We start from the raw sequence: 115,343 nt of genomic DNA, 5'->3' as shown, positions 1-115,343 counted from the left end.
CCTTTTAAGGGACGGTATCCGTTTCAGCGAGAAATAGAAGGATGATTTATAGCGTAAAACATATAAATCCTTATATTCAAGAAATCCCCGGGGCAGCACAGAGAAACATCTGCGCACCCGAGGATGAATAAACTACCTATTATGCAATGTGTCCAAAACGGGCCGGCGGCTTGTCTGACGGTTTGCCCAGCAGATATCCCTGTCCAAGGTCCATGCCGATATCCCGGCAGAACAGAAACTCTTCCCGCCGCTCAATACCTTCAGCCAGCACCTTGGCTCCACAATCCCATGCCCGGTTCATGATATCCCGGATGATCAGCTGTTTCGCGTCATCCTGGTCACAGAAGCTGATTAGCCCGCGGTCAATTTTGACATAATCCGGCCTCAGGCTCGTCATAACCTCTACCGTGGAATGGCCGGCACCGACATCGTCCAGTGCAACCAGCAGGCCCTGTTTGCGATATTCGCTAAAAATATCCTGCAGATGAGGGATATTTGCAATCTTTTCCGTCTCCACGACCTCAAACACAAAGTCCCCCGGGATCTGGCCCAGACGTCTGATGGCTTCAAAGGTGTGAGTCAGACAATACTTAGGATTGTAGATGGAGGAGGGCAAAAAATTAACAAACCGCTTGATCCCCTTTGGCAGCAGCCTTGAGCTGGTCTCAATGGCCGATATGCGCGCAGCCCGGTCAAGAAAAGAATGAAATCCGGTCTGCCTGGCAATCTCAAACAGCTCGTAGGTTTTAAAAGATGCGCTCCCCGGAAGCGGCCGCAGCAAGAGCTCAAAGCCCACAATCACCTCATTGAAATCCACAATAGGCTGCATATGGCTGCAGAAATTGTGATTAGCAATGATGGCAATCAGATTCTCACTGGTAAATCTGACCTTCAGCTGCTCCAGCGTAAGCCACCGCTCCACCAACATCCGGGCAGTCCGGCCGTTAAGGCTTACCGACAATTCTAGACCCAACTCCTGCTGAAGCTGGTCCAGTCGTTCCAGAAGCCGCAAGAGTTCCTCACGGGATCCATATGTAATCTTACCTGCGTCTTGTACGCCTTCAACCGCGTAACCCTCAGCCTTTACAGCGGTAACGAGGGGAAGTGTGCATGGCCTGAATTTCAAATCCCCTTCGTCTTCCACCGGTTCAATGGGAGAACAGTCGATGCAGCTCATGGAATCCCCTCCACCCCTCATGATGTCGATACTGCTTATAAGGCAAAGTATAACATGATTTCCCATAGGCCAGCCATGGCTCCTGAGACAAAATCGCCCTCTGTTTTTCGAGTAAGATGTACGTGGACGCATACCTTGGACGACCCGCGAACAGAACTCTGTTCGGGCTGCTGTTGAACTGGAGGCAGGAGCTTTGAGGCTTGAGGCTTGAGGCTTGAGGCTTGAGGCTTGAGGCTTGAACAATGTCATGAAGTCCTTTAGGAACTGGAGCTAGGTGGAATAAGTAGAACTAAATAGGCTTTAACCCTGGCTACAAAAGGTTTAATGGGATTTTGTACACCTAATTCAAGCATAATCCTCCCATACGGCCGTTTTCAGTAGAATTAGTTTTACTTTTTCCCACATAGGGTACTCTATATGCCGAATAAGTTGGATTAGTGAACCTTTCTTTTTCCACTAAGAATGATAGTCCCCCCATCAGGTGTTTCCAATTTCAAACTATATAGTGGAGAGATCTTGAATGGGGCTTGCAAGTTCTACAACCCACCTGAGAACGCAAAGCAGCGATTCCCCAATAACGGCAGAATCGCTGCTTTGCGTTCTTCTTTTTCAAGTATCAACAAATAACTTTCCTACTTGCCGGAGACCGCCGCCGAGCCTTCCCAGACACCATGTTGCTGGTCCTTGCCCATATACTCTATCCGTGTCGGCTTCAGCTCCAGGATCACATAGTCGGGGTCATCCGGACCCTTGAACCATTTCTCCAGCTCTTTGTTCCATACTTTGGACCGCAGGCCCTCATCCTTGGTGACGGCAACGGTGGCTTCAATTTCAAGCACATCTTTGCCGCCGCCCTGTTCATATCCAAGCAGCAGAAAAGCATTCGGATTATCCTCAAGCTCCTCTACCTTATGCGTTTGGCGGTTGGTAGCCAAATAAATGTGAAGCCCGTCATGAAATACCGCCATATAACGCACCTTAGGCTTGTTGCCGGCTTCTATCGTGCCGAAGGATCCGAACTTGTTGTCATCCAGCACCTTGATGATCGTCTGCTCCAGCTCTCTGTTATCCATTGACGAAACAGCTCCTTTCTATTCATGTGAATATAAGTTTATATATCCACGTCCGCAGTTTGGATTTATGATAAAACCATTGCTTATAGTAGTGTACCCGTTCAGAGGGTATTGAATCCCGCGTCCAGCTATAAACTCATTACAGAAGGAGCTTCCTACTTGAAAAAATTGATCTGGATCGGCTGCCTCTCCTACTTTGTCATCGGACTGGCCCACGTGGTTATGGGCTCGATTCTTCCCGTTCTGCTGCAGCATTATGACCGCAATTACAGCTCCGGCGGCGAGCTGATCTTCAGTCAATTCGCCGGATTCCTGGCCGGCGTGCTAATCTCGCCGCTGCTGAACCGCCGCTTCGGCAAACGGGGTGGTCTGCTGATCGCCACCGGTCTGCTGGTATGTGCGGAAACCGCCTATGCTTTTCTCCCGCCATGGGGCTGGATGTATGTCATCGCCGTGGCCGCAGGCTTTGGCTTCGGCATGATTGAAGCCGTCATCGGCACCATCATTATAGCAGCTGTCACGGAGGGAACTGCAGTGGCCATGAGCCGGCTGGAGGTGCTGTTCGGCGTAGGCGCGCTCCTGATGCCGCTGGCTGCAAGCCCGCTGATTGCAGCCGGCTCCTGGAGGCTGGCCTTCCTGATCGTCGCGGCCTTTGCACTGATCTCTCTGCTGTTCTGGGCCAAGGGCGGATTCGGCCGCCTCCAGAGCGTACTCGACGAACGCCCCCCTCGCAGAGAACGGGGCGCTAAGCGCCTGCGTTCAAGAAAGCTTCCCTATAAAGGCAGGCAGTGGATACTGCTCAGCCTGTTCATAGTTTTCTTCTTTCTCTACGTCGGTACGGAGATGAGCCTCGTCAACTTCATGCCGGCGATCTTCATAACCAAACTCGGCATGGGTGACGCTTCGGCGGCCCTAACGGTCACCTTCTTCTGGCTGGCGATGTCTGCGGGACGGCTGTACGCCGGGGTTCTGGCTGAGCGGATCTCCTATCGGAGATATGTGCTGGCCAGTTGCTTCGCCACTGTACTGCTGCTGGCGATCTTCCCGCTCGCCTCGCAGCGCGTTGCTGCTTTTGCTGTACTAGCGCTGCTCGGTCTATGCATGTCAGGCATCTTCTCCATTGCGCTCGTCTTCTCCAGCAAGCTGCTGCCTGGAGCCGAGGAATCCACTCCCAGCATTATGATCGCTTCCGGCGGGATCGGCGGCGCGGTGCTGCCGCTTGCCACCGGCTGGTCCATGGATCATCTGCAGATCGCCCAGACCTCTGGACTGCTGGCCGCTTGTGCCGCTGTGCTGTTCCTGCTTAGCGTGGCAGCCTGGAAAATAGGGTAATATAATTCGTGTAATTATCCTTCGTGCAAGGGTGGGACCTATTCATGCCTGAACTTATCCCTATTGCTTCTGAACCAACACTTCATACCGCCCTGCTGCAGTTCATCTTCCCCTTCTCTATCAAGGACGGTGAAGATATGAAGCTGATCGAACATCTGACACAAGAAGGATTCACCCGGTTTTTTCTTGACAACAAAGAACTGGAGGACGCTTATTACGGCGAAGGCTACTCTGTTTCCCATGAAAAGATGGAGCGGAGCTACCTCCCGTTTGCCGCCCATGTGCTATTCCCCCGCGAGAAGGACAAGGATTCCTTCCGCCGCTTTTCCCGGGCCAACCATTTGCCCTGCAGGATGGATATGCCCGGACAGTCGGTTCATTTTCAAGTGCTCTCGACGGATGTATTCGTCTGCCCTTTTGAACTCGGTTTCCTGACGATCAGAGTCAGCATCGGGGAGAAGCATCTCCCCTTCAGCACCGTCCTTGAGTTCGCCGACCGTTTCCGGACACTGGAGGATGTATCTTTTCGGGACAAACTAACCTCCATCCACTGTCATGACCGTTCCTTTGATCAGGTGGAGGATTTTGTGTTCAGGAATGTAGTGGGCGGACTGGAGCCTTTTCTCGACCCTTCGGAAATCAATGGCGCCTATTTTGAAACTTTGCCGTTCTTTGTGGATGAGAGAATGCTGGTTCAGGCTTTTTACGGCTTTGACCGGCAGGAGGACAAGGAAAATGAGATTAGCGTGGAATTGCTGTACCGAGCTTCCCAGCTGGATGGTATGACCCTGGGAGGCAAGCCATACATCAGTGCCAGCGATCCTGGGTATATTCGGGACTATTGCGGGGAGCACTGTTATAGCCGCTGGGGGCCGGACACCTATTACATGACGAATGAGCAGACGTTCTGCTGCCTGAGCTTGGCTGAATCCGGGGTAGCCACCCAGCTCATTAATCAGATGTATGGAGAATATTATTACGGGCTGCTGCTGAGCATATTTCATAAAATCGTTCTGCTGAAGCTGGCCAACATCCACTCCCGGCTGCGCATTAACCATGATGTGGATGAAATTGAGAACCTGATCTTTATGATCAACAAGTTCTCGGCCAAATTTTATTTTCTGGAGCTCATTTCGCAGTCCCAGGGCCGGGAGATTTTTTTCCAGCTGCGCAAGGTCTACGGGAATGATGCCCTGTTCGATGAGGTCAAAATGACCTTGAATGACCTGTTTCAATACCAGGAGAAATTCCAGGCCAAACGGCGGGACACGCTGCTGATGATCCTGACGGTGTTCACAGTGGTGAGCGGTATTTATGGCATGAATCAGGTGATTGAGGACCTTAAAGGTAAGATTGACTGGAGCAAGATGCTGGAGTATTCCCCATTTGAATATCTGGCGCTGTTCGTTGCATTTACGGGGATCGCTGTCAGTATCGGCCTGAGCCTGAAGCAGCTGTGGAACGGAATCCGCAGCCGCCGCAGAAAAAGAAAAAGAGTTCAGGGATATGACTGACAAACCTATAAAAAAGAGAAGCCGCTGATCTACAGCAGGTTCTCGAGTTCCCGGCAGGCTTCCGCATACGCAGAGGCAAGCTTAGGCATCAGCAGCACCTTCAGCCAGACAATATAATTAATAAATAAAAGCGGGCTGTCCAGCGCCACACTTTGCGCCAGATACCGTAAATGATATAGTGAATCCTGTTTGGTTCTTGCCATTCCGGAAGGGCCGAATCTTTGCCGCAACTCGGGCTGGCGTTCATACTGACGCAAAGTGACTTCTTTAGCCAACTGTTCCGCTAGCACCTTCAGCCGTTCTCCGGCATTTTGCTGATCAGTGAGCATAGGGTCACTCCTTTTTTGAAACATAATTGTAAAGTATTAATCTTATTATATAACATATGGTAAGTCTACCCGGCGTGCCTGGCAGTGCCTGAGCGGATTGCTGGAATCCGGGGCCACTACTGGACAACCCCGAAGGGGACCGCTATAATACAGCGTAAGAACACAGCAACACCCATAACTTCATAGTACCAGGGGGGCTGGAATTGGCCGGCTGAGAGTGTATCCCACACAGATACTGACCCTTATACCTGATCTGGATAATGCCAGCGTAGGAATCACCACCCGCATTCAGCCTTTTTGGCTAAGCGGCTACCTAACGCAATTGCTGGCGTCCCGATCTTCGGGGCGCTTTTTTTGGTATGGACATCATCAGAGTTCGGAAGACTGGGTTAGCTGGAAGGAGAGAAGAATAGAAATGGGAGTCAAAAAAGCACTAATGCTCTGCATCAGCTGCATGCTGGTCATCGTCATGGCCGGGTGCGGCAGCAATACAGCCAATTCCGGCGGGAATAGCGCCGCTCCAGCCGGGGACAGCACCGCCGCGCCGGAAGCAACTGCAACAGGAACGGACGCGCCTAAGGAACTGACTAAGATCAAGGTCGCGCTGGACTGGACGCCGAATACGAACCATACCGGCCTCTATGCAGCCAAAGAGCTGGGATATTACAAGGAGGAAGGCCTGGATGTAGAAATTGTACAGCCGGGTGCGGCGGGAGCCGACACGATGGTCACCTCAGGCGAAGCCGCTTTTGGCATCAGTGCCCAGGAGGCGCTCACTCTGGCCCGTCTGCAGGATGTGCCGCTCGTCTCGATCGCCGCCATCATCCAGCATAATACCTCAGGGTTTGCCGCCCCGAAGGACCGCAATATCAAGACACCAAAGGATTTCGAAGGCAAAACCTACGGCGGCTGGGGTTCCCCGGCTGAAGAAGCTGCCATGAAGGCGATCATGGACCCTGAAGGCGGCGATGTTAAAAAGGTGAAGCTGGTCAATATCGGCGAAGCTGATTTCTTCACCGCCGTGAAACGTGACATCGATTTTGCCTGGATATTCTACGCCTGGACCGGTATTGAAGCCGAGCTGCGCGGTGAACCGCTGGACATGCTGTATTTGAAGGATTACGCGCCTCAGCTGGATTACTACACCCCGGTGCTGACCACGAGCGAGAAGGAAATCGCTGAGCATCCGGAGCTGGTGAAGGCGTTCCTTGCAGCTACCTCCAAAGGTTATCAATATGCGATCGACAAGCCGGAAGAAGCTGCCGCCATCCTCTCGAAGGCTGTGCCGGATCTGGATCCCAAGCTCGTCCTGGCCAGCCAGAAATGGCTCAGCCCGAAATATAAGGACGATGCCTCCAGATGGGGAGAGCAGAAAGCCGAGGTCTGGAAGAATTACGCCGACTGGATGTACGGTCTGAAGCTGCTGGACAAACCACTGGATACCGCTTCAGCGTTCACGAATGAATATCTGCCGGAGAACAAGTAGTCTTACACTGCAAGTTTTACAATACCCAACCTGAAAGGATCTGATTGATATGGCAAACACCCTGCTCAGCATTCAAGTCATTCCTAAAACTCCGAATAACGAGGATTCTATTCCTTATGTGGATAAGGCCATTGAGGTCATTCAGCAATCCGGCGTGAAGCACCAGGTGAATCCGCTCGAAACCACGATGGAGGGCGAACTCAGCGATTTGCTTGAGGTGGTACGCCAAATGCATGAAGCACTGATCGCAGCGGGTAGCCCCAGCGTCATCTCACAAATCAAGATCGCCCATAACCCCAGCGGAATCAGCATGGATAAGCTGACGGAAAAATACCGGCCGTGAGATCGTACTGGAACCAAATCTGGCCGCCCCTTGTGGCGGTCATCTTTTTTCTGGGCGTATGGCAATTGGCGGTTTCCGTACTTCATGTCCCTTCCTGGATGCTGCCAAGCCCCGGCGATATCGCCCGCGAATCCCGGGGTAATGCTTCCGGCATTTGGGCACATACGGCTGCTACGCTGCGGCTGACCCTAATCGGCTTCCCGATTGGTACAGGTGTGGGCCTGATTGTAGCTCTATTGCTGCATTTGGTGCCTTGGCTGAAAAGAGCGCTGTATCCGCTGCTGATTCTCAGCCAGAATGTACCCTCCATCGCCCTCGGGCCGCTGCTGATTATCTGGTTCGGGTTCGGACTGCTGCCCAAAATCGTACTCATCACACTCGTCTGCTTCTTCCCGGTTGCCGTTGCCGCCATGGGCGGGCTGGCCCAAAGCGACCGGATCATGATGAACTATATGAAAATGGCTGGGGCTAGCAAGTGGCAGATCTTCTCAAAGCTAGAGCTGCCCGGTTCTCTGCCAGCCCTGTTCTCCGGCCTTAAGATCTCCGCAACCTATGCAGTAATGGGCGCTGTGGTTGCCGAGTGGATCGGCGCAGACAAGGGCATTGGCTATTACATGCTGCTGCAGAAGGCCTCCTACCGCACAGACCGGATGTTCGTTGCCATCGTAATTATTGTTCTTCTTAGTCTGGTGCTGTTTGCCCTGATCGCACTTCTGGAGAAGTGGCTGGTTCGCTGGAAGCCGCGCAAGACCTCTTGATACTTAAGCTTTCTGGAAAGGAGGATGAATCATTTTGTTAGCAGGCCATCCTAACTTGAACACCTTGGAACAGGCTTCCTCCGCGTACATGCCGGGAGCTAAAGGCGCGCATCCCGCCCTGAATGTAGACGGCGTATCCAAAGCTTTCTTCCACCGCCGCCGTGAGACCCGCGTGCTCGACAATGTATCTCTAACGGTTGAGCCCCAGGAATTCGTCTCCATTGTCGGCCCTTCCGGCTGCGGCAAAAGCACCCTGTTCCACATCATCGGCGGCTTGGAGCTGCCCGATGCCGGAACGGTAAACATGGGCGGTAAGAACGTCACCGGGCAGCGTGGAGAGATCAGCTATATGCCTCAGCAGCCTGCACTGTTCCCGTGGCGGACCATCGAGGACAACGTCCTGCTCGCCGGTGAGCTGAAAGGCGAACCCAAGGCCGAAGCACGGGCAGCCGCCCGCCACTGGCTGGACAAAGTCGGCTTGGGCGGGTTCGAACGCGCCTATCCGCATATGCTGTCGGGCGGTATGCAGCAGCGGGCAGCCTTCCTTCGGGCGCTGCTCGCGCCGCAGGAGTTAATGCTGCTGGACGAGCCGTTCAGCGCGCTGGATGCGCTGACCCGTGAGCAGATGCAGCGCTGGCTGCTGGAGCTGTGGGAAGAAAACCGCCGTTCTGTACTATTCATTACCCATAATATCGAGGAAGCACTCCTTCTCTCCAGCCGTATTTATGTTTTCTCGGGACGGCCCGGCTCCGTCCTGCATATCGTTGATGTTCCCTTCCCGCGTCCGCGGCGCGGGGAAATAACCGATTCTCTGGAATTTCTACAGCTCAGACGCGAGCTGTCGGAATGGATGCGCGAGGAGCAGGCCAGGACTGCCCGGTAAGCGCAGCGTTACAGGCTGCGTCCACGCAACATGCCAGGCCGCATCCACGTAGCATGCCGGGCCGCATCTACGCAGCATGCCTGGTAGCATCCATTCGCAGCTTGCCGGGCCACGTTCCATCGCAGCATGCCGGGTCGCATCCATTCGCAGCTTGCCGGCCGCATCCATTCGCAGCTTGCCGGGCCGCGTCCATTCGTGGCGTACCGGGAGTATTCCATTCACAGCATGCCCGGCCGCATTTCATTCGCAGCACGCGGGCCAACTTGCGTTTCACCCGTTTGAAATGCATTGGCTGTCTTTACTCTACTACAACAAATAAGCCCGGCCCCCTATGATGAGGGGCCGGGCCTATTGAATATGTTCCGTTGAAAATTAGTGGGAAATTGTACACCTATTTCTGCGCATAACAAGCATAGAGTGCGCTTATTTGGAAAAAGTATACCTATTTCAGCGTTCAAGCCCAGTCTAGGACCCCGTGGCCAGAATTAAGTGTACAAAATCCCACTAAACCCTGAAAACGCTGAAATCCCGCCAGATTAAGGGTATAAATTCCACTAACCCTTTAGATTCGCCTACTGCCTGCTTTCCGTTGTTCCTTTGGCTACCCAGCCACTTAGCCACTCAGCTACTCAGCCACTCAGCCACCCAGCTACTCAGCACTCAGCCACTTTTAGTATGCCTAACAATCACAGCTGAACTTCCATTTCATTCTACTGCAGCACAGCTGAGCTTCCACTTCATTCGCAGCATATCTGGACTACAATTGAAGCACGCCTTCCTTCTACATCCAGCCCTTCTCCTCTGCCAGCCGCACGGCTTCGATCCGGCTTTTCACTTCCAGCTTGTTCAGAATTTCCGATATGTAATTGCGGACGGTGCCGTAGGAAAGGTGCAGCGTAGCGGCAATTTCCCCCGCACTCTGGCCGGCACCCGCCAGCTTCAGGATCTCCTGTTCCCGGGAAGACAGCGGATTCTCTTCCCGCAGGCTGCCGAAGACCAGCTCGGGAGACACTTCCCGGTGTCCGGCCATCACCCGGCGGATCGCATCCGCCAGCTTATCCACCGGCTCGTCCTTCAGCAGATAACCTTGAATGCCAGCCTTCACGCCCCGCTCAAAATAGCCCGGACGGGCAAAGGTAGTCAGGATAATGATTTTGGTGGCGCAGCCCTTAGCTTTCAGCGTTTCTGCGACCTCCAGCCCGCTTTTATAAGGCATCTCTATGTCCATCAGGCATACATCCGGCTGAAGTCGTTCAATCACTGCAAGCGCCTCTGCTCCGTCTCCGGCTTCCCCCGCCACTTCAATATCGTCCTCCAGATCCAGCAGCGAAGCCATGGCCCCGCGCAGCAGGCGCTGATCTTCGGCAATCACGATGCGTATCATGCGGTCACTCCATCCTTTCTTTCCTTGACTACTCTCGGGACAACTGCCGTCAAGACAGCCCCCCGCTCTGCTCCCGAACGCAGCGTAATCGATCCATCAATCAGCGACAGCCGTTCGGCCATCCCTTTGATCCCGTTGCCTTCGCTCCGCCCCCGGCCTTCCGGGTCCCGGCTATGCAGACCAACCCCATTATCTTCAATGGTAATCTGGACGTCCCCCTCTGCCATGGCAATGGCAATCCGGCACCAGTCTGCTTCACTGTGCTTCACAATATTGGTCACCGCTTCCTTGATGCAGAGACTCAGAATATTCTGCGTCAGGTCGGATACACCCTCCAGTACCGTATCCCCCTCGATCTCCAGGACAATCTCTGCAGTGCGCAGCATCTCCCCTACTTCAGCCAGCTCTTCAGCCACGGATATGGCACGCATCTCCGATACCAGCTCACGGACCTGGCGCAGCGCAGCGCGTGAAATCCGCTGGATCTCTCTCGCTTCGGCCTGTGTACGAACGGTATCCTTGGCCGCAAGCTTTTCCACCAGTTGGCTCTTGAGGGTAATCAGCGACAGCGTATGCCCCAGCGTATCATGCAGATCCCGGGCGATCCGCATCCGTTCCTCACGTTTGACCAGCTCCTTGATGACCTCATTCGCCTGATCCAGCTCCCTTTCGAGCATTCTCTTGCGGTACAGCGAGCGGATACCGAACGGGGAGACCAGCATAATAATCATGAAAGGGTACAGGAACACCAGATCCCCTATAGCCATCCCCCAGGTAGCCATAATTAACGGAACAAGCACCATAGCTGCAAAAGCAGAATAAGCCATTTTGAAGTGTTTATCCTTCGTGTACCAGCCGATAAAATTTGACGTAAAGAAGCCCATAAACAGATCATAAGGCGTATAAGCTACACTCAAAATCACAATAATCAGCACCTGCAGAGCCAGCCACAAGGTAAAGTTTCTGCCCGTGACCCAATAGAGCTGACGGTAGGTCACGACGAACAAGGCCAGCATTACTGCACCCAGCACCAGCTTAATTCCATGCTCCTCCTGAAGATTGATGACCGGAAACAATAAGTACAGGAGCCACATATAAGGGAAAAAGCCGAATCTTTGCGGAAACAACCGGAACTGCCTGCGCGTCATTATGGATTACACCGCTTCCTGTTTTTTTCGGATATAGACCGATAGTATCATAAAGACCGCCAGATATCCGAGCAAAATCAGAATGCTTCCCCACTGCGGAGGATTCCCTGCTACGATCCTCCAGGCCCCATCCCCAAAATGATAGGAAGGCAACCAGTGACCAATCCGCTGCATCAGCTTCGGCATAATATCAAGCGGCATCCACATGCCTCCGGCAACCGCCAGCCCCATATAGAGCACATTGCTGACACCGCTTGCTGTATCGACACGCTTCATGAAACCTATCAGCGTACCGAGGGCCAGAAAAGGCATGGAGCCCGCCAGAATCCACAGTCCACTCAGCAGCCATTGTTCAGCCGTCAGTGATACGCCGTTCATCAAATACCCAGCGAGAAAAATGCAGAGTACCGAGAACAGATGCATGAGGGTCTGACCGAACATTTTACCTGTAAAATATACCGAAGACGGCAGCGGGGTGATACGGATGAATGTGCTCCATCCCTGGGTCCGCTCCTGGACCAACCGGATACCCATGGTCATAATGGCGGAACCCATTACACTGAAAGCGGCCATAGACATCAGGTAGTGCGCCTGCCACTCCGATGCATCGTCCGACCCCGTGTTCACTACTCTTGTAAAGATAAAGTAAAACATGATCGGCATCAGCAAGGACCAAAATACATAATAGGGATTGCGGAAAATCCGCAGCATCTCCGCTTTGCACTGCACGGCAACAAGTCTCATCATTTCGTATCTTCCTCTCTGTTCATGGTTAACTGCTCGAATGCTTCATCCAGGCTCCCCTGGTGAATACGCACATCCCTCACGGCAAGTCCGCCGGTAAAAATCCCCCGGAGTGCCTCGTCCGTGTTCTCTGTGGTCACATGGATCCGGCCGTCTTTGTCGTAGCAATCTTCAACAGAAGGCAGTTCCAGCAGTTGCCCGCGCAGATGTGCGGCATTCCCGGCTGGAAGGAAGGATAGCGACTGCTTAACCATTCTTGCCTTGATCTCTTCCGGACTGCCGTCCGCTACGATAGTCCCTTGACTGAACAACAGAATCCGGTCGGCAATATCCTCAGCTTCCTGCAGATAATGGGTCGTGAACAATATCGTTGTGCCCCGGGCGGCCAGCTCCCTCACGGTGTCCCAGAAGTGGCGCCGGGCCGTGGTATCCAGTCCAACCGTCGGTTCGTCCAGGAACAGCAGCTGCGGGTTTCCCGCCAGCGCCAGCGCAAAGGAGAGACTGCGCTTTTGGCCGCCGGAGAGCTTCTCTGCATAGCGGTTCAGATCCGCAGGAGCCAGCCCTGTCGCCCCCAGCAGAAAGTCCATATCCATCGGCTGCGGATAATAGCTTCGGATCAGGGCGATAATCTCACGGACTTTAAGCCGGTCCATTACGCTCACCTCCTGCAGCATAGCCCCGCTGCGCTCCCGCACCCTCACATCCCGGGGAGAGCTTCCAAATACCTTAATCGTTCCTTCTGTGGGTTCCAGCAGCCCCAGCAGCATCGATATCATCGTTGTTTTCCCCGCTCCGTTTGGTCCAAGGACCGCTGTAATGGACCCCTTGCCGATGGTAAAGCTAATACCGTCGACCGCTTTTTTATCATTGAAGGCTTTACTGACGCCGTTCATTTCAATCACGTGATTCATGTCTGATTCCTCCATCACCTAATGTCTTTGCCGTACTTCCATAGTAATCAATAACAGAAGGGGACATCAGTATGGACTGTCATTTTTTCCGGGTGACAATTGTCATCCGGCTTAGAGCAAGCACAGCACAATCTGCCTGCTTCGTCTGGCAAGCCAAAGAGCCCCCGCCAACGTGAAGCGTTGACAGGAGGCTCTTAACGACTTTAACCCTATGGAATTGGCAGGCGTCAGGCCATCCCGGCCTATTTCTGCATGAACCCTTTTTGCAGCAAAAACTCCTTCATCTGCAGCCGGGAGGGCTGGGCGAGACGCCCTGCCATCATCTCGGACCAAGGCGTATCCTTTTGCCCTCCGGTCCGTTCGCGCATGTAATCCCGCGTTATTTCATCATACACCTTAACCTGTCCTACCGACTTTTCAGCCTGATAGCCATTATGATGCAGCACCGCCTGGAGCGGAAGACGCGGACGGATACCGTTCACTCCGGCGGGATACCCCAGGCACATGCCGAAGACCGGATAGACCAGCTCGGGCAGCCCCAGCAGTTCAGACACTTCTGCAATATGATTGCGGATTCCACCGATATAGACAATGCCAAGACCAAGCGACTCGGCGGCAACCGCCGCATTCTGGGCGGCCAGCGCCACGTCGACGGTGGCTACGATTAGGTTCTCGGTGGAATCCTCGTAAGATTCGGCCCCCTGCAGATAAGGTCCGCTGATCTCCCGCAGACGGTACAGATCGGCGCACCAGACCAGGAACACCGGGCACTGCTCAATGTAAGCCTGGACACTGCTGGAGGTTGAAGCCATCTGGGCCGCTTCGATGATAGCCGCCAGCTGCCCGTCACTGACCGGCTTGTCTAGAAACTGGCGGACAGAGGTATGCCGGTTCAATAGCTCCAGCGTTTCGTTATTGGGTTTCATAATCTTAACCTCACTTTTTTTCTAGTTATATAGGCATTATGAACACTAATAGAACCACAAACAACAGGCACAGCTGCGCTCTACCACCCGCTCCCCCGCTTCACCTCCTGGACAATGGCCTTGACCCCCTCATCAATCTGATCCAGCCGGGCGCGTGATATGCTGATGCGCAGGAACTTTTCACGGTTCCGGTACCCGGACAGATAGAATCCATTGCCGGATACGACCCGGATCTTCCGCTCCCCCAGCCGCTTGACCAGACGCTCCAGATTCACTGTTCCCGGCACCTTGAATTGCATATACATGCCGGAGCTTTCAGCAGACACCTCAATCAAATCTTCCGTATTGTGCTGCCGGAGGGCCTCATACATGGCATGAATCCTTTCGGCATACAGGGCTTTTATTTTGTGTCTGTGATGCTCGTACATGCCATTCTTGATGTATACCTCAAGCGCCGCCTGAGACAACAACGAAGTGTCTGTATAGCCTTTATAGGCGCGGAAGGTATCCAGCAGCGGTTCAGGCACCACAGCCGCACCCAGCCGGAGACCCGGAAAAATGATTTTGGAGAAGCTTTTCAAATAAACCACATGAGCCGTCTGGTCATACGCATAGATTGGATCAAAACGCCGCTCCGTTCCGAGGTCTGCCATGTAATCATCCTCAATGATGTATACATCGTATTTGCCCGCTAACCCGGCGATGGCTCTCCGTTCCTCTGCGCTGTACGAGGTTCCAAGCGGATTATGATATCTAGGCATGGTATAAAAGAATTTGATTCGCCCGCCTCTGAACCTCTCCTCCAGCTCCTGCAGATCCATCCCTGCCGCTGAACGGGCGATTCCGCTCACCGTCACCCCTTCCGCCTCCAAATACCGCAGGTAAATATCATAGCTCGGCTGTTCAACCAATATTTCCGTCCTGCCGTTCGGGAACGGCATCCTGGCCAGAATCTCCAGCGCCTGCTGGATACCCGAAGTGATCAGGATGCGTTCCATTTTGGCAAAAACCTGATACTCTGCCAGATGAGACACCAGCGTATGGCGCAACGTCTCCAGCCCCAGCGAATCTCCATAGGTGAACAGATGATACTTGTACCGGTCAATCGCCTTGTTGAGGCAGTGCTGGAAATCCAAATACGGAAATACGTTCAGATCGGGCGAGGCCGAGGCATAATCGATCTCCCCACTGCTGCCGGAAGCGGCCGGTTCCTCCGTCCTGTCCACCATGTAATATCCGCTCTGCGGAATGGAATAAATCACGTGTGATCTCTCCAGCTCCCCATATGCCCGAAGAATCGTGCTGACACTGCACCCATAGAACTCTGCGGCATTACGCACAGAGGGCAGCTTTTGCCCGGGGCTGAACTGTCCTCCCTTGATCCCCTTCTCCATTTGGGATAAGACTGCATGAAACTTTTTCATAGCACGCCTCCCTTCTCTTTTTCTTTTATTATACAGGAATCGGCTAACTGTACCGGTACAGTACCGAAAAACGGGTATTGTTGACCTGCGGATTTCCCTTTAATTTTAAAGTAACAGATAAGACGTTTCGGCGATCCTGTCCTGTTCACGAAAGGGAGATGCACTCATGCAGCAAAACGGACTCAAGCTGGCTTATACCTTTGCCGTGCTTAACGCAGTCATCATCGGATTCTCATTCTTCTTCACCAAAGTGGCGCTCGGCCATGCCGGACCGCTCGATACGTTAACCTACCGCTTCGCCGCTTCATTTGCAGTGATGTCGATCCCGATCGCCTTCGGCTGGGTCAAAATATCCTACCGCGGCAAGCCAGTTCTCAAGGCACTGCTGCTGGCAGCCATGTACCCGCTTGGATTTTTCACACTTCAAGTATTCGGACTCCAGCACGCGACCTCTGCAGAGGGAGGGATTCTCTATTCGTTCACTCCGGTCGTGACGATGATCATCGCCTCGATATTCTTGAAGGAGACCACAACCCTTCTCCAAAAGCTATGTATCTTCCTGTCTGTATTCGGCGTTGTGTTTATCTTTATCATGAAAGGGGGCAGCCTTCATCTGTCCAACATGACCGGGATCGTGCTGCTGTTTCTGACCTGCCTGGCCTTTGCCGGGTACAGCGTGCTGGCCCGTTCGCTCTCCAGCCACTTCAGCCCCGCTGAACTCAGCTACCTGATGATGGGGATCGGCTTCGCCACCTTCCTGATCACTTCGCTCACCGGACATGTAGCCAGCGGAACCCTGGGCGACTTCCTTCAGCCGCTCCAGAGCGGCACCTTTATCTTGTCTGCTGTGTACTTGGGCGTTATCGCATCACTCGTCACCACACTGACATCAACCTATATCTTGTCCAAAATAGAAGCCTCCCTCACGAGCGTGTTCACCAATCTCTCGACCATTGTCTCCATCGGTGCCGGAGCAGTCCTTCTCGGGGAGGACATTACAGTGTATCACTGGATCGGATCGCTGCTAATTATCGCAGGGGTCATTGGTACAAACTGGCTGGGCCGTAAAAAGGCAAAAGCCAGCGCCAAGGCTGCTCTGCCGGTGCCACTAAGTACATCAAGCAGGTAATGTATGCCGCATCCCGGGGAGGCGGCGCATCTACAACGGCAGACTAACCCGCGGGGCACCAACAACATCAACAAAAAGAATCGCCAGCGTTTAACGCCTAGGCGATTCTTTTACGTTCAGCCGCAGGAGCTTTCCCCTTGCGGCAATATCTCTTTACAGCTTCACCCGCTGCAGCCGCAGCGCGTTCAGGACGACCGAGACCGAGCTGAATGCCATTGCCGCACCGGCCAGCCATGGGGCCAGGAAACCCAGCGCGGCGACCGGGATGCCAATCGTATTATAGGCGAGTGCCCAGAACAGATTCTGCTTGATATTCCGCATCGTTCTGCGGCTCATCATGACCGCATCCGGTATGCTCATCAGGTCACCGCGCATCAATGTGATGTCTGCCGCTTCCATCGCCACATCGGTACCGGTGCCGATGGCCATTCCGGTATCCGCTGTCGCCAGGGCAGGAGCATCGTTGATGCCGTCGCCGACCATGGCTACCTTGACTCCGCCGCTTTGCAGTCTGCGGATCTCGGCGGCCTTGCCCTCCGGAAGCACCTCGGCCAGCACCGTGCGGATGCCCGCCTGTTCGGCGATGGCCTGGGCCGTAATCTTGTTGTCCCCGGTAATCATCACCACTTCAATGCCCATTTCATGCAGCTTGGCTACCGCTGCCCGCGAGGTTTCCTTGATGGTATCGGCTACCGCTACTACTCCGGCAATCATGCCATCCACGGACACGAGCATCGCGGTCTTGCCTTCCTGCTCCAGCTTCGTCATATGCGGAGCCCATGGGCCAGGCTCCGCGCCGCCTTCCTCCATCATCCTGCGGGTGCCTATACTTACGGTCTGCCCGTCGACCACTGCGGTGATTCCGCGTCCCGGCACAGCCTGGAACTGTCCGGCTTCAGGCAATTCCAGACCTCTGGCAGCAGCACCGGCGACGATGGCATCCGCCAGCGGGTGCTCCGAGAGCTTTTCCGCAGCTGCCGTAAGAGCAAGTAGGCGGTTCTCGGCGTTTTCCCTGCCATGCGCGGCGATGTCTGTCGTTGTAAGGATATCTGTCAATACAGGCTTGCCGCTTGTAACGGTACCTGTCTTATCCAGCACCACAACCTGAATCCCCTGCGCGGCTTCCAGATGCTCGCCGCCCTTGAACAGGATGCCGAATTCAGCTGCGCGGCCTGATCCAGCCATAATCGAGGTAGGTGTAGCCAGACCCAGCGCACACGGACAGGCAATAACCAGCACGGCAATAGCCTTCTCGAGCGCCTCAGCGAACTGGCCGGGAGCGCCCCAGACGTACCAGATCACAAAGGTCACCGCCGCAATCGCCACGACAATCGGCACAAAAATGCCGGAAATCACATCAGCGATCCGCTGGATCGGCGCCTTGGAGCCCTGGGCCTCTTCAACCACTTTAATAATTTGCGCCAGCGCGGTATCACGGCCTACCTTACGGGCCTTGATCCGCAGCATACCGTTTTTGTTGAGCGTAGCTCCGATTACATTGTCTCCGGGCTTCTTCTCCACCGGAATGCTCTCACCAGTCAGCATGGATTCATCCACAGAGGACAGACCTTCAATAACCTCTCCATCCACAGGGACCTTCGTTCCAGGCTTCACGAGAACCAAGTCTCCCGGAATCACTTCCTCTACCGGGATGCTTAGCTCTGCACCGTCACGCACCACCAGTGCGGTCTTGGCCTGCAGGCCCATCAGGCTGCGGATCGCATCGGAGGAACGTCCTTTTGCCAGGGCTTCGAACCATTTGCCGACCAGAATCAGCGTAATCAGAATTGCACTGGTCTCGTAGTACATATCCACGGAATGATTCATTCCGTTCATACTCAGGGAATCGATCGTCAGATACAAACTGTAGAAATAGGCTGCCGAGGTGCCCAGCACTACCAGCACATCCATATTGGCGCTGCCGTTCTTCAGCGCCTTATAGGCACTGATATAGAATTGCCAGCCAATGATGAACTGAACCGGCGTAGCCAGCACCAGCTGGAACCAGGGATTCATCAGCAGCTCCGGTGTCCAGATCCAGTCTGTAAAGGTAAAGTGACCTGCCATTGCCCATAGCAGCGGAAATGAGAGAATGGCAGACATCATCCACTTATTCCGCTTGCGCACAGTCTCCTGTCCTCGCTGATCGGCTTGTTCCTTGCGATCCTGCTTCAAGGTTGCCTTGTAGCCAATGCTGCTTACCTTCTCCATAATATCGGATACGCCAACGTTCCCCGGCGCATATTCCACATGCGCCGTTTCCAGCGCCAGATTCACGTTCACGGCCGCAATGCCCGGCATGCGTCCCAGCACTTTCTCAATCCGTGCCGAACAGGCCGCGCAGGTCATGCCAGAGATATCGAAATCCGCCGACTCTTTGCGGGTATCATAGCCAAGCGAGCGGATCTTCTCCTCGATTTGCAGCACTCCCGCAACCGAAGGATCAAAGCCGATTGTCGCCTGCTCCAGCGCCAAATTCACATTCGCCTTGGATACCCCCTCCATACGGGAGAGCCCCTTCTCAATCCGTGCCGCGCAAGCAGAACAGGTCATTCCCGTAATCTGCAGCGTGGTCTGCTGCAGGGCGGCTTCAGCTGTTTTCTCCATTTGTTCGCACCCCCATACCCCTAAGGGGTATATTCTTTTGTAAAAGAAAAGGCATTGGCGCCTCTGAAATCTCAAGGATTCCCCGCTCCAAGCCTTTATATGCTGCAGCTTCCCCTTAGACTACATCGTAGCCCTGATCCTCAATTGCCGCCTTTATTGCGCTAAGACTCACTTTATTCTCATCATAATCAACGGCTACCGTCTTGGCCTGTAAATCCACCTTCGCTTCGGCACCTACACCGCTTACCGCCTTCTCTACCGCACTGACACAATGACCGCAAGACATTCCTTCTACATTCAATGTTGCGTTAGACATTATAAGCCCTCCTAAAAGTTTTGTTAGCCTATACTTCCTGAATTCACTTCGTACAAAACTGGCTTCGGAAGCATACGCTTAGTTTGGTTAGCCTTATTTCATCAGCTTGTTGACCGTGATCAGCAGCTCGTCAATAACCTCATGTTCCCCGGCCTCGATCCGCTCAATAATGCAGCTCTTCATATGCCCTTCAAGCAGCAGCTTGCCGACACTGTTCAGTGCCGCCTGGACCGCCGCCAGCTGGTTGAGCACATCATCGCAGTAAGTATCCCGCTCGATCATGCCTTTGACGCCGCGGATCTGACCTTCGATCCGATTGAGCCGGGTGGTAAGCCCGCTCTTGAATTCCGCTGAATGATGACTTTTGCGTACACCGGGAGCAGAAGGATGACAATCATCTCCACAGGAATGCTCCGCGTGCTCCTTCTCATTAGTAGACACAGGAATCAGCCTCCTCAATTACAATATAATATACCCCCCATGGGTATGTCAACACCTTACCGCTGTTTTTCTCACTTTCCCGAACAACCGCTACATTTGTCATGATTTAGCAGGATTTTCGTCTCTGAAAGCGAATGTATAACGCAGAGACTCCTTTGAATCCGTCTGGTGAAATTCCTATGATTCCCTGGCGTAGCACACATAATCACGAACGCAGAGGAGGGGCAGCGTTGTTCAAACGCATAACCGGCAGCTTCTTACTAAACAAAGGACACTTGTACTCCTTTATCATATGCTTGACCGGTCTGGGCTTATTTGTTATTTATAGTGAAGGTTCCCTGCAGCATTTCTCATCCTCCGCATGGGGCTGGGTTACCGCCATGGCGGGAGCGGCAGTAATTCTAACCCTCTTTACCTTTCAGCTCCCTCCACAGGGGAACGGGCTGTCTCTCGACTCCTCCGTTTATTTGGCCTGCATTTTTGTCTTTGGTCCCTCATTCACACTCATGGTACTGCTGCTGAGCTCCCTGGTGCTGATGTTCTTTGAATGGGGCAACACAGCATGGTGGAAGCATCTCAACAATTTTGCCGTATACTGCATTATGATAACTTCCGCTTCCTACGTATTCGCTGCGCTGGGGGCCGTGTACGGACCGCTGCTCAGCAGCCGCCTGGAAGCTTATATCAGTGCTATGGCCATATATTTTATCCTGAACACACTGCTAATTGGCTTCTATTATTACGTTGTTTTTCACAAAAATCTGTATGACACCCTCAAAGGGATGCTGACGGATACCATCCTGGCCTATTCCTGTACATTGGTGCTGTCCCTGGTCTTGACAATTCTGCTATATCACAACCAAATGGTCGGACTTGGACTGTTCCTCTGTCTTAGCATTCTCATCTCCTATTCCTTCAAGCGGCTGTTCAGCATGTACCGTGATATTGAGGAACGCTCCAACCGCGACCCCCGGACAGGACTGTTCAACCACAGTTATTTCGAACTTGCGCTGGAAGAGGAAATGCGAAGTTCGCAGGCTAGCGGCACAGCACTCTCCCTGGCGATGATCGATATCGATGATTTCAAAAAGTACAATGATCATTTCGGCCATCTCAAGGGCGACGGGCTGATCGTTTTTTTGGCAGAGCTGCTGAAGCGGGAGACGCAGGATACGAACATTATGGTTTCCCGCTATGGCGGGGAAGAATTCACACTGCTGATGCCGGGCTATGATGCCACAGCGGCCAGAAACTTCATGGAATCCCTGCGCAAAACCCTCAACCATTCCCGTTTTGAAGGCAGCGAAATTTTCCCTCAGGGCTGTCTGGCCTTCTCTGCCGGCATCGCCGCGTACCAGCCGGATGTCCATTTCAAGTCAGAGCTCGTGGACCATGCCGACCAGGCGCTCTATTATGCCAAAAAACAAGGGAAGAACCTCGTTCATATCTACGGCAGCCAGTCGCCGCTGGAGCAGGACATCGATTTCAGCCAGGATGTGCGGGATATTGAGCAGCAGCTGAACCTGTTCATGTACAAGGATCTGGAGACCTTCAAGCATTCGAAGCGCGTCTTCCGCTATGCGATGGACATCAGCGAACTGTTGAATCTCGACCCCCTCACCAAACGGCAGTTTACATTGGGCGCACTGATTCACGACATCGGTAAGCTGGAGATCCCCTGGGGCATCCTGAATAAAAAAGACAAGCTGGCGCCCGAAGAATGGGAAATGGTCAAATGGCATGTCACCTGGGGCCGGGAAATGGCGTTAACGAACGATAAATTCAAGGAGCTCGCCCCTTACATCGAGCTGCATCATGAACGCTACGACGGCAAGGGTTACCCTTACGGCTTCAAATATGAAGAAATCCCCCGGCTGTGCCGGATGCTGACCATCATCGACTCCTTCGACGCCATGACTACCGAACGGCCGTACCAGCCGACGAAGTCGTTCCAAGAAGCCATTGTGGAGCTTCGCGCCTGTGCCGGCAGCCAATTTGACCCCGAGCTGACTGAGCTGTTCATCCAATACATTCAAAAACAGGACCCCTGCGGAAGTGAAGCGGCGATCTATATAAGCTGAACAATATGTGAAATGGTTGTTATTAAACGTCCCCGCTTTTGGAATACTTAGTTCAACTGCCGTTCTTGTATAAGGGCGGCGGTTATTTGTTTTGTCTGATTTTACGACCTGAATAAGGGGAATATTTCGTTTAAAATTTAGCAAAATAATGCTTGCTACCCTATTCAAATTTGACTATAATAAGGCTCACGAAACTTTTTCAGAAGGAGTCTGCAAAATATGAATAGTAAAGAAAGCAACCTGAAGCTTGTAGTTGTCGGCTTACTGCTGGGCATTCTAATGTCCGCAATGGACAATACCATCGTAGCTTCGGCTATGGGCACCATCGTTTCCGACCTTGGCGGGCTCGATAAAATCGTCTGGGTAACCTCGGCTTATATGGTCATGGTTATGGCCGGAACGCCAATCTTCGGCAAACTGTCCGATATGTACGGCCGGAAACGGTTTTTCATCTTTGGCCTAATCGTATTTCTGGCCGGCTCTGCGCTATGCGGAACGGCAACCAGCATCACCCAGCTCAGTATATACCGGGCGATTCAAGGGATTGGCGGCGGTGCGCTTATGCCGATCGCCTTCACCATAATGTTTGATATCTTTCCCCCGGAGAAAAGAGGCAAGCTAACCGGACTCTTCGGCGCTGTCTTCGGTATTTCCAGTGTGGTAGGTCCTCTGCTCGGCGCTTATATTACAGACTATGTAGGCTGGCAGTGGGTGTTCTATATCAACCTGCCGATAGGCGTTGTCGCATTTATTCTGATCACCATCTCCTACAAGGAATCCGTCTCCCACTCCAAGCAGCGCATTGACTGGGGTGGTGCCTTTACACTGGTGGGCGCAGTAATCTGCCTGATGTTTGCCTTGGAACTGGGCGGCAATCAATATGCCTGGGATTCTGCTGCCATTCTCGGCTTATTCGCCGGCTTTGCTGTACTGCTGATTGCCTTTCTGTTAATTGAACGGTGGGCGCCGGAGGCGGTCATTTCCTTCGCCATGTTCCGCAACCGCCTGTTTGCAACCAGCAGTCTCTTGGGATTGTTCTACGGTTCGGCTTTCATCGTCGCCACAGTATACATTCCGATTTATGTACAAGGGGTATACGGAGGCTCGGCTACGAACTCCGGGCTGATCCTCATGCCCATGATGATCGGTACGGTAATCGGCAGCCAGACCGGAGGACTGCTCACTACAAAGACCAGCTTCCGCAACATTATGCTGTTATCTGCGGTTTGCTTCGTGGCCGGAGTGTTCTCCTTAAGCACGCTGACCCCGGATACTTCCAGGCTGCTGCTTAATGTATTTATGGCGTTGACCGGCTTTGGCGTAGGGTTCTCCTTCTCTGTGCTCAGCATGTCCTCGATTCATCATTTCGACATGCGCCAGCGCGGCTCCGCCACTTCGACCAGCACCTTCATGCGTTCGCTGGGCATGACGCTCGGCATTACCATCTTCGGAATTATTCAGCGCAACAGCTTCACTAGCGAGCTAAGTAATGCCTTCGGTGCGGGTGCGGATACTTCGTCATTCGGTGATCCCCGGGCGGCCTTGACTCCTGAAGCCAGAGCCCATATTCCCGCCCCTGTACTGGAGAAGATCTCGAGTGCACTATCCGGCTCGATTTCCCATACCTTTATGTGGGCGCTGGTACCGGCTGTGCTGGGATTTGTTTTTGTCCTCCTAATGCCGGGTGACCGCCTTAAGGTTCACAGCAAAAAACAGCAGCCGGCCAGTAATCAGGGTTAAGCCGTCATGTCCATGAAGATGGTGATTCTGGGCCTGCTGCTGGAACGGGATATGCACCCCTATGAGATTAAGCTCGTAATGAAAGAACGGACCATGGATCGAATGATGAAGCTGCAGATGGGGTCTTTATACTATGCTGTAGACAAACTGGTCCAAGAAAGACATATTGAAGCTGTTGAGGTGATTCACAGCAGTGACCGTCCGGACAAGACCATCTACCGCATTACCGATAAGGGTAAGGCCCTGTTCGAGCAGCTAATTCTACAGCAGATCAAAAAAAACGACCTGGTCTTCCATCCGCTTTACACTGCGCTTGCGTTCTCTCGCCATATTGATCAGAGTAAGGTCGAGAAGCTGCTGGAAGAGCGGATTCGTGAAACTGAACATCAGGTGAATTTTGCCTATCAGGTATATGAGGAGCATATTGCCATCGTTCCACGCTCGGCGCTTCATGCGATGTATGGCAGATATGAGCACAGTCTAATCGAGCTGAAATGGCTGAAACGCCTCTTCGCGGATGTGTCCGAACGGAAAATGAGTGATATTGGCACACCGCTCGATCTATAAGCACGCGCACAATAACACCGTTACAACTTTGAAGTGAAACGGAAGTTTGAAAGGAGGCCCCCGGGCCTCTTTCCTGTTTACAGGGCCTTGAATCCGTTTATTAATGAGCAAACTGCCGGAAAGCAGGCAGAATGTTGATCCGATTCCTATGGAGGATTTGAACCTGGAGAAGGAGGAGGAAAAAGATAAGGAGGGCACCCAAAACCGTTCCTCGAGTGACAAAAAGTACCCTACCGGATTCTAAAGAGGTACACTATCCTCGGAGCTGCCATTTTATCATTACGGAGGGATCTTCATGCTGAGAACGCTGCCACTGAATAAACGCGGAATCCCGGCTAGCCGCATTGCCCTGGGGTGCATGGGGCTAGGAGGAGACTGGGATCATGAACCGATTACAGCAGAGCATGTGAAGCAGGGCCACGAAGCGGTAGAAGCCGCGCTGGATATCGGGATCAACTTCTTTGATCATGCGGATATTTACACCCGTGGAAAAGCAGAGAAGGTATTCGGACAGATTTTCAAGGATCGTCCGGGTCTGCGGGAAGAGATTATTCTGCAATCCAAATGCGGAATCAAGCTGATGGAGCCTGGAGACCTCTCCAATGTCTTCGATTTCTCCAAAGGGCATATCCTGAGTAGTGTCGATGGAACCCTTAACCGCCTGGGAACCGAGTATCTCGATATCCTGCTGCTCCACCGGCCTGATCCGCTGATGGACCCCGAGGAGGTTGCCGAAGCGCTGCATCAGCTCAAAGCAGCCGGGAAGGTACGTCATTTCGGGGTCTCCAATATGAGCGCAGCCCAGATCAAGCTGCTTCAGTCCTATTGCGATGAACCCTTCATCGTCAACCAGCTGCATATGAGCCTGGCCAAAATCAGCTGGGTGGATGCCGTGATCAGCGTCAACCGGGAGCCCTGGAAAGATATTACCTTCCCCGAGGGCACCATCGAGCACTGCCGCGCTGAGAACATCCAGCTTCAGGCCTGGGGGCCGCTGGCCCAGGGAATGTTCAGCGGCCGCCCTCTGGAAGGGCAGCCGGAGAATATCGTGAACACCGCCGCCAGGGTCAAAGTGCTGGCTGAAGAGAAGAACACTACCCCCGAGGCGATCGTGCTCTCGTGGCTCATGACTCACCCGGCTGCAATCCAGCCGATCATTGGAACAGTGAACCCGCAGCGGATCGCCGCCTGCAGAGATGCGGACCAACTGGAGCTGTCCCGCAGGGAGTGGTATGACCTGTACATCAGCTCGCGCGGCGAGAAGCTGCCTTAACAAACATGTCTGCTGACAGCGGTGATGCACCCTTACCTTGCAAGAAATAGACCACCTGTGGTAATTGGGTAACGTCCTAAATCTGACCCTGTTCCAAGAGCCGTCAGCTTTTAAGGCGGACCGTACTCAGAAAAGAGCCGTGTAGACGCACGGCTCTTTTTCTACTGCATCCTGGCATTTGCTTAACAGAGCCGATCAGTGACTGCTTACCCCTGGGCAGTGGGACGGACAATAATCTCGCCCACATCAACACCCTCTGGCTGCTCGATGGCGAATGCCATAGCGCGGGCAATGGCATCCGCCGGCATCGCGATCTCATCCCGGGACTCCTCAAGTTTGGCCTTGATCTCCGGATTGGTCATGGATTCCGCAAAGTTTGTCCGTGTCATGCCCGGCGAGATAATCGTCACGCGCAGCTTATCCCCAGCCTCCTGGCGCAAGCCCTCGGAGATGGCGCGCACAGCAAACTTCGTGCCGGCGTATACAGCCATGTTCGGGACAATGCGAAATGCTGCGGTAGAAGCTGTATTGACGAAATGCCCGAACCCCTGCTTGCGGAACACTGGCAGCGCAGCCGCTATGCCGAATAGCACTCCTTTAACATTGATGTCGATCATATCCTCCCAATCCTCTACGCGCAGTTCATCAAGAGGGGAGATCGGCATCACTCCGGCATTGTTGATTAGAACATCAAGCTTGCCGTACCGCTCACATGCCAGATTAACCAGCCCCAGGACGTCTTCACGGCGTCTTACATCTGTTGCAGCGTAGGCGACTTCACCTCCGGTACTCGCGATGCGGGCCGCGAGTGCCTCCAACCGTCCCGTTCCACGCGCCCCAAGCACGACCTTCGCTCCACGCTCCGCTAACAGAAGCGCAGCCGCTTCACCAATCCCGCTGCTTGCACCTGTAATTGCTATAACCTTGCCTTCAATTCCTGACATCTAAATCCCCACTTTCCAGCATATTAGCCACATTCTATTGATGGCTTACCCTGTTCATTATGGGGATTTCCCATTGGTGAAAGGTAGACTATTCATATTCAATCCTTGCCTAATCCTGCCCATTGTGGCTACACTAGGCTCAGTTGAATGTACGGGAAAGGAGCACAGATCTATGAGCTTATCTATCATTAACCCTTCAATTTCAGAATATCAGCGTGAACTGGCTCTGCTGATTCAGCATCACACTCCTTCAGATGGCGCACATCCTTCGGCTGTGCCTTCACTTTTTTTCAGACGATCCTCTCATGTACTGGAGCCGAGACATTCCATAAACGTCCCCTCCTTGTGCATTATCGTGCAAGGCTCCAAGACAGCCACAGTGGGAGGCGACAGCTACACCTATGACCCGGCCAGCTATCTCGTCACTCCTGTTCATCTCCCCATTATCGGTAAAATCACAGAGGCATCCCCGCAAGCCCCCTACCTCAGCCTTCAGTTGAACTTCACTCCAGACCTCATTCTGGATATCGTCAAGGGTAACCCGCAACCATGGAACGGAAAAACCGGCCGGGGAATTATCGTTAGCCAATCTACCCCTTCACTGCTGGATGCCGTCCTGCGGCTGGTCAAACTTGTGGAGACCCCCGAGGATATCCCGGTCCTCGCACCGCTGATCACCCGTGAGGTTCTTTATAGAGTGCTGCAAGGCGAGCAAGGAGCGTCAATCACACAATTTGCCTTTACCGGCAGCCATGCCTACCGTATCTCTGAAGCAATCCAATGGATCAACCGTGACTATGCCAAGCCCCTTCTGATTGAAGAATTGGCGAAGGAGGTCAACCTGAGCCCATCAGCCCTGCACAAGCATTTCAAAAAGGTCACCGCCATGAGCCCGCTCCAGTATCAAAAGGCTATACGCCTGCAAGTCGCACGCCGATTGCTGCTTACAGAGTTTCTGGACGCGGCCGATGCAGGCTTTCGGGTCGGTTACGAGAGCCCTTCCCAGTTCAGCCGGGAGTACGCCCGCATGTTCGGACGCCCGCCAATCAGCGATGTCAAACACATGCGCGACTCCATCATCTCCCCGGCTACTTAACGTGGTCCGGCCCCTGCTGGAACGAACCAAAGGCATTCTGCCTTTGGTTTCGCCCTCAGGCCCACTTTGGCCGGATTCAAGACATTTCTGCCTTTATTCTCACCTTCAGCTCCCCACCACCACACCCCATCTGACAGCTCAGCCTCCCACCAATTTGTTCTTTATAAAGAACATTTTACGAAAAACAGCGATACAGATAGATATCGGTAGATAAATAATAATTAATGGTCTTTATTACGAACAATTAGACGAAATCACCATTTTTCTTTTGCCCGGCAGGCAGTGTATGATTTCCTTACGAAAACGTTCTTTATTAAGAACAAATATAACGAATTACATCAACAGTAAGTTATGAGAGGGGGGCCTGCCTCTGTACCCCAGATCCGCCAAACGGCGTAAAAGAAAAACCCAAAAAACCGGTCTTCGCATCCTGCAGTCGGGGATGGCCATATCCGTACTCCTGCTGTATACCTCTGGCCAAATCGGCAGTACTTATGGGGGTTTTAACGGTACCGCGGAGACAGTCAGCACCATTGGTTTTTGTAAAGTATTCCCGGATTCCATCAAGCAGCTGCTCAGCGAATTAAAAGAACATCTCAATACAGCCCAGGCTCTAAAAGCAACCTTGAAAAGTTACAGTTCCCCAGCCGGCTTAACAGGAATAACTGGAATCGAGTCTATGTCCTTGGAAGAGCTGGAAATAGCGGAAAAGGAGATTTCAAGGCAGGTTGCAGATCTTCATTCCGATCTGATTGCCATTGAAGGCCAGAAGACCGCCAACGCCGGGATTTGGAACGGGATTCATGCAGAGATCAGCGCTGCAGCTGCCGTTCTGGCACAGATTGGAGGATATATGATCGATCTCGATCCTAATTGTCTGGAAATCAGAGATAAGGAATTCTTTGACGGGTTACAGAACAGTCTTAGCCAAAACGGTGTGCTCTCCGAATCCTTCACTGCTTCCATAGCCGCAATCGTTCATTACCTGGAGGCCATTCAGAACGGCAATACTCCATTCCCTATAACGGTTAACGAAGCAGTCTACAGCCCACTAAATTCCATCCCGGAAGAACCGTCACAGCTTTTTCCGATCATAGCTGCTTTCGGACAGTCGCCGGGTGAGCTATCCGTGGAACTGGTTTCTATGTATGACAAATTGGATGCGGAGCTGAACAGCGCCAAAGATACTGCAACCGCCGGTATTTCAGGGCTTGAGCAGCAGCAGCAGCTCATCACCCAGACCCGCAGCAAGCGGCTTGAAGAGATCGAGAAGGCCCGGCAAGAGGAACTGGCTAAAGCCAAAAAGGAAGAAGAAGCCAAACTCGCCCTTGAGAAACAGAAGAAGGAAGACGCAGAAAAGGCCAAAGCTGAATTAAAAGCTACTCCTGAGCCTGAAGCCGTTAGTACGGCAGCTCCAGATGTCCCCGAAGCCAGCGCCACCCCGGCACCCGCCGGTGACAACCAGATCACGCCTCCAAAAGGGGATGTGACAGAGACACCTACCCAAGAACCTCAGGCAACAGAGCCTCCGATACCAGGTCCGGAAATGGCCGCATCACCTTCGGAGCCACAACTCATTAAAGGTGGAGACTGACATGCTTATCAAAAAAATAATTAGCCATACTTTATCCGCAGTAATGGTATTGATTTTCGTGGTGCTGGCAGTAGCCGTTGTAGTGTCCAGGGCCTCGGGAGGCGAACCCACCCTTTTTGGATATGAGATCAAGTCGGTGCTTTCCGGTTCAATGGAGCCAGGTATTCAGACCGGATCCATCGTCGCCCTGAAACCCGGAGGAGACATGACCCGGTTCCATAAAGGCGATGTCATCACCTTTATGAGCGAGGATAATATCCTGATCACTCACCGAATTGTGGATGCTTCAGCAAAAACCGCTGCCGGCGAGGTCATCTATCATACCAAAGGCGATAACAATGACGCTGCGGATATGACGCCCGTGAGTTCAGGGAATATTGTGGCCGAGTACACCGGAGTCACCATTCCAAATGTAGGATATGCCATGAATTTTGCTTCCTCCAAAGCCGGCAGTGTGGTCCTGATGATCGTTCCCGGACTTCTGCTCCTGCTCTATGCGCTCTACAGTTCATGGAAGGCTCTTACGGCGCTTGAGAAAAAAAACACCGTGCTTCCCCAGGCACCTCCGGGAACTGACATACAGCCCTGATCCGATTGTCCGCTTCCGCCTACGAAACGGAAGATACAATATACATTTATCATTCGCTTTACTAATCAGAGGAGGAATTAGAATATGGGTATCAAGAAAACATTGGGTTTTGGCATGGCATCGGCAGCACTCGGTTTGTCTTTGATTGGCGGAGGAACCTTCGCATATTTCAGCGATACTGCGACAAGCACGGCAACCTTCGCAGCAGGTACGCTGGATCTGAATTCTGATCCTTCAGTAATCGTAGATATCCCTAACCTGAAACCGGGTGATACTGTAACCAAAACCTTCAAGCTCAAAAATGACGGAACCCTGGACATCGGCTCAGTATTGCTGAAGACCACTACAGAGATTACAGATACGCTCGGCGATAACAACGGTGTCGATCTCAGCAAATTCATCAAGGTTAAATTCCTGAAGAATAATGATAAAGGTACTATTCTCACACCGGAGGTTGTCGTATACGAAACCACACTGGATGCCCTGAAGAGCCAAACCCCCGATCTTGTAAACAATACCGGTCTGGATCAAATCTGGACGGAAGCCGACGGTATCAAAGCTCAGAGCAGCGACAGCTTTACAGTCAAGTTCGAATTCGTTGACAATGGTGAAGCACAGAACTATTTCCAAAAGGATAAGCTGAAGCTGACTTGGAACTTCGAGGCCAAACAAGGCCCTAAAAAAGATTATTAATTCATAACGGACTGCATTCTGAAGCAGCCTACCCTGATTCCGGAGCCGGAGCAGATTAGGCTGTTTTTTCTTTGTAACGATTGATTTTTGTCCATTTTACGGAAATTTGTTATACTGATAAAAAGAAACGGCTTCGCCGTCCTCCGAAAGAGGCGGTATCCGTTTCTCCATAAATAGAAGTACAATGTATAGCGTCAAGCATATACATTCTTATATTTCAATTGGAAACGGCTACGTCGTCTTTTACAAGCTTATGCTTCCGAAGCAGCAACACTACGTATCGCCTTCAAATAGCCGTTTCAGCGAGAAATATAAGGATGATTGATGGCATAGAACAGTTAAATCCTTATATTTTAACAATAAGTACGGAGGGGCGTTGTAATCGTGCCGGATAATATGGGAAGTCGCATCCACCAACTCCGTCTGGAAAAAGGCTGGTCCTTATCCGAATTAGCGGACAAGTCAGATGTGGCAAAATCATACTTAAGCAATGTAGAAAGAAATATCCAATCCAACCCCTCTATTCAATTCATCGAAAAAATCGCCGATGCGCTCCAGGTGTCTATCCACAGCCTGCTCTATGGCGAGCCCTCAGAGACTGACGAATCCGCACTAGATGGCGAATGGTTCCGGCTCGTTCAAGAAGCCATGGCTTCCGGCATAAGCAAACGGGAATTCAAAGAATTCCTCGATTATCAAAAATGGCGGCTGGAGCAAAAGGATCAATAACGGGCGGTTGTCCTAAGGCTCCAGCGATACAGAAAAGGGCACAGCGTCTGGCGCTGTGCCCTTTTCTGTATGTATTCCCGCAAAGTAAACGCCCTACATTACCTGCAACGTTGTCTTTTCACTTAAAAACTGGCGGATTTCATCTGCCCCGATGCCTGCTTTCTTCGCCGACATCAGCAAATACACCCATTCTAGATCCAGATCACCCATCAGCAGTTCTCCGTCATTCCCCTGGTTGGACTTATCCAAGATATCTCCTCCTAGAATTTTTGCGTCCCCAGGCAGTCCGGCCGTCGTAGTAGTTGAAGCCTTTCTACATTAGACCCGAGACTTTGTGTCCCTGCCTTTCAGCAGGTTTACCCTTTACTGGATCCTTTACATGAAAGGATCTGGTTAGAAAACAATGAAACCGTTATCCGCAATAACATTATATAAGTTCTCACAAGAAAAGTGTGTCGATTTATGGAAATTTTTTATGACAAGTAGTGCAAAAGAACAGTTTTTTTTGCTGGGATTTGTCCAATAGATATGACTTTAGGAACTGTTCATGAAGCCTTCGGTGGCATCCATGGGTAATTATTACCGCATCACCCTGTTCACATCCAGCTTCAGGTAACCGATATCCGTTTTTCATCATTTAAGGACTGAATCATGCCGTTTTGCGAACGGATTCCCCGAAAGTATGAATTGATTACACGCCTTGAAAGTAGCACAATAAGATGAGGAATGAAACCGCAACCATCGCAGCTCCACTGGGCGCCCAAGCCTCATGCCGCACGTGGAGTTCATCCGTTAGGAGGATGTATTCATGGCAGTTAAAGAGCCCTATAACGAATCCATTTGGAGTAAGTATCACGGCCCCAATCTGGGCTACATTCAAGAGAAATATGAGCAATTTGTTCATGATCCTTCATCCGTAGAACATCATTACCGCGATTTGTTTACCGTTTCCGGCCCTCCTCCGCTCGCTCCGGATGCCGTTCAGGCTCCGCAGCCGGCCCTTTCGGGAGACACCGAGTGGCTGAGAAAGGCCGTACGAGCTTCCAAGCTAATCGCCAATATTCGTATATATGGCCATATGGCCGCCAATATCGATCCGCTGGAGCAGGTTAACAGCCCTATGGCGAAATGGCTGGATTATGAAACCTATGACTTGACCCGCGAAGATCTGATTGCCTTGCCTGCCTCGCTGATCTGGGAGAATGCGCCGCCGGATGTTCATACCGCATGGGATGCCGTTCACCGGATGCGTCAGGCATATACGCAGACTATCGCCTACGAATTCGGACATGTGCATGACGAACAGGAGCTTCGCTGGCTGAACGGTCAGGCGGAGTCTACAAGCTCTCCCGCGCCGCTGAACAATACCGAGCGCAAGGAGCTGCTGAACCGTCTGATCCAGGTAGAGCAGTTCGAGACCTTCCTGCATAAGACCTTTGTCGGCCAAAAACGCTTCAGCCTGGAAGGCAATGACGCGCTGGTGCCCATGCTGGACGAGATTGTCCGTGCCGCCGCGCATGATGGTGCAGAGCATATCCTGATGGGCATGGCCCACCGCGGACGTCTGAATGTACTGGCTCATATTCTCGGGAAGCCCTATGATATTATTTTCTCGGAATTCCATCATTCTCCGAACAAGGAGCTTTTCCCTTCCGAAGGCTCCATGGGCATTAACTACGGCTGGACCGGCGACGTGAAATACCATTTGGGTGCTGACCGCGCCGTGCGCGAGGGCGAGACCGTCCGTACCCGTATTACACTGGCCAATAACCCGAGCCATCTGGAATTCGTCAACCCTGTCGTTGAAGGCTTTACACGTGCAGCTCAGGAAGACCGGAATTCCCCGGGTTTGCCGCAGCTCGACACGAACAAGGCCATGGCTGTACTGATGCACGGGGATGCCGCTTTTCCGGGCGAAGGAATTGTTGCGGAAACGCTCAACATCGGCAAGCTCAAAGGGTACTCCAACGGCGGTACGGTGCATATTATCGTCAATAACCGGATCGGATTCACTACCGAAAGTGAAGATTCCCGTTCCACCCATTATGCCAGTGACCTTGCCAAAGGCTATGAAATCCCTGTGGTTCACGTCAATGCCGATGATCCGGAGGCCTGCATCTCCGCTGTCCGCCTGGCTAGCGCCTACCGCAATCAATTTAAGAAGGATTTCGTGATCGATCTGATTGGATACCGCCGCCACGGTCATAATGAGATGGATGATCCTGAAACCACCCAGCCGATTGTGTATGGCAGAGTGCGTAACCATCCGACCGTCTATCGTGTCTATGCGGAACGCCTGCAGCGGGAGAAGATCATCACGGCAGATGATGTGAACCAGATGAACCTTGATGCGGAAAAAGTGCTTCAGGAAGCCTTCGACCTGATGAAGGATGGCAAGCGCAAGAACGGAGAAGCCAAAACCTCGGTACCGCTCGAAACGGAAGCAACTCAGCCGCAATCCACGGCGGTGCAGCTGGAGCAGCTGCAGCAGATCAACCGGGAACTGCTGACGGTACCGGACGGCTTCAAGGTCTATCCGAAGCTGGAGCGGATTCTGCAGCGCCGCAAGGATGCGCTGAATGACGGAGAACGGGTAGACTGGGCACTGGCCGAAACGCTGGCATTCGCCACTATCCTGAAGGACGGTACACCGATCCGCCTGAGCGGCCAGGATTCCCAGCGCGGAACCTTCGCCCACCGTCATCTGGTGCTGCACGACAGCGAGACAGGTGCACTGTTCTCACCGCTGCACCAGCTTAGCGATTCCAAAGCCTCCTTCGGGGTGTACAACAGCCCGCTCTCGGAAGCCTCGGTACTCGGCTACGAATACGGCTACAATGTGTTCGCGCCAGAAACCTTCGTGATCTGGGAAGCACAGTATGGCGATTTCGCCAATGCCGCTCAGGTTATTATCGACCAGTTCATTGCTGCCGGACGCGCGAAATGGACCCAGCGCAGCAATCTGACGATCCTGCTGCCGCATGGATATGAAGGGCAAGGCCCAGAGCACTCCAGTGCCCGGCTGGAACGGTATCTGCAGCTCTCCGCTGAGGAGAACTGGACTGTGGCGAACCTGAGCTCCGCAGCGCAGTATTTCCATCTTCTGCGCCGCCAGGCAGCCTTGTGCGGCAAGGGAGAGGCCCGCCCGCTCGTGATCATGGCTCCGAAGAGCCTGATCCGCAACCCGCGCAGCACCTCCTCCGGAGCCGAGCTGGCTTCCGGCGGATTCCAGCCTGTACTTCCCGAGCCGCTTCTTGGCGGCAGTCCCGGGGAGATCAAACGGCTGGTAGTGTGCAGCGGCAAGGTAACACTCGATCTGCAGACGGAGCTGGAGGCCGCCAAGGATCAAGACTGGTCCTGGCTGCATATCCTCCGTCTGGAGCAGCTCTATCCATTCCCTGAACGGGAACTGGCTGCACACCTCAGTGCGATGGGTTCCCTTACGGAAATTGTGTGGCTGCAGGAAGAACCGAAGAACATGGGCGGCTGGAGTTATGCCGAGCCCCGGCTGCGGGCCATCGCCCCGCAGAACATCAAGGTGCAGTATATCGGCCGTCCGGAGCGATCCAGCCCGGCTAGCGGATATGCAGACGTGCATACTTTTGAGCAGCGTCGTATAGTAACAGAAGCCCTGAAATTGAACTCGCAAGTACAAGCGGCTGTACCGTCTTCCAGATAGAGGGCGGTGTCTCGGTAACGTAAACTATTCTATTTGGGGAGGTAAGGGCCTGTGTCCGAAATTAAAGTACCCGATTTGGGCGAATCTATTTCCGAAGGAACGATCTACAAATGGCTGGTAAAAGAGGGGGATACGGTCGGTCAGGGGGATGTGCTCGCTGAACTGGAGACTGACAAGGTCAACCTGGAGATCAGCGCGGAGGAGGACGGCGTCATCTCCTCCATCCTGCGCCAGGCCGGCGAGAATGTAGCCGTCGGCGAAGCGATCGGCATCATCGGCAGCGGCGCCGGTACGGCAGGCGCCGAAGCGCCGCAGAGCGCTGCGGCCGGCAAGCCGGAGGCTCCTGCTGCGAGCAGCGAAGCCCCAGCGGCTGCCGCACCGCAGGCAGCGGCGCCAGCTTCCCCCGCCGCACCCGATGCAGCGGCGGCGGGCACTGCGGCCCTGGCTTCGCCGGGGGCGCGCAAGCTCGCGCGGGAGCGGGGCATCGACCTCGGCGAGGTCAGTGCCCGCGACCCCATCGGCCGGATCGCTACGGCCGATGTGAAGGGCCATGGCGCAGCCGGGCCGGAGGCCGCTGCGCCAAGCGCTCCGGCGGCAGCGGCCGCGCCTGCGCCGGTGAAGCCTGCGGCGGCAAGCTCCGCGCCGCAGGAGGAAGGCAAAGCCGTCGAGCGCAAGCGCATGTCGCGCAGACGGCTGACCATCGCGAGCCGCCTCGTCGAGGCGCAGCACACCGCGGCCATGCTGACCACCTTTAACGAGGTGGACATGACCGCGATTCTCGACATCCGCAAGCGCCGCAAGGATGCCTTCAAAGAGAAGCATGATGTCGGACTCGGCTTCATGTCCTTCTTCACCAAAGCAGTGATCGGCGCACTCAAGGCCTATCCGCTGCTGAACGCCGAGATCGACGGCGAGGATCTCCTGATCAAGAAATACTATGACATCGGCATTGCCGTATCTGCCAAGGAAGGCCTCGTAGTGCCGGTCGTCCGCGATGCAGACCGGCTGAGCTTCCCGGAAATTGAGCGGAAGATTGGTGAGCTGGCCTCCAAGGCACGCACGAATACGCTAAGCCTGCCAGAACTGCAGGGCGGTACCTTTACTATCACCAATGGCGGGGTTTTCGGCTCACTCATGTCGACACCAATCCTCAATACACCGCAGGTTGGTATTCTCGGAATGCACAAGATCCAGCTCCGTCCGATCGCCCTGGACGAAGAAAGAAGCGCCAACCGCCCGATGATGTATATCGCACTGTCCTACGATCACCGCATCGTGGACGGCTCGGAAGCAGTTAGCTTCCTCGTCAAGGTCAAGGAATTGCTGGAAGATCCTGAAGCACTGCTGCTGGAAGGCTGATCCCTTACATCTTCGGATAAGAAATCACCACAAATCTAGAAACAATCTTCTTCAAGAGGGCTACACAGACAGTTTGAAATTGTCTGCGTAGCCCTTTTTCTCTATAACCATTCTATTCCTGCCTCCACGGAAACCTCTTACAATTAATTCCCCTTCACAACTATGCCCAGCAGAAAGGTAAGTGGAGTATCTCCACCTATTTTTGTCAAAATCATCATTATATAAGTAATTAAATGGATTTTATCCACCTAATCCAGGCAATTTACTTGCATTTCCACTCTAGGGCATAGATTAGTTCTACTTTTTCCACTAAATTTATTCTCAGAAGGAATCAGGCCAAATTAGTGATACTTTTTCCACTATAACAGAGTGAGCTAAGCATCCAACCGATAAGATACCTCTTGGTTAGGCAAGACTCTTCCTCACCTCAGCAACTCCCATAGCCCACCTCCACTCCCCTTATCTGCCCTTCTCTTATCCGCCCTCCTCTCCTCCTTTTCTTATCCTGCAACACCCCCCTTAAAATTTGTTCCTTGACTTTGAGCATACTCCAAGTAGTACATTCATGGCAGGTGGCCACCGTATCTTGGAAGATGAAAAGGGGAACTAAGAAATGACACAACCTACAACCGTTCTGATCACAGGCGCAAATAAAGGGATCGGCTTTGAAACAGCCAGACAGCTCGGAGCCCTCGGACATAGAGTCCTGATTGGCTCGCGCGACGAGCAGCGTGGCAGCGAAGCGGCAGCCGCTTTGACACAGGAAGGCATCCATGCACACTTTATCCAGCTTGACTTGCAAGATCAGGATAGCATTGCAGCTGCGGCGCAAACAATTGCCAAGGAGTACAGTGGTCTTGATGTGCTAATCAACAATGCGGGCATTTCTCTTGGGGGTGCAGCTGCTCCAAGCCAATTGCCGGTGAATGACCTCAAAGCAACGTTCGAAACTAACTTTTTCGGTACGATTGCTGTAACCAGAGCTATGCTCCCGCTGCTCCTGCAATCTCCGGCTGGACGGATCGTCAACATGTCGAGCGGCCTGGGCTCCTTGACCTTCAACAGCGATCCCCATCACGAGCATGCCCAATTTAACCTGCTTGCCTACAATAGCTCCAAAGCGGCGGTTAACATGGCTACGATTACTTTTGCCAAGGAATTCAAGGATACTCCGCTCAAGATTAATTCAGGAGATCCCGGCTTCACCGCCACCGATCTCAATGGCTTCACTGGTCAACGCACCGTAGAGCAAGGGGCTAAGATCGCTGTACGTCTGGCTACACTGGATGCAGATGGCCCGACAGGAGGATTTTTCGATGAGAATGGAGAAGTTCCTTGGTAATGTTACTCAAGGAGGTTCCAATGGACATTACTGCGCAAGATATACCGGAGACCGTCACTTCCATCAGCCAGGCTGCCGAACTGACCGGCTTGACCGAGGATACGATACGCTATTATGAGCGGATTGGTCTGCTGCCGTATGCCGACCGCAAACCTAACGGCCATAGACACTACAGCAGGGACCAGATTCTTGGTATCCGTTTCCTGATGCGCCTTAAGGCTACCGGAATGACACTGGAAGAAATGCGGCATTATCTGGAGCTGACCCATCAGGGCGATGGCACGCTATCCGAACGGTACACCCTGCTGGAAGCGCACAATGACAAAATCGCCCGTGAGATCGCAAAACTCCAAGAGACGCAAGAGGTTATCCGTTATAAGCTCCGCCACTTCCGCGAGCTGGCAGAGAATCCGAATACTGAGTCTTACGACTGCGAGGCTCCGGATAGCAGCGGTCCATAAGCCCATTCTTTCTGAGTTGAATATCAGCCCCCAAATAAACTGTTTCTCCACCTAAGCGTGGACAACGGCTTCATTTGAGGGCCTTTTTTTGCTCGTATTCTCTCACAATCTTGTGAGAAGTGTTCTTCTTCAGATCCAGCTTTATATGAAATTTTACAGCTATATAGATAGGACTTGAAAACTTGATGATGAGGTCCGTGAATCCTTAGTGGAGAAACGATCACTAATCCAACTTCTTTGGCTTATGAAGTGTCCTGTGTGGGAAAAAGCATCACTCAGTTCAGCTTCTTTTTTTAGTTCACTGAAACTTTTCAAGTGGTGTTACGTCTGTTTAAATGCATAGTGGATTTCCAAAAATAGTAAGGAGGATATATAGAATGACGAAGTTTTTAAGAACGGGTGTTTTATTGCTATCTATATTTTTCTTAGCATCAGGAGCAGCAATGGCAGCTCCCACGAAAATTGCAGTCATTGTGAACAATGCAGCCGTAAATACCGACGTAGCCCCTTATATTAAAGGCGGAACCACGATTGTTCCGTTAAATGTGGTACAACAAATACCGGGTATATCGGTGAAATGGGATAATGCATCCAAAACCATTACCATTACCCGAAAAGGCGAAACTGTAACATTAGTTGCCGGTCAAAAGTTTGCCACCATTGGCTCGAAGAAAGTTGCTTTATCCGTTTCCTCATCTTTGGAAAATGGACGCGTCATGGTACCTTTGCGGTTTATTGCGGAATCGGCCAATGCTCATATCATTTGGAACGCTAATACACGCACCATTTATGTTGCCAAGGCTAGTGATGCTTTAACAACCCAACTGACATCAAAAAACCTGGCTGAAGCACGTTCAGCAGCCGTCCAATACCCGCAAGTAAGTCTGCTAAAAAACTTTAGTGTAACTAACGATAGCCAGAACCAGGACTACTACTTTCCGCAGGGAAAGTCTAATCAGTTCTTCATTTTGGGGGGAAATGGGATCTCCTATTATGAAATAGTCGGCAATCACAGCGAACAACTATGGACTGCACAATTTGATCCGTCCGCCAAATCTTCTAACGAACTGTTCTTCTTACCGTATAAAATAACGAATCAGGACGGCAGCGTGCCTACCCTTAACAGCCGGGTAGCCTTTTATCATCTCATGCTTCCCATCATGGAAGCTACGTATGGCTTTATTGAAACGAATGGCCAAACTACTTCCTTAGGACAAAAAGAAATCAAGCTGAATCGATTTTTTGAAATCCCAGAAGAACAATAAATGCAACTAAAAAAGAGATATCCGCCTGCCGTCTGCACGGAGGGCCTGGATATCTCTTTTTCAGGTAGATTCTCTTTGTCTCTAATTTTCTTAAGCCGACATGTATCTATCTATGGCTCAAGCCGTATGCCGTGAAGGCTTCAGGCTCATTCCCTTTTCTCTTGCCTGCTTCTGCACCGGAGGCTTCAGGGAAACCGCAAGGATGCAGGACAGGATACACAGAAGTCCGATCACAATGAAGGTAGGCTTGAACCCGCCGAGGAACGCGGCGATGAACGAACCGGATAAGGCGCCGATCCCGAAGCCCTGGTAGACGATTCCATAGTTCTTGCTGTGGTTCTTAAGGCCGAAGAAGTCGCTGACAATGGCCGGGAACACTGTAATGTTACCCCCGAAGCAGAACGCGATTGCTGCCACACAAGCGAAGAACAATCCGTAGTTTAAGGTTGCATAGCTTAGGGTAAGCATCGCTGCGGCGGTGACCAGAAGGGTGGCACTAACCAGCTTCAGACGGCTCATACGGTCAGACAAGGCTCCCAGAATCAGCCGGCCGGCCGTATTGAAAATGGCGATCATCGCCACGGCATTTGCCGCTGCTGCAATATCCAGACCGGCCAGTTGCACCCCGATATCCTTAACGATACCAATCAGATAGAGGCCGCTCATGCAGGCGGTGAAGAAAATGACGAACAGCAGGTATGCTTCCTTCGTACGGAGCATTTCTTTGACAGTATAGTCTTTCACCAGAACCGGAACTGCAGGGCCAGCAGCTGAAAGAGCCGCTTTGCCCCTTGCAGCTTGTGCCGGAGCAGCCACAGGTGCTTCCCGAACCAGCAGTGAACCCACAACGATCATAACCATAACCATAAGGCCCCAATATAAGAAAGCACTAGACACCCCTGCCGACTCAATCAGACTGCCGTTGATATATTTGAACACCAGGCTTCCTGTTCCATAGGCACCTACCGATACACCTGAGATTAAGCCTTTATTCTTCGGGAACCATTTAATCAGATTGGACAGCGACGTAATGTACGCCGTTCCGTCTGCATACCCGACAACTACACCGGCCAGCAAGTAAAACATCGGAAGGGAGCTGGCTTGTGAACTTAGGATCAGACCTAGACCCAGCATAATCCCTGCGGCTGCGGTCAGTCTGCGGAGGCCGAACCGGTCCTGCAGTCTCCCCGCGAACAGCGTCGCGAAGGCCAGGGCAAAGCTGGTAATGGAAAAAGTTATTGAAACCGAGCTGAGCTCCCAGCCGAATTTACTTACGAGCTGTGCATTGAACAGGCTCCAGGTATAGATCGTGCCCAGTCCCATCTGCATAATCACTGTACCTAACACGATGAGCCACCGCTTGCTGCCCGCTGTAGTCGTTGTCATGGGGTATTCCTTCTTTCTCTCAATTGGTCGCTTCGAGGCCTTCTTTGCCTCTTCATTGTAGCGAAAATGCACTTTCTTGAGAGAAATCCGGAATGAGATGACTTAATCGGGGAATGAACTGCCGCTAGATGCGCATGATCTGCCTGAATTCCTTCACCTTGCTGCGGCTGACCGGCACTTCATAGTCCAGATCGCGCAGCCGGAGCAGGTAGGTATTATTGAACCAGGGGATGATTTCCTTGATTTTGGACAGATTCACGACATATGAGCGGTGGCAGCGGAAGAAGCGGTCCTGCGGCAATCGGCTGTGAAACTCACTGATGCTTAAGGCCATACTGTACTCCTCCCCCTTGGTTATAACACTCGTTGTTTTTTCCTGCGCCGAAGCATAATAGATTTCATCGGCATCGACGACAATGATCTTCTCATTTTTCCACAGGTTGACCTTGTCGCTGACCTTCACATGTTCTTCTCCCGCCTGGTGTCCGCGTGCCGCAAATGCCCCCTCCAGCTTACTCAGCATCGCCTTAATTCTCGTTTCACTGTAGGGCTTCAGAATATAGTCAAAAGCTTCAATCTCAAAAGCCTCGGCAGCATGCTCCTTATACGCAGTAATGAACACAATATAGGGCTTGACCGAGAACCGGCTGATATTCTGGGCCAGCAGCACACCGTCAATGGAAGGAATGTTGATATCCAGAAAAAGCACATCCACTTCCTCCGTCTGCAGATACTTCAGCGCGTCCAGCCCGTCCTCAAACTCGGCGGCAATTCTTATGTTGCTGTGTGCCCCGATCAGAAAAGCAAGCTCCTGCCTTGCCAGTACTTCATCCTCTACAATTATCGCTCTCATCGCTGCTCCTTTGTGACGTCAAAATAGATCTCCGTCCCTTTATCCAGCCGGTGGATCGTCAAGCCATTGCCGTATATCAGCTTTACCCGCTGATGCACGTTGTACAGCCCGATTTTGTTATCCGGCATATCTCCGCTGTAGACCTTCTCAATCGTTTCCTGATTGATCCCTACACCCGTATCGGTAATACCTATCCGCACCATCCCTCCCAGGTCCTTCACGGAAATCGTCACCGTCCCTTGACCCTTCACCTTCAGGATGCCATGGACAATCGCATTCTCCACCAGCGGCTGAATGATCAGACTGGGAATCCGCACCTCTACCTCGTCAATGTCATACTCCACGGCAAGCCGGCTGCCGAAGCGCGCTTTTTCGATCTCCACATATTGCTGGACCTGCTGCAGCTCGCGCCGGATATCAATGAACTCATCGCTCAGCTCCAGATTGTAGCGCATATAGCCTGACAGATTGACGATCAGCTCCCGCGCCTTATCCGGGTCGATACGGATGGAAGAAATGATCGCGTTCAGCGCATTGAACAGAAAATGGGGATTAATGCTCGTCTGCAGCGCCTTCAGCTCCGCCTTGTTGGCCATCTCCTTGATGCCCTCCACCCGGGACACCTCCATCAGCGTAGAGATAATCTGCGACAGCCCTACCGCCATCGCCTGCAGGGAATAGGTGATTTTATGGGCTTTGGTGTAATAAATCTTGAGCGCGCCCGTGACCTCGCCCTTCTCTTTGAGCGGGATAATGATCAGTGAGCGGATCGCCCGGTTCATATATTCCGTATCATCGTCGCGGATGGTAATCTCGCCGCTTCGGAGAGTCATTTTCGTTTCTTCGCTGATAATCTCGTTTGCTTCCACATAATATTCCTCTCCAACGCCAACATAGGCGCGGATGTAGCGGGTATCGGTAATGGCGACTGCATCGGCTCCAATATCATCCTTGATAATCCCGCAAATGGTCCGCAGCGACTGGGGGTTGATGTTCCGGAAATACGGCAGCGTCTTATTGGCAATGTCGAGAGCCAGCTTGGACTGCTTCGCGGCAATCCGCTCTTTCTCCCCTTCCACGCTCTGCACGAGCATGACGATAAGACCCACACTGATCTGACCGACAATCATTGGAAAAGCAATCTTGGAGACGATGTCCGCACCCAGGGACGCCGGATTCGCCATAACCAGAATCAGCACCATCGTCAGCGCTTCACAGGCCATTCCGGCCAGAATTCCCGCGATCCAGCGGCGCTCTGCGGAGGTCCGGCGATAAATGATTCCTGAGACTATCCCCGCTGTAATGCTCGTAATCAGGCAGGGTACTGAAGTGATTCCCCCGATATCAATGAGAAAACGGTGAACCCCGGAGATAATGCCTGTAATCAAGCCTACCCATGGACCAAACAGAATCCCTCCGGCCACGATGGCGATAATCCGCACATTCACCAGGGAGCCTTCTACATTTATGCCTGTATAGGTACCGAGGATTGCAAACAGACTGAAGACCACCGTCACCATCGCGAGTTCCTGGGGAGCATACGCCCCTTTAACGAAGATCTCCTTAAACCGCGGCACCCGTGTCAGCACGAACAGACACATCAGCAGCAGCGCCGCCCTCTCAAACAATTGCAGCAGTATCGTCAGATTATGTCCCACAGCCACGCCTCCAAAGGTCAATCTATCGGTCCATTATAGAATGCACCTTGCTGCATAAGCAATCCACTACATAAACTGAACTTAAGAATTAGATGATGTGGCCCAATGAATCGCTGTGATTACAGAGGTTCACCGAATCATGGGGAGTATATAGTGAGCTCTTCAATATAAGGTTTATAATGAGAATAATGCGTGTAATTCATGGAGGTGCTGATGCTGCGGATACATAATGAAGAGGATTTGCTGCAGGCGGTGAAAGAAGATCGCTGGATGATAGATATTTTGGCGGCTGCAAGGGAGCTGCAATTACCAGACTCCTGGGTATGTGCCGGATTTGTGCGCTCCAAAGTCTGGGATATGCAGCATGGCTTTGCTGAGAGAACACCCTTGGCGGATGTGGATGTGATCTATTACGACCCGGAAGACCTGCGGGAGGAGGTCGAGAAGATCTGGGAGGAAAAGCTGCGGAGTGAATACCCTTCTATCCCCTGGTCAGTCAAAAACCAGGCGAGAATGCATGAGGTTAACGGCATTGCCCCGTACTCCTCGTCCACAGATGGTATGTCCAAGTTCCCCGAGACAGCGACTGCGCTAGGTCTGGCGATAGACGAACACGGGGAGCTTAGGTTGGCCGCTCCGCACGGGGTCTCGGATGTGATCCGGATGATCGTCCGCCCCTCCCCGCATTTTAGCGCCAACCCCAAGCTGCATCCGATCTATGTATCCCGGATGGCGAAGAAGAACTGGCAGCGGATCTGGAACCAGCTTCAAGTCCTTTCCATACAGGATTAATTCGCCTGAGTCTACACTGCCAGTTCTATGCCCACTACACCAATAATCTCTCCCCGCCGGTCTTTGACCGCTCTGGAGAGGGTAAACGCACGATTGCTTCGTGATGGCTACACTGTCCTTTATTGAACAGCGTAGCCGTTATAGATTTTTCTGGTTAGAGCTGACTGGATAGCCTCATTAGATTCGGCGGCAGGTTAATTGAAAAAAGTGAACTTAAATCGATCTTATCCCGGTTCTCCCCTAGCGCTAGTTGGAAAAAGTAGATCTAATCCGACACTTTTCCATCCTTTTGTGTGAATCCGCTTAAATCAAGTCTACTTTGTCCCACTATTGCCTCCACGAAAAGCTTTTTCGTCTATTAAAGTGGACTCGTTCCACTTCACTTCCGGCAGCTCCCCACACGCACCCCTTTTGTCCTCTGATTCTACAGTTCCTCTTGCATTGCAGAACCCGAAGGTCTCTTACTCCAGCATCCCCCGCGCAATCCAGACCCCTGCAGCACCAGCCTGGGCCAGCCCGCGGGTGATGCCCGCTCCGTCACCGCCGCAGTAGAGGCCGGAAATTTCCGTTTCCAGCTTCTCTGTCAGCTTCGGCCGGGCGGAATAGAATTTCGCTTCCACGCCATAGAACAGCGTATGCTCGGAGGCAATGCCCGGAGTGACTTTTTCCAGTGCCTCTACCATTTCAATCAGACTCTTCATCGTTGTATACGGCAGCACCAGCCCGAGATCCCCAGGCACCGCTTCCTTCAGCGTAGGCTCCAGAAACCCTTCCTTAATCCGTGTTTCGGTGGAGCGCCGTCCGCGCAGAATATCCCCATATTTCTGGACAATGACACCACCGCTGGACAGATCATTGGCCCGCTTGCAGATTTCCCGCGCATATTCATTCGGCTTGTCAAAAGGCTCCGTAAAGGTATGCGAAACCAGCAGCGCAAAGTTGGTATTCATGGAACCCAGCGCAGGGTCTTTGTAGGAATGCCCATTGGCCGCCATCACTCCGCTATGATTCTCCACGACAACATGTCCGGAAGGATTGCTGCAGAACGTACGGACACGTGTGCCTACGGAGGTGTTGAAGATGAACTTTCCTTCATAGAGATGCTCATTAATCTCCCGCATCACGACGTCCGACGTTTCCACTCTAACGCCAACATCCACCTGATTGTTGTACATCTTGAGCCGGCGTCTCTTCAGCACATCCGTCAGCCACGCCGAGCCGTCACGCCCCGGAGCGATCATAACCTTGCCTGCCTCATAGCTCTCGCCATTCTTCAGCACAATGCCTGTAATCCGGTGTTTGCCCTCTTCTTTAGCTGTAACGATATCTTGAACCTCAGTTTTGAACAGCATATCTATGCGTGTCCGCAAATATTCATATATGGATTTCAGGATTTCCAGGTTCTGCTCTGTTCCGAGATGGCGCACCTGCGCCCGCAGCAGCTTAAGCCCGGCGGCGTATCCCCGCTGCTCGATGCCCCGGATGCTTTCGGTTGTCGGATCCGTAATGACCGGTGTAGCTCCATGCTCCAGATTGATGTCATCCACATACTGGATCAGCTCCAGCACTTTGGATGGTGCCAGATAATCGGTCATCCAGCCGCCAAATTCCGTGGTGATATTGAACTTGCCATCGCTGTAGGCACCCGCTCCCCCAAATCCGGCGGTGATAGAGCAGGCAGGCAGACAGCCGGCGAATTCCTTGCGTCCTGAGGCTGGAGGGCAGAGTTTGATTTTCTCCTCCAGAATCGGGCAATTGCGCCGGTAGATATCATGACCCTTGTCCACCAGCAGCACTTTCAACTCAGGGGCTTTGCGCGTCAATTCATAGCAGGCGAAGATTCCGGCCGGACCGGCACCTACGACAATCACATCATATTTACTCATCGGTTTCTCTGTTCCTCCCAGGCTGAAACGGGCCTCATGTATCTAACAAGGACGGTATCCGTTTCTGCGGTAATCATAGTTCTTCTATAACGCAGCACAAAAAATCCTGACCACTTCATAGGTATGCTAAAAGCATCCTATTCGTAGCCAGGAATTTACGGTTCCCTGTAGAAACCCCCAAACCTTATCTTTGAGGATATACGAACAGCTAATCATTGTTTTATCAGCCAATAGGAATATTACAGAACATATGCGGATGTGTCAAGGTGTTTCGATGCCAATAATTCGTGTTCCATGCACATATGGCATATAAACTCTAGGAAACACACTGAATAAACACCTAAACACGAACATTCATAATTCCAACATATTAGTATTGATGAATAAATCCCAGGATAGGAAATGGAAAATTCCAATATATAGTACGAATGTCTCATTCGTTTTTTGGAGGAAAACAGTGATTTTTGTCGAATCTATAGATACATTGCCACTGGAAAAGAGGAACATCCTATGCATATTCCACCGCCAACTCCTCGCCAAACGTACTGGAACCGTCTGATCCTAAATGCATTCTGGGTAGTACTGCTTGTCTATCTGGCCACTCAAATCATAATCTCTTTATCCATAAGCGGGGAACGCCCCGACTTTTCAGGTAAAAGCTTCTTGATCAATAATATACTGATTCCTGACCTTATCATTCTGGGTTCCTTGCTTATGCTGGAAGCCATACATAAATGGCGTCCCTTGTTGTCAGAACTCTCCATCATTATTGCCAGCCACTTGATCGCAATATTGATGATTTCGAATATCAGTGACGAATTCCATGTGAAGCCTCTGATTATGCTTATCCCTTTGCTGGTCTCCATGCTCTATTTGAGAAATATCTATTTGAAAGCCAGTTCCATTCTTTGTCTGATATATATGATCCTGCTGTTCCTGAGTACACATGCTTCTAGCTATATGGTGCGCGTCCAAAATGTTATGATTGCCCTAATTTTAACAGGGGCTGCTCTTGCCGGTTTTGGCATCATTGCCCGGGGGCGTGAACTGATGAATTCTCTGGAGAACTCGCTGAAATCGGAGCAGGAACTGCGCATACAAAATATCATTATGGACCGGCTGTCCAAGATTGATCCTTTGACCGATCTGTATAACCACAAAACCTTTCATGAATATCTTGGCTGGCTGATTGATCACCAGCAGAGTAATCCGTTTCCGATGCAGCTGGCTATTCTGGATATCGATAATTTCAAAAAAGTTAATGATCAGTATGGACACTGGGTCGGTGATATTGTACTGAGACAGGTTGCCGCGATGGTGCTGAAGCATATTGGTGCGGATGATTTCGCCGCCCGGTATGGGGGAGAAGAGTTTGTTGTGATTCTGACGGCTAAGAAGCTCGAGGATTCACGCAGGATCATGACGCGGATTCTAACTGCCATTGCCGAGCTGCCTATTACCGAAATGGATGGAGCTTCAATAACCGTCAGCATAGGCATGCATGACTACACCGGTACGGACTCCAAAAGCTCCACTTTTCAGCAGGCAGATGATGCACTGTACGAGGCCAAAAAATCCGGCAAGAATAAAATCGTTATTGCCTGATTAAACGGTCAAACATTCAAAAAGGGCCTCAGAGCAAAAAGCTCTGAAGCCTTTTTTTGTGCCATGCGGCAACTGAATTTATTCATGCAGATATTCGGGGCCATGACGTCTCTGAGGCTCCAGCAGCTCAATCACTCCGTGCTGCGGCACCGGACGGCTAATGAGATATCCCTGTACCTTGTCACAATCTGATTCCTTGAGAAACGCCAGCTGGTCAGCATCCTCTACTCCTTCTGCTACAACCTCCAGGCCCATTTTATGCCCGAGAATGATGATGGTCTGGACAAAGGATTGGCTGTAGGCCTTTTCCACCAGCGAGTCGATGAAGATTTTGTCCATTTTGAGTGTGGAGATCGGTAACTGCTGCAAATAGCTCAGGGATGAATACCCCGTTCCAAAATCATCCAGAGCGATGCGAATTCCGCGGGATTTCAGGAATTCCAGCTTGCTCACTGTGTTTTCAAAGGATTCCATGAAGATGGATTCCGTAATTTCAAGCTCCAGACAATTAGGCGCAAGGCCGCTTTCCTTCAGACTGTCGAGCACAATCTCCACGAAATCATCCTGCAGCAGCTGAATAATGGATATGTTTACTGAAATTTTGTAGGGTAAGCCCGTTCGGTCATTGATGCTTTTCATGAAATTGCAGGCCTCTCTAAGCACCCATTCCCCGATATAGATGATCAGCCTGGAATCTTCGGCAATTTTGATAAAGGACAGCGGAGATACAAAGCCCAGAACCGGACTGTTCCAGCGGATCAGCGCTTCAAAACCCGAGATAAGTCCTGTCCGGATCTCCACCTGCGGCTGGTAATGCAGCTGAAATTCATTGTTAATCATCGCACTGCGCAGATGTTTCTCAATGTTCATCCGTTCATTGAATGGCATATGCATGGACTTGTCGTAGACCACAAAGGTGTTTTTCCCTTCCTCTTTGGCTCTATACATGGCGACATCTGCATTCATCAGTATCTCTTCCGTAGTTTCACCATCTTCCGGGTAGAAGGAAATCCCAATACTCACAGAAACATACAAATTGCTCTCTCCGATCAGAAATGACCTGCGGAAGGAACGCAGAATACGCTCTGCCAGTTCAAGGACCTCTATGGGGTTCTCTGTATCTTTGACAAACACCACAAACTCATCACCGCCAAGCCGGGACAGCATGTCCCCTTCGCGCACAACGGACTGCAGCCGTTCACTGGCCTGACGGATCAGGATATCACCGGATTTATGGCCCAGCGTATCATTAATATATTTGAAATTATCCGTATCCACGAACAGAAGCGCCGCCTTGCCTCCGGGACGGTGGAAATAACTCTCCATAGTCTCCAGTAAAAGAATACGGTTGGGCAGGCTACTGAGTGAATCCATATACGCTAAACGGTGCATATTCTTTTGATTCTCCAGCAGCATATCATACTGGCCTACAAGCTCATCCTGCGTGGCTGTCAGCTGCTCATAGGTAGCTTCAAGCTCCTGGTAGCTGTTGCTTAGCTGGAACTCAGCCTGCTTGCGCTTGCTGATATCAATTAAGGAGCCCAGGAACAACATCATTTGGTCTTTGTGGTCTACAATAGCCTTGCCGCGCACTTCAAACCAGACGTAGCTGTTGTCCTTAGTGCGCATCCGGTACTCCAGTTCATAGATTGGAGTCAATCCGGCCAAGTGCTCCTGCCGGGCTTTGCGCGCGGGCTCCTGGTCGTCGGGATGGATGATGCTGAGAACACCGTCCTCGAACAGGTTGATCTCTTCTTCCGTGTAGCCCATGACCTCATACCAGCGTTCCGACAGTTTATATCTCCCGTTCTCGTAGTCCAGCTCCCACATGTAGGCACCGGAGCCCTCGGAAGAAAGCCGGAACCGGCGTTCACTTACGGCAAGCTTGCTCAACTGATCTTTCAGTTCCTCCTCGGTCGCCGACAGTTCTTCGTATGTGGCCTCCAGCTCCTCATAGCTGAGCTGCAGCTTGAGTTCATTCTGCTTGCATTCATCTATATCCATCCCGACGAGCACAAATATATCCTTGGCCCGCGGGTCCATTCCACGGATCAGCGTTGTCCGGAACGAGAAATAGCGTGCTTCGTGTGAATGTGCCGGAAGCTTCAGCTCCACATTACTTACGTAATCTTGATGCACCGCCCGGATGAGAAGCTCTCTTAGCATTTCCGTCCCGCCATCGAGCCCTGACATCTTCTCAAGGCTCACATCCAGCACATCCTTCTCGCTAAGTCCGGTCATTGCTGCCGCATAGTGATTGAACTTTACAACCCGCTTATCCCCTTGCACCGCCCATACAATCATGCCGCTGTGCTCAATGACATCCCCGAAGAACTCCTGCTCCGAATGGATGGTCCGCCGGAGATGCCTGATATATACTCTGAGCGCAGCAATCACGGCGGCCAAGAGTAATATACCAATGATAATTCCGGATATTATCCGGCCGCGCATCATCGATCTGAAGTTTTCGGAATGGGTGAAAAAATATTGCTGGTACAGCTCCTCATAAGCCCCCGACCGCTCCAGCCGGTCCAGCCGCCCATTAATATAAGAGACGAGCTGAGGCTTAGACTTACTAACGCCAAAAGCGACATCTAGGGGATATAAATCACTCATTTTCCGGACGATATTGCCGGTTAAGCCCTGCTCAACGATTAAATAGTCTACCACTCCCTGATTCTCAAAGAGCAGGTCAATCTCGCCTTTCCGCAGGGCTTCCAGCGCTTCTGGTACTGTTGCATATTCTATGTATTGTGAGGCATCTGTTTTATTGCGGAGAACGGTCTCGGAATATTGGTCCTTGCCGACGCCGATTATGTAATTCTTCAGGGTGCTTAACTTAATGTCTTCTTGGAGAGTCTGACGGGAATACACGGATATATAGCTTTTGAGTACAGGCTTGGAGAACAGGATCTGCTTCTTCCGTTCCTCAGTTATTGCGGTAAGACCTGTTGTATCAATTTCTCCCCGCGTCAGCCGTTTGTATGTATCCTCCCATTCGCCGGTACTGTAGTGAATCAGATATTCCCGATTCTCAAAAATCATACTCGTCAGGTTAATATCGAAGCCGGTCAGGTATCCGTTCTGTATATACTTGTATGGCGGATAGTCGAGTTCTGCCTGGTATCGGATTTCCTGTCTTTCGGCGTGAGCGGATGCAGGGGGCGCAAGCATGAGCACAATGCTAATTAGAAGCAAGAGTTTACACCGCTTCATCGCAATTCTCCTTTTTCCAAAATATAAGAATTTTTATGCTTCACGCTATCATTTATATCAAGCTCTATTCGACAAAAAACGGTATGTTTCCTGCAAGAGGCCCCTGCAACTGCGATAAATTATGCAATTCCTCCTAAGTACACCTGTAACAAAAAAATTGAAGTCCTTCACTTTTTTATATTGCTTTTTAGATAAAAAATGTGGATAATAGCATTAACGGTTGATAATGATTATCATTATTGAGAAAATTCAATCATTCCCTTCACTATATTTGAAATAAAGGAGACTGAACACCCATGAACGCAGCCACTACCCGGACGGCACTGAAGGTTGACGATTATCTGGATCTGCTCAATCTTGCTGTAAAAGTTGGAGATTTGAAATGGCAAAAGGAAATCAAATCCAGATTGCAATATATACTCTGCCTGCAAACCAGATAGCAGTCCTGCAGTTACGCCGCATCCCCTTGAGGGAATGCGGCTTTTTGGGTTCTTCGGGTGTTGAATCCCAAGTGAACAGCCGTAGGGTGTTTAATGATATAGTATAATTATCAGCATAATATACAGTACACTAGACCCCCTTCAGATCGGAGCGTGCCCCTTTGAAAAAATATGTTGTCTTGTTCCTGATGTTCAGCCTCCTATGGATGCCTAATGTGTACGCGGCGGGAATTCCTGCACAGGAGGGAATGGTTACCGATAAAGCCGGTCTGCTCACCAATCAGGAGGCGGCTGATATTGCAGCCATTGCTGCTGGTGACCTCTATACCATTCGGGTATTGACCGTGGATTCCCTGGATGGGGCTGAGGCTTCTGCCTATGCCACAGACGTATATGACTCCTGGGCCTTAACGCCGCAGGATGTTCTTCTCTTAATATCTGCCCAAGACCAGCAGGTTGAACTGAATTTCCTGAACCCGGGTCTCCAGAAGGAGATCAACACCTGGTCCCAAGCCCACGGCGGGGCTGCGGGTACTGCGGCCATCCAGAGAATACTGGATACGTACTTCATTCCCTATGTGCGGGAAGGCGATTTTGCCGGGGGTATCCGCTCCATGATTAAGGAGCTTCATTCCTTTGCCGGCACAAGCGGCGGTGCAGTTGCAGACGGTGGAAGTTCCGGGTCCCCGAACAGCGGCGCAGCAGCAGGCAGTACCACGGACAGCCGGAACAGCGGCGGTTCTGGACGTGCAGAGAGCGGCAGTTCCGGCCTTGGGCTACTCACACTAGCAGCGCTCGTCATTGGGATTGTACTGCTGGCAATAGTACTGTATGTGCTGTTCACTGGTCTGCGCAGACGGAGACAGCTTAGCAGCCAGCAGGAGCAGTTGGCAGACCTGCTGGTAAGGGCCAATCATGCCCTGGAATCCCTTCAGCCGTTCCAGGGCATTGTTCAGGGGAAAACCGGGGAAATGGTCGAGGGAATTTCCAAAAGGCTGTCAGCCAAGCTGGTGGAAATCTCCGCATTACAAAGCTCAGGCCAGAGTTCCCTGCCTCCGTTCTATCATTTGAAGGCACTCAAAGAAGCCAGTACAGAGCTGCAGCAGGCCGAGGAGGCTTACCGCTCAGCACTTGAGGAAGAGGAGCAGCATATAGCTGTAATCAGTGATGCCGACCGCAATGTCAAACAGCAGATTACAGAGTTGAAAAAGGATGCGCCTGAATTGAATGAATATCTCCAGAGCGCAGTGAAGGAGACCGGCTATGGGCTGGAGGAAATCGCGGAGGATCTGAAGGAACTGGCCGAGGAAACTGCCAAAGCGGATGAGCTGGAGCTCTTCGACCCGATTGCCGCACAGGATATGACCGGGGAAGCCCAAGAACGGCAGGAACAAATCGAGCAGGATCTGCGGGATGTTGATACTTATGACGATAAACTCAATAAATTTCCAGGGGTTGTGGCAGCTGCACGCAGCAAAATTGCAACACTGATTGAACAGAACTCCCTCCACAATATGAAGGTTAAGCCTTATGATAGTCTTGACCAGGCCTCTTCAGCCTCAGCAACGCTTGAAGCGCCTCTCCGTATCGGGGATATGGATGAAGTACGCAGAATCGCTGCCCAAATGGACACCTTGCTTGGTGAAGCCGTCCTCATGACAGAACGTCAGGCACTGATCCGCCAGAATAACCTGAGGGATCTGGCTACGATTCGCGGCCGCTGGAGTGAGCTGACTCAGCGGCGCAATGAGCTGCAAGGCCAGATTACTGAAGCCCGCAGCCGATTTGAGGAGTATCATCTAAGTCCTCTTGCAGAAGCGCTTGAGACATCGGGCACACAGCTCCGTCAGGGTGCGGGCGAAGTGCCGCAGATCGAAACCTGGACCAGCGACCAGCGCGGGGAATACGACAACGCCCGCAGCGGCCTGGACCGGCTGCTTCAGCTGCAAGAAGAAACCGTACAGAAATTCGATCATATCAGCGAAAGTCTGAGCACATTGAATCAACGCTTGTCTGACATTACCCGGCTCTTCTCTGAGGGGCAAGCCCAGGTTGATACGGCCCAGAACCGGCTGCAAAGCAAGGGGATCGCTTCCAGAAGCCCCTTCCAGCTCTCCCTGCTGCCGGAGCATGCTGAACTGGAGCAGCGACTGGCTACCCGGCCTTACAACCTTGATGAGCTGGAGGCCGCGGGACGCTCCTATGCATCCCGGATTTCTTCCTTCGTAGAGGAAGCGAACCGGCTGATACGCCAGAAAGAAGAAGAGGAGCGCCTGGCACAGCTGGCGATCCTGCGGGAACAGCAGCGCCGGGAGCAGGCGCGCAGGCGCTCCTCCTCTGGGGGTGGATTCGGCGGAGGACGATCCTCTGGAGGCTCCTCATGGGGAGGCGGCGGCCGTTCCTCCGGGGGATCGTCCTGGGGAGGCGGGGGAGGCAAATCCGGCAGAAACTCCTCTGGCGGCTCCAAATGGTAGACATTCAGATTTATCCGAAACGCCCCCGGCCCAATTTCTGGCCGGAGGCGTTTTTTGCCGGAATGCAGTTGTTACCTTGGGAGCTGTGCAAATAAGTGAAAGATCATTTCATGCGTGACATATGGATTCTTATATTTGGACTTTAAAGGGCAATTCATTACTGCCTCATCTCTGCAATAAAGTGTTCAAAAACCGGGGATAGCATGCGCTCCTTGCGGTATATGAGCTGAATGTAAAACTTCTCTTGCTTCCCGGTTAAGGGAATTCCGGTTAAGACGCCAGTGTTCAGTTCCTCCTCAATAGCATAGCGAGGCAAGAAGGCTGTCCCCCACTGATGCCGCACCGCCTGCTTGATTCCCTCAAGGTTTCCGAATTCCATGTCTATACGCGGAGCAATGCCCGCCGCCTTGAGCTCCTGCAGCAACTGCTTGCGGTAAGTACATGAATCCTCCGTCAGCACCAACGGCTCGTCAGCCAGCTGATTGGAAGTAACCTCCGTTTCTTTGGCAAGCCTATGCTCCGGATGGGTGACTACATACAACGGTTCCTGGCGCAGCGGCAGCGCGATAATCTCATCGGACCTGTACGTCACATCAAAGATCAGTCCGAAATCTGCTGATTTATCTTTAACCGCCGTAATAATCCCTTCCTCCGAGCCGGGCTGAACACGAAGCTGTACCTCGGGATACCGCAATCTATAGCGGTGCAGCCGGTGTGGCAGGTAATAGGCCGCAAGGGTCTCTATGGCCCCGATATTCAGTACGCCCCGGTCCCCTCCCGCAATCATTCCCTTGGCCTCTTCGCTGAGCGCCAGCATTTGCCGGGCATACGGCAGAAGATTATTCCCCGCAAAGGTCGGAATCATCCCCCGTCCCGAACGCTCGAGCAGGATCGCCCTGTACATTTCCTCAAGCTTGGCAACTTGAGCAGTCACACTCGATTGGGCGTAGCCTAATTTCTCTGCCGCCCGCGTGTAACTTCCGCTGGATACTACTTCACAAAAGGTCCGCAAATAGGTGAGTTCCATCGTAATTTCTCCCGAACTATCGAAAATTTCGATATTTATCATCAAGTACTATAGATAACTACAATTATAGATTCATTATACAATAAAGCCAGCACGATATCCCAGAGGAGGAATCTTTATGATCATCACACCTAAATCACAGGTACTGGCTGTGCCCGCAGCCGACCCTGCAGCAGCCCTGAATTATTTTACAGCTAAGGGCTCTTTTGAAACCGATGTGGCTGATGTAGCGTTTGATCTGCGTGAGGGGATCACCGGGTTTACTCTGGTGGATGTCCGCGACACCCGTTCCTACGGAGAAGCCCACCTGCCGGGAGCTGTCTCCCTGCCTTCGGGCCGTCTTGCTAGCGGCTCTCCCGAGTTCTCCACTGGAGAGGTCCTGGTACTCTACTGCTGGGGCCCTGCCTGCAATGGAGCCAGCAAAGCTGCTGCCAGACTGGCTGCCCAGGGCTATCCGGTGAAGGAAATGCTCGGAGGTATCGAGTACTGGCGCAAAGAAGGCGGGGCACTGGAAGGCACGCTTGGCGAGAAAGCGCCCCTATACTGGAATACGCGGCAGGAATAAGTGCTCTATCTGCCTTATTTGGATGACAGTCTATTATTTGGCGGAAATTATTTAACAACAAACAAGCCCGTCCTCCACGGTTAGGCGGAAGCGGGCTTGCTTGGGGCTTTGGCTTTGGCTGATGCCGATTCGCTACAGCCGGTTATCAGCACACTGCAGAGCCGCTGATCATGTGGCTGAACCTCTTTTCTTAGTGCATATCCTTAGGCTCGTCATGCTGCTCATCCAGAAACGGCTTGTTCACATAATAATACATTACGCCCATCAGCACGCCGCCTCCGATTAGATTCCCCAAAGTGACCGGCACCAGATTGTGGAGAACACCGCCCCAGGAGATTGTACCGGGATGATCCAGTACGAGTGCAATCGCAAACGTACACATATTCGCGATACTGTGCTCATAGCCGGAAATGAAGAAGCAGAAGACGAACAGAACCATGGCGAACATTTTGGCTCCATCGCTTTTCATAGACATGGGGACAAAAAAGGCCAGACATACCAGCCAATTACAAAGAATTGCACGGAAGAACAATTGCATCGTTGGGGCTTCCATCTTGTGCGCCACCACATTCAGCAGAAATCCGTTCACACTGGAGTCATAGAATAACCCCGTCAAAAAAATCAGCAGCGCAAATGCAGTGGCCCCGAGAATATTACCGATGTAGCTCATGACCCACATCCGTACAACCTCGGTCCACTGCATTTTGCGTCTTAAGGCGGCATACGTGTAATAAAAGGTGTCTCCAGTGAATAAATCGCCTCCGCCATACGAGATCAGAATGATGGCTGCTCCAAACGTAATCGCCGCCATCGGATACGTCATCGGCGAATGCTCCATGTAGAAAAAGTTACCGGTCTTGAACGCTACGATGACACCGAAGCCAATGAACATACTGGCCAGCATTGCCCTGGCGATATAACGGAAAATACTCTGCTTGTAAATCTTCTGTTTCTTCAGAGCCAACTTCTCTACCTGCAGCAGTGCCTCGTTCTCCATGTGACCTCCGCATTAGCTTCGTATTTTCAGCGATGTGAGGCTGAAGACAGCCTCCGGGTTATTATACCCAATAAACCGCTGGAAATCGCTTGAACCACGGAATATCTTAAATTTTTTGGATTCTAATCGGAGAACCCCAACACTGCTGCCCTAACTGTCATCGCCCGGATCATTCAACCTGACAATAGCCGCTGCCTTCTCACTGCTGGCTACGACGATAAGCACAAGTATCAAACACCCCAGAACCATCCGCTTATCCCCACTTCCTCCATATGCCGCCTCAGTGACAACTTATGTGGGGGAGTGGTGGAATATGATCGGGAACCACTTCTAGATTAGTCGGCCAAGCTTCCCATGTAATAGCTGATGGCTTTAAAATTCTTATCATAGAAAACGATAATGTAATCCTCAGACTTTCCATTCAAAGCTTGATTGTCTTCAAATAGCATCGGGTAGTACGTATCGCTGAAATCGGTCGGATGATATGGATTCATCTGTTGTACCGCTTGCTCCGCAGTGAAGCTTTTTCCGGCGGCATTGAGAGTAGATCCAGTCGTGAATGAAAAATAGGCCGCTTCTGGGTGTGCCTTCAGATAATCCTTAAACGTAACATAATCCATTCGCAGGCTGTTGCCATATTCCCGCAGCAAGGATACGCCTTCCTTGACCTGAACGGCTGTGCCATCCCATACAGGCGTATTGGGAGACATGGTGATCCGCTGAGTAGCATAACGTGCGGGCTGAAGACTTTTATCGTAGAACACTACGGTTACGTAGTAATCGCCTTTTTTGTCCAGCTTCCGAAGGTAGGCCAAGTCCGCAAAGGGCTGGATGCCGATTCCTTTTGAGCCTTTGATATCCGCCAAGGTAATTGGATTTTCCGTAAGATAGAAAGACATGAATGAAGTTTCACTTCTCAAGGTATAAGGATAATACTGGTTATATGCGAATATAGTTGTTCCGTTGAATTCCGTATCACTTATCCGAATATCGGAATAAATCTGTGAAAGACTGCTGCCCAGCGGGCCCGCATGCCGCATCGTCTCCAGATCACCTAGCGCCTTTTCCAGCTTGTCTTTGTCAGTCTGGCTAATCTGCGCCTTCTGTGCATCACTCAGTACGGAATACGCGTTCGAAGCCTTCAGGATGGAGTTCTCTGCTTCCAGCACTGTCGTCGAGTAGCCCTGAATTTCACTAATTCTTTCCTTGGCGGCTTCGACGGCCAGTTGGTCACTAAGATGAACCTTTCCTTCATAATAGCTGATAGCCTGCAAGGTCTTATCGTAAAAGATAATAGTGTACTCCTGCTCAATATTAGTTTTCAGATCCTTCAGCACTTCAACAGCCAATGGGATATCATCTACAGGCTGGGTATAATTATAAGCCTCTACTACCCGGATACGCTTTTGGTTATACAGTCTGAGCGAAAAAGAGAGCAGATCGCTCAATTCATGATTGGCGGCAACAGTGTCCACGTACTTTGGAGTAATAGTGTAATAAGCCGCCTCTTCATTCTGAGATAAAACATTCGAAACATCTACAATGTCGGAATATTTTGCGCTTCCGTCAATCATTTGCTTATCCCGCTCAATCGTTACACCACTTGCAAGCTTTGCAATATTGGCCGCTGAGCTGGTAAGTGAAGGATGTAAATTCACCTTTTGAGTACTGTAGCCGGCTGCCCCATCCTTACCCCTGAACACAACCGTCACATATTTGTCTCCGCCTGTTCCGACATAATCGCTAGGCACTGTCATTTTATAGATCGGATTGTATTGGTACGGAAGGGTACTCATAGTTAAGAAAGCTCTTTTATTGTATAACTCCCAACGCAGATCCCTGTCATCAATGGGTGTGGAAGTAATATAGTAGGAGGCGGTGCCTGTGCTTTTGAGAATTGACTCAGGAATCGAACTAAAATCAAACTGCAAGTACACAGCATTCGTTACCGTAGCATCTGGAGAAGCAATAATATAGGTTTGAAGTAGCGGGATCTCTTTAACCGGCGTTGTTGGCACTGGTGTGGCCGTTGATGCCGGAGTCGCGGTCGGAACTGGTGTCGCCGTTGGAGCTGGAGTTGGCGCTATAGTTACGGTTGGTGTAGCCGTAGCTATTCCTCCTCCTCCACCGCCACCTCCGCCAATGATCACTGCCGGTGTTGGCGTTGCAGAAGCCGTCGTAATAACTAAAGAATCCTTTTGCGGACCCTCTATGGTGAGCGGCTTGGTATTAAACGAAGAGCCTTTAGCCCCGTCATTAAGGATCGCTGTCTCCACTTGGCCGGTTCCGGTCACCTTGGTGAACGCATCCAGCACCGCTTTGGTTACCTTAGTTCCACTCGCAATATCTACTGAGGCATTCCCCGCCGCAGCACCTATGCTGAGTGCTGCCACTGAACCTTTAGTCAGCTGCATGACGGCTTTGGCGTTAATATTTACAGTATCAAATGCTCCAGACAGAACAAAGGGACCGCTGGAAGTGAGGTCCTGATCAACCGTAACATTGGTGAACCCAGCACCTGTAACCCCGCTTTCCTCAAGCTTGGCGGAGGTCTGCACTGTTACCTGCTTCACACTGGTGGTGCCTTCGGATACTAACCGGACCGCTCCACCCGCTTTGTTCACAACCACATCCCCCAGTTGGGAGTTAATGAAGTGAACAGAATCGCCTCCCCCTCCCTTGACAGTAGTAGTGCCACGAACGGTTACATTCTTCAAGGTCACGTCTCCATTGCCAATTCCGGCATCCAGCAGAAGATTACCCACGATTGTCACGTTCTGGAGTGTAACTCCGTCGGCGGAGATAACTACAGTCTCGGAAGTCCACCGGTTCTGTTCATCCTCTCCTCCATAAACACCCGCATGATCAAAAATTTCTGCGCCGCCGCTCACTTGAAGCATCGGCTCAATTAGAGTTACCGCTTCCGCCCGGGTCAACGGCTTCTTAGGTTTAAATGTCCCATCCGGGTACCCTTTCATTAGATCAGCGTTAATAAGCGCAGTGACACTGCCTGCACTCCATGCCGCAACCTCTCCACGGTCACTGAAGCCCGCCAGAGCCTCTGCTTTATTTTGCGTTAATTCAAACTTCAACAACCTGCTTATAATAACCGCCGCCTCTTGGCGGGTAATCTGTGCATTCGGACGCGCCTTGTTGTTGTAGCCCTGAACATAGCCTGCCCCAACGGCCATAGCCACCTCTTTGTAGGCCCAACTGGTGGCACTGACATCAGAGAACGTTATTTTCGGAACTTCTTTCTTGTCGAATAAACTAGCAATCTCAAAAGAGCGGTTTACAATCGCCATAAACTCGGCTCTGGTTATGGATTGATCGGGTTTTACCGATCCATCTTCAAACCCTTTCAGTAGGCCTTTGTCCAGCCACTTTTCAATCGTATTCTGCGCCCAGTGGCCTTCATAGTCCTTCACCGTTTCAGCCGCAGCAGCACCCATCGAGCCAAACAGCACGCCTATTCCTAGCGCACCCGCCAACAATCCGCGAAATATCCTGCCCATTTCCTGTCCCTCCCTGTTTTGTGTGTCCGTTATGTAGCCCTCAGCAAGCACAACTGGAAACATTACCCTCTTATTCTATGCAAATATATCAGCCCATTGCAAATTACACAATTAATAGAAATAGAAGTATGCAATCAAGCACCAAAAAAGCCTGCCAAAAGCTGAGCAGGCTTGTCCAATTTAAGTTTGATCCGCTGATTACAATCCTTAGTTCAAAAAGTTACTAAGCCCGCTGTCGGGTTCCGCCTGCTTCAAGGCCTGCGGCTGTGAGCCTTCATTCAATCCGAGGCGGTTGTTCAGCTGCGTGTTGATGGTTGTCATTTTGGACGTATAATCCTGGCAGCTCTCGATGATCCGGCGGTTGGACTGTTCAGAGGTATCCAAGGCGCTTAGCAGATCGCCAATAGCCTGATTAACGGCTTCGAGCGACATAGAGGGCTTGGAGAGCAATTCTGTTGTTTTCTCCGTAGTGGTACGCAGCAGACGCGCGTTCTCCTTGAACTGATCTTCAATGGTCTTATTCGTCGCTTCCACCGCAGAGATGACATTCTCCTGATCGGCCAGAGACATGGCAATCATCGCCGAGACAGTGATCAGATTCGATGTTTTATCAATCGCGTTATTTACGGAATCGATCAGCTTATCATTGTTGTCGTTGATGATATCCGTAGCGGCAATGGCTTGGTTATACAGGAGAATCATTTCGGTCATAGACTGGATTCGGACCATAACCTTACGCAGCCCGCGTTCCAGATATGCCTTGCGGAACTCATTTTCGGGTTTGGCGATTTCAGCCTCGAACAGCTCCTTCAGCTTGTTGCCGAAGGCGATCTTGGTCTGCAGGTTGTAAATCTCCTCCATAGAGGTGCGTTTGAGCTGGCGCATATTGACGATGCTCTCTTCGAGCGTATCGCGTCCGTCACGCAAGCCGGTTACAATCGCATCAATATTCGTGCGGACGGACTGATACTTGTATACGTAATTCTTGAGCGGACTCTTACGGAGCATTTTGCCAAAAAAGCTGACGTTCTTGCTCTGCTGGAGCGTCTCGCACTCATTGCGCAGCTTCATAATCATATTCGGCACTTCTACCCGTTTGCCGGACATCAGATCATTCACCGGACGGTCCAGCAGCTTCAGGGTCTGCCCCGCCTTCTCCTGCGTCTTCACTCCCAGCTTGCCGATATCATCCATTAAGGAATCCAGGGCAACGGTGTCTGTCTTGGCGACCTTCTCAATCAGCTGAGAGGCCTCCAGGGCAACCTTCTGCTCATCTTCTTTTTTGAGCTCAATCAACTGCGTGGACATGGGTTTCCCTCCTCCTATAATTCGGAACTGCTGTACCGCTGATGAATCAGTTCCGCCTTGGTCTGAAGTTCCATCAGGTCTTTATGCTCGATCGTCGAGGCGATATCCGAAATCTTGGTATCGACATCACGCAGACCGTTCAGCAGCATTCTCCGGTTTCTTGTTTTGGCTTCACCACCCAAACGCAGAAACGGATTGATTACACCATTGAGATCCTTCAGCACCAGCCTGCGGACGGTATGATTAATCTCCCCGTTACCCAGCTCCTGCAGCAAAGGAATGATGCGCTGCAGCCTGGCAAAGAGCGCCAGCGACTTCTCGACAATCTCATTATCGAGCGTATCCTTCTGCCCTTCAGAAATAATCATATCCTCCAAAATGCTGAGATACTCCACCACCGGAGCGAATTCCGCCCCAATCTGAATCCCAGCTCTCTCCCGTCCGGCAAAGGCTTGTCCATCTGCAGCGGCAGACCTGCTGGAAGCGCCGACCGCCTCAAGGCTACGGGCTGCAGGTGAAGGGGCTATCGCTTCTTCCCCTTCACGCTGTCCAGCCGGAAGAACCTCTGCCGGCAGATTAATCCGCTGTGTACCGCCTATAATCGCGACGCCTGCACCGGCCACCGGCAGCAGCAGAGAGATTATCTCAGGTATAAAAGCACTCGTCAGCAAGGCAACAATATAGCCGGCTCCGCCATACAACAATACTTTCCCTTTTAATTGCATTATTCTCACCTCTTGTGAGCAGACTTATGAACCGCCGCTCAGGTTCACGGCATCTGTAACTACGGACTCGCTGTTTATTCTCATGATCAGCGGCTGTTCCACATGGCTGGCCAGCACGTTGCCGGCGAATCCCGCCGGCTGGACCTCGCCGCCCAGCGCGCTTTTGACTGCCAGGTAAGGGAAGTTAATTCCCGACAGGCAGGAGATATGGAGCCCTCCGGACATCCGGGGATTAATCTCAAGCAGCTTGGGGATCGTGCCGCTGTATTTCATTTGGATATTGAAATTGAACGGAATCCGGTAAGATTCGGCCACACGTGAAGCAATTTGCTCCAGCTCCGGAATATGCTCCATCAGCCGCAGACGCCCGCCCGCCTTGCGGCGCGGCACCGCCGCAAGCAGTCTTCCATTCTCGTCGGCCAGACAGTCTATGCTGTACTCAAAACCTTCAAGAAGCTCCATCACCATCAGATTCGGAAAAGAATCCACACTGGAGAGGATTCGGTGTGCATCTTCAAAAGATATGTAAGGCGTGACATGGTCAAAAAGCTCCTGCAAAGGATTGCGGGTATTATCAATGATACGGAAGCCAAGCCCGCCTTCGGTTTCAGTCGGCTTGAAGCAAACCTGATGCCCTTTGGCCGCAAGATCCTCATAGGCTGCCTTGAATTGCTCCGCTGTGCTAACCACATGGTAATCCGGAATCGTCATGATTCCGGTCTCTTTGACACTCTCATAAAACTTGCCCTTGTCCATAATCTTCTCCAGCAGGTCCACATCACGGCAGACAAGCACCTTGGTGCCTATGGCATCGAACAAAGATGCGTGTAAGGCAATGTCCAGCATGTGCAGCCGCGGAATAAAAATATCGATCTCATTGCTGCGGCAGAAATCCACACAGAACTGCACATATTCGATCCCTTCAAGCATGGGCTCCGTTCCGGCAACATCAGCGCCTTGCAGCGACATATGCCGGATATCGGGATGGGTGGCGAAGATTTGAACAGGGATGCCATCCTCATTGTTGCGGATGAGGTTCATATAATGAAAGGATACGGAAAACCATCGGTTAAAATAAATGTTTACCTTTTTCATTATGGCCCAACTCCTAGTGCTGTCAAATTGTTGTACAACCTCTGTACGTATTCCATAATCTCATTCCCGGCAAATACACCGGCCTTCTTCGTAAAAGGATATTCTAATTTTACTAGACCTGCCTGCTGCTCGGCAAATATTTCTCCATGGCAAGGGGCTATCGCGTAATCAGCGCTCGCCAGCAGGCTTTTGTCCAGCAGGGAATCGCCTGAAGCCACCATGGGCTCAGAGTGAACGGTACGCCGCACATGGATGATTGCATCGCTTTTATTGACTGCCTCAGGGACTACGTACAGCTTGCGGCCCTGAAGCGAAACCTTCCAGCCCATGCCGTCCAAATGCTCTGCCAGCCTTGTGATTTCATCTAAGGGAAGCAAATCACGATGAACGACAAAGGTGTAAAACAGCTCGTCGCAATAACGCTCACTGATGATCCATTCTGCCCGGACCACAGATTGTACAAGCCTTCTGGCTTCTTCAGCCGCCGCTGACCCCTGCTCCACCAGCCTGCCTATCGTTGCCCGCCACTCTTGATCCACAACCCCGTTCACCAGAATGTTTCCGCCATTGCTGGTTACCGCGTAATCGGGAATGACCGTGTCCTGGAACAGGTGAATCCGTCTGTACTGTGCCAGGGTCCGTGTAGTGACCGGCATAAAAATTATTTTGGCTGCAAGCTCCTTAAGCAGCTCCAGAGCATGCTGCGATATATAGGATGCCGTCCTCCCGTCGATCACCTCAGCCGGAATAAGGCCCGGTGAATCCTCGGGAACGCCAATCGCACTGGGGGAGTAGATCAGGGTACGGTCCAGATCGCTGGCATAGATCATTCGCTCTCCCCTTTGAGCGGCTTGATAATCCCGCAACAGGAATAAGTAAGGCCGGGGAAAACCTCGACCGGAACGCCGCGGTCCTCCGCCAGCAGCAGAATATGACGAAGATTCGGGTTGTCCATAGTATCGACAAGAATTTTCCATGGTACTCTGCGCAGTAGCACGCGGGTAGTCTCGCCGACCCCGGGCTTCACCAGATTAATATCCACTATGCCGAAGGTTTCCTGAATACTCTGGATATCCCTCAGCCCCTGCCAGGAAATCTCAGGAGGAGAAGCCAGCATACCTGCAGCAACGGCTTGGGCTTCCTCTATCACCGAAGGATAATAGGGTGTAATCGCCTCAATGAACACATTCGAGAGATCCGTCTGCAGCCACTCCTTGTAAAACTTGGCACCATGGAACTCCTCGGGTCCAATGAGATCGCCACGCAGAACCGTACGGCTCATCAGCCCTGACACTGTAGAGTTCAGACACGCACTCGGAACCAGATAGTCCTCACGGGTCCCAAAAGTTCCCGAACAATGCCCCGGATCGGCAAGCACTGCCAGATCATCGCTAAGAATAATTCCATATTTCTTATACATGCTGCTGCAAGCCTCTATCAATACCCGGCGGATGGCGCCCTTGCCGGTCCAGCCGTCAATAAATTGCAGCTTCGCATCCATTCCATGCCGCTGAAGTATATAGAGGATTGCATTCTCATCAATGCCTTTGCCCCGGATAATTGAAATGCTGTAATGGGGCAGCTCCACCCCGTAACGCTCAGCGATATATCGTTTAATCAACACTCCAATGGGTGTGCCCGCTCTCGCCAGGGACACCAGCACGGTATCCTCAGTCCCCCGCTGAGCCACAATCATTTCGGAGACAATAGCTACTTCCAGCGCTACCTTCTCCGCCGATTGCTGAAGCGTCTCATGGAACAGTTCAATATACTGGGCTGTCGGCTGATATTCAACCGGGAGCATTTCAGAATAATGTACACCGGACTGGATCGCCTCTTCCCGTTCAGCGGTCGGGCGCTCCAATGACACATTGCTGAGATCCTTAAGCAGGAACGTAACATCGGACGGGGGATAACTGCCCAGCGGTACGGGCGGTGCGATTCTTCTATTCATAAGCTCATCAAGTTCTATTCCCTTCATCCGGCCAAACCTCCCTCTTCCGTATCCGGGGCAAGTATGACCAGATGCACCTTGTTCCCTGCCAGCCGCTTCAGAATATCCGTCATCGGTTCAATCCTCCGGCGGGGCACATCACGCTCAAGAAGTACAAAAATATCGTCATACCGACCCGGATCCACATTATAAATATAATTCGAAATTCCGGGATCGCCAGCCGAAGGATACGCCGCTGCGCTGTGTACACCATAATCCGGACGCCGGTCGGGATGAATCGGGCTGCGGGTGGAGGATTGATACTTGACCCCTTCACCCATCTCCGCTGCAATCCTCATAGGCAGATACATGAACTCGCCAACACCAAGCACAAGCGCAGTTGCCCCTTCACGCAGAGCGCGAAGCTGTGACGCTACCTGCGCTATCCCTTGATCCAGCTGCCTGTTATCCTGCGATTCCACTCCAAAACGGCCGCTCTGCCTCAGATAGGGTGAAGCGTTGATTTCTCCTAAAGAATCCGCGGAGGTCACATTCAGCCGTTCCAGACCATCCTGTACATACGTGATAATCACAGGGGCTTCAGTGGCTGCGGAAGTGTGGGAACCCGATTCTACCAAGTTAAGCTGAGGGGTGCCTGTGACTTCAATCGTTCCCTGCAGCAAACTTAATGCCCGAATACGGATGCCCAGCTCCTGCTCCAGATTACGGTAAGCCTGAATATTGGATTCGCTGCGCCAATCGAGCAGTGAAGCGACCACATATTCCTTGCGCGGAAACTTAGACTGGATATCACGGATTGTATTAATCGCTGTATTGCCGGTAGTAATTTCATCGTCCACCAGCACAATCGGTTCTTCCCCGGACAGCAGCTCAGCATTCAGGGCATAGCATAAATGATCAACCGCATGAGAATGTTCTTCCTCAAAGCTGACCACCGATGCAAGCTGCGGAATGTCTTCACGGGTAGTATGAATATAGGCTGCACCCGCAGCGAACATGTTGTACATACTATGCCCCAGGGCCGTTGCCGTTTCGGCAAAGCCGATGAACAAAACACGCTCAGGAAGAACCAGCTGGGCTTCGAGCAGATCATGATAAGCCGCCTCCGCATACTCCGGATGAATCATGCCTTGAACCGCTTGATCCAGAAGCCTGTCCATCATCGAGTCATACGCAGCTTCTCCGTTCATCTCCCGATAGAGCAAGAGTGCCAGCGCAGCTCCGCTGAGCAGCGGGGTATATGGATTAACAGGGATATGCTTACCGAGCACCTTGCTGACAAAGAGGAACGAACGTTTTTTGTTGATGCGGGCTGCCATGGAGAATAGGGTTTCAACAGGCATATGAAAAGGATTAGAGGTTTCAGTGACCTTGACCTCCAGGTTTTCGACGATATTAAACGTGTGTGTATTCGTTCTCGGGCAATAATCCGACAAAATGCTGTTGTTCATGTAACACCCCGTATATTTGAGATCGTAGTAAGATACGTTTTGCCCAGTTCAAATGCGGCTTAATTTCATTCATCTTGTTGTAGTATTCGCTTTTGAACACACCACGGCTCCCATCATTGCTCTCCACAATACTCAGGGCATCCACATACTCCTCATGCATGACGGTGTACATGGCCTGTACAGGTCTAAGATGGGAGGGGTGAATGATCGTTTTGCCGACAATTCCGTTTTCCTTATCCAAAAGCACTTCACGGAACAGCCCATCCTCTGACCTGGTAATATAGGACTCACGGATTTCGCGGCCCTGTTTGCCGTAGGTTTCTTCAAAAGGAGTCTGCCTGAGCTGAGGACGCAGCACCCGGTGTCCCTTGCTCCCGAAATATTCCCACACCGGTCCCGAGATGACGTAACCTTCTTCCACCCGGCCGAACACATTGATAATATCCGAGATGCAGTCGCGGATTGGTGTCAGATCATAAATACTGATATCGGGACTGCGCCGCAACCCGAACAGGCTGGAGAAATCCGTCGCCCCAATGCGGACATTCAGCACATAGTCACGGTATTCTCCCAATAAAGCGCGGATTCCCAGCAGGGTATCCAGCCGGCTTTCCCGGTAAATAACCGGTGCGCTCTCCAGGATCGGCATACCGTACAGCACAGGCGCCGAATAGCTGCGGGAGCTGTTATAATCAGCGATCGCTTCGAAATATTCCACACCGTTCTCTAAAGTGAATTTCGGGAAAACAAAACCGGTCACCATAGTAATCAAGGTGCCCAGCCGGAAAATCAGCTGCTGCAGCTGCTCCGGATTGCGTACACGGATGAACAGCAGTGGAAGACTGTTCCGTAAATCAGGCTCATTGTCGGCATACGCGGACAGGAAGGCAAGGTGTCTTACGACAGACTCCTCGGCAAAATCAACCTCACCGTCGCCAATCGCATCCTCCAGATCCATAATCACCGTTACCAAACCTGAAGCCTTGAGCTTCAAAATATCTTCAGCGACACTGGAACGGGTGGCTGGCATATACAGGGCAGCTCCAACGGCGTAGGCCAGGAGCTCCTTGGGGGTAGATGAGTCAAACTTAACAGGCGGAGAATAGAATAAGGACATTTCTTGCTCTTTGGTCAGGTAATCGAAGTATCTCAAGGCCTTTCCCCCTTATTGGTTCACGAAGAAGCGCTTAAACAACAAATAACCTCTCCTTATAAAGAGCAGTAGAACCGGCTGTGCCGTCCTCTCGGGGACGGCATCCGGCTTTCTCAAATACAAGCAAAGGGCCATGCTATAACCTATAAGATTACCCGGCAGATGAGGGAGGTGCACCTTCCCTGCGCACTCCCATCTCCTATAAAACACTGACAAACTTCTTTTACTTCCACAGGATTAAGCCTTGCGGTTGGCTTCTCTTTTCTTCTTGCCGGAGCTGTACAAGATCGTTCCCACGAACACTGCGATCAGGATGGTGAAGAACACCACATGTGGCATTTCATAGCCAATAGCTCCCGCCAGCATCTTGCCGGCAATAATAGCAATGAGCAGAAACGCCGTTTGCTCCAGTTCAGGGAATCTGGCAATCAGCTTCAGGAACAGCTGCGCCACTCCGCGCATCATCAACACGCCGAGGATACCGCCCAGGAAGAGCACCCAGACTTTATTGCTAAGACCAAATGCAGCAATGACACTATCGATGCTGAACGCAATATCCATTAATTCAACCAGGAGTACAGTCTTCCAGAAAGAGGTACCTCTGTTCTTCGTCTCGCCCTCCTCGCCACCGCCTTTAAATAATCCTTTGTAGGCAATATAGAAGAGGTACAGCGCGCCTGCAACCTTAACCTCCCAGAATCCAATCAGATAGGTTCCGAGGCCAATAGCCAGGAATCTGAATAAATAAGCTCCCAGAATCCCGTAGAACAACGCCTTCTTCTGCTGCTCTTTCGGTAAATGCTTGACCATAACTGCAAGCACGAGCGCATTATCAGCGGAGAGCAGGCCTTCCAGCAGCACCAAACTCCCGATGATCCCCCAGCTTACAGGGTCAGAGAGCGTGCCTGTAATATCGCTCCACGAGAAGAAATGCCCATAATTATCACTAATACTCCTAAAAAAATCACTGAACCAGTTCATCCCCTTATGCCTCCGGTAAAATAGTTTATTTGCTGCCCGCTACCCATTGCAGCCCCCATCCATATGCCTGGTCCATCTCACGGTGCCCGCTGAAATATTGCACGAGTCTTTCAATACTGAATGTTTCATTCCCCACATTCCGAATCATGGCTATGGCACACATTCCCTTACGGTTGTTATGCTCGTCCAAGTTGACGATAATATCCGGCCCTTCACCCTGTTTGATGGTAACCACACCATCTGCTTCAGACCAATGGGTAACTCCCTTGTAGATAAAAGCAAAAATCAAGATCCGTTCGATCTCTGCAACCTTACTTCCGTTTATACGCAGGTTTTCTCCCGAGGTTACGGAGCCTGTCCGGTCATCCCCATCCAGCATGACAAAGGGAGGCTGCTGGAGATGTCCAAAAGCATTACCAAGCGCCTGAACAACGCCCTTGCGGCCATTCTTCAGTTCATAGAGACAGGCAAGATCCAGATCTACGCCGCCCTTTCGGCTGAACAGCCCCCCGCCCTGCTTCTGATTCCAGTTAAGGTTAACCAGAACCTCTCCCAGACCGGAGGCCGATTTCTTCAAGTTGATGGAATCTCCCTTTTTCTTCAGCTCAATCTTCTTCAGATTAAGATTCAGCGGCGGAGAAGGAGGTGCCTCCTGCCGCTGTGAAGGCGGTTGGGATACAGCCGGCGGCCGGACAACCGGAATCTCCGGCGCTGGCGGCACGGGTATCCCTTGCGTGTCCGGTTTTGGAGGGGCCGGCGGCGGTTCTTCTGATACTTCAATACCATAGTTGCTGCAAAGCGCCTGCAGCCCCCCGTCAAAACCCGCCACAATGGCGCTGAATTTCCATTCATCGCTGTATCTATATAATTCTCCTACCACAACAGCCGTTTCTATGGAGAAATGATTTCCAAGATTACATCGCAGGATCTCCGAGCCCGTCGTCCGGTTCAGAATCCGGCAATGCGCTTCACTCATTTGCCCGAACATCTGCTTGCGGTTTTCGCCGTCATAGAGTGTAAGCGTAAATGCGATTTTCATGATGCCTGGAGGAATCTTGGCGAGTTCCACCTCGAAATGCTTGCGGCCTCCTGAGGCTTGTCCCGGCACGTCCTTATAGCGGATATACGATGTAGCCGGATTATTATAAAAGATAAGGTCGTCGTCCCCGCGCACCTTGCCTTGAGAGTCCAGGAGGAACGCTGAGGCGTCAATTTCCATTGAAGAAGGGGCTTGCCAGGTGATCTCTACTACCATTTGATCGAGCCCAGGGTTGCCTTTGGTCAGATCTGCTTTCTGCCCTTTCACCACTTGAATGCTCATTCTTACGCCACCTTTATGAATGGAGAAGAGTATAAAAAGGGCAGGATCGCTAATGATCCCGCCTTTGAAGCTTCTATTGCGCGTCCAGTCCGTAGTTCCTGCACAAGGCACTAAGGCCGCCGGCAAAACCGCTTCCCACCGCCTGGAACTTCCAATCCGCCCCGTGGCGGTAGAATTCACAGAACACAACGGCGGTTTCTGTTGAGAAATCCTCGCCCAGATCGAAACGCAGAATCTCACGGTCACTGGAGGCATCCACGACGCGCACAAATGCGTTGGAGACTTGTCCAAAGTTCTGGACCCTTGCTTCATAATCATAAATAGTTACCGTAATCCCGATACGCTCAATATTGGCGGGAACTTTGCTGAAATCAACCAGGATCTGTTCGTCATCCCCATCGCCCTCCCCTGTACGGTTATCTCCCGTATGGGTTACAGAGCCGGTACCGCCGGATGGATTGTTGTAGAAAACAAAATCATCCTCGCCTTTGGCTTTACCGTCCTCATGGAGGAGAAAGGCTGAGGCATCAAGGTCAAAATCCTTGCCGCCGCTATATTTGTTCGTATCCCAGCCCAGTCCCACAACTACCTTCGTCAGACCCGGATTGGTCTTGGTAAGATCAATCCGCTGTCCTTTGGAAAGACTGATCGTCACTGGCAATAACCTTCTTTCGTGAATAATTTCATTTACGGGAGCAGTAATTTATTGCAGACCGTAATCGCGGGTCAGACCGGCAAGACCGTCCTTATAACCGCTTCCGATAGCATTAAATTTCCACTCTGCACCGTTGCGGTACAATTCGCCTACAACTACGCCTGTTTCAACAGAGAAATCTTCTCCCAGGTCAAAACGGATCAATTCTTCGCTGTTGGCATCATTTACGATGCGCACGTACGAGCGGGAAACCTGACCAAAGTTCTGACTTCTGCTCTCAGCTTCGTAGATGGTAATGGTAAATGCCACTTTATCTACATCTGCCGGAATATTGAGCAGATCCACCTGAATTTGCTCATCGTCTCCGTCGCCTTCACCTGTACGGTTGTCACCAGTGTGTACAACGGAAGCATTCTCGTTCTGTTTGTTATTGAAGAAGATAAAATTGGTCTCTTTATCCACTTTGCCGCTGGCATTCGTCAAAAAGACGGAAACGTCCAAGTCGAAATCTTTACCGCCGTCGTATTTATTGGTGTCCCAGCCGAGACCGACTGTAATTTTGGACAAACCCGGGTTCGTTTTGGTCAAATCGATCTTTTGACCTTTGGATAAATTAATCGCCATGAATAGAAACCTCTTTTCTTATATTGGAATTAGATGTAACGCTCAGCCAATTGGTTGATATGTGCTGCGTGTGCTCCTTCGCCGATGGCTGCGAATTTCCATTCCTCGCCATGCCGGTAGAGCTCTCCGCAGATCAGTGCAGTAAAACCTGTGTAATTGTCCGTCAAGTTGAACTTGATCAGTTCGGCATTGCCTGTGGCATTAATAACCCGGATATACGCCGATTTAATCATCCCGAAATCCTGCTTGCGGTTCACGGCATCATAAATGTTGACTACGACCAGGACCTTGTGCACATCGGCAGGAATTGCCTTCAGGTTCACATTGATCTGCTCGTCGTCTCCGTCACCCTCACCTGTCAGGTTATCCCCGGAGTGAACAACGGAGCTGTTCGGATTCTGCTTGTTGTGAAAGCAGACCAGATTCAGCTTGTTGGTCAGCTTGCCATTCTCGTTCAGGAGCAGCGCCGAGGCATCGCAGTCCACGTTCGCCTGCTTCTTGACACCGAAGAATCCGCGTGCCGGCTCAGCCGGGTCCCAGCCAAGCCCTACGATAACACCGGAAAGTCCGGCATTTCCTTTTGTTAAATCAATCTTCTGACCTTTTACCAGATTAATACCAGCCAAATTTACGTACCTCCGTTTCGGAAAGAATCACAGCTGTAAGTCTTACTTGTGGGTGTTATACCAGTGATACGACACAAAAACAAATACGTTTCAACCTTTTATAGTGAACTTCGGTAATATGCTTACAGGCTGAATTCGCTTGGACTCAGTCCCAGTACGCTGCAAATGTTCCGCACAACCGCTTTTTCCTGCTCGTCAAAATCACCGTCAGCCGCCCCAATTGCAGAGCATACGCCTACAATTACGCGTCCAATTTCCGGTTTGTTGCTGAATTTGGCGATGGACTTCAGCGCTTCCTGCTTGCCAATCTCTGGAGAAAACTCGAAATTGCTGACATAGAAGTTGAACTGGTTAATGACATCTCTCATGTCAAATACCTTCAGTTCATTACTGAGATTCATATATCCGGCCATTTTGTTCTTTTCGGATTCCTCAATCTTGCCGTCGGCAGCAGCTACCAGGGCACAGCCCGCCACAACTGCGTTCATGAAATCTTTGTTTTTAAACTTTTTCACCTGTTCGGTCAGTCCGTTTTTTGTGTTGTTCAACCAGTTTTTAAATGTGCTCATCGTATTCTCCTTCTATCATTAAGTGATGATAAACAAAAGATATCCCAGAGCCTCCTCTCCGCCGTTTCGACAAACATTTACTTAATGTTCCATATCCAAGTGCTTACACTTCTAATATAACCGATTCATCGAGAAGATTCTACTTTGCCAGAATTTCACAGCACCTTGGACAGGAAGGCTTGTGTACGCTCATGCGCTGGATGGCCGAACAATTGCTCCGGGTCCCCCTCCTCAACCACCACACCCTGTTCCATAAACAGCACGCGGTCTCCCACCTCACGGGCAAAGCCCATCTCATGTGTAACTACGACCATTGTCATTCCTTCACGCGCCAAATCCTTCATGACCGCCAGCACCTCACCAACCATTTCCGGATCAAGTGCAGAGGTGGGCTCATCAAACAGCATGATCTTGGGCTCCATGGCCAGCGCCCGGGCAATAGCCACCCGCTGGGCTTGACCGCCGGAGAGCGAGGCCGGATAGACGTCTGCTTTTTCCCTTAAACCGACCTTGTCCAGCAGCTCCAGCGCCTTCTGACGGGCTTGCCCGACAGGCCATTTGCGGACCCGAACCGGGGCGAGCATAATATTTTCGATTACTTTTTTGTGAGGGAACAGATTGAACTGCTGAAAAACCATGCCAAGCTCTGTGCGGATATCATTAATCCTAGTGGTTTTGGCCATCAAGGAAGTGCCTTCAATAATAATGTCGCCCTCTTGCGGCTGCTCCAGCAGGTTCAGGCAGCGCAGAAAGGTCGATTTGCCCGAGCCCGAAGGCCCGATCACCACTACTACCTCCCGGATATGAATATCGACGCTGATGTCAGTGAGCACCTTGTGCGTCCCGAATGATTTATGCAGATGTCTAACTGAGATCATAGGCTCCATATGCGGTTACACCTTCCGTTCGATATAATTGAGCAGCTTGCTGAGGGAATAGGTAAGAATGAAATAGATCAATGCGGCAGTCAAATACGGCTCCCATATCCGTAAATACTGGCCTTTCATCGTGTTGCTCCAATACATAATCTCCGGTGCGGCAATCAGCGCGAGCAGGGAAGAGTCTTTCACCAGCACAATAAATTCATTCCCGAATGCAGGAACCATCCGTTTGACCGCCTGCGGCAGAATGATAAAGCGCATGGCCTGAAATTGGGTCATTCCGAGCGAAACCGCCGCTTCCCGCTGCCCCGGATCAATAGACTGGATACCGGCGCGGAAAATCTCGGCGGAATAAGCGGCAGAGTTCAGGGAGAGTGCCACAAAAGAGGTCATTAACACATTGGTGCTGCCGTAAAACGCCGGGATCACCCCAAAGTGGACAATCAAAATCTGCACATACAACGGGGTCCCGCGGAAAAAATTGATGTAACAATGAAACGGCCAGCGGAAATACGCTTTCGGTGCCATTTTGCCAAAACCAATGCCCAGCCCCAGAACTGAACCCAATATAATGGAGACAATAGATACGCCAATGGTAAATGCGGTGCCCCTCAGCAATACCGGTATATAATGAGCGATAATGTCAAATCTGAAATCCATAGGACTCTTCCCTTCTCTTCTATTTCAAAAAAAGAAGCATGCGCAATAGCAATCATTACGCATACTTAATTGGTCGTCCGCTTACTCTGCGTTCAAGAGAGTCTGGGTGTCCGGATCTTTACCGAACCAGGTTTTGTAGATTTCGGCATATTTGCCGTTCTCAATAATTTTCTTGATCGCCGGGTCAAGCTTGGCTTTCCATTCACTGCCCTTAGGATATAAGATGCCATAATATTCAGAGCCGAAGTTTTCCTTATCGATGATCCCTGTCAATTTCTCTTTCGGGTTGTTCTTGATATATTCGTTGACGATAGCGATATCTGCCACCACCGCATCGGCTCCACCTTTATTCAGCTCCATCAGGGCTACCGCGTTGCTGTCAAAACGCTTAAGTTTGGCGTTGTCGACACCCATAATTCCGCTCATCAGCTCATCCGCCGTAGTCGCCGCCTGCACAGCAACCCTTTTACCCTTCAGGTCAAGCGCACTCTTGATGTCACTGCCTTCCTTAACCATAATCATGTTGGTGGATTCAAAATAAGGAATGGAATAATCATAGGTTTCTTTCCGCTCGTCTGTAATAGAAACCGAAGACAAACCAGCTTGGTATTCCGTGCCTTGCTTCACGCTGGTCAGCATAGTGTCCCACCCCGTGTTCGTTACGGTATAGCCGATGCCGGCTTCCTCCATTACCGCCTTGATGAAATCGATGTCAAATCCTTTGATTGTATCTGTATCCATATACTCCATCGGTGCATAGCTCGCGTCACTGGCGAACTTAATCGTCTCCCCGCCGGCGCTGCCGCTGTCTGCCTTATTGTTGGAACTGCAGCCCACCATTGCAAGCACTACGAATGACATTAAAGCTGACATAAACCATTTATTTTTAATCCCCATTCTTCAATCCCCCTACTTATTCGTGTAATAACTTAAGGAGATTTTATCAGATTAAAGTAGTGATGACAATTAACTTTTCTATTATATGTCATGTTTAATAACATATAATCGTTATATTGTAGCATTTCCTCCCTTTACTGGACTCTGTTCATTCACTTATCCGCTGGAGGATCCATCCCTACTACCGTCTCTATTATCAAAAAAGGCACCGCCATGAGATGTGAATATCCCCGGCGGTGCCATTGCTATGCTGTATTTCAGTCTTTGTTATCTTTCATTAACGTTGTACAGATTAAAACGTCAAATCCCCGTCATACGAAGCAATTAACCGATACAGCTCCGGTCGCCGGTCGCGGAAGATCCCCCATTCGATCCGGCCAACCTCCAAGGCGTCCAGGTCAAATTCACTGACCAATACAGTCTGTTCATCCCGTCCGGCTTCGACAATCTTGTTGCCCTGAGGACCGGCGATAAATGAGGAGCCATAGAAGTTAATGCTGGACTCCTCATCCGTTTCCTCTCCGATCCGGTTAGAGGCCACGACAGGAATCAGATTCGCTGCCGCATGGCCCAGCATACAGGTCTGCCAGTGGTCTTTGGAGTCAATCGACCCGTCCTGCGGCTCCGAACCGATGGCTGTAGGGTAGAACAAAATCTCCGCTCCCATCAGACTCATCACCCGTGCGGCTTCCGGGTACCATTGATCCCAGCAGACGCCGACACCAATTTTGGCGTAACGGGTATTCCACACTTTAAAGCCGGTATCTCCGGGATTGAAGTAGAACTTCTCTTCATAGCCGGGGCCATCGGGGATGTGGCTTTTGCGGTATTTGCCCAGCACCGTGCCATCAGCATCAATCACAGCCAGGGAGTTGTAACGGGCATAGTTTTTCTTTTCATAAAAGCTGATCGGCAGCACCACCTGCAGTTCTTTCGCTACCGCTTTGAAATGGTTCACTGCTTTGTTGTGCTCAAGCTCGGTCGCATAAGCATAATAATCTGATTTCTCCTTCTGGCAGAAATACGGAGTTTCAAACAGCTCCTGAAGCAGGATAATCTGCGCGCCTTGGGCAGCAGCTTCCCTAACCAGGGTTTCCGCCTTGCGGATATTCTCATCAATATCACCGGAACAGCTCATTTGTGTCGCGGCTACTTTTACTTTTCTCACCATTCTGTCCTCCTTGCAAAAATTTAGGATCTCCCGGCAGGCATCTGCTGGGTGGTGCAGTGTACATTGCCGCCTTCGCCAATCACGGCCATTCCATTCACTGTGCGGATTCTACGGTCCGGGAACAGTGTGGCAAGCTTCTGTTCGGCAAGCTTATCCGTTTCTGCAGCAGTTCCTCCGAACACCGGCAGGATAATCCCGCCATTCACAAAATAAAAATTCAAATAGCTGAGCGTCAGACGGCTGTCCTCATAATCCGTACGAGGCGGCTGCTGGATCGTGATGATCTCCAGTTTCCGTCCTTTGGCGTCCACGGCTTTTTCCAGAATCCTCAAGTTCTCCTGGGTAATCGAATAATTCTCGTCCTGCGGGTCATCGCAGACCTGAATGATTACTTTGCCAGGTGCGGCGAAGCAGGCAATATTATCGACATGCCCATCGGTTTCATCACCGCTCAGGCCGCGTTTCAGCCAGATGATGGCTTCTGTACCTGTATATTTACACACGTATTCTTCAATCTCTTCCCGGTCCAGCTCCGGATTGCGGTTCTTGTTCAGCAGACATTCCTCTGTGGTAAGAAGTGTTCCTTCCCCATCGCTATGGATAGATCCACCCTCCATGACCAGCGGAGCATCGTAACGGGTAACCTGCACCTGCTTCAGAATCTGAGGAGCCACCTCATCATCCAGGTCCCAAGGTGAATATTTGCCGCCCCAGGCATTGAATTTCCAGTTCACGCCTGCAAGTGTTCCATCCTCACCCTTAACAAAGGTTGGACCGTTGTCACGCAGCCAGGCATCATTATGCCGGATCGGCAGCAGCGTAACATTGTCTCCCAGAGCCAGCTTGTCCACCTGCTCCAACTCTTCCGGGTTCACTACTACGGTTACCGGCTCGAACTCGGCAATAGCCCGGATAATCTCGGCATAGCCGCCGCTCACGGCTTCATAATTGTCGGGAAACACCATGGAAGCCTGGACCGGCCAGGAAATAAAAGTACGTTCATGCTCATCCCATTCGGGTGGCATGGTATAGTTTAATTCTTTGGGATACATTCTTATAATTACCTCTGCTATTCATATTTGGAGCGCCCGGCTGTCCCGGAAAAGCTCCTTACCCATCATACAATAATATGAGGATGCGCTCAATTGCCGGACAAGCAAATCCCCCTGGGAAAATCCAGGGGGATCAGAGTCTAGCTGTATTTTAGAGCTTGATCTGTTTCACTATATTTCCCGTAAAGTCCTTAATGGTGAAAGTTCCATTCTCCAGAATTCCGTAGGAGTTGGGATGGTTCTCTTTCGGCAGCGAAATGGAGCCGGGGTTCAGCACCGTGATGCCCTCCTTGACATCCGCTACCGGCAGATGGGTGTGACCCTGGATAAAAACATCGCCTGGTGTCAGCTGTGGCAGATTGTCGATGCTGAAGCCATGTCCGTGGGTTGCATAGATCTTCCGGCCTTCATGAAGGATCAGCACATAGTCGCCCATCATCGGGAACTGCAGCAGCATCTGATCGACCTCGGCGTCGCAGTTGCCGCGTACGGCCACCAGTGATTTGCCATAGGCATTCAGCCTGGCTGCGACTCCTTGAGGATCATAGCCATCCGGCAGCGGATTTCGTGGCCCGTGGTACAGGAAGTCGCCCAGTACAACAAGCGTATGCGGCTGCTCCTCTTCCGCCTTCAACAGTGCCTGCTCCAGCCAATGCAGTGATCCGTGAATATCCGAAATGAACATCAGTTTCATGATGCATTCTCCTTTTCCTGTTTTTCTATTGTCCTATGTATCTAATTATTTTAACTCTCTTTGAGTCCCTAACGCAAAGCGGGCGCCCGCGGGGCGCCCTGCACTTTACATTCTTATATTATGAATTATGGCAGATTGGAAGAACCCATCAGGAACCGGTCCACCTCGCGCGCTGCCTGCCGTCCTTCATTAATAGCCCATACCACAAGGCTCTGGCCGCGCCGTATATCTCCAGCAGCAAATACGCCTTCCACATTGGTAGCCTGCGTTCCGAACTCGGCTTTGGCGTTGGAGCGCTCATCACGCTCAACCCCTAGCTGGCCCAGCACCGTTTCTTCCGGTCCGGTGAATCCCAGGGCAAGCAGCACAAGCTGTGCCTGGATGACTTCTTCACTGCCTGGAACCTCTACCGGCACCATCCGGCCCTGTTCATTCCGGGTCCATTCGATGCGCACGGTGTGCAGTTCCTGCACATGTCCGCCGTCGTCACCGACAAAACGCTTCGTATTCACAAGATAACGACGCGGATCTTCCTGATACAAGGCCGCTGCTTCCTGCTGGCCGTAATCCACCTTCATCACCTTCGGCCACTCAGGCCAAGGGTTGCCCGCCTGGCGGGTAAGCGGCGCCTGCGGCATAATCTCCAGTTGGACTACACTGCGGCAGCCGTGCCGGATGGAAGTAGCGACACAGTCCGTACCTGTATCCCCGCCGCCAATAACGACCACATCTTTGCCGGCTGCAGAGATGTATTCCCCGTCTGCGAGGCCGGAGTCGAGCAGACTCTTCGTGTTCAGTGTCAGGAATTCCATCGCCTGATGAATGCCCCGAAGCTCGCGCCCTTCCAGCGCCAGATCACGTGCCTGCGTAGAGCCGCCGCACAGCACCAATGCATCATGCTCTTCCTTCAGCTGTGATGCTTCAATATCTCTGCCGATCTCGGTCCGGGTAACGAAGGTAACGCCTTCTGCCGCCAGCAGATCTACTCGGCGCTGTACCGTTTGTTTGTCCAGCTTCATATTCGGAATTCCGTAGGTCAACAGGCCGCCGATTCGGTCCGCACGTTCATACACGGTTACACTATGTCCGGCTTTGTTAAGCTGTGCGGCACAAGCAAGACCTGCAGGACCGGAGCCGACTACGGCGACTTTTTTGCCGGTACGGCTGAGCGGCGGCTGGGGAACGATCCAACCCTCAGCAAAACCTCTGTCCACGATGGCCTTCTCAATCGATTTGATCGTGACCGGATTGCCATTCATCCCCACTGTACAAGCGCCTTCACAAGGTGCTGGACAGACACGTCCGGTAAACTCCGGAAAGTTGTTGGTCTTGTGAAGCCGTTTAAGCGCAACCTCCCAGTTGCCGCGGTATACCATATCATTCCATTCCGGAATAAGATTATGCAGCGGACAGCCGGAGGCCATCCCGGAGAGCAGCCGTCCAACATGGCAGAACGGTGTACCGCAATCCATGCAGCGCGCGCCCTGCTCCTTCAGCTTCTCCTCGTCCATCTTCTGCGAAAATTCATTCCAGTTCTTAATCCGTTCCAAAGGCTCGCACTCCGCAGGAGTCTGCCGCTGATATTCAAGAAATCCTGTTGCTTTACCCATACCTGTCATCCTCCGAGTCTCTCTGATTGGCCGCCGAATCACCCAAAGGCGGCATTGTTGCCCCATTCGGCTCCAAAAAGACAGTTACTCTCTGTCACCGACTGATTATTTGTCACTGTAAAGCAGCAAAGCAAGAAGCTGTGACAAGACGGTTTCCCGCCTGAAATGACTCTATATTATCATCTATCCTGTATAGCCTAAATGAGGAAAGTCACATTTTTAGATAAAATTTCGGAGATGGGCAAAGCGGCTATCAGAGGTTATTTTTCTTTGGCAGCACTATACACGGAGTTGACTATCGCGGTTACCGGGAACACGATCCAGTTGACATCCCAGCTCTCAAAAACAAATCCGCTGATCAGGAAAATGCAGACCGCCACCGGCCAGATAATCGCTGCGAAGTTGCCCATGACGTGCTTCTCTTATTTCTTTTCCTGAGCGAACTCGCCTTCCTTAAGCAGGAAGCTGAAGCTCTCCTTAATGTTACCATAATAAATGAACAGAAAGACCGCCAAAGCAATCAGCAGAAGCAAAATGACCACGCCATAACCGGTAGAATCTTCATTGATCAGAGACCATGCAATCACCGGAACCGGACTTAATACACACAGGCATACGCCCATCACCATGGACAAGGTATACGTAGGGACGAATGCACCACTGCGGTGCTGAATCTCGAACCCTAAATCATATGGCAGGCTAAAGCCTTCGTGCAAATATTTATATTTCTCCAGCATCATGCCGCTGAAAATGAACAGACCCACTGCCAATGCCACCAGTATAAGCAAAGCAACCACACCAAGAATGGATGCAGCATCCTCTGAAATGACCCCTTTAAGAAATCCGAACTCGGCCAGAGTGTTCAGCAGAATCAGCAATGCGGGACCGATAATGCACAACATTACACCTAGCCCCACCATGAAGCCCGATTTCTTTTTGGCAGCCATATAGCTAAATGTATCCTCCGGAGCAAGCATCAGAAGCTTGTTCTCCTCCCCTTCAACGGGAATATCAAGTTCCTCGATCAGTTCATCAATGTTGCCAAACTCGGAAATCACGATGCCCACGGCTTCATTTTCGGTTTTGCCTTCCTGCTTCAATTCATGGTACTTCTCTTCCATGCTCGACAGCAGGTCCTGCTTGACCCCATCCATCTGCGCGGTTCTGGGGAGAGCGGCAAACATATTGTTCAAATAACTGATGATGGTTTCCATTCCTAATCACAGCTCCTTAATAAATTTGTTCACAACTTCCTGGGTGATCAGCCACTCCGCACATTTGTCATGATAATACGCCAGCCCCTCCGGAGTAATGCGGTAGTAGGTACGCCGCTTCCCCAGGGTCTCATCCTTATAAAACGAGCAGATGTACCCATTCTTCTCCAGCCGGGTAAACGCGGAATACAGGGTGGTTTCCTTCATAATATATTTCTCATCCGACAGCCTCCTGATATTCTTGGATATCTCGTAGCCATAGGATTCTCCGTCCAAAAGCATATATAGAATAAATGTATCGTTGTATCCGCGGATCACATCGCTGCTGATCAATATCCTTCCTCCCTACTGCATCTGTCGTACTACATCTGTCGTAGTAATAATATTGTAGCATGATTACTACGACAGGTGTAGTACTAAATTTCAAAAGTAATCCTGTTTTTAGAATTTTCACAGGAAAAAGACTGTCCAGTCGGCAGATGGCTCTGCCTACAAAACAGTCTTCATGTTCCTCATCTAGGTATTCCGGTGTTAATCGTGCTAAGCCTGAACGGCCAGAACGACCATTCCGAGACCCTTAACGGTCAGTTGCCCCTCTGTCCCCAATACTGCCAGTTCCTCCCCAAACAGTGGCTCCCATACCCCCAGCGGCGGCAGCGAAAGCGTTGATCCGCCCGGATTGGTATTGTAGACCACGTACAGGTGCTTCGCTGCATCACCTCCGGCATGCTCCCGAAGCGTATATGCCACTGTACCCGCAGGCGCCTTCTCGAAGAATAGCTTCGCACGGATTTCCTCTGCACTGTGCAAGCGGAAGGCGGGATGTGCCCGGCGCAGCGATATGAGCTTTTTCATGTAAGCCACCTCGTCCGCATAAGCAGCGCAGCGCTCCCAGTCCAGCCAATTGATCTCTACCGGTGATTCAAAGCTGTTCTCCACACCTTCTTTGGTACGCATAAATTCCTGTCCGGCATGAAGGAACGGAATCCCCTGGCTCGTCAGCACCATGGCTGAAGCCAGCCGGTGCATCGCCCTGCGCTGCTTGTCGGATACTCCGGCAGAGGACAGGACGATTTTATCCCACAAGGTATGATTGTCGTGGCATTCCATATAATTCACGCACTGCCGGGGTTCATCGGCAAACTGGCCGATAGTCTGTCCGTACACCACTCCCCCTGTAATGCCTGTCTTCACCACCTGTTCCAGTCCCGACCTGCCGCCGATAAAGCCTGGTTCCTCATACCTGAAAATATTGCCCTTCACCGCGTCCCGAAAACCGTCGTTAAATTGTCCGATTCCCGGCAGTGCGTCTGCGTTACTCTGATTGGCCAGCCGTTCCGTGGCAAGCTCGGTCTCCATGATCCATCCCTCGCCGATGGTCATGATCGAAGGGTCGACTTCATCCAGACGGCGGCGGATTTCCGCCATCGTGTCAACATCAATCAGACCCATCAGGTCAAACCGGAAGCCGTCCATATGATATTCTGTGGCCCAGTAGAGAACCGAATCCACAATAAACCGGGACATCATGGTCCGCTCGGAAGCGACATCGTTGCCGCAGCCCGAACCGTTTGACAGACTGCCGTCCCGCTTGTAGCGCAGATAATAGCCGGGAACCAGCTTGGTAAAATTCACACGGTACCCGTCATACACATGGTTATAGACCACATCCATGATTACGCGCAGACCACGGTCATGCAGCGCCTGAATCATGGTTTTGAGCTCGGTAATGCGCACATCCGGCAGATACGGGTCTGTCGCGTAAGAGCCCTCCGGCACGTTATAATTCTTCGGATCATACCCCCAGTTATAGTACGGCTGGTCCAGCCTGGTTTCATCCACGCTCTCTGTGGCTAAGTCATAGACTGGCAGCAGCTGAACATGCGTCACCCCAAGATCGGCAATATGATCGAGCCCGGTCAGAATCCCCCCGGGACCCCGTGTTCCGCCTTCGGCGAGACCCAGAAATTGTCCCTTGTAGGCAGTTCCGCTGGCCGGATGAATGGACAAATCCCGCACATGAAGCTCATAGATGACTGCGTCCATAGGGCTCGCCAAAGGCGGCTTATCCGTAGTCCAACGCTCAGGATCCGTCTTGCGCAGGTCAAGAATTGCCGCTCTGTCCCCATTTACACCGACTGCACGTGCGTATGGGTCCGCTGCCTCATTCCACTGGTCCCCGATACGTACACGATAGGTATACAGCTTGCCATCCAGATCACCGGAAACCGTCAGCCTCCAGGTCCCCCGCACCTCACGTATCATGGGCAGGCGGTCGCCGGCGGTCTGCTGCCAAGAGTCGTACAGCACCACTTCCGCTTCCTGCGCCGTGGGAGCCCATAGACAAAAGGCGGAGTAAGCAGAAGTATAGATGAGGCCAAGATCGTCTCCGTCATAGCTGAACAGCTCGTCAAAATCCTGGTCGAATACGGAAATGCCTCCGGTAGCTGCAGGATCCCCATAAAAGATGGTTTCTTCCATTTCCCTTTGTACTGACAAAGCAATCTGTCCCCTTTACCCTTTATTAAATGGATATTACAACCTAATTATCCGCTTCGCGCAAACGTTTGTACAGAAAGATTTTTTAGATGGGATGAGCGGGGGTATGAATTCTGTACGGCTGTATTTCAGGTTCCGTCATTCTATGTTCAGCGCTACCATGGTAAGAATAGGCTGGTTCGGCAAATAAGGAATATGGCGCTCCCGGCCAGGGGTAAACCCTCCGTTCTTATGGCGTATACCGTTATCTTGGACAATCAGCGCAGGTCCCGCTCCCGTATCGGTCAGATCGTATCCGATTCCCAGCACCCAATGATAATCATAGGCATACCTTCCCCTCCAGCGGAGGCTGAACCATTTGTCAAACTTCACGGCCACCGGTCGCCCGGCGTCAATCTCCGCCCGATACCTCCCCATGTCATTAAAAACGGATACTGAAACCGGCCGGCGCCTGCGCTCTACGCGCGGGAGGGCAGCACCAATATAGGCCTGAAGGCCTTTGGCAAAACTGCGCGCACTCATCCCCAACGGAGTCCCCCCATGATGGCTGTATATATAATTGATATGCTCTGCTTTGGAGTCAAAATGACCCGAACCTGGAATACGCCCATAACCTCTCCTGGTATGCCAATATTCGATTAAAGCGGCCATGGTCGCCGGCCCGCAGGCAGAGCCGGGAGAGGCTACGCCCGGCTCCCATTGTGTATATGGTTCCACTTCCAGCCGATATTCAGACCTTTTCTCGATCATAAGGATATCTTTTCCTTCCGTTCCCTGAGTATCCGCTCAATATCTGAGGCGAGAAACGGCTTGCTGACGAAGTCTTCCATGCCTGCCATGAGGCACCGCTCCCGATCCTCTGGTCTGGCATAAGCCGTTACCGCAACGATGAACGGCCGGTGGTGAAGCGGAGCCTGCTCCCTGATTCTGGCCGACGCAGTAATTCCGCTCATCACGGGCATCTGGATATCCATTAACAACAGGTCATACGGACGCTCAAGAACGGCCTGAAGCGCCTGCTGGCCATTCTCCACCAGATCCGCCCTATACCCCCGTTTCTCCAGCATCGTCAGTATAAGCTTTTGATTGACGGGATGATCCTCCGCAACCAATATCCGCAGGGGGCCATACTTCGCTTCAGGCAGAGCGGGCGCGGGGCTAGCGGCTGGCAGTATACTGCCATTCTCCACCTGCTGTACTTGGTTCTGGTTGGTATTGGACTCAGGAGGAACACTGCCATTCCGTGCTTCAGAATTAATGGGCAACGGATTGTCATCTGCCTTATTCTCTTTCCACTCCTCATCGGTAATGATGGGAAGGGTGAAGTAGAAGGTCGAACCTTCGTCCTCTGCGCTCTCCACTCCAATCGCTCCGCCCATAAGCTCGACAAGCCGTTTGCAGATCGCAAGTCCCAGACCTGTACCGCCATATTTGCGGTTAATAGACGGATGCAATTGGGAGAACGACTGAAACAGCAGCGGCTGCTTGGCGGTTGGAATGCCAATTCCCGTATCCCGTACACTGAACTTCAGGTTCAGCTTCTTGGCGTTCGGGCAATATTCCGTTTCGACAGCAATAGAGACCTGCCCTTCTTCGGTAAACTTGACCGCATTGCTCACCAAATTCACGAGCACCTGGCGCAGACGGTCCGCGTCACCCATGATCAGCTCTGGAACATCTTCGGCGATGCGGCTGGATAGCCGGACATTCTTTTCCCTGGCTTTAGGTGAAAACAGCTCGGTAACCATCTCCATAACAGACTCCACACTGACCGGTTCATGAGCAAGTGTCATTTTACCGGCTTCGATTTTACTGAAATCCAGAATTTCATTGAGAATATACAGCAGGGAAGCGCTGCTCTGGCTGATGATCTCCGCATAACCGCGTTGTTCCTCATTAAGCTCCGTCTCCGCCAGAAGATCTGTCATCCCCATAATTCCATTCATCGGGGTCCGCAGCTCGTGGCTCATCACCGCAAGAAACTCGGATTTGGCCTGATCCGCCTTCTCGGCCGACTCCTTGGCACGGATAATTTCCTGCTCATCGGTAATGTCCCTGAATACAACAACCGCCCCTTTGCGTTCTCCCTTGTCGAACAGCGGTGTTGCCTGATACTCCGCAAGAAAGCTGGAGCCGTCCTTGCGCCACAGTACCGCATCCATACTCCGCTGGGACTCTCCTGTCCGGATAACCCGCATCAGGGGAGAATCCTCCGGCCGGTAATGAATTCCGTCCGGCGCCGTTTGCCGGATATGATCCAGGTAAGAACGGCCCATAATTTCGTTATGCTCAAACCCCAGTATCCGCTCTCCCGCCGGATTGATGAAGGTGATTTTCCCCTCGGTATCCAGACCGAATATACCTTCGGACACCGCATTCAGAATCAGCGTGTATTCATTGCTGAGCTTCTCAATCTGCTCGGTATACCGGATACGCTCAGTGATATCACGGGAAATCCCATATACACCTACCACCTGTCTGTCGACAATAATCGGGATATTGATGGTATTGATTTCAATAAGATGCCCATCTTTATGGATCAGTGTCAGATCATAGCTCTGGGGCTCTCCCTGGCTGGCCAGTGTGAAATGATGCAGGGTCTTCGCGATATCCTTCTCATGCACAATAGGTCCAAAATACATTCCAATCAATTCATCCAGACTATAACCTGTCAGTTCCTCCAGATTGGCATTCGCCGTCAGATAATCCCCCTGCAGATTCATGGAATAGACCGCGGATGGATTATATTCGAAGAGAGACTTGTAGCGTTGCTCACTCTCCTGAAGCATAGATTCAAAACGCTTGCGCTCGGTGATATCACGGCTGACTGATATAATCTCCAGGATCTGGCCATGGTCATCATAAATATACCGGCTATTCGTCTCAAACCAGGCGTAGCTTCCATCCTTGCGGCGGTACCGGAAGGTTACTACGGGAATGAATCCGGAGTGCTCACTTTCGGCCAGTGTCTTCTTCAACCGCTGCAGGTCATCGGGATGCAGGTAATCCAAGGCACTTGTCCCTACCATCTCCTCGGGCTCGTAGCCCAGCAGGGAGCGGCTGGCAGAAGAGCAATAGAGAAAGACAGTGCCTGCTACCGATTGACGCGAAATCATATCGATGGAGTTCTCTGACATCAGCCGGTAATTCCGTTCGCTCTCTCTAAGCTGCTGCTCCATCTGCCGCCGCTCGGTAATATCCTGCATCATGCCGATCAGCTGCACAGGCTTGCCGTCGGGACCGCGCATGACATCCCACTGAATGTGTACTGCAAGTACTGTGGCATCAGAAAGAACCAGACGGAAGGAGGTTTCGCCGGATTCCCCTTTTTCCACAGCCCGTTCGACCCCCTCAGTCAGCAGTACCATGTCCTCAGGATACACCAGAGACAGGAAGGTCTTATAATTCACGTTCTTCCCTGTACTAAAGTGGAGCATCCGCTGCAGCTCTTCTGAGAACGTCAGCCTTTCTTTGGACAAATCCCAAACCCAGGAGCCTATTTTGGCAACCCGCTGGGCAGTGGCCAAGGCCTCCTCGTTCAGCTTGCGGCTGTTCACATTACGGCCAACGCCCATGATCCGTACGACTTCACCGTTTTCATCACGGATGATATGAAAAGAAGACTCGAACCACAGATAATGCCCCTCTTTATGGCGCAGCCGGCGGACATTGATTTTATTCTCCAGGAGTCCTTCGGACTGGTTATTCATTCCTTCAGTATCATCTGGATGGTAGAACTCCAGCCGGTTCTTACCAATTAACTCCTCAGGGGCGAAACCGATTTGCAGCAGCGAAGAAGGAGAAATGAAACTCAGCGTTCCATCAGGCAGGGTGAAGGAAATCATCGTTTGTTCGTCTTTTATAAATAAATCATACAAATCACGGCTGTCCACGGTCAGCTGATCGGCAATTTTGCGGTCGGTAATATCCTGGGCGTACACGATAACATGCCGGTAAGCCAGGCCCTCCATAGCCTTGACGAATGTAAGCAGAAGCCATACCGTACGTCCCGAACGGGCTTGGAATCTTTTCTCCTTGACCAGAGAGCCCGCCGCAGAAGAGTCTAGTTCATTTATAAGATGGTTGTGCAATTGCCGGGCTTCCTCCCGCGAAGCAGAAGCATTGTAGAGCAAACCCTCCGCCAGGAACTCCTGTTCACTGCAGCCAAGAAGTTGACAGAAAGCAGGATTAACTTTTATCCACTTGGCCTCTTCTGAAGACAATACTCCCATCCCCATCGGAGACATCAGGAACGCTTGATCCAGAATTCCCCTGTTATTGTTATCCAAATCAATCAGGCCTCCCTCATCACGAGCCGCTGCTGGTGCAGACTCACTGTTGTCTATTTACCCAAGTATACGATAAGAGAATTAAGGAAAGAAATGAGCCGCCCCTTTTTTCAAATGAGAACAAAATAAATTGTAAATATTGACGGATATAGGAGGTTCATCTATAGTTTAAGTTAATAATTTATTCGTGACCTGTTACCGGAAGCACCCGTAATGAAGGCTTATTAGCCTTTGCTACGGGTGCTTTTTTTGTTGGGTACAGGCAGACGGATGACCCCATAGGAGGAGAAAAATGAATACTCTTAAACATGCTGTCCTGGCCCTTCTGTCGTTGCTGCTTCTATCGCTGCCCCTTGCAGGTCTGACGGCAGCTTCCGGAACGGAGCTAACCCCTTCGATTCAGGCCGCTTTTGATTTAACTGCCGCGGTTGCCGATTCTTCATCAAGAAGCAAGCTGAAGAGCCAGTACAGCGAATTGTCTGCATTGTCGGCGCAATATGACAGCAGAGAGGAACAAATCCGCAAGCTTCATGAAGACAACGCACAGTCACTCATAGCCGTGAAGGAGCAAATCAAGAATATTGATCAGGCCACTGTAACCCGGCTTAGTGCTGTGGTTGTCAGCACCAAGGGCCGCTACCAGCCACTCTTTGACCAGTACAGTGCGCTGAACACCCGCATCTCCCTGCTCAGGGGCCTTAAGGACAAGTCCTTAAATTCTATACTGCGTGCCCAGTCCGATGCTATGAAAATCCTTGTCCAGATGGCACGCCAGGACATCCGCGACCAAGAAGCACAACTCAAAGCCGCCAAGGATATCCGGACCAAGAAAATAGCTGCAGTACGCAAGACACTGGCCGGGATTGAAAGTCCGCAGACGTCCATCAAGACACAGAAAAGTGTTGCCGTTTCACTGAACAAACGCCTGACTGCAGATTGGAGTGACTTCAAATCTGCCATCCGCAAGAAGAACCCTGCCCTGACTGGCGGCTCCTTGACATCATTGCTCTCCGGCCACCAGCAGATCGCAGCCAGCAAGCAAAAGATTATTGAACTGGAACAAAAGGTTGCCGCTGTAATCGCAGCCGCCTCCAGACAGATTACATCCTGATCCCCACAAATGTGTCTTCCGCCTGCTTATCGGCATATGTTAGGTAAGAGGCACAGCTATAGGATGAAGGAGGCTTACATCTATGCATATCTGTATGATCGCGCCGGAACAGTTTCCGGTGCCGGGAGATGGCTCTGTGGAAATCTGTATCTGGGCAATCGCCAGAGAACTGGCCCGGCGGCATACAGTGACAATCGTAAGCCGGAAGGCTCCGGGACTTCCCGAAGCCGATAAACTGGAGCAGGTGCACATGATCCGTCTGGCTTCAGGTACACCTGCACGTTATCTTGCTTCGGTGCTGGACTACCTTGAAGGGGAGCATTTCGATGTGATACAAGTCGACAACCGCCCCCAGCTGATGGCCGCCGTTAAGCGCCGGCATCCACGCACACCGGTGGTCCTGTTCCTCCACTCCTTGACCTTTGTTCCGGCTGAAACCCGGATTGCCCGCAGCCTGGCAAGGGCTGATCTTATCGCGGTCAACAGCCGTTCGCTGCAGCAGAGACTGTCCCGGCGGTTCCACGGTCTGGGCGGAAACATCCGGGTGGTACCACTAGGTGCCGACTTGACCCGGTTTTTCCCCGCAGAGCAAGCGGAAAAGCAGCAGGCGCGCAGGATCTTTCGCCTGGGCCCTGTTTTTACCGTTCTGTTCGTCGGACGGATTATCCCCCGTAAGGGAGTGCCCATATTAATTAGAGCCATGCGACTGCTCAATAGACGTCTGCCGGCACAGTTGATTATCGCCGGCCACGGCAAGCCGCGGTATATCCGGCAGCTTAAGGCCATGTCCCGGCGCCTGGGGGTTCGGGTCACCTTTATCGGTAAGATCGCCCATGAAGATATTCATGGTCTGTACCAGGCCGCCGATGTCTTCGTCTGCCCGTCCCAGCGGCATGAATCCTTCGGACTGGTCAACGTGGAGGCAATGGCCTCAGCACTGCCGGTCATCGCCTCGAACAACGGCGGTATCCGGGAGATCATCGTATCCGGTCATAACGGATATTTAGTGGATCGTTACCGTGAAGCGGCTCCATTCGCCAAATACCTGCTGCAGATAGGCCGCCAGCCGCAGCTGGCAGCCAGAATCGGACTCCAGGGGCGGAGTGACGCGCTGCAGAATTTCGGATGGCAGCAGACGGCGGCAGCAATGGAGAATCTGTACCGTGTTCTTTTGCCATATAAGGAGAATTCAGGGAAGCTGCCAGCTCCCTGACTATGCGACAATGTGTAACACAGAATTTGTGATCATATTCGCAGGATACAGCTACAGTTAATATTATACTCAGATTGTAAGCGTTGCCATTATGCAAATGTATCACTTATACGGCTACCTAGACATTGGCAACCCCCTACAACACACTATTCGCTGTAGAAAGGGTGCATCGTTATGTTAATGATCAAGGCTATAGTAAGACCCGAGAAGGCGGATGCAGTTATGGCTGAACTGCTGCTTGCCGGTTTCCCCTCCATCAGTAAGATGGATCTGCTCGGCCGCGGCAAACAAAAAGGGATTCAGGTCGGCACCAATCATTATGATCAAATCTCCAAGAAGCTGCTGATGATCGTCATCCAGGATGATGAGAAGGAAGATGTCATCAGCATTATTATGAGAACGGCAAGAACCGGTGAGCACGGCTCCTTCGGTGACGGTAAAATATTCGTGCTGCCTGTGCAGGAAGCCTACACGATCAGCAACGGAAAGAACCAGTTATAGGCTACTTGTCCATCTATGATAAGCACCTGCGAAAAAGGCAGCAAAGCGCATCCCTGTTCAGAATCTGATTCAGGGGATACCGCTTGCTGCCTTTTTGTATACTAATGCTCTCCGGTTCAAAACATCTGGATAACGGTCAGGACCAGCCCCACTACAAAGCCGCACACCGCGCCATTGACCCGAATCCATTGCAGATCCTTACCCACCTTATCCTCCAGCATATCTACCAGACTGGCGTCATCCATCTGATCCAGGTTTTCTTTGACCAGAAGCCCCAGCCGGTAATGATTCGCTTCTACGAAGTTGATCAGGGAAGCACGAATCCGCTCCTCCCAGCCTTGAATCCACTCCTGCTCCTTGCTGACACGGCGGGCCAGCATGGCATACAGTCCAAACAGCCTGCGCCCCCCCGCAGACTTCTCTTCTTCCAGCAGGGCAACCGCCTTGCCGCGGAATCCTTCAAGCTGCTCCTGCAGGAACGCCACAGTGGATTCACTCTGCAGTTCATTCAAGCCCCAATCCTTAATCGCAGCGATCCGCGCCTCGTCATTCACCAGTTGAAAAATGGCAACACGGATCTCCTGGATGATCTGGTCACGATAAGGACTATCCTCTTCGCGGAAATCACGGATACCGGATTGCACCATACCCTGCAGCATTTCTCCCAGCATCTCGGCATCCACAAATCCGACGAAAGCCTGAAAAGCCATTCCCTTGAGTCCGCCCAGCTTCACCTCAGCCAATTTCTCGCTGGCGATCTTGCCCAGCATCGCCCGTGTCTCAGGACGGGCCGTCCAGCCGGAGATTCCACCCAGTGCATAATCCAGGGCAGCAACGTCCTTCCCGTCATTCATGAGCTTGGTGATAATGGTATCCGCTGCCGATCCAAGCTTCGCTTCACGGATATAGCTGGCGGCTGCTGACTGAATATAAGGCACAGCCTGAATGACCGGAAGCTTCTGTACGAAGCTTCTGATCTGCTCCAGCATTTCAATTCTCGCTTTTTTCCGGGCGAACAGCCGGGTTAGAAGAGTGCTGCCAAGCGCCACTATGTGGATCTTGCGAAGTTTGTTCTCGATACTCGCCTTGTTCAGCAGCTCATTCTCCATCGCAGAGATCAACGATTGAATAATTTTGTCCCGATTCTTCAGCAGAAGTGAGGTATGAGGAATGGGCAATCCAAGCGGATGACGGAAGAGCGCAGTGACGGCGAACCAGTCAGCAATCCCCCCAACCAGTCCGGCCTCAAAGCCGCCCCTCAGCAGGATAACGGTCAAATTTTCCGGCAAAAAGAGTGTAATCAAAAAACCGCAGGCCATAACAGCCAGCGAGATAGTCGCTAAATTTCTGGATTTCATTCGCAGTTCCCCCTTGCCTAAATGAATGGATGCTATCTGTAGGTCTGCCTTATATTGTACCACGGCAGAACTCTTTTCGAAAAATCCTCCATTACTGGACTAAGAGTAATTGCTCCCGGCGGAGCTGGAATGTGCTGGATGAACGGGATTCCTGAATTGTATGATGAGGGATTCACAGAAGATAACGTATGTATGGAGCTCGACAAGCCGGGGAAGTGTGGAAGAACAGTTCGAGCTGTATGATGAGGATATTCAAGAGGAGACGGGCTGGATGCGAACCTATTGATGATCGGGCTGGCCGGCTACCGAATTGCCACGAAGAACGCCGCACCGGTTCTAAAAGAAACGGCCGACTTTGTTGCGGGGAGCTACGCGAAGAATAGTGCCACTGGGGGTATGCACATCTATTTTGAAGAGAGGTAGGGGGAATAATGAGAGTCCTAGTGCCGGCCTGCTCTATATCTGACGATGCAGTATATAGCTCCAATATTCACCGTTAGCAAAATTAAAAGGATCAAATGTTGCGTCGTTGTCAGTGCAGTCAGAATTGGAATAAACATAATTTTCCTCCCTATTCGTATTTAATAAAGGTACCCCGTTAGCAGACGGTTTTTGGAGTGCTGTATTGATTAAGCAGATGATCCAAAGCTACAGACTGTTCAATCACCTTGGGATGTGTCAAGAACCCGTATTTTTTTTGCATCTGGTATAGCTTCTCCCTGGCACGTTCTACACGAAGCAGTGTCGCACTATCATTGTTCTGCATCGTTCCACCTCCTCTGTGTAATATTTTAGTACAAGCTGTCAAAAAACGGAACCCGTATTGAACCGCGCCTATTTATTTGCACAATGCCCGAATATCCGGTTAATGGACCAGCCCTGCGCTCCCCTGCCTGAATGCTAATATGTTAATATGTACGGGAGATTGCCGAAATGCCAAACAATACAAACATTAGGGGGAATCACAAGTTGAATATGTATCCTGGGATTGCCCAGTTATATCATAACCGTATGCTGCGGACAGAGCTGGAATGCGAGGCATTTGATCTGGCCCTGGAAGGCCTGGCTGGAGATACAGAGGATGCAGTGATCCAGCAAATCTTCCGCGTCTTCGATGATGATACCGAGCAGGAGGAGATTATGTTCGGACTTGTCCATTTCGTGGAGAGCTACCAGATGGAGATGTACCTTACGCAGCTGCTGGAGTCCCTGCCGGACATGCTGGAGAATGCGCGCAACTGGGCCATTGTGCTGAACCAAAGAATTCTGGACGACGACATCAGCCGCAGGGAATACGCCGATATCGCCGCCGGAATGAGCCCAAGAATCAAGAAATCACTGGCGTTTCTGCTGGAGGAGATCAAAGAGGACAACCCGAGGACATATGAGCGCAAGGTTAATGCCGTTCTTGGACAATTACAATGAAACACCACGGACGGGCGGACAAGATCAGCGAAGCTTGAACGTTCGGACGATTCCGGGGATATCGTCATTTACCATGCGGGACAGGATGCGGATCGGTCTGCCGAATCTTGCATAATCATAGTCATCGCCTTTGGCATTCAGAAACTCGTCGGGAAGCTCCTCGGGCACCATGTAAGCGTAGATTAGCCCGTTACGCACAGCCAGTCTGACTATCGGGGATTCATCGTAGCCCTTGGCCCGCCACTGCTTCAGAGTCATCCGGAACACCAGCAGTGTGAGCGCCGATTCATAGACTTTCCCTTTATATTTAAAAAGGAAATCCAGAGCGTATTCTGCATCCTCCAGCCGCCGGGTTCTGCTTCTGACCACTGTGTAGCATTTCCAGCTGCGGGGGAGCCTGATGCTGAAGCCATACTTCGGGCTCTGGTAGAGCAAGGTTTTTGGAGGGCCTGCCAGAAGGCCCGGGTGTTTCCTTTTCACTGCCGGCTTTCTTATCCGGGTGACAGGCTTCATCACGATCACACCTTTGCCGTAATAGATTTCAGAGCATAGCATACGTATACTAGTCAGAATATTCACAGCACCCAAGGAGTGACACCCTTAACCGATTTAATTAAGTAGAACTGTTCCAATTCGTCGATTGCAGGGACAACATTGCAAATCTGATGGTATAGTATAGATCGGCTAAAATTTAATTTATCCCGCAATGATATAAACGAAGGTGAATCCAATGAACAAGCTTTTATTTCACAATATACCGCTGGGAGCTACCGGTGAACGCATTCCGCAGGCGAACATCGCTTCTACCCGGACAAGCCGCGACATCGTGAAGCCCGGAGACCCCGATGGTGCTTACTTCCGCAGGCTGGAGGAGGGCGGAATTCTGCTCAACTCTCCGCAGATCGCTGCGGTGCGGCATCACCAGGGCCCGCTGTTGACCCTGGCCGGAGCAGGCTCCGGCAAAACCTCGGTGCTGATCTGCAGAACCGGATATTTGCTGTCCGTCCGGGGAATCTCCCCGAGTCAACTGCTGCTGCTGACCTTCTCCAATAAGGCAGCGGCGGAAATGCGCGACCGGATCGCCCTGTTGCCTGGCGTCAGCGAGAGTGACGCCGCCCGCTTGCAGGCCCGCACGTTTCATTCTTTTTTCCTTTATTTCCTGCGCCGTCAGGGCCTTCAGCAGGAAATTTTCAATGAGACCCGCCGCCAGCATATTCTGCTGAAGCAGATCATGCGCGAGCTGGGGCTGCCGAAGGATGCCTATCCCCCGGAAACCCTGCTAGCTCTGCTCTCCTCCTGCAAGATGAACCTGGGTGAGCCTGGCGATCTTCCGGAAACATCAACCGCTGAGCAGGAAATGAAGGCGGTTCTGATGCTCTATGAGCAGTGGAAGACCGACAATTTCAAAATCGACTTTGATGATGTGCTGCTGATCGCCTACCGGATGCTAAGGGAGAAGCCCGCGCTTTTGCTGGAGCTGCAGATGAGGTTTCTGTATGTAATGGTTGATGAGTTCCAGGATACGAATGCGCTGCAGTATGAGCTTGTCAAAATGATCGCCCACCCGCAGCATAATCTGATGGTGGTCGGTGACGATGACCAGACGATCTATTCCTTCAACGGAGCGCGCAGCGAGTTCATTCTTGAATTCGAGAAGTTATATCCGGGTGCCAGGGTTATCACACTCGATATTAATTACCGTTCCGGCCCCGCGATTGTCGGCCTCGGCAACGGAATTATCCGCCACAATAGGCGGCGTAGATCCAAAACTCTGCAAGCGGCCAAGGGCAGCGGACGCCAGCCCCGGTACCTGCGCCCGCAGACGGCGGACGAGGAAGCCGAGCAGATCGTGGATCATATCCTGAGTGAGGTGGCTGGCGGAAATCGAGCATACAGCGATTTCGCTCTGCTCTACCGTGCTTCCAGCAGCAACCGGGCTTTGCTGGAGCTGCTGCTGCTGCGTGATGTTCCGTATATTGACTACGGTGAAGGCCAGCTGCTCTACGAGCATTGGCTGATCTCTCCGGTACTCGATCATCTGCGGTTGTCGCTGAACCGGCGAAACTTCGCAGCGATAGAGAATATTCTGCCGACTCTGTACATGAACCGGGAAAAAGGCATGAACCACATCCGCCGGATGGAAGCCGTACAGCCCAAGCAAGGGCCGCTGATTCACCTGATGTCCCTGCCGGGGATGGAGGATTTCAAAGGCGCAAAGCTGAAGGAACGGCTGGAGCTGATCCGTGGCTTGGCTCAGTTGACTCCCGTCCAGGCAATCCGCCAGATCCGCACTACCTTCTATGACTACTTCATCGAAGCCAATGAGCGGCATCAAGCCACTCTCCACCGGGAGATGCTAAAAGAAATGCTCGATGAGCTGGAAGCGTCAGCGGAACGGTTCGACAGCCTCCCGGTATTCCTGGAGTTCATCGATCATGTGACTGAACGCAATGAGCAGAGACGCCTACCCGGCCTCAAAGAGCAAGGAAACCGGGTTGCGCTGATGACGATTCATAAGTCGAAAGGGCTGGAGTTCCCGGTAGTCTTCCTGATCGGGGCATCCGAAGGCATTCTCCCTCATAGCTCCGCGCTGGAGGGCGAGCGGCTGAAGGACCGGAAAACTGCAAAAACAGCACCGGGCAGCAAAAGCAGCACGGTAGTTGTCGGCAATGCAGCAGGCCTCGACGCGCTTGAAGAGGAGCGGCGGCTGGCTTATGTGGCCGTGACCCGGGCCCGCGAGGAACTGTTCATCAGCTCGCCAGCGCGGCACCGGGGCAAGAAGGCGGAGGTCTCCAGATTTATGCTGTCCGCCTTCCGCTCTGCCGTATCTGCTGCCCCGGCTACTCCGGCCAGCGCAGCTGCCGTAAGCAGAACCCCGGTAGCAGCACGCACTTCCTCCGGCCGATCCCACGGGGGAAGAACCCATACGGTTCCCGTCTGGAATTGCACCGGAAGCAGCTGTCCGGGCTGGACAAGGATGAAGGTAGGCGGCGCCGAGGATCACCTGTCCTCCAAACCATGCCCGCTGTGTAGCTCCCCGATGGAGAAGAGCAGCCGGGAAGTCCCGGTGTAACGTGGGGGTGCTCTAAGAATGGTCCCGGACCCAAAACGCCAGCAGTGCCTGTATCAGGCGCTGCTGGCGTTTTGTACACCGCAAACTACAAAAACCCCTTCTAACAGACGTAGCCGGAATCATGAAATCATGAGTTCCCTGCACGTTCTGCCCGAAGGGGCTGTATGGTTCCTGCCAAATTCGCATTAAAAAACGCACGGATTAACTTTTATCTCTTGCCCAGCTTGCATTACCGGCACTGTTCTTGTATGCACTTGTTCCTGTCAATAAACCAGACAAGTAATTGTACTGGTTTGGTTTCAAAAAGGATGCCATAATTCGCTTAATTGGGTTATTTTTTTCATTTGCCGATTTTTCAACAAGAACTTTTCCCTGTCCAGCTTACTTCAAGGCAAATGTTTTTGTGAATAATTTTTTAGCATTGCAACATAATCGCTTCCTCAAATGTATATAGGGCAGAACCACGGAAACGGTGGTAAATTTTGAGCCAAATAAGAGAGGGAGTTATAACAATGAAAAAAATGGTAGCTGTTGTACTTAGCGGTATGATGTTGATGTCCTTTACGGCGTGTTCTACTAACGGGTCTGCAAAAAACAATTCTCAAGCGCCGAAAAGTACGCAAGTCATCGGGGCAAAGAATGCCCAGATTCCTAATCCTTTTCAAAAATTTGATAGCATTGCAGAAGCAGAAACGTTTGCCGGGGTTACTATTACACTGCCATCCCAAGTACCTGCAGGCTACACCCAGAAGCTGATCGAGGCGATTAAAAATGACATGATTCAGATTACTTATCAATCTGGCGATGAGCAGTTAGTGATCCGTAAAGCAAAGGGCAGTAAGGATATTAGCGGAGATCATAACAAATATAGCGAAAATCTTTCGTTAACGGTTGGCGACAAGAAAGTCGTAACCAAAGGGGATGATGGTAAAATCCGCGTTGCTACATGGATTGACGGGGAATATACCTATTCGATCTCGTCTACAAGTGACGAGGCTGTCCTCGATGCTGCTGCCGTAAGTGCAATGGTTGACACGATTCATTAATTAAACCAGAGGATGTACGGGGATGGCGGGACTGTAGCCGCAGGACCGCCATAGCCTAATTCAGGAAGGTGATCGGATGATTGGTATATGCAGGAAGCGGAATCTGATTTGGGAATGGTTCCTTCTCTTAAGGATGGAGCTTTGTTCCCCGTTGTACTCCTTGTTTTCTGCGGCAGCCGGGGACAGCCGTAACAAGGTACTTCCCATGCAGGAGCATTTACGGTCAGCACAGATAAATGACCAAGCCCAGAAATTAATGTCTCTCTATGGGAAGAGTGTCTTGCGTCTTGCCTATTCTTATCTGCACAACACGAGTGATGCAGAGGATGTCTTGCAGGATACATTGATACAATATATAAAAGCTCAACCTCATTTTGAATCCCCCGAGCATGAAAAGGCATGGTTTCTAAGGGTTGCCATGAATATTAGCAAAAACAAGATCAATTATAATAAGGTCCGTAAAACCGATGATCTCAATGAAGACCTGGTAGCAAGCGCCGCAGAGGATCTGGCTTTTTTGTGGGAGGCTGTCAAGCAGCTTCCAATGAAATATCGTGAGGTCGTACACCTTTATTATCATGAGGGCTATTCTACGGCTCAAATCGCATCTTTATTAACAGCCAGAGAGTCAACGGTACGTTCATGTCTGCTGCGAGCAAGAGCCAAGCTTAAGGTTGTACTGAAGGAGGGGTACGATTTTGAAGAATAAGTATAATGAAGTGATGAAGAGGATAGAAGTTACCCCAGAGATACAAGAGCGCATTCTAGATCGTCTTCAAAAGCTGGATTGGGAACAGGAACCAAACAAAACAAGATTCTCTTTTTCACCTTACAGAAGGTACATCGCCATAGCAGCATGTTTCATGTTTTTGTTGGCGGGTTCATTAATAATCCACCACGCTACCCAAACACCAAGCGACCCTCCGGTTATGGTGAAACCCAACATCGTTGAACTCCATTCAGTTCAAGACTTGTCCAAGGCTGTAGGATTCACCATGCGGGAACCCGAACATTTACCATTTATCGTTGATAGCGTACAGTATACGGCTTACTGGAATGAGCTTGGGCAAGTCACCTACACGGGAGAAGCCAATAGCGTTGTATTCAGAATGTCATCCGGCAACGAGGAAGTAAGTGGAGATTATGCAGAGTACCCCAGTATTAAGGACTTAACCATTAATGGAAACGTCGTAACTATGAAAGGAACTGATCATCAATACGTACTTGCGCTTTGGCAAAGCGACGGCTTCTCCTATTCCGTGCAATTTACTAAGCCTGTATCCGAACAGGAACTGAAAAATACTGTTGAGAGCGTGCGGTGATTGCATAAAGCACAAACCTGAATGATAACATGTGAATAGAAATATGCAGAAGGGTTTGACATTCGGCATACAACCAAGCCCTTCTTCCGCTATCCGGGAGATGGGCTTTTATCTATACTGAAGCTTCGACAAGTTGAAGTACCTAGCCTACTGTCCAATCTTTTAGGTTCTCTCTATTCGTTATAATTATTGAATCAAACATTTACTAATCTTCTACGAACCTTGCATGATACCAGTGGTCTGATATCTTCTTCACTTTAAAGGTTCCTTGGATAGATGACGACTTGTTTAAAAATTTAGGTTTATGTTCATCTTTTCTGTATATCAATGAATACTGACCATTTTCGATTTCAAATTCTACTTGGTCTTTATAAACTCTGATAACAGATAAATAAGCCATATCGCCTTGATGAAAAGCTTTCGCCACAATTTTCTCCAGAGACTTTTTCTCTTTTTGGCTCATCGGTACTTCTACGAAATCTTCAGTGTTGACATTTTCATAATTTAAATTGACTGTTCCATCAGGTTTCTCTTCTACATTTATATAAGAGCTCTTCATTTGACCTTTGCTAAACTCACGATAAGCCAAGTCCGCTATAGTCTGGAAATCGCTTTTATAGGTATCAAAATCTTTTACCTTGTACTCCCAAGTTGACCACAGGAGATTCCCTAGTAAAAATTTACAACCCCCAAATAATACACTAAATGAAATGATGGCTATCAATACCGATTTAATTAACGGTTTAATTTTATTTGTTTTTGTTGATTTCATTCATTCAATCAATCCTTTCTTAATTAGTTTCTGGGAATATTACTGTTAAAACTGTTCATCAAACTCAATACTATTCCCCTCAAAACCATGAATTGTAATCCCAAAACCGTTAATTTTATCTAAGGTTGCCCCTCATACGTATCCTCATCAATAAACCGCCCCACCCTAGAGTCAAAATCGTGCGCCTCCGCATGAGAGTACCCGCTGTAGTAATCATAGCCAAGGCTCGTGTAGCTGAATAGGTTGTCCGGGCCGGACCCGTTCAGGTCGAATTCCTTCGGTTTCTCGGCCACGCCGAATTCGTCGTAGCGATAACGTGCTGAGATGCTGTCTACGTTTGCAATAAGTTGTTGAAAAAAAAGCTGATTTTCATATGGAAACCATACAAAATCAGCTATATCAAAAATCCCTATTCAACTATATACTAATTATTTGTCCCGAGTTTCCAATAATCCCTTCCTCAAAATAATTAGCAGGAACAGGGGTCAGTTTACCACCACTCATCGTGGACTTTATCATTCTTTGGTTTGCCAAGTCATAGACTGTCACTAGAATACCGTCAAAGACAACTCCGGATCTCATTGCATCATCACTCCAATGAATTTCGATAGCTTTAGTATCCAGTTCGAGACGGCCAGAATAGCCGAATAATACATCACTATACAACTGTACCAAGGTGATCTCATTCTCAACCGACGATAATACCGTTATTAGTTCCGAACTGGTGTCTTCGACCTCTATGGCCCATTTCTGATCAGGAGACATTTCCATCTTGAGTATTCGTCCGGGTACAATTGATGTATTCAAATCCACTCTCATATTTGACATCATAATATTCATCAAAATTTCCATAGCATCAATAGCTCTTTCATTCAATAAAAGCTCACTGTTCTCTATCCTTATTCTGAGCGAGTCGGAGACTTGCACATCTCCACTCAAGAAATAACCTTTTGGTCCAAAAACTTTTTGAATCAAATAAACTAACCATTCCAAAATATTTACCGTTTGTTCGCTGTCGGCCCATATCATTTGCTTACGATCTCTGGTCGGTTTCCAATGCAACCAGAGATCCGGCTGGCAGCTTGGCGGAGTATTATAATCAACAATGGAGGGATCTATGCTCTGTCCAGAATCTGAAAAATCCAGTGGATTATAATAAAATTCTCCATCTATCCCCACGTCCTTACCTGGAACCATTGTAGAGAGTATCGTAACATCTCTTTTCATTCTTCTTGTTCTTGCAAGGCCATCCACTAAATAATAGGTCTCTTCATCTAATTGACGGTCAAAGTTTATGACTAGCTGCATACTTCACACTCCAATCTACTGTTAAGGAATTACTGCGTTTTCCGGGATAGTCCACCATAATGGCGGTAATAAGGACGGAACGAATCGAATAACTCTATAAGTTACATAAGCACCACCGGTAATTGTTCCCGCCTTTAGTAAATTGTTATTCGTCTCCTTCTCCTCCTCCTTTTCAGGTAGTGGTACTGTAATATAAACCGGTTCTTCAGTAGATGTTTTCCTTCTTTCGTAATAGTATATCATCCCTGGATCTGTTGAATAATGTGTTTCAAGTACAATTTCTTTGGTTGGATCATATGGGTGTTTTAATCTGACCTTATCGGGGTTCCATAAAACACCTCTCACAGCAGGTTTCCCCTCTAAGTTCAAACCATTAACATACTTGCTTAGTTGCGCTTTCCCATCAATATTCCTCTGGGCATTTTTATAATATGTGATAGGTTTCAATTCATAAACTTGGAGTGTTCCTTGTGTATTAATCACAAAGTCTGCGTAACCGTAAGTTCCATCTACATAGTTCACTTTGTAATTATATTGAAAAGCGTTGGGTCCTAATAACCCATTCATAATAGGTTGAAATGTATTCTTTACTTGCATATGAATTGCAGTACCATAGACTGGATCCCCAAACTTAGGTGTACTATCAATATCCTTATGTCCACTTGGATCCATATATCTTAGTGGATTATTCCTCACATACGTATACAAATTCAAACTCAGCGGATTATCAATCTGCCCCTCATACGTATCCTCATTTATAAACCGCCCAATACTCGAGTCAAAATCCCGCGCCTGCGCATGGGAGTAGCCGCTGTAGTAATCGTAGCCCAAGCTGGTGTAGCCGAACACGTTGTCCGGGCCGGATCCGTTCAGGTCGAATTTCTCCGGTTTCTCAGCTACGCCGAATTCGTCGTAGCGGTACCGTGCGGACATGATGCCGTCCTGGCCTTCCAGGCCGATGACGCTGCCCTGTGCATCACTCAAGTAAAAGAGTGTCTTCGGCGCAGCAGACATAGCACTAGCTCCGCTGGCTCCGGCGGTCGACTCCCAATCGTTGCTCGCGTCTCCGCTTACCAGATAGCTCATGCTGATCCGTTCTTCACCGGCTCCGTACACATACGACTGCTTCCAGTTCTGTCCGTCTGCTCCGCTTGCGGTCAAAGGCTGCGGAATGCCCATGGTGATGTCATTGGTAAAATAAATGTCCAGCTGCCGCTTCTTATATTGCGGCTCCCAGCCATCCCGGTTGCCGGCAGGATTTCCTGGCGGGTACGCATCCTGAATCGCACCGTCTCCGAGGGTGGTCCGCATGCTGACCCGGTTGCCGTCACCGTCGTACTGATATGTGGTGATATCGCCACTCATATTGGTGTTCCCGATCAGACGGTTCGAGGCATCCCAGCGGTTGCTCTCCAGCACTTGCGGGCCTGCGGCCAGTGCAGCCTTCAGCATCGCTTCAGGGTTCAGAGCTTTGTCTGCTCCGTAGACCTCTTCCGTGACTCCTGATCCAAGCTTCGCATCCGGTAAGCTGGATAATGAAGCTTCGGCAGCATCTGGTAAGAGTGTTCCCGCAGGACCTGCAATCGTTGACAACGGATCTAACAGCCCAGACAACGCATCTGTCGTTTTGACAGTACCTGTAGTTGTGACTGCATCTGTAGTTGCACCTACGCCTGTCGCTGTGACTGCTCCAGCATCTGCACTTGTATTCTTGCCCGCTTCCAGTCCCTTTGTATCCGAGTAAACACTGTCCGGTACTGAAATCTTCTGCGCATTCGCCTGCGCCGTGAACAGCTTCAAAGCCGATTCGCTGTCGATCCCGCTCACTTCCAGCAGATTGCCTCGCTTATCGTAGGTGTAGTCCTTATAGTCGCTGCCTTTTTCGAAATGGGTCAGCTTGTTCGCTGCATCGTAGGTATAGCTCTCCATGGCGGTACTTCCGGCCTCTGTGGTTTCTTTCCCTAACCGGTTGCCCACGGTATCGTAGGAGTAGACGACCTTGGAGCCATTCTGCTTCTGCACCTGCACCAGTTGGTTCAGCGCATCGTAAGCGTAGTCTGAGATGTCTGCCGGACGCTGAGCTCCGCTCGGATTATCCTCATCACTACCGCCTTCCAGGCGCTTCGTGCGTGTTTTGTTGCCAGCCGGATCATAGACATAGGTTAGCTGCTCCAGCAGCCCACCGCCTGGTGCCGTATGCTTCATCTCCAGCAATTGCCCCACGCCGTCATAGCTATAGGTACTCTTCCCGCTGTTCGGCAGCAGCTTCTCGGTCAGGCGTCCGCCCGCATCATATTGATAGCTGGTGATCTGGTTCTGCGCATCCGTCACCTGCTTGATCCGGTCTAACTTATCGTAGTCATAGCTGACCACGGTGTTATCCGGGTAGATGATCCGACTCCGCTGTCCGGTTGCGGTCCATTCATAACGCACGTTATTGCCACGCGGATCAATGACTGACGTTGGCCGGTTCAGTGCGTCATAGGTATACCGCGTATTCCCGGTACTGTCTGTCATGAGGGTACGACGTCCCGCAAGGTCATATTCATATTTTACCGTAAGATTGCTGCCGTACTTAATCTGCTCCACCTGATTGCCCTTATTATAGGCATACACGGTTGTATTGCTGTCCGGTTCTGTGATCTTCTGCAGATTGCCGTTGGCATCGTAGGTAAGAGTCGTCTTCTCCTGCAGCGGATTCACTGATTCAGTGACCCGATTGAGTGCATCGTACTGGTAGGAGGTCACCGCTCCCAGTGCGTTGGTCTTGTCCAGCAGGTTGCCGGAGGCGTCATAGGCGTACTTAGTAGTACTGCCCTCTGCATTCTTCACTTCCGTCAAGCGGCCGAGCGGATCATACGTAAAGGCCGTCTCATGATGATCCGCATCCACGATCTTCTCTATGTTGCCTTGGGCGTCATAGGTATAGGAGGTTTCATACCCAAGGGCATTGCGCACCAGTGTGCTGCGTCCCAGCGCATCGTATTCGTAAGAAGTCTTTTGTCCCGCCGCATCTGTAAATTCAGTCATTAGTCCGCGGTCATTGCGGGTGACTGTCGTTTCTTCATTCAGCGGATTGATGGTTCCGGCATCCAGTCCCCGGCTGTCGTATTTGGTCGTCCAGACCGAATGATTAGGGTCGATGACAGCGACCTGGTTGCCGTTCTTGTCAAACTGGTATTCGGTTACTGCACCCAGCGCATCCGTTTCCTTCACCAATTGTCCAAGCGCATTATAGTCATAGTAGGTGCTGTTGCCCAGCGCATCCGTCTCTTTGATGGTATGGCCTGCCGCATCATAGCGGTAACGGGTCTTGGCCCCAAGCGGATCGGTTACGCTCAGCAGTTCATTACGTTTACCGTACGTGTAGGAGGTAATGTTACCCTTTGCATCCTTCTGGGTAAGCATGTTTCCGTTATCGTCATAGGTATATTTGCTCGCCTGGCCTTCAGCATCAGTAACTTCCTCCAGCTGTCCGACACTGTCGTAGCTGTAAGCCGTAACAGCTCCGGCTTCGTCCTTCGCTTCTTTGACACGGCCAAGCGCATCATAGGTCTGGCTGGTACTGTTATGGAGTGCGTCCTCTGTGCCGCTCAGACGGTACACATTATAGTTGCTAACCTTCTTGGTTCCAGCTGCATCTGTCTGCTCCACCGGATTGCCATTGGCATCATAGGTGACGCTGCTCGTCTGGTCCAGTGCATTGGTGACAGTAACCCCACGGTCTTTCTTGTCATATTCAACGGCCTGCAGTTTGCCTTCCGCATCCTTGATCTGAGTGGTCCGGTGCAGGGTATCACGTTCAATAATGGTCGTGTAGCCGCTTGGGTCCTTGATCTCCTTGGCGAATCCGTCGGCATCGTTGGTGTAAGCCGTGGTATGCCCTTCCGCATCGGTCACGGAGAGAGGAACTCCCTTGCTGTCCCAGGCAATGGCGACTGCGTGGCCAAGGGCGTCCGTACTTTTGACCAGGTTGCCTGCCGTATCGTAAGCATACGCGGAGCGGTTGCCGAGCGCATCGATCTCCTCAACCGGACGGTTCAAGGCATTATAACGTGTGAGTGTGGAATAACCGCTCTCATCCGTCCTCTGCGTTACATTTCCGCGCTCGTCGTAAGCCAATTTCCCTTTGTTGGCGTTAGCATCCGTAATGCCTGTTACCTGGTCACTGCTATCATAGCTGTATTTAACGATGGCTCCATTCGCCGCTTGGCGCTGTGCAACCTTGAAATTGTTGTTCCATACATAAGTTGTATCTTGATGCAGCGCATTGGTCCATGTGGTCTTGTTCGCCGTAGTGGTGATCGAAGAGGCTAATCCGGCAGTACTTGCCGCTGTAGCATGTCCGGAACTGGCTCTGTCGGCTCCATTGGCATTGCTGGCACTGCTGGTACCACTGGCACCGTTCGCTCCATTGGCCCCGTTTGCACTGTTGGCACCACTTTGTGAATAGGTCAAAATCGTCTGGCCTGTCCCTACACCCGCATGAACGATAGGGGTCTGGTTCGGGGTCATATCTCCGCCAAGAACGAATAGCCCGCCAGTCTGCACATTCAGATTATTGTTGACACTAACATTGTCACGGACGAATAAGTCACCGCCGGTTACCGTCAAATTCGCGGTCTGGTTATTGGACACAATCCCGCCGACGACCATTTCCTGGGCAATGTTCATCTCCACACGGGTGTTGATCGACAAATCTCCCGCAATCAGAATCCGCTTCGCATCTATGGTCAGCCCGCCGCTGTTGTAGGTCAGACTGCCGGTTTGCAGCGTATCCCCCACAGTAACGGAAGAATCATTGTTGAGATGAATCGTTCCCCCGGACCACAGATTGCCGTATAAGCCTTGGACCTTCTGCACATCGAGTGCAAGCTTGGTGTTGGCGTTCAGTCCCTGCTTCAGAATCAATGTGCCGTATACGCGCACGGTGATATCTTTATTTGTATTCATCCCGTCCAGGATCAGGACTATGGGCTTGCTCGGTGATCCGAAGGTAACACTATCTTCAACATTCAGCTGGCCCGAACTGACCACTGCAGGTGAAGTACTGCTGGACGCAATCGCACTTTGAATGTCAGCAATCCCGCCTGGAGCGGCAACTGCTGAGGCAATATAAGCATTCCGTTTGCTCTCAATGGTTCCGATGCTGGCCGCTAAATAATCGGCTATGAGCGGTTTCAGCCCTTCTACCTTCTTATATGCCGGTGCATGGGCGAGATTGTTCATCGTACCAGACAAAATCACTTCATCCGAGTCCGGAATATCCCGTCCGTTCGCAGGGTCTATCCCTGTCTGACCGTCATCAGGCTCTTCGCCCCGGACCACTGGAGCCACGCGCCCTTCATAGCTCGAAGAACTCGTATTCCCGTAAAAGTCGGTAAAGCTGGTCACACGCTGATGGTCATCATAGGCTACGCCCATCGTCGCAGCACCCTTGGCATCCGTTACGCTGAGTACATGATGGCTGTTATCATAGGTAAGCTTGGTTGTGGCTCCGTCCACATCTGTAATCGAGGTCAGATCTCCACTTGCCGTATCGTAATGAAATGACATTTGCCGGCTGGCCGGGTCACTTACAGCAATCAGCTTGCCTGCTCCATCATAGCTTAGACTTAGGGATGCCCCGGCTGTATTGACCGCCTCCAGCTTCGTTCCCTGATATGAAAAAGTGATCTTATTCCCATTCAAGTCCGTGACCGATTGCAGCAATCCTTCCGCATTGAAGCGGTAACCATCGCCTTGAGGCGATGTGAGGGTATAGGTCCCGGCAGATGGCGCACTTAGCGTCCAGTCGGTCCCGCGCGGGGTCAGATACGCTCCTCCGGACAACGGTACATATTCAAAAAGCGAACCGTCCGGGCTCATGACCTCCACCTTGCCGCCGCTCAGCGGTTTCAGTTTCCATTCATAGCTGTGATGCCAGCCAAGTCCAGCGACACCTGTGAACGGGTCACGACTTAAATAGCTCAACCTGAATTGCAGCGGCATCAATGCCTGCAATGTAATTGAATCTGTCGAGTAGACAAAATCACCCCGGGCCGGATCAACCGGCGCCTGTCCCGACGGGTTCACGATCCGCAGCCGGTCATGAATGGCTGCTTCCGTAAATTGCATCAGATCCCCGCTGGCAATGGCCCGGATAGTCTGCGGATTGACCAGCAGAATGGAGCTCAGTCCGCTGACCGTTCCCGAGGAAGCAGCCGACTGGTTCAGGACGGCAATGTCTTGTGCCTTCTCCTTCATGGCTTGCACCGTATCCAGCTTATAATAATAAGCCGCCAGGGCTTCCCAGCTGATTGAAAAAGCAGGCATAGGCGCACGCAGCACCGCAAGCGGCTCCGAATACCCTGAGAGCTTGCCGTCTTTCTTCGCTCTCGCCGTGATATGCGCAGCTTCACCCGGTGTGATCCCGATCTGCTGGCTCCATTGTCCTGCGTTATTGACTGCAATATTGGAGAACAGCTTTTCCTCCCTACTGGATGGATAGTAGAGCTCTAATTCAAGCAGGGTTCCTGGTTCAGCAGTTCCGGATACCACAGATTGTCCAGAGGCAGCAGGTTTGATCTGCAATGCTGCCGGAGGTGCTACTTCGTCGCCGCCAAGAATTTCGAAGCTGGCAATTTGCCCGTAGTATACGCCAACTCCGTTATATTCGGCAGGGGAGATGCAGACGTTATAACGCCCTTCCTCCAGCGGTACGCCTCCAATCTTGCCATCCCACTGATATTTATGAACGATGTATTGACCGTTCTGTTTCGTTTGATAATCTCCGCTCGTAATCAGATCCCCCAGGAGCGGGGCAGAACCGTCTTTTTGCGGAGTACACAGGTTGATGTTGGTCTTGTGAGACTCCTGGCCGTCATCCGCCGCATTGAAGCTGAACGAGATTTCAACACTTTTACCGGGTCCCGGGCTCAGCTCACTGGGCTCAATCCGCATATTGGTCGCTGCAAAGGCTGACGATGTGAGCTTGGTAAGTCCCGGAACAACCGGGACGTAAGAGAGGACCAGCAGCAGCGCAAGCATAAGGTTCACACGTGTTTTCATACTACCGCTGCGCCACTTCCTTGTTATCTTTCGAAATGTCATAGACTGATCTCCTATCCGTTATAAGTTAGAGTAATTTCAACTCGGCCAGCAGCTTGTACATAATGACAGCCGCCTCGGCTCTCGTGGATGAATGCTTAGGCTTCAAAAGCTGTGCGCTGCCCTGCACCAGCTTCTTCTCGACTGCAGCAGCTACAGATTCCCGTGCCCATGCGCTAATGCTGTCATTATCCTTGAATCCGGAGAGTCCAGCCTCACGCTTGACCGCATCCGCAGCAGTAGCCTTGTTGCCCGTAGTGCTGTCAATCGCCCGCATCAGCATCACCATCATCTGTTCACGGGTCAGCGGATCATTGCCATGAAAGAATCTGGCTTCGCCGGTTACGATTCCGGCCTTGGCTGCCGCCTCCACATATGGGTAAGACCAGCTCGCCGCCGGGACATCACGGAAGGTCGCCGTATCCGGCTGCACCGGCTGCAACTGAAGAGCTGCTGCCAGCAGCTTCGTGAATTCCGCCCGGGTCAAAATACCTTTTGGCGCATACACGGTTCCGTTCATCCCGTTCACGATTCCTCTTGCGGCGAGTACCTCTACCTGTTGCTGTGCCCAATGGCCTGACAAATCTGTGAAATCAATATCGCGCAGCATAACCGCATACAGTCCGGAGGCTGTAATCTTGGCCTGCACAAATCCATTCTCCGCTGCAGTCACTCCCCCGATATAGGTCCAGTTGCCTTTTGCCGGATTGTAGCTGTAGATTCCAAGCTTTTCACGACTTGTCGTCCAAGGCTCTTCCTTGGGATATTGAACCGCCAGTTTGGCCGGGATCAGAAATGGAGAACTCGCTTGTATCTGCCAGGCGGAACCTGCCTTCAGCAGTTTTTTGCCGTTTGCGTCGATCAGTGCCTGTGTCTCCAGCTCCGCTTGGGCCAAGCTTACAGTGGTATTGTCCTTGAAGGTTCCTGCTGAAATCTCCAGCCGCGCCAAGCCATTCAGTACAGACAAGATACCGCCGGCACTGCCGATAACCTGACTATCCTTGGCTCCGGTTATTACAGGGATCTTCACTTCCGGGGTTGAGCCCGAGTTCGAGCCGGTACCTGGATTTGGCGTTGTACCCGGGGATGGAGTTGTTCCCGGACTTGGAGTCGGGAGGCTTCCATCTTTTAATTCCACTGATTCTATGTAGTCGTCTTTCTTGCTGTACAACAGCTTACTTCCGTTAATTCCGATCAGCTTCGCCCCGGCCGGTACCGCCGGCAGAGGCTTCACTGCATAAGTAGAGAGATCCACCTGCTGCAGCGTAACTGCACCGTTAACATCCTCTTGAAAAACGGCCTGTCCTCCACCTATGGACATGAAGGCATACTCTGTTCCTCCAGGCTTCATCTCCGTGAGATCCACAGGCTGTGCCGTCAGGTCTTTGATATTCAGAAGCACATACTTACTCTCAGAGGCGCCGTTCTTTTGCTTAAACAGCACATGGCTCCCGTTAAAAACAAACCAGTCCACGTAATTCGCTCCGCCCAGACTAACAAGCGCACGCGTGACTCCACTGCTTACATCCAGCAGACTGAGACCCCCGTCACGGGCATTCTTATACACCACATCTCCACCTGCCAGTACCGGGAACCGTCCTTCGCCGAGGTCGGCTTCAACCCCCGTAGCCAGATCATGATAGATCATGCTGCCGTAATTTTTGCGCTCGTACCAGACCACGCCAACTCCATCCGTAGTCGGATTCCCATATTGGCCGGACTGCTTGTTAAGCTTGATGCGGGTGCCTGTTGCAAGATTTGCAGAGTAGATATCCCAGTTCAGGGAAGATTCCTGCTCCGTTCCCTTGTCCGCCCACACGGCAATACTGCCGCCCACTGAAGGGGCGTCCTTGGCGGATGAGCTCGTCGTAAGTACCGTACCCGCACCACTGGATTGATTCAGCGCGTGCACCTGTTTGACCCCGCCTGCATCTGCTTCCAGCCATACGATCCGGTCACCGGATACACTGTAGTCCGTTCTGCCCGGATCTGTCCCCGCTGCCGAGACCTGCTTCATGCTGAACCCCCCGCTTAACAGGCCCCCAAGCATACATACCACCGCCACTGCGGCCACAAGGGGCCGCGACAACTTCATTTCCCTTTCCAACCTCATTCACTTCTCTCCCCCAGCGCTATTTGTAGGCACGCCAAAAAACCAAGTGCCTTGAGCGGCCCGGCTGCCCTAACATCCTTCCCGGATGAAGTAGGCCCGTGGCTTTGCGTCTCCGACTTTCGTACGGATTTGCCTTTGTTCCAAACTCGGTTTTCAGTCCCTTTACCCTTATGTATTCGTGACTTTCGATGTACAGGACTCTATCATTATCGGAATTTATTCCTGTAGAATTAAGATGTTCTATTTTTCCCTTTTTTAGGGATTTGGGCATAGAAAAAACCACATGCAGGGGATGCCCCGCATGTGGTTTATAGTCAGCTTCTATACTTCTTCTACTGGACAAGCAAAAAGGGCTTCGCTGTAAGCAGTGTCATAGCTGGCTTCAGGGCATATTTCAGGTCCATGCCCACAGGAATCCGTCACGGTCCCAGGCGATTCTTCCGCCGTGCAGCTTGCGGAAGGCCTTCTTCACATCCTTGGACAACGAAGCATTCCCGTTCTCATTCACAAATACAAACTGCTCGCCAAAATTAGCCTTCACATATTCAATCGCAGCGGTCTGGTACAGGGTTCCCGTAAAACGGATCTCCTTGACCATCCACTCCGCTACCTCTTGTGCAGTTACTTCCATCAGGGTACTGCTCCTTCCTGTAAATCCCTCTACAATGCCTTCCCATTATAGCATGAATATGGTCACTCGGGAGGTTCACTGGACAGGGCAAGAGACGGGACAGTGGAGAGCGAAGAGGCGGGCCGAAGAACAAGAACGGGGAATGAACAGCACGACGGACGGGCAACAGTCAAGGCCATTCGGGTAGAACAGGTTCGCATAGAAAGGATTAGAAGAAGTGGAAGAAGCGGAAGAAGTGAAAGAAGTGAAATCAGACGGTCACTCTTCCGCCTCCCCGCGCAGGTTCGCTGCTTGGCGGTGTATAAGCCGAATTTAAGAATTAGAATACACTACCCAATGAATTCTCTGTTCCTACAGAGATTAATCAATGCACAGAGATCGATTCTGAAGCAACTCTATATCGTTTATGCTGAACAATAAAGGCTAGCTTACGTATCACGACGGAGATTAGTTGGCATTTATACAATTAATTTCCGATAAATCGTAGAAATACTAGTATTAGTTGGAATTAATCCACTTAATATTGATCAATATGGATAATTCGGGCTGAAAGTAGATTTTTAGTTTTACTTTTTCCACTGCAGTGCTGCGATACCGTAATTCCAGCTGATTAGTGGTAGTTTTTCTACATAAATTTTTATAACAACGATAAGTAATCATAGTTTAAGAATGTTGAGCGATACACATAGCAAACGTCCATTCCAGCGAAAGGATCGACGCTAAGCCTTGGAGTCAGGACTTATATCCCCGCCTCTACGCCCCCTCCTGCTCCAGATGCAGCAGCTGGGAGGGATCAAGCAACAGGGTCACACAATCCCCTTCCCGAACCCGCAGCCAGCGGCCGTCATTCAGCAGGTCTACGGTCAGAATGATCCCCTCTGCCATGACCGTGGCGCGGATGATATTGCCCAGAATCGACACGGACTGAACCTGTCCGCGTACATCCACCATGCCATCCGCATCATCCTGAATTGCTTCACCTTCAGCCAGCAGGGTTACCGCCTCGGGGCGGATTGCAAAACGGTCGGAGCGGCTGTCGATCCTGCGGAACAACGCGAGTGCCTCCGCCCGGTTGAATACGTTATAGCTGCCCATGAACCGGGCCGCGAATTCTGTGCGGGGCGCTGTGTACAGCTGCTCCGGGGAACCTTCCTGCACCATGCGCCCCTGGTTCATGATGCAGATCCGGTCCGAGAGGATCAGTGCTTCCTCCTGGTCGTGGGTGACGAACAGCGTCGTCATGCCCAGCCGCCGCTGAATATCGCGGATTTCCGCGCGCAGATTCTTGCGGATTTTGGCGTCGAGCGCGCTGAGCGGTTCGTCCAGCAGCAGCAGCTTCGGCTGGACGGCCAGCGAGCGCGCCAGCGCCACCCGCTGCTGCTGTCCGCCGGACAGCGCCTGCGGATAGACACCGCGCTTGTCTTCTAGATCGACCAGCGCCAGCAGTTCTTCGCACCGGCTGCGCCGTGCCGCCGGTGCAACGCCGCGCATGCGCATTCCGTATTCCACATTCTGGCTGACGGTCAGATTGGGGAACAGCGCATAGGATTGGAACACCATGCCCACATCCCTGCTGCGCGGCGGCAGCTTCGTCAGCTCCTTATCCGCGAGCCTGATACTGCCGCTGTCCAGCTCGGTCAGCCCGGCGATGCAGCGCAGGAGCGTGCTTTTGCCGCAGCCGGAAGGGCCCAGCAGCGTGATCAGCTCCCCCTCTGCGATGTTCAGATCTACTCCAGCCAGCACAGGCGTATCACCAAAGCTTTTGCGGACACCTTCCAGCTTCAGATAATCTTCCATTCCTTTATCCCCCTTATTGTGGACCTCCGGCCGCTAGACCTTACTTCGCCTGCCCTTTAAACTTCATGCCAAGCTTCATCAGCACGGCCGACAGCAGCAGAATAAATACAAAATAGGAGATGGCAATCGCGCTGGCCAAATGTCCGCTTTCCCCCACCCGCTGGTACAAATAGACCTGAATCGTCTGGATATGGCCTCCCACCAGCATATTCGTCAGTACGAACTCCCCAAACAGCACGGAGAAGGACAACAGCGCGGAGACCATGACCCCCGGCCAGATATTCGGCAGAATCACATTTACAAAAGCAGTCCGTCTCCTGGCCCCAAGCAGCTCAGCGGCATTCAGCAGCTCTACAGCCGATACACTCAGCAAGCTGTTGCGGATGCCCTGATACATATACGGCAGGATGACCACGAAATACGCCCCGACCAGCAAATAAGCAGTACCTGAAATGTCGAAAGGGCCAGAGGAATAGGTGCGGATTAGACCTACAGCCGCCACAACTCCCGGCACAGCGTAAGGCAGAACAACAATCCCCTTCATGAAGCTCTCCCAGCGCGGAAAATAAACCGTAATGACAAAAACAGCCGGCAGCATCACGGCAAGACTGAGCAGCACGCTGATGATGCACAGATACAGCGAAGTCCACAGCGCTTCCAGAAAGCGGATATCCCGAAACATGTCACTGAACCAGCTAAGTGTCCAGCTGCGGGGCAGCAGCGTATTCTGCCAATCCTGGGCAAAAGCATATAATCCCGTTGCCAGCAGCGGCAGCAGCAAATAGACCATGAGCAGGAGCATGAAGGTGCGCGGGGCGAAGCCCGCTTTGCGCGTATTCATGGTCCCGCCTCCTCACGGACTGCTGGCCAGCGCCGGTTGGATCGTCCGCTGCTGCGCTCCTGCCTGGCAGGAATTCTGCCGCCGAATCCTTCCATCCGCCGCACCATCCGCTGATTAAGGAACACAGCCAGCAGCGTACTTAGTGCCAGCAGAACCGCCAGGGTGCTGCCCATCTCCGGCTGGGTCACCACATCACCAGCAACTAATGAACCGATACGGACAGCGAGCAGATTATAGTTCCCGCCAACCAGCGCGTAGGCAGTAGCATAAGCGCCCATCGCATTGGCGAAGAGAATGCCAAGTGTACCGAAGATTGCCGGAGACAACACCGGCAGACCGACCGTCTTCCAGAACTGCCAGGATCCTGCTCCAAGCAGGGAAGCCGCTTCCCTCCACTGCTCCCGGATGCCATAGAACGCCGGGTACAGCAGCAATAAGGCCAGCGGAATCTGGAAATAGACGTACACCAGAATCAGACCGGACCAGCTGTACAGGTTAAATCCGCCAAATACGCTCCAGCCCCACTGTTTGAACAGCAGCGTGAACACGCCATTGTTGCCAAGCAGAATAATGTAGGCAAAAGCCAGCGGAACCCCGGCAAAGTTCGAGGTCATATTGGACAGCATCAGCAGCCGGTCCCGTACCGCAGGGGCAAAGCGGGTAATGCAGTATGCACATAGAAGCCCTACACCCACCCCGATCAGGCTGGAGAGGACGGAGATTAGCAGGCTGTTCTTGATCGCCTGCATATAGTAGGCACTGCTCAGCGCATGCCGGTAGTTGGCCAGGGTGAAACCCGCTTCGTCCGCGCTGCGGAAGCTGCCCGACAGCATGGAGAAGACAGGCACCACCTGAAAGGCCAGCACCATCAGCACAAACGGAGCCAGGGCCAGCATCAGGCCGCGTTGTCTCTGTTTCATCCTGCACGCTCCTCTCGTGAAGAATAAGCAAGCGGGCGCCTTAGGCATACAGCTCAGGCGCCCCCATATCTCTTGTATGAAAACTGATTATTAAGGCGGTTAGTTCAAATGCACAAGCACGCGTTCCTGCCACAGCTGGGGAAGGCTCTTCGCGGTTTTTTCCCACACTTTATAGTCACCAACCGGCTTCACATTGGCGTATTCCGCTTGAGGCAGCAGCTTCGCGGCAACATCCTCCGGCAGCTTCACGCTGTCGCGGATCGGACGGGCATAGCCTTTCGCCAGATTGATCTGCCCTTCGTCGCTAAGAATATACTCACGCGTCAGCTTGGCCGCATTGGGATGCGGGGCCCATTTGTTGATAACCGTCGCATAACCGCTTACCACACTGCCTTCCTTTGGAATCGCGACGTCAAAACCATTTTTGTCGATCTGGTCCTTATAGTTCAGCGCGTTGAAATCCCACAGCAGCGTCACTTCCACTTCACCCTTCTCGATGTTGGCAAGTGAAGCCTCAGCATTGGAGAGCCGGCCTTTTTTCGCCAGGTCTTCAAAGAAGGCAATCCCCGGTTCAATGTTCGACTCATCTCCGCCAAAAGCAATCGCTGCGGCGAGCACAGCCATTTGGGCCTGAGCCGCTTTGGTCACATCGCCCACGATGATTTTGTAATTGCCGTTCTTCAGGTCCTCCCAGCTCTTCGGCGGGTCAGCCACTAGCTTGGTATTGGTCAGAAAAGAAATACTGCCCTGATAACCCACAACCCAGTTGCCGTCCTTATCCTTGGCCCAAGTAGGAATCTCATCCCAATGGGAGGTTTTGTAGGGCTGGGTTACGCCTTTATCCACTGCAACCGTACCGAAGGCAATGCCCACGTCACCAATATCGGCTGTCGGCTTATCCTTTTCCGCTTCGAACTTGGCAATTTCCTCTGCACTCGACATATCTGTATCGGTATGTGTAATTTCATACTTGGCCGTAATATCATTCCAGGTATCCTTCCAGTTAGCCCACGAATCCGGCATGCCCACACTGACTACAGCGCCTTCTTTGGTAGCTTCGGCTTCAATTTCGTTTAAGCTCAGCTCTTTGGCCCCGGCATTGCCGTTCTCTTTATCAGCTTTGGCTTCCGAGTTGGCACAAGCGGCAAGCAACAGGACGAGCAAGGACAACAGCAGACCCATGGATAAAAGTTTTGCGAATCTTTTTTTCATGATTTCCCTATCACTCCTATTTCTGATTTGCGGGCTCCCTCTCTGATCCAAGCTTATTCGCTGCCCAACTGAAGTATAGGGGGACACTATTCGCCAGACATTAAACTGAGTAGTAAGATTTGTAAAAAAAATAGGGGCTGTCCCATAAGTGGATTTTCTATGACTTAGACAGCTTTCTTCATTCTTAAGACCTCAAAAAGTGAGCAAAGCAGCGATTCTCCCGTTATTGGAGGATCGCTGATCTGCGTTTTTGATCATTGGCAGCTTGCTTCAGCAGATTATGAGCAAGGGAAAACCACCCGACTTCAAGCGTCACTTTTCCCATGCCGCGAAGCAGAAACCTCCGGAAGCCCCGGTTGTTCTTCAGTTGTCCAAACACGCTTTCTGGTTCTGTCATTCGGCGGACGGCCAAGGCATAACCTTCTTCACTC

General features: G+C 51.5%; 99 protein-coding genes and 4 riboswitches. Of the genes, 36 read left to right on the top strand and 63 right to left on the bottom strand.

The annotated features are described in order from the left end of the window. Positions 1-139: 139 nt before the first annotated feature. Positions 140-1,177 (bottom strand): EAL domain-containing protein, encoded by a 1,038-nt coding sequence (locus tag A3848_RS20320; protein WP_074086678.1) that lies wholly within the window; start codon positions 1,175-1,177, stop codon positions 140-142. A 632-nt stretch (positions 1,178-1,809) separates the two neighbouring features. Then, positions 1,810-2,250, bottom strand: coding sequence for a pyridoxamine 5'-phosphate oxidase family protein (locus tag A3848_RS20315; protein ID WP_074086677.1), 441 nt, complete (start codon positions 2,248-2,250; stop codon positions 1,810-1,812). A 159-nt stretch (positions 2,251-2,409) separates the two neighbouring features. Between A3848_RS20315 and A3848_RS20310 the strand changes: the two genes are divergently transcribed. Next, a complete protein-coding gene (locus A3848_RS20310; protein WP_074086676.1) occupies positions 2,410-3,582 on the top strand; it encodes an MFS transporter in 1,173 nt (390 codons plus the stop codon). 44 nt (positions 3,583-3,626) lie between these two features. Then, positions 3,627-5,096 carry a hypothetical protein gene (locus A3848_RS20305; RefSeq protein ID WP_074086675.1) on the top strand — a complete coding sequence of 490 codons (1,470 nt, stop codon included), beginning with the start codon at positions 3,627-3,629 and terminating at the stop codon, positions 5,094-5,096. 29 nt (positions 5,097-5,125) lie between these two features. Here the strand turns inward: A3848_RS20305 and A3848_RS20300 are convergent, their stop codons facing one another. Then, a complete protein-coding gene (locus A3848_RS20300) occupies positions 5,126-5,425 on the bottom strand; it encodes a hypothetical protein (protein WP_074086674.1) in 300 nt (99 codons plus the stop codon). Between the two features lie 180 nt (positions 5,426-5,605). After that, positions 5,606-5,717, top strand: a riboswitch (TPP riboswitch). 123 nt (positions 5,718-5,840) lie between these two features. Here A3848_RS20300 and A3848_RS20295 point away from each other — a divergent pair. From A3848_RS20295 to A3848_RS20280, 4 genes are all read left to right on the top strand, one after another. Then, positions 5,841-6,911, top strand: a complete 1,071-nt coding sequence (locus A3848_RS20295) for an ABC transporter substrate-binding protein (RefSeq protein ID WP_074086673.1) — start codon at positions 5,841-5,843, stop codon at positions 6,909-6,911. 49 nt (positions 6,912-6,960) lie between these two features. Next, positions 6,961-7,254: a thiamine-binding protein gene (locus tag A3848_RS20290; RefSeq protein WP_074086672.1), complete on the top strand. Its 294-nt coding sequence runs from the start codon at positions 6,961-6,963 to the stop codon at positions 7,252-7,254. Further along, entirely contained in the window at positions 7,251-8,012 is a 762-nt protein-coding gene (locus A3848_RS20285; protein WP_074086671.1) for an ABC transporter permease, read from the top strand. Before A3848_RS20290 ends, A3848_RS20285 begins: the two co-directional genes overlap by 4 nt. Before the next feature lie 88 nt (positions 8,013-8,100). Beyond that, positions 8,101-8,895, top strand: a complete 795-nt coding sequence (locus A3848_RS20280) for an ABC transporter ATP-binding protein (RefSeq protein ID WP_083612281.1) — start codon at positions 8,101-8,103, stop codon at positions 8,893-8,895. A 67-nt stretch (positions 8,896-8,962) separates the two neighbouring features. On the opposite strand, the gene A3848_RS31840 is transcribed toward A3848_RS20280, so the two are convergent. From A3848_RS31840 to A3848_RS20250, 7 genes are all read right to left on the bottom strand, one after another. Then, positions 8,963-9,184 (bottom strand): hypothetical protein, encoded by a 222-nt coding sequence (locus A3848_RS31840; protein ID WP_143192433.1) that lies wholly within the window; start codon positions 9,182-9,184, stop codon positions 8,963-8,965. Positions 9,185-9,676: 492 nt separating this feature from the next. Beyond that, complete coding sequence (locus A3848_RS20275; protein ID WP_074086670.1) at positions 9,677-10,279, bottom strand: response regulator transcription factor; 603 nt, start codon at positions 10,277-10,279, stop codon at positions 9,677-9,679. Further along, complete coding sequence (locus A3848_RS20270; protein ID WP_083606842.1) at positions 10,276-11,427, bottom strand: sensor histidine kinase; 1,152 nt, start codon at positions 11,425-11,427, stop codon at positions 10,276-10,278. The genes A3848_RS20275 and A3848_RS20270 overlap by 4 nt, the downstream gene beginning before the upstream one ends. A gap of 6 nt (positions 11,428-11,433) precedes the next feature. Continuing rightward, complete coding sequence (locus A3848_RS20265; RefSeq protein ID WP_074086878.1) at positions 11,434-12,171, bottom strand: ABC transporter permease; 738 nt, start codon at positions 12,169-12,171, stop codon at positions 11,434-11,436. Beyond that, positions 12,171-13,082 carry an ABC transporter ATP-binding protein gene (locus A3848_RS20260; RefSeq protein WP_074086668.1) on the bottom strand — a complete coding sequence of 304 codons (912 nt, stop codon included), beginning with the start codon at positions 13,080-13,082 and terminating at the stop codon, positions 12,171-12,173. Before A3848_RS20260 ends, A3848_RS20265 begins: the two co-directional genes overlap by 1 nt. Before the next feature lie 242 nt (positions 13,083-13,324). After that, on the bottom strand, positions 13,325-14,008 hold the full coding sequence (locus A3848_RS20255; protein WP_074086667.1) for an NADPH-dependent oxidoreductase: 684 nt from the start codon (positions 14,006-14,008) through the stop codon (positions 13,325-13,327). A gap of 80 nt (positions 14,009-14,088) precedes the next feature. Then, a complete protein-coding gene (locus A3848_RS20250) occupies positions 14,089-15,432 on the bottom strand; it encodes an aminotransferase-like domain-containing protein (protein WP_074086666.1) in 1,344 nt (447 codons plus the stop codon). A 166-nt stretch (positions 15,433-15,598) separates the two neighbouring features. Between A3848_RS20250 and A3848_RS20245 the strand changes: the two genes are divergently transcribed. Next, entirely contained in the window at positions 15,599-16,561 is a 963-nt protein-coding gene (locus tag A3848_RS20245; RefSeq protein WP_074086665.1) for a DMT family transporter, read from the top strand. Between the two features lie 153 nt (positions 16,562-16,714). On the opposite strand, the gene A3848_RS20240 is transcribed toward A3848_RS20245, so the two are convergent. The 3 genes from A3848_RS20240 to A3848_RS20230 all read right to left on the bottom strand — a co-directional run bounded on the left by A3848_RS20240 (position 16,715) and on the right by A3848_RS20230 (position 19,931). Then, entirely contained in the window at positions 16,715-19,168 is a 2,454-nt protein-coding gene (locus tag A3848_RS20240) for a heavy metal translocating P-type ATPase (RefSeq protein WP_074086664.1), read from the bottom strand. A 115-nt stretch (positions 19,169-19,283) separates the two neighbouring features. Further along, positions 19,284-19,484: a copper ion binding protein gene (locus A3848_RS20235; RefSeq protein WP_074086663.1), complete on the bottom strand. Its 201-nt coding sequence runs from the start codon at positions 19,482-19,484 to the stop codon at positions 19,284-19,286. Between the two features lie 93 nt (positions 19,485-19,577). Beyond that, positions 19,578-19,931: a metal-sensitive transcriptional regulator gene (locus A3848_RS20230; protein ID WP_083612279.1), complete on the bottom strand. Its 354-nt coding sequence runs from the start codon at positions 19,929-19,931 to the stop codon at positions 19,578-19,580. 173 nt (positions 19,932-20,104) lie between these two features. On the opposite strand from A3848_RS20230, the gene A3848_RS20225 reads away from it, so the two are divergent. From A3848_RS20225 to A3848_RS20205, 5 genes are all read left to right on the top strand, one after another. Beyond that, entirely contained in the window at positions 20,105-22,006 is a 1,902-nt protein-coding gene (locus A3848_RS20225) for a bifunctional diguanylate cyclase/phosphohydrolase (protein WP_074086661.1), read from the top strand. A gap of 219 nt (positions 22,007-22,225) precedes the next feature. Then, the gene (locus A3848_RS20220; protein ID WP_074086660.1) at positions 22,226-23,746 is read left to right on the top strand and encodes an MDR family MFS transporter; all 1,521 of its coding nucleotides are present in this window, start codon (positions 22,226-22,228) and stop codon (positions 23,744-23,746) included. 6 nt (positions 23,747-23,752) lie between these two features. Further along, positions 23,753-24,313, top strand: a complete 561-nt coding sequence (locus A3848_RS20215) for a PadR family transcriptional regulator (protein ID WP_074086659.1) — start codon at positions 23,753-23,755, stop codon at positions 24,311-24,313. A 103-nt stretch (positions 24,314-24,416) separates the two neighbouring features. Continuing rightward, positions 24,417-24,557 carry a hypothetical protein gene (locus A3848_RS32435; RefSeq protein ID WP_178382047.1) on the top strand — a complete coding sequence of 47 codons (141 nt, stop codon included), beginning with the start codon at positions 24,417-24,419 and terminating at the stop codon, positions 24,555-24,557. A 51-nt stretch (positions 24,558-24,608) separates the two neighbouring features. Further along, on the top strand, positions 24,609-25,586 hold the full coding sequence (locus A3848_RS20205) for an aldo/keto reductase (protein WP_074086658.1): 978 nt from the start codon (positions 24,609-24,611) through the stop codon (positions 25,584-25,586). A 206-nt stretch (positions 25,587-25,792) separates the two neighbouring features. On the opposite strand, the gene A3848_RS20200 is transcribed toward A3848_RS20205, so the two are convergent. Continuing rightward, a complete protein-coding gene (locus A3848_RS20200; protein WP_074086657.1) occupies positions 25,793-26,530 on the bottom strand; it encodes an SDR family oxidoreductase in 738 nt (245 codons plus the stop codon). 172 nt (positions 26,531-26,702) lie between these two features. Between A3848_RS20200 and A3848_RS20195 the strand changes: the two genes are divergently transcribed. The 5 genes from A3848_RS20195 (at position 26,703) to A3848_RS20175 (ending at position 31,231) form a co-directional block, all read left to right on the top strand. Beyond that, the gene (locus tag A3848_RS20195) at positions 26,703-27,626 is read left to right on the top strand and encodes an AraC family transcriptional regulator (RefSeq protein ID WP_074086656.1); all 924 of its coding nucleotides are present in this window, start codon (positions 26,703-26,705) and stop codon (positions 27,624-27,626) included. A gap of 442 nt (positions 27,627-28,068) precedes the next feature. After that, positions 28,069-29,220: a superantigen-like protein SSL4 gene (locus tag A3848_RS20190; protein WP_074086655.1), complete on the top strand. Its 1,152-nt coding sequence runs from the start codon at positions 28,069-28,071 to the stop codon at positions 29,218-29,220. 1 nt (position 29,221) lies between these two features. Then, the gene (gene sipW / locus A3848_RS20185) at positions 29,222-29,809 is read left to right on the top strand and encodes a signal peptidase I SipW (RefSeq protein ID WP_074086654.1); all 588 of its coding nucleotides are present in this window, start codon (positions 29,222-29,224) and stop codon (positions 29,807-29,809) included. 84 nt (positions 29,810-29,893) lie between these two features. Beyond that, positions 29,894-30,502 carry a TasA family protein gene (locus tag A3848_RS20180; RefSeq protein WP_074086653.1) on the top strand — a complete coding sequence of 203 codons (609 nt, stop codon included), beginning with the start codon at positions 29,894-29,896 and terminating at the stop codon, positions 30,500-30,502. Positions 30,503-30,898: 396 nt separating this feature from the next. Next, positions 30,899-31,231: a helix-turn-helix domain-containing protein gene (locus A3848_RS20175; RefSeq protein WP_074086877.1), complete on the top strand. Its 333-nt coding sequence runs from the start codon at positions 30,899-30,901 to the stop codon at positions 31,229-31,231. Between the two features lie 93 nt (positions 31,232-31,324). On the opposite strand, the gene A3848_RS31395 is transcribed toward A3848_RS20175, so the two are convergent. Then, on the bottom strand, positions 31,325-31,480 hold the full coding sequence (locus A3848_RS31395; protein WP_083606841.1) for an anti-repressor SinI family protein: 156 nt from the start codon (positions 31,478-31,480) through the stop codon (positions 31,325-31,327). A 28-nt stretch (positions 31,481-31,508) separates the two neighbouring features. Further along, a riboswitch (cyclic di-GMP riboswitch) is annotated at positions 31,509-31,602 on the bottom strand. A gap of 437 nt (positions 31,603-32,039) precedes the next feature. Here A3848_RS31395 and A3848_RS20165 point away from each other — a divergent pair. The 5 genes from A3848_RS20165 to A3848_RS20145 all read left to right on the top strand — a co-directional run bounded on the left by A3848_RS20165 (position 32,040) and on the right by A3848_RS20145 (position 39,337). Beyond that, positions 32,040-34,910 carry a 2-oxoglutarate dehydrogenase E1 component gene (locus A3848_RS20165; protein WP_074086652.1) on the top strand — a complete coding sequence of 957 codons (2,871 nt, stop codon included), beginning with the start codon at positions 32,040-32,042 and terminating at the stop codon, positions 34,908-34,910. Between the two features lie 51 nt (positions 34,911-34,961). After that, a complete protein-coding gene (gene odhB / locus A3848_RS20160) occupies positions 34,962-36,269 on the top strand; it encodes a 2-oxoglutarate dehydrogenase complex dihydrolipoyllysine-residue succinyltransferase (protein ID WP_074086651.1) in 1,308 nt (435 codons plus the stop codon). Positions 36,270-36,882: 613 nt separating this feature from the next. Continuing rightward, positions 36,883-37,611 (top strand): SDR family oxidoreductase, encoded by a 729-nt coding sequence (locus A3848_RS20155; RefSeq protein WP_074086650.1) that lies wholly within the window; start codon positions 36,883-36,885, stop codon positions 37,609-37,611. Positions 37,612-37,631: 20 nt separating this feature from the next. Beyond that, entirely contained in the window at positions 37,632-38,072 is a 441-nt protein-coding gene (locus A3848_RS20150) for a MerR family transcriptional regulator (RefSeq protein WP_074086876.1), read from the top strand. Between the two features lie 377 nt (positions 38,073-38,449). Further along, a complete protein-coding gene (locus A3848_RS20145; RefSeq protein WP_074086649.1) occupies positions 38,450-39,337 on the top strand; it encodes a copper amine oxidase N-terminal domain-containing protein in 888 nt (295 codons plus the stop codon). A 117-nt stretch (positions 39,338-39,454) separates the two neighbouring features. On the opposite strand, the gene A3848_RS20140 is transcribed toward A3848_RS20145, so the two are convergent. From A3848_RS20140 to A3848_RS20130, 3 genes are all read right to left on the bottom strand, one after another. Beyond that, a complete protein-coding gene (locus A3848_RS20140) occupies positions 39,455-40,723 on the bottom strand; it encodes an L-lactate MFS transporter (protein WP_074086648.1) in 1,269 nt (422 codons plus the stop codon). A 124-nt stretch (positions 40,724-40,847) separates the two neighbouring features. Next, the gene (locus A3848_RS20135) at positions 40,848-41,576 is read right to left on the bottom strand and encodes a LytR/AlgR family response regulator transcription factor (RefSeq protein WP_074086647.1); all 729 of its coding nucleotides are present in this window, start codon (positions 41,574-41,576) and stop codon (positions 40,848-40,850) included. After that, on the bottom strand, positions 41,573-43,177 hold the full coding sequence (locus A3848_RS20130) for a LytS/YhcK type 5TM receptor domain-containing protein (RefSeq protein WP_178382051.1): 1,605 nt from the start codon (positions 43,175-43,177) through the stop codon (positions 41,573-41,575). The genes A3848_RS20135 and A3848_RS20130 overlap by 4 nt, the downstream gene beginning before the upstream one ends. A gap of 258 nt (positions 43,178-43,435) precedes the next feature. Here A3848_RS20130 and A3848_RS20125 point away from each other — a divergent pair, with 258 nt between their 5' ends. Continuing rightward, positions 43,436-44,026 (top strand): nucleotidyltransferase family protein, encoded by a 591-nt coding sequence (locus A3848_RS20125; RefSeq protein WP_256702489.1) that lies wholly within the window; start codon positions 43,436-43,438, stop codon positions 44,024-44,026. A 461-nt stretch (positions 44,027-44,487) separates the two neighbouring features. On the opposite strand, the gene A3848_RS20120 is transcribed toward A3848_RS20125, so the two are convergent. Beyond that, entirely contained in the window at positions 44,488-45,912 is a 1,425-nt protein-coding gene (locus tag A3848_RS20120) for an NAD(P)/FAD-dependent oxidoreductase (protein WP_074086645.1), read from the bottom strand. Positions 45,913-46,036: 124 nt separating this feature from the next. Further along, a riboswitch (purine riboswitch) is annotated at positions 46,037-46,136 on the bottom strand. A gap of 286 nt (positions 46,137-46,422) precedes the next feature. Between A3848_RS20120 and A3848_RS20115 the strand changes: the two genes are divergently transcribed. Next, positions 46,423-47,517, top strand: a complete 1,095-nt coding sequence (locus A3848_RS20115; protein WP_074086644.1) for a GGDEF domain-containing protein — start codon at positions 46,423-46,425, stop codon at positions 47,515-47,517. A gap of 78 nt (positions 47,518-47,595) precedes the next feature. Here A3848_RS20115 and A3848_RS20110 read toward each other — a convergent pair whose 3' ends face one another. Then, complete coding sequence (locus tag A3848_RS20110; RefSeq protein ID WP_074086643.1) at positions 47,596-50,733, bottom strand: EAL domain-containing protein; 3,138 nt, start codon at positions 50,731-50,733, stop codon at positions 47,596-47,598. A 296-nt stretch (positions 50,734-51,029) separates the two neighbouring features. Between A3848_RS20110 and A3848_RS32430 the strand changes: the two genes are divergently transcribed. Together A3848_RS32430 and A3848_RS20105 are read left to right on the top strand one after the other, a co-directional pair. Then, positions 51,030-51,173 carry a hypothetical protein gene (locus A3848_RS32430; protein WP_167330798.1) on the top strand — a complete coding sequence of 48 codons (144 nt, stop codon included), beginning with the start codon at positions 51,030-51,032 and terminating at the stop codon, positions 51,171-51,173. 161 nt (positions 51,174-51,334) lie between these two features. After that, positions 51,335-53,647, top strand: coding sequence for a TPM domain-containing protein (locus A3848_RS20105; protein ID WP_074086642.1), 2,313 nt, complete (start codon positions 51,335-51,337; stop codon positions 53,645-53,647). Positions 53,648-53,804: 157 nt separating this feature from the next. Here A3848_RS20105 and A3848_RS20100 read toward each other — a convergent pair whose 3' ends face one another. Beyond that, entirely contained in the window at positions 53,805-54,674 is an 870-nt protein-coding gene (locus A3848_RS20100) for a LysR family transcriptional regulator (RefSeq protein ID WP_074086641.1), read from the bottom strand. Positions 54,675-54,792: 118 nt separating this feature from the next. Here A3848_RS20100 and A3848_RS20095 point away from each other — a divergent pair, with 118 nt between their 5' ends. Beyond that, complete coding sequence (locus A3848_RS20095) at positions 54,793-55,239, top strand: rhodanese-like domain-containing protein (RefSeq protein WP_074086640.1); 447 nt, start codon at positions 54,793-54,795, stop codon at positions 55,237-55,239. A gap of 190 nt (positions 55,240-55,429) precedes the next feature. Here A3848_RS20095 and A3848_RS20090 read toward each other — a convergent pair whose 3' ends face one another. The 28 genes from A3848_RS20090 to A3848_RS19960 form a co-directional block, all read right to left on the bottom strand. Further along, entirely contained in the window at positions 55,430-56,236 is an 807-nt protein-coding gene (locus A3848_RS20090; protein ID WP_074086639.1) for a formate/nitrite transporter family protein, read from the bottom strand. 335 nt (positions 56,237-56,571) lie between these two features. Continuing rightward, positions 56,572-59,751: an S-layer homology domain-containing protein gene (locus A3848_RS20085; RefSeq protein ID WP_074086638.1), complete on the bottom strand. Its 3,180-nt coding sequence runs from the start codon at positions 59,749-59,751 to the stop codon at positions 56,572-56,574. Positions 59,752-59,958: 207 nt separating this feature from the next. Further along, complete coding sequence (locus tag A3848_RS20080; RefSeq protein ID WP_074086637.1) at positions 59,959-61,059, bottom strand: toxic anion resistance protein; 1,101 nt, start codon at positions 61,057-61,059, stop codon at positions 59,959-59,961. Between the two features lie 14 nt (positions 61,060-61,073). After that, the gene (locus A3848_RS20075; protein ID WP_074086636.1) at positions 61,074-61,784 is read right to left on the bottom strand and encodes a hypothetical protein; all 711 of its coding nucleotides are present in this window, start codon (positions 61,782-61,784) and stop codon (positions 61,074-61,076) included. Between the two features lie 24 nt (positions 61,785-61,808). Continuing rightward, positions 61,809-62,879, bottom strand: a complete 1,071-nt coding sequence (locus A3848_RS20070; protein ID WP_074086635.1) for an ATP-grasp domain-containing protein — start codon at positions 62,877-62,879, stop codon at positions 61,809-61,811. After that, positions 62,879-63,709, bottom strand: a complete 831-nt coding sequence (locus tag A3848_RS20065; protein WP_074086634.1) for an HAD family hydrolase — start codon at positions 63,707-63,709, stop codon at positions 62,879-62,881. The genes A3848_RS20070 and A3848_RS20065 overlap by 1 nt, the downstream gene beginning before the upstream one ends. Beyond that, positions 63,706-64,860 (bottom strand): cysteine protease StiP family protein, encoded by a 1,155-nt coding sequence (locus tag A3848_RS20060; protein WP_074086633.1) that lies wholly within the window; start codon positions 64,858-64,860, stop codon positions 63,706-63,708. Before A3848_RS20060 ends, A3848_RS20065 begins: the two co-directional genes overlap by 4 nt. Next, positions 64,857-66,152, bottom strand: coding sequence for a phosphoribosyltransferase family protein (locus A3848_RS20055; RefSeq protein ID WP_074086873.1), 1,296 nt, complete (start codon positions 66,150-66,152; stop codon positions 64,857-64,859). The genes A3848_RS20060 and A3848_RS20055 overlap by 4 nt, the downstream gene beginning before the upstream one ends. A 76-nt stretch (positions 66,153-66,228) precedes the next feature. Next, positions 66,229-67,437, bottom strand: coding sequence for an HpcH/HpaI aldolase/citrate lyase family protein (locus A3848_RS20050; RefSeq protein ID WP_178382046.1), 1,209 nt, complete (start codon positions 67,435-67,437; stop codon positions 66,229-66,231). Positions 67,438-67,674: 237 nt separating this feature from the next. Further along, positions 67,675-68,418, bottom strand: coding sequence for a TerC family protein (locus A3848_RS20045; RefSeq protein WP_074086632.1), 744 nt, complete (start codon positions 68,416-68,418; stop codon positions 67,675-67,677). A gap of 25 nt (positions 68,419-68,443) precedes the next feature. Next, positions 68,444-69,739: a TerD family protein gene (locus A3848_RS20040; protein WP_074086631.1), complete on the bottom strand. Its 1,296-nt coding sequence runs from the start codon at positions 69,737-69,739 to the stop codon at positions 68,444-68,446. A gap of 73 nt (positions 69,740-69,812) precedes the next feature. Beyond that, positions 69,813-70,394, bottom strand: a complete 582-nt coding sequence (locus A3848_RS20035) for a TerD family protein (RefSeq protein ID WP_074086630.1) — start codon at positions 70,392-70,394, stop codon at positions 69,813-69,815. Between the two features lie 48 nt (positions 70,395-70,442). Beyond that, on the bottom strand, positions 70,443-71,018 hold the full coding sequence (locus A3848_RS20030) for a TerD family protein (RefSeq protein WP_074086629.1): 576 nt from the start codon (positions 71,016-71,018) through the stop codon (positions 70,443-70,445). Between the two features lie 29 nt (positions 71,019-71,047). Continuing rightward, positions 71,048-71,644: a TerD family protein gene (locus A3848_RS20025; protein ID WP_074086628.1), complete on the bottom strand. Its 597-nt coding sequence runs from the start codon at positions 71,642-71,644 to the stop codon at positions 71,048-71,050. A 122-nt stretch (positions 71,645-71,766) separates the two neighbouring features. Then, a complete protein-coding gene (locus A3848_RS20020; protein WP_074086627.1) occupies positions 71,767-72,213 on the bottom strand; it encodes a tellurite resistance TerB family protein in 447 nt (148 codons plus the stop codon). A 155-nt stretch (positions 72,214-72,368) separates the two neighbouring features. Then, positions 72,369-73,091, bottom strand: coding sequence for an amino acid ABC transporter ATP-binding protein (locus A3848_RS20015; RefSeq protein ID WP_074086872.1), 723 nt, complete (start codon positions 73,089-73,091; stop codon positions 72,369-72,371). 15 nt (positions 73,092-73,106) lie between these two features. Further along, positions 73,107-73,754, bottom strand: a complete 648-nt coding sequence (locus A3848_RS20010) for an amino acid ABC transporter permease (protein ID WP_074086626.1) — start codon at positions 73,752-73,754, stop codon at positions 73,107-73,109. Between the two features lie 81 nt (positions 73,755-73,835). Further along, on the bottom strand, positions 73,836-74,651 hold the full coding sequence (locus A3848_RS20005) for a transporter substrate-binding domain-containing protein (RefSeq protein ID WP_143192128.1): 816 nt from the start codon (positions 74,649-74,651) through the stop codon (positions 73,836-73,838). A 292-nt stretch (positions 74,652-74,943) separates the two neighbouring features. Further along, positions 74,944-75,819 (bottom strand): N-carbamoylputrescine amidase, encoded by an 876-nt coding sequence (gene aguB, locus A3848_RS20000; RefSeq protein ID WP_074086870.1) that lies wholly within the window; start codon positions 75,817-75,819, stop codon positions 74,944-74,946. 23 nt (positions 75,820-75,842) lie between these two features. Then, positions 75,843-76,874, bottom strand: coding sequence for an agmatine deiminase family protein (locus A3848_RS19995; RefSeq protein WP_074086625.1), 1,032 nt, complete (start codon positions 76,872-76,874; stop codon positions 75,843-75,845). A gap of 151 nt (positions 76,875-77,025) precedes the next feature. Continuing rightward, the gene (gene yfcE, locus A3848_RS19990) at positions 77,026-77,568 is read right to left on the bottom strand and encodes a phosphodiesterase (RefSeq protein ID WP_074086624.1); all 543 of its coding nucleotides are present in this window, start codon (positions 77,566-77,568) and stop codon (positions 77,026-77,028) included. Positions 77,569-77,693: 125 nt separating this feature from the next. Beyond that, the gene (locus A3848_RS19985) at positions 77,694-79,178 is read right to left on the bottom strand and encodes a glutamate synthase subunit beta (protein ID WP_074086623.1); all 1,485 of its coding nucleotides are present in this window, start codon (positions 79,176-79,178) and stop codon (positions 77,694-77,696) included. Positions 79,179-79,438: 260 nt separating this feature from the next. Beyond that, on the bottom strand, positions 79,439-79,588 hold the full coding sequence (locus A3848_RS33050) for a hypothetical protein (RefSeq protein WP_256702487.1): 150 nt from the start codon (positions 79,586-79,588) through the stop codon (positions 79,439-79,441). Positions 79,589-79,600: 12 nt separating this feature from the next. After that, positions 79,601-80,392 (bottom strand): permease prefix domain 1-containing protein, encoded by a 792-nt coding sequence (locus A3848_RS19980; RefSeq protein WP_256702485.1) that lies wholly within the window; start codon positions 80,390-80,392, stop codon positions 79,601-79,603. 6 nt (positions 80,393-80,398) lie between these two features. After that, positions 80,399-80,725, bottom strand: coding sequence for a PadR family transcriptional regulator (locus A3848_RS19975; protein WP_074086622.1), 327 nt, complete (start codon positions 80,723-80,725; stop codon positions 80,399-80,401). Between the two features lie 207 nt (positions 80,726-80,932). After that, positions 80,933-82,891: a type I pullulanase gene (gene pulA, locus A3848_RS19970; RefSeq protein ID WP_074086621.1), complete on the bottom strand. Its 1,959-nt coding sequence runs from the start codon at positions 82,889-82,891 to the stop codon at positions 80,933-80,935. Between the two features lie 138 nt (positions 82,892-83,029). Next, positions 83,030-83,641, bottom strand: a complete 612-nt coding sequence (locus tag A3848_RS19965; protein ID WP_074086620.1) for a C39 family peptidase — start codon at positions 83,639-83,641, stop codon at positions 83,030-83,032. Next, the gene (locus A3848_RS19960; RefSeq protein WP_074086619.1) at positions 83,638-87,180 is read right to left on the bottom strand and encodes a PAS domain S-box protein; all 3,543 of its coding nucleotides are present in this window, start codon (positions 87,178-87,180) and stop codon (positions 83,638-83,640) included. The genes A3848_RS19965 and A3848_RS19960 overlap by 4 nt, the downstream gene beginning before the upstream one ends. 292 nt (positions 87,181-87,472) lie before the next feature. Between A3848_RS19960 and A3848_RS19955 the strand changes: the two genes are divergently transcribed. The 3 genes from A3848_RS19955 (at position 87,473) to A3848_RS19945 (ending at position 90,005) form a co-directional block, all read left to right on the top strand. Then, complete coding sequence (locus A3848_RS19955) at positions 87,473-88,291, top strand: hypothetical protein (protein ID WP_074086618.1); 819 nt, start codon at positions 87,473-87,475, stop codon at positions 88,289-88,291. Between the two features lie 82 nt (positions 88,292-88,373). Continuing rightward, complete coding sequence (locus tag A3848_RS19950; RefSeq protein ID WP_074086617.1) at positions 88,374-89,504, top strand: glycosyltransferase family 4 protein; 1,131 nt, start codon at positions 88,374-88,376, stop codon at positions 89,502-89,504. A gap of 174 nt (positions 89,505-89,678) precedes the next feature. Next, a complete protein-coding gene (locus A3848_RS19945) occupies positions 89,679-90,005 on the top strand; it encodes a P-II family nitrogen regulator (protein ID WP_074086616.1) in 327 nt (108 codons plus the stop codon). A gap of 116 nt (positions 90,006-90,121) precedes the next feature. On the opposite strand, the gene A3848_RS19940 is transcribed toward A3848_RS19945, so the two are convergent. Continuing rightward, positions 90,122-91,363 (bottom strand): DUF445 domain-containing protein, encoded by a 1,242-nt coding sequence (locus tag A3848_RS19940; RefSeq protein WP_074086615.1) that lies wholly within the window; start codon positions 91,361-91,363, stop codon positions 90,122-90,124. A gap of 160 nt (positions 91,364-91,523) precedes the next feature. Between A3848_RS19940 and A3848_RS33045 the strand changes: the two genes are divergently transcribed. Next, on the top strand, positions 91,524-91,649 hold the full coding sequence (locus A3848_RS33045; protein ID WP_256702483.1) for a hypothetical protein: 126 nt from the start codon (positions 91,524-91,526) through the stop codon (positions 91,647-91,649). A gap of 312 nt (positions 91,650-91,961) precedes the next feature. Here the strand turns inward: A3848_RS33045 and A3848_RS19935 are convergent, their stop codons facing one another. Then, positions 91,962-92,129, bottom strand: a complete 168-nt coding sequence (locus A3848_RS19935; RefSeq protein ID WP_074086614.1) for an aspartyl-phosphate phosphatase Spo0E family protein — start codon at positions 92,127-92,129, stop codon at positions 91,962-91,964. 209 nt (positions 92,130-92,338) lie between these two features. Here A3848_RS19935 and A3848_RS19930 point away from each other — a divergent pair, with 209 nt between their 5' ends. Beyond that, positions 92,339-92,788: an Imm30 family immunity protein gene (locus tag A3848_RS19930; RefSeq protein ID WP_074086869.1), complete on the top strand. Its 450-nt coding sequence runs from the start codon at positions 92,339-92,341 to the stop codon at positions 92,786-92,788. 24 nt (positions 92,789-92,812) lie between these two features. On the opposite strand, the gene A3848_RS19925 is transcribed toward A3848_RS19930, so the two are convergent. Beyond that, a complete protein-coding gene (locus tag A3848_RS19925) occupies positions 92,813-93,367 on the bottom strand; it encodes a hypothetical protein (RefSeq protein ID WP_244169830.1) in 555 nt (184 codons plus the stop codon). A 151-nt stretch (positions 93,368-93,518) separates the two neighbouring features. Here A3848_RS19925 and A3848_RS19920 point away from each other — a divergent pair, with 151 nt between their 5' ends. From A3848_RS19920 to A3848_RS19905, 4 genes are all read left to right on the top strand, one after another. After that, entirely contained in the window at positions 93,519-95,861 is a 2,343-nt protein-coding gene (locus A3848_RS19920) for a UvrD-helicase domain-containing protein (RefSeq protein ID WP_074086613.1), read from the top strand. A gap of 512 nt (positions 95,862-96,373) precedes the next feature. After that, positions 96,374-96,907 carry a hypothetical protein gene (locus tag A3848_RS19915; RefSeq protein WP_074086612.1) on the top strand — a complete coding sequence of 178 codons (534 nt, stop codon included), beginning with the start codon at positions 96,374-96,376 and terminating at the stop codon, positions 96,905-96,907. A 133-nt stretch (positions 96,908-97,040) separates the two neighbouring features. Beyond that, a complete protein-coding gene (locus A3848_RS19910; protein ID WP_256702482.1) occupies positions 97,041-97,616 on the top strand; it encodes an RNA polymerase sigma factor in 576 nt (191 codons plus the stop codon). Further along, entirely contained in the window at positions 97,606-98,229 is a 624-nt protein-coding gene (locus A3848_RS19905; RefSeq protein ID WP_074086611.1) for a hypothetical protein, read from the top strand. Before A3848_RS19910 ends, A3848_RS19905 begins: the two co-directional genes overlap by 11 nt. Before the next feature lie 205 nt (positions 98,230-98,434). Here the strand turns inward: A3848_RS19905 and A3848_RS19900 are convergent, their stop codons facing one another. The 11 genes from A3848_RS19900 to A3848_RS19850 all read right to left on the bottom strand — a co-directional run. Next, positions 98,435-99,001: a hypothetical protein gene (locus tag A3848_RS19900; protein WP_074086610.1), complete on the bottom strand. Its 567-nt coding sequence runs from the start codon at positions 98,999-99,001 to the stop codon at positions 98,435-98,437. Positions 99,002-99,120: 119 nt separating this feature from the next. Further along, complete coding sequence (locus A3848_RS32425; protein ID WP_178382045.1) at positions 99,121-99,294, bottom strand: hypothetical protein; 174 nt, start codon at positions 99,292-99,294, stop codon at positions 99,121-99,123. Positions 99,295-99,418: 124 nt separating this feature from the next. Further along, complete coding sequence (locus A3848_RS19895; protein WP_074086609.1) at positions 99,419-100,309, bottom strand: hypothetical protein; 891 nt, start codon at positions 100,307-100,309, stop codon at positions 99,419-99,421. A gap of 21 nt (positions 100,310-100,330) precedes the next feature. After that, positions 100,331-107,401: a DUF6531 domain-containing protein gene (locus A3848_RS19885; protein WP_178382044.1), complete on the bottom strand. Its 7,071-nt coding sequence runs from the start codon at positions 107,399-107,401 to the stop codon at positions 100,331-100,333. A 25-nt stretch (positions 107,402-107,426) separates the two neighbouring features. Then, positions 107,427-109,511: an S-layer homology domain-containing protein gene (locus A3848_RS19880; protein ID WP_074086608.1), complete on the bottom strand. Its 2,085-nt coding sequence runs from the start codon at positions 109,509-109,511 to the stop codon at positions 107,427-107,429. Between the two features lie 51 nt (positions 109,512-109,562). Next, positions 109,563-109,655, bottom strand: a riboswitch (cyclic di-GMP riboswitch). A 250-nt stretch (positions 109,656-109,905) separates the two neighbouring features. After that, complete coding sequence (locus tag A3848_RS19875) at positions 109,906-110,142, bottom strand: DUF6953 family protein (RefSeq protein WP_074086607.1); 237 nt, start codon at positions 110,140-110,142, stop codon at positions 109,906-109,908. Between the two features lie 753 nt (positions 110,143-110,895). Further along, on the bottom strand, positions 110,896-111,939 hold the full coding sequence (locus tag A3848_RS19870; RefSeq protein WP_074086606.1) for an ABC transporter ATP-binding protein: 1,044 nt from the start codon (positions 111,937-111,939) through the stop codon (positions 110,896-110,898). A 40-nt stretch (positions 111,940-111,979) separates the two neighbouring features. Further along, positions 111,980-112,780: an ABC transporter permease gene (locus tag A3848_RS19865; protein WP_074086605.1), complete on the bottom strand. Its 801-nt coding sequence runs from the start codon at positions 112,778-112,780 to the stop codon at positions 111,980-111,982. Beyond that, a complete protein-coding gene (locus tag A3848_RS19860; RefSeq protein WP_074086604.1) occupies positions 112,777-113,700 on the bottom strand; it encodes an ABC transporter permease in 924 nt (307 codons plus the stop codon). Before A3848_RS19860 ends, A3848_RS19865 begins: the two co-directional genes overlap by 4 nt. A 99-nt stretch (positions 113,701-113,799) precedes the next feature. Beyond that, positions 113,800-114,912: an ABC transporter substrate-binding protein gene (locus A3848_RS19855; protein WP_074086603.1), complete on the bottom strand. Its 1,113-nt coding sequence runs from the start codon at positions 114,910-114,912 to the stop codon at positions 113,800-113,802. A gap of 223 nt (positions 114,913-115,135) precedes the next feature. After that, on the bottom strand, positions 115,136-115,343 hold a 208-nt coding region (locus A3848_RS19850), incomplete at its 5' end, for a transposase (RefSeq protein ID WP_178382038.1).

Source organism: Paenibacillus sp. P32E (assembly GCF_001909085.1).
GTDB classification, from domain to species: domain Bacteria; phylum Bacillota; class Bacilli; order Paenibacillales; family Paenibacillaceae; genus Paenibacillus_AQ; species Paenibacillus_AQ helianthi.
This window is presented reverse-complemented; position numbering and strand designations above follow the sequence as displayed.

Coding starts and splice junctions, on each gene's coding strand:
- A3848_RS19945 (WP_074086616.1), top strand. CDS start 89,679: ATGTTAATGATCAAGGCTATAGTAAGACCCGAGAAGGCGGATGCAGTT.
- A3848_RS19865 (WP_074086605.1), bottom strand. CDS start 112,780: ATGAATACGCGCAAAGCGGGCTTCGCCCCGCGCACCTTCATGCTCCTG.
- A3848_RS20235 (WP_074086663.1), bottom strand. CDS start 19,484: ATGTCTAACGCAACATTGAATGTAGAAGGAATGTCTTGCGGTCATTGT.
- A3848_RS20240 (WP_074086664.1), bottom strand. CDS start 19,168: ATGGAGAAAACAGCTGAAGCCGCCCTGCAGCAGACCACGCTGCAGATT.
- A3848_RS20290 (WP_074086672.1), top strand. CDS start 6,961: ATGGCAAACACCCTGCTCAGCATTCAAGTCATTCCTAAAACTCCGAAT.
- A3848_RS20055 (WP_074086873.1), bottom strand. CDS start 66,152: ATGGCAGCCCGCATCAACAAAAAACGTTCGTTCCTCTTTGTCAGCAAG.
- A3848_RS20060 (WP_074086633.1), bottom strand. CDS start 64,860: ATGAAGGGAATAGAACTTGATGAGCTTATGAATAGAAGAATCGCACCG.
- A3848_RS20065 (WP_074086634.1), bottom strand. CDS start 63,709: ATGATCTATGCCAGCGATCTGGACCGTACCCTGATCTACTCCCCCAGT.
- A3848_RS33050 (WP_256702487.1), bottom strand. CDS start 79,588: ATGGGCAACTTCGCAGCGATTATCTGGCCGGTGGCGGTCTGCATTTTC.
- A3848_RS20270 (WP_083606842.1), bottom strand. CDS start 11,427: ATGACGCGCAGGCAGTTCCGGTTGTTTCCGCAAAGATTCGGCTTTTTC.
- A3848_RS19895 (WP_074086609.1), bottom strand. CDS start 100,309: ATGCAGCTAGTCATAAACTTTGACCGTCAATTAGATGAAGAGACCTAT.
- A3848_RS20125 (WP_256702489.1), top strand. CDS start 43,436: ATGGAGGTGCTGATGCTGCGGATACATAATGAAGAGGATTTGCTGCAG.
- A3848_RS20245 (WP_074086665.1), top strand. CDS start 15,599: ATGCAGCAAAACGGACTCAAGCTGGCTTATACCTTTGCCGTGCTTAAC.
- A3848_RS20020 (WP_074086627.1), bottom strand. CDS start 72,213: ATGAGCACATTTAAAAACTGGTTGAACAACACAAAAAACGGACTGACC.
- A3848_RS19860 (WP_074086604.1), bottom strand. CDS start 113,700: ATGAAACAGAGACAACGCGGCCTGATGCTGGCCCTGGCTCCGTTTGTG.
- A3848_RS20075 (WP_074086636.1), bottom strand. CDS start 61,784: ATGCAATTAAAAGGGAAAGTATTGTTGTATGGCGGAGCCGGCTATATT.
- A3848_RS20200 (WP_074086657.1), bottom strand. CDS start 26,530: ATGTCAGGAATTGAAGGCAAGGTTATAGCAATTACAGGTGCAAGCAGC.
- A3848_RS20175 (WP_074086877.1), top strand. CDS start 30,899: ATGGGAAGTCGCATCCACCAACTCCGTCTGGAAAAAGGCTGGTCCTTA.
- A3848_RS20070 (WP_074086635.1), bottom strand. CDS start 62,879: ATGAAAAAGGTAAACATTTATTTTAACCGATGGTTTTCCGTATCCTTT.
- A3848_RS20275 (WP_074086670.1), bottom strand. CDS start 10,279: ATGATACGCATCGTGATTGCCGAAGATCAGCGCCTGCTGCGCGGGGCC.
- A3848_RS19900 (WP_074086610.1), bottom strand. CDS start 99,001: ATGAAATCAACAAAAACAAATAAAATTAAACCGTTAATTAAATCGGTA.
- A3848_RS19995 (WP_074086625.1), bottom strand. CDS start 76,874: ATGTATCCCAAAGAATTAAACTATACCATGCCACCCGAATGGGATGAG.
- A3848_RS32430 (WP_167330798.1), top strand. CDS start 51,030: ATGAACGCAGCCACTACCCGGACGGCACTGAAGGTTGACGATTATCTG.
- A3848_RS20215 (WP_074086659.1), top strand. CDS start 23,753: ATGTCCATGAAGATGGTGATTCTGGGCCTGCTGCTGGAACGGGATATG.
- A3848_RS20180 (WP_074086653.1), top strand. CDS start 29,894: ATGGGTATCAAGAAAACATTGGGTTTTGGCATGGCATCGGCAGCACTC.
- A3848_RS20225 (WP_074086661.1), top strand. CDS start 20,105: ATGATTCCCTGGCGTAGCACACATAATCACGAACGCAGAGGAGGGGCA.
- A3848_RS20120 (WP_074086645.1), bottom strand. CDS start 45,912: ATGAGTAAATATGATGTGATTGTCGTAGGTGCCGGTCCGGCCGGAATC.
- A3848_RS20280 (WP_083612281.1), top strand. CDS start 8,101: ATGCCGGGAGCTAAAGGCGCGCATCCCGCCCTGAATGTAGACGGCGTA.
- A3848_RS19880 (WP_074086608.1), bottom strand. CDS start 109,511: ATGAGGTTGGAAAGGGAAATGAAGTTGTCGCGGCCCCTTGTGGCCGCA.
- A3848_RS20095 (WP_074086640.1), top strand. CDS start 54,793: ATGATCATCACACCTAAATCACAGGTACTGGCTGTGCCCGCAGCCGAC.
- A3848_RS20145 (WP_074086649.1), top strand. CDS start 38,450: ATGACGAAGTTTTTAAGAACGGGTGTTTTATTGCTATCTATATTTTTC.
- A3848_RS20255 (WP_074086667.1), bottom strand. CDS start 14,008: ATGAAACCCAATAACGAAACGCTGGAGCTATTGAACCGGCATACCTCT.
- A3848_RS20100 (WP_074086641.1), bottom strand. CDS start 54,674: ATGGAACTCACCTATTTGCGGACCTTTTGTGAAGTAGTATCCAGCGGA.
- A3848_RS20090 (WP_074086639.1), bottom strand. CDS start 56,236: ATGGAGAACGAGGCACTGCTGCAGGTAGAGAAGTTGGCTCTGAAGAAA.
- A3848_RS19965 (WP_074086620.1), bottom strand. CDS start 83,641: ATGATCGAGAAAAGGTCTGAATATCGGCTGGAAGTGGAACCATATACA.
- A3848_RS20010 (WP_074086626.1), bottom strand. CDS start 73,754: ATGGATTTCAGATTTGACATTATCGCTCATTATATACCGGTATTGCTG.
- A3848_RS19910 (WP_256702482.1), top strand. CDS start 97,041: ATGGAGCTTTGTTCCCCGTTGTACTCCTTGTTTTCTGCGGCAGCCGGG.
- A3848_RS19940 (WP_074086615.1), bottom strand. CDS start 91,363: ATGAAATCCAGAAATTTAGCGACTATCTCGCTGGCTGTTATGGCCTGC.
- A3848_RS32435 (WP_178382047.1), top strand. CDS start 24,417: ATGAGCAAACTGCCGGAAAGCAGGCAGAATGTTGATCCGATTCCTATG.
- A3848_RS19855 (WP_074086603.1), bottom strand. CDS start 114,912: ATGAAAAAAAGATTCGCAAAACTTTTATCCATGGGTCTGCTGTTGTCC.
- A3848_RS19955 (WP_074086618.1), top strand. CDS start 87,473: ATGAATACTCTTAAACATGCTGTCCTGGCCCTTCTGTCGTTGCTGCTT.
- A3848_RS19920 (WP_074086613.1), top strand. CDS start 93,519: ATGAACAAGCTTTTATTTCACAATATACCGCTGGGAGCTACCGGTGAA.
- A3848_RS20315 (WP_074086677.1), bottom strand. CDS start 2,250: ATGGATAACAGAGAGCTGGAGCAGACGATCATCAAGGTGCTGGATGAC.
- A3848_RS20015 (WP_074086872.1), bottom strand. CDS start 73,091: ATGATCTCAGTTAGACATCTGCATAAATCATTCGGGACGCACAAGGTG.
- yfcE (WP_074086624.1), bottom strand. CDS start 77,568: ATGAAACTGATGTTCATTTCGGATATTCACGGATCACTGCATTGGCTG.
- A3848_RS20140 (WP_074086648.1), bottom strand. CDS start 40,723: ATGACAACGACTACAGCGGGCAGCAAGCGGTGGCTCATCGTGTTAGGT.
- A3848_RS20085 (WP_074086638.1), bottom strand. CDS start 59,751: ATGGGCAGGATATTTCGCGGATTGTTGGCGGGTGCGCTAGGAATAGGC.
- A3848_RS20005 (WP_143192128.1), bottom strand. CDS start 74,651: ATGGGGATTAAAAATAAATGGTTTATGTCAGCTTTAATGTCATTCGTA.
- A3848_RS19915 (WP_074086612.1), top strand. CDS start 96,374: ATGAAAAAAATGGTAGCTGTTGTACTTAGCGGTATGATGTTGATGTCC.
- A3848_RS20155 (WP_074086650.1), top strand. CDS start 36,883: ATGACACAACCTACAACCGTTCTGATCACAGGCGCAAATAAAGGGATC.
- A3848_RS20305 (WP_074086675.1), top strand. CDS start 3,627: ATGCCTGAACTTATCCCTATTGCTTCTGAACCAACACTTCATACCGCC.
- A3848_RS20150 (WP_074086876.1), top strand. CDS start 37,632: ATGGACATTACTGCGCAAGATATACCGGAGACCGTCACTTCCATCAGC.
- A3848_RS19950 (WP_074086617.1), top strand. CDS start 88,374: ATGCATATCTGTATGATCGCGCCGGAACAGTTTCCGGTGCCGGGAGAT.
- A3848_RS20110 (WP_074086643.1), bottom strand. CDS start 50,733: ATGAAGCGGTGTAAACTCTTGCTTCTAATTAGCATTGTGCTCATGCTT.
- A3848_RS20300 (WP_074086674.1), bottom strand. CDS start 5,425: ATGCTCACTGATCAGCAAAATGCCGGAGAACGGCTGAAGGTGCTAGCG.
- A3848_RS19885 (WP_178382044.1), bottom strand. CDS start 107,401: ATGACATTTCGAAAGATAACAAGGAAGTGGCGCAGCGGTAGTATGAAA.
- A3848_RS20045 (WP_074086632.1), bottom strand. CDS start 68,418: ATGAACTGGTTCAGTGATTTTTTTAGGAGTATTAGTGATAATTATGGG.
- A3848_RS19930 (WP_074086869.1), top strand. CDS start 92,339: ATGTATCCTGGGATTGCCCAGTTATATCATAACCGTATGCTGCGGACA.
- A3848_RS20260 (WP_074086668.1), bottom strand. CDS start 13,082: ATGAATCACGTGATTGAAATGAACGGCGTCAGTAAAGCCTTCAATGAT.
- A3848_RS20295 (WP_074086673.1), top strand. CDS start 5,841: ATGGGAGTCAAAAAAGCACTAATGCTCTGCATCAGCTGCATGCTGGTC.
- A3848_RS20040 (WP_074086631.1), bottom strand. CDS start 69,739: ATGAGCATTCAAGTGGTGAAAGGGCAGAAAGCAGATCTGACCAAAGGC.
- A3848_RS20195 (WP_074086656.1), top strand. CDS start 26,703: ATGAGCTTATCTATCATTAACCCTTCAATTTCAGAATATCAGCGTGAA.
- A3848_RS20250 (WP_074086666.1), bottom strand. CDS start 15,432: ATGAAAAAGTTTCATGCAGTCTTATCCCAAATGGAGAAGGGGATCAAG.
- A3848_RS20190 (WP_074086655.1), top strand. CDS start 28,069: ATGGCCATATCCGTACTCCTGCTGTATACCTCTGGCCAAATCGGCAGT.
- A3848_RS19935 (WP_074086614.1), bottom strand. CDS start 92,129: ATGCAGAACAATGATAGTGCGACACTGCTTCGTGTAGAACGTGCCAGG.
- sipW (WP_074086654.1), top strand. CDS start 29,222: ATGCTTATCAAAAAAATAATTAGCCATACTTTATCCGCAGTAATGGTA.
- A3848_RS20030 (WP_074086629.1), bottom strand. CDS start 71,018: ATGGCGATTAATTTATCCAAAGGTCAAAAGATCGATTTGACCAAAACG.
- A3848_RS19875 (WP_074086607.1), bottom strand. CDS start 110,142: ATGGAAGTAACTGCACAAGAGGTAGCGGAGTGGATGGTCAAGGAGATC.
- A3848_RS31840 (WP_143192433.1), bottom strand. CDS start 9,184: ATGCATTTCAAACGGGTGAAACGCAAGTTGGCCCGCGTGCTGCGAATG.
- A3848_RS33045 (WP_256702483.1), top strand. CDS start 91,524: ATGATGAGGGATTCACAGAAGATAACGTATGTATGGAGCTCGACAAGC.
- A3848_RS20320 (WP_074086678.1), bottom strand. CDS start 1,177: ATGAGCTGCATCGACTGTTCTCCCATTGAACCGGTGGAAGACGAAGGG.
- A3848_RS20115 (WP_074086644.1), top strand. CDS start 46,423: ATGCATATTCCACCGCCAACTCCTCGCCAAACGTACTGGAACCGTCTG.
- A3848_RS20220 (WP_074086660.1), top strand. CDS start 22,226: ATGAATAGTAAAGAAAGCAACCTGAAGCTTGTAGTTGTCGGCTTACTG.
- A3848_RS20165 (WP_074086652.1), top strand. CDS start 32,040: ATGGCAGTTAAAGAGCCCTATAACGAATCCATTTGGAGTAAGTATCAC.
- A3848_RS19870 (WP_074086606.1), bottom strand. CDS start 111,939: ATGGAAGATTATCTGAAGCTGGAAGGTGTCCGCAAAAGCTTTGGTGAT.
- A3848_RS20205 (WP_074086658.1), top strand. CDS start 24,609: ATGCTGAGAACGCTGCCACTGAATAAACGCGGAATCCCGGCTAGCCGC.
- A3848_RS19985 (WP_074086623.1), bottom strand. CDS start 79,178: ATGGGTAAAGCAACAGGATTTCTTGAATATCAGCGGCAGACTCCTGCG.
- A3848_RS19980 (WP_256702485.1), bottom strand. CDS start 80,392: ATGGAAACCATCATCAGTTATTTGAACAATATGTTTGCCGCTCTCCCC.
- A3848_RS20265 (WP_074086878.1), bottom strand. CDS start 12,171: ATGAGACTTGTTGCCGTGCAGTGCAAAGCGGAGATGCTGCGGATTTTC.
- A3848_RS20080 (WP_074086637.1), bottom strand. CDS start 61,059: ATGTCCACGCAGTTGATTGAGCTCAAAAAAGAAGATGAGCAGAAGGTT.
- A3848_RS20130 (WP_178382051.1), bottom strand. CDS start 43,177: ATGTGTCTGTTCGTGCTGACACGGGTGCCGCGGTTTAAGGAGATCTTC.
- A3848_RS20135 (WP_074086647.1), bottom strand. CDS start 41,576: ATGAGAGCGATAATTGTAGAGGATGAAGTACTGGCAAGGCAGGAGCTT.